The organism is Candidatus Enterovibrio altilux (assembly GCF_002381345.1).
Lineage (GTDB): Bacteria > Pseudomonadota > Gammaproteobacteria > Enterobacterales > Vibrionaceae > Enterovibrio > Enterovibrio altilux.
In genome coordinates this window covers 1,326,445-1,441,787 of the sequence record NZ_CP020660.1, presented here as the reverse complement: position 1 = coordinate 1,441,787, position 115,343 = coordinate 1,326,445, and the positions used below count along the sequence as shown (strand labels likewise).

At 38.8% G+C, this 115,343-nt stretch carries 104 protein-coding genes, 24 pseudogenes and 1 riboswitch (2 of these 129 only partly in view); of the genes and pseudogenes, 41 read left to right on the top strand and 87 right to left on the bottom strand.

From position 1 onward, the window contains the following. Window positions 1-440, top strand: a pseudogene (locus BTN50_RS06140) (IS5 family transposase) (it extends 421 nt beyond the left edge of the window). A 651-nt stretch (window positions 441-1,091) separates the two neighbouring features. Here the strand turns inward: BTN50_RS06140 and sspA are convergent. The 3 genes and pseudogenes from sspA to BTN50_RS06125 all read right to left on the bottom strand — a co-directional run bounded on the left by sspA (window position 1,092) and on the right by BTN50_RS06125 (window position 3,758). Continuing rightward, window positions 1,092-1,730: a stringent starvation protein SspA gene (gene sspA, locus BTN50_RS06135; RefSeq protein ID WP_096619416.1), complete on the bottom strand. Its 639-nt coding sequence runs from the start codon at window positions 1,728-1,730 to the stop codon at window positions 1,092-1,094. Window positions 1,731-1,816: 86 nt separating this feature from the next. After that, window positions 1,817-2,485, bottom strand: a pseudogene (locus BTN50_RS06130) (cytochrome c1). 50 nt (window positions 2,486-2,535) lie between these two features. After that, window positions 2,536-3,758, bottom strand: a pseudogene (locus BTN50_RS06125) (cytochrome b). Between the two features lie 987 nt (window positions 3,759-4,745). Between BTN50_RS06125 and BTN50_RS06120 the strand changes: the two are divergent. Next, window positions 4,746-5,664: pseudogene (locus BTN50_RS06120) on the top strand (IS5 family transposase). Window positions 5,665-5,800: 136 nt separating this feature from the next. On the opposite strand, the gene rpsI reads toward BTN50_RS06120, so the two are convergent. From rpsI to zapE, 3 genes are all read right to left on the bottom strand, one after another. Next, window positions 5,801-6,190 carry a 30S ribosomal protein S9 gene (gene rpsI, locus BTN50_RS06115; RefSeq protein ID WP_096619415.1) on the bottom strand — a complete coding sequence of 130 codons (390 nt, stop codon included), beginning with the start codon at window positions 6,188-6,190 and terminating at the stop codon, window positions 5,801-5,803. A 2-nt stretch (window positions 6,191-6,192) separates the two neighbouring features. Continuing rightward, a complete protein-coding gene (gene rplM / locus BTN50_RS06110; RefSeq protein ID WP_096619414.1) occupies window positions 6,193-6,630 on the bottom strand; it encodes a 50S ribosomal protein L13 in 438 nt (145 codons plus the stop codon). A 212-nt stretch (window positions 6,631-6,842) separates the two neighbouring features. Beyond that, window positions 6,843-7,946, bottom strand: coding sequence for a cell division protein ZapE (gene zapE, locus BTN50_RS06105; RefSeq protein WP_096619413.1), 1,104 nt, complete (start codon window positions 7,944-7,946; stop codon window positions 6,843-6,845). Window positions 7,947-8,133: 187 nt separating this feature from the next. On the opposite strand from zapE, the gene zapG reads away from it, so the two are divergent. After that, window positions 8,134-8,553, top strand: a complete 420-nt coding sequence (gene zapG / locus BTN50_RS06100) for a Z-ring associated protein ZapG (RefSeq protein WP_096619412.1) — start codon at window positions 8,134-8,136, stop codon at window positions 8,551-8,553. Between the two features lie 187 nt (window positions 8,554-8,740). Here zapG and BTN50_RS06095 read toward each other — a convergent pair whose 3' ends face one another. Then, entirely contained in the window at window positions 8,741-10,321 is a 1,581-nt protein-coding gene (locus BTN50_RS06095) for a Na+/H+ antiporter NhaC family protein (RefSeq protein ID WP_096619411.1), read from the bottom strand. Window positions 10,322-10,408: 87 nt separating this feature from the next. Continuing rightward, window positions 10,409-10,587: riboswitch (Lysine riboswitch) on the bottom strand. 579 nt (window positions 10,588-11,166) lie between these two features. Between BTN50_RS06095 and BTN50_RS06090 the strand changes: the two genes are divergently transcribed. Continuing rightward, window positions 11,167-11,565 (top strand): YbaN family protein, encoded by a 399-nt coding sequence (locus BTN50_RS06090; RefSeq protein WP_096619544.1) that lies wholly within the window; start codon window positions 11,167-11,169, stop codon window positions 11,563-11,565. Window positions 11,566-11,926: 361 nt separating this feature from the next. Here BTN50_RS06090 and BTN50_RS11270 read toward each other — a convergent pair. Together BTN50_RS11270 and BTN50_RS12655 are read right to left on the bottom strand one after the other, a co-directional pair. Continuing rightward, a pseudogene (locus BTN50_RS11270) lies at window positions 11,927-12,762 on the bottom strand (IS5 family transposase); the annotation flags it as partial. A gap of 217 nt (window positions 12,763-12,979) precedes the next feature. Beyond that, window positions 12,980-13,148 (bottom strand): annotated as a pseudogene (locus BTN50_RS12655) (IS5/IS1182 family transposase); the annotation flags it as partial. A 118-nt stretch (window positions 13,149-13,266) separates the two neighbouring features. Between BTN50_RS12655 and BTN50_RS11265 the strand changes: the two are divergent. The 7 genes and pseudogenes from BTN50_RS11265 to BTN50_RS11260 form a co-directional block, all read left to right on the top strand. Next, a pseudogene (locus BTN50_RS11265) lies at window positions 13,267-13,781 on the top strand (IS5 family transposase); the annotation flags it as partial. Next, window positions 13,747-13,869 carry a hypothetical protein gene (locus tag BTN50_RS11800; protein ID WP_256386967.1) on the top strand — a complete coding sequence of 41 codons (123 nt, stop codon included), beginning with the start codon at window positions 13,747-13,749 and terminating at the stop codon, window positions 13,867-13,869. The pseudogene BTN50_RS11265 and the gene BTN50_RS11800, both read left to right, overlap by 35 nt. Window positions 13,870-14,153: 284 nt before the next feature. Next, window positions 14,154-16,469, top strand: coding sequence for a methyl-accepting chemotaxis protein (locus BTN50_RS06075; RefSeq protein WP_096619409.1), 2,316 nt, complete (start codon window positions 14,154-14,156; stop codon window positions 16,467-16,469). Between the two features lie 235 nt (window positions 16,470-16,704). Continuing rightward, window positions 16,705-17,575 (top strand): annotated as a pseudogene (locus BTN50_RS06070) (IS5 family transposase). Window positions 17,576-17,725: 150 nt separating this feature from the next. Beyond that, complete coding sequence (gene recC / locus BTN50_RS06065) at window positions 17,726-21,121, top strand: exodeoxyribonuclease V subunit gamma (protein ID WP_096619408.1); 3,396 nt, start codon at window positions 17,726-17,728, stop codon at window positions 21,119-21,121. Between the two features lie 160 nt (window positions 21,122-21,281). Then, window positions 21,282-24,839: an exodeoxyribonuclease V subunit beta gene (recB, locus tag BTN50_RS06060; protein ID WP_096619407.1), complete on the top strand. Its 3,558-nt coding sequence runs from the start codon at window positions 21,282-21,284 to the stop codon at window positions 24,837-24,839. Between the two features lie 459 nt (window positions 24,840-25,298). Further along, window positions 25,299-25,966 (top strand): annotated as a pseudogene (locus tag BTN50_RS11260) (transposase); the annotation flags it as partial. Window positions 25,967-26,616: 650 nt separating this feature from the next. Here the strand turns inward: BTN50_RS11260 and lipA are convergent. From lipA to BTN50_RS10150, 8 genes are all read right to left on the bottom strand, one after another. Then, window positions 26,617-27,582, bottom strand: a complete 966-nt coding sequence (lipA, locus tag BTN50_RS06050; protein ID WP_096619405.1) for a lipoyl synthase — start codon at window positions 27,580-27,582, stop codon at window positions 26,617-26,619. A 2-nt stretch (window positions 27,583-27,584) separates the two neighbouring features. After that, window positions 27,585-28,232 (bottom strand): lipoyl(octanoyl) transferase LipB, encoded by a 648-nt coding sequence (gene lipB, locus BTN50_RS06045; protein WP_096619404.1) that lies wholly within the window; start codon window positions 28,230-28,232, stop codon window positions 27,585-27,587. A 153-nt stretch (window positions 28,233-28,385) separates the two neighbouring features. Continuing rightward, window positions 28,386-28,655 (bottom strand): DUF493 family protein YbeD, encoded by a 270-nt coding sequence (gene ybeD / locus BTN50_RS06040; RefSeq protein WP_096619403.1) that lies wholly within the window; start codon window positions 28,653-28,655, stop codon window positions 28,386-28,388. A 192-nt stretch (window positions 28,656-28,847) separates the two neighbouring features. Continuing rightward, complete coding sequence (locus tag BTN50_RS06035; RefSeq protein WP_096619402.1) at window positions 28,848-30,020, bottom strand: serine hydrolase; 1,173 nt, start codon at window positions 30,018-30,020, stop codon at window positions 28,848-28,850. Between the two features lie 115 nt (window positions 30,021-30,135). Then, on the bottom strand, window positions 30,136-30,924 hold the full coding sequence (locus BTN50_RS06030) for a septal ring lytic transglycosylase RlpA family protein (RefSeq protein WP_096619401.1): 789 nt from the start codon (window positions 30,922-30,924) through the stop codon (window positions 30,136-30,138). Continuing rightward, a complete protein-coding gene (rodA, locus tag BTN50_RS06025; RefSeq protein WP_096619400.1) occupies window positions 30,924-32,045 on the bottom strand; it encodes a rod shape-determining protein RodA in 1,122 nt (373 codons plus the stop codon). Before rodA ends, BTN50_RS06030 begins: the two co-directional genes overlap by 1 nt. Next, entirely contained in the window at window positions 32,042-33,925 is a 1,884-nt protein-coding gene (gene mrdA, locus BTN50_RS06020) for a penicillin-binding protein 2 (protein WP_096619399.1), read from the bottom strand. Before mrdA ends, rodA begins: the two co-directional genes overlap by 4 nt. Before the next feature lie 403 nt (window positions 33,926-34,328). Beyond that, a complete protein-coding gene (locus tag BTN50_RS10150; protein ID WP_161492966.1) occupies window positions 34,329-34,469 on the bottom strand; it encodes a hypothetical protein in 141 nt (46 codons plus the stop codon). Window positions 34,470-34,580: 111 nt separating this feature from the next. On the opposite strand from BTN50_RS10150, the pseudogene BTN50_RS06015 reads away from it, so the two are divergent. Then, window positions 34,581-35,502, top strand: a pseudogene (locus BTN50_RS06015) (IS5 family transposase). A 279-nt stretch (window positions 35,503-35,781) separates the two neighbouring features. On the opposite strand, the gene holA reads toward BTN50_RS06015, so the two are convergent. The 3 genes from holA to leuS form a co-directional block, all read right to left on the bottom strand. Beyond that, window positions 35,782-36,810 (bottom strand): DNA polymerase III subunit delta, encoded by a 1,029-nt coding sequence (holA, locus tag BTN50_RS06010; RefSeq protein ID WP_096619398.1) that lies wholly within the window; start codon window positions 36,808-36,810, stop codon window positions 35,782-35,784. Between the two features lie 166 nt (window positions 36,811-36,976). Next, on the bottom strand, window positions 36,977-37,570 hold the full coding sequence (locus BTN50_RS06005; RefSeq protein WP_223825590.1) for an LPS-assembly lipoprotein LptE: 594 nt from the start codon (window positions 37,568-37,570) through the stop codon (window positions 36,977-36,979). Continuing rightward, window positions 37,554-40,127, bottom strand: coding sequence for a leucine--tRNA ligase (leuS, locus tag BTN50_RS06000; RefSeq protein WP_096619397.1), 2,574 nt, complete (start codon window positions 40,125-40,127; stop codon window positions 37,554-37,556). The genes BTN50_RS06005 and leuS overlap by 17 nt, the downstream gene beginning before the upstream one ends. A 477-nt stretch (window positions 40,128-40,604) precedes the next feature. Between leuS and BTN50_RS05995 the strand changes: the two genes are divergently transcribed. Beyond that, window positions 40,605-40,949, top strand: coding sequence for a hypothetical protein (locus BTN50_RS05995; protein ID WP_096619396.1), 345 nt, complete (start codon window positions 40,605-40,607; stop codon window positions 40,947-40,949). 200 nt (window positions 40,950-41,149) lie between these two features. Next, entirely contained in the window at window positions 41,150-41,332 is a 183-nt protein-coding gene (locus tag BTN50_RS09760; RefSeq protein WP_150137101.1) for a hypothetical protein, read from the top strand. An 808-nt stretch (window positions 41,333-42,140) separates the two neighbouring features. On the opposite strand, the gene BTN50_RS05990 is transcribed toward BTN50_RS09760, so the two are convergent. Next, the gene (locus tag BTN50_RS05990; protein ID WP_096619395.1) at window positions 42,141-42,347 is read right to left on the bottom strand and encodes a hypothetical protein; all 207 of its coding nucleotides are present in this window, start codon (window positions 42,345-42,347) and stop codon (window positions 42,141-42,143) included. Between the two features lie 125 nt (window positions 42,348-42,472). Further along, window positions 42,473-42,670 carry a DUF6626 family protein gene (locus tag BTN50_RS12335; protein ID WP_394336781.1) on the bottom strand — a complete coding sequence of 66 codons (198 nt, stop codon included), beginning with the start codon at window positions 42,668-42,670 and terminating at the stop codon, window positions 42,473-42,475. A 720-nt stretch (window positions 42,671-43,390) separates the two neighbouring features. On the opposite strand from BTN50_RS12335, the gene BTN50_RS10485 reads away from it, so the two are divergent. The 3 genes from BTN50_RS10485 to BTN50_RS12330 are packed head-to-tail and all read left to right on the top strand — an operon-like array spanning window position 43,391 to window position 44,016. Then, on the top strand, window positions 43,391-43,543 hold the full coding sequence (locus BTN50_RS10485; RefSeq protein WP_201260732.1) for a site-specific integrase: 153 nt from the start codon (window positions 43,391-43,393) through the stop codon (window positions 43,541-43,543). Continuing rightward, window positions 43,540-43,824, top strand: a complete 285-nt coding sequence (locus tag BTN50_RS10480; RefSeq protein ID WP_201260731.1) for a site-specific integrase — start codon at window positions 43,540-43,542, stop codon at window positions 43,822-43,824. Before BTN50_RS10485 ends, BTN50_RS10480 begins: the two co-directional genes overlap by 4 nt. A 6-nt stretch (window positions 43,825-43,830) precedes the next feature. Then, on the top strand, window positions 43,831-44,016 hold the full coding sequence (locus tag BTN50_RS12330) for a tyrosine-type recombinase/integrase (RefSeq protein WP_223823227.1): 186 nt from the start codon (window positions 43,831-43,833) through the stop codon (window positions 44,014-44,016). Here BTN50_RS12330 and BTN50_RS10470 read toward each other — a convergent pair. The 5 genes from BTN50_RS10470 to guaB all read right to left on the bottom strand — a co-directional run bounded on the left by BTN50_RS10470 (window position 43,961) and on the right by guaB (window position 48,470). Then, entirely contained in the window at window positions 43,961-44,305 is a 345-nt protein-coding gene (locus BTN50_RS10470; RefSeq protein WP_201260744.1) for a site-specific integrase, read from the bottom strand. The genes BTN50_RS12330 and BTN50_RS10470 overlap by 56 nt on opposite strands. After that, window positions 44,302-44,712 (bottom strand): hypothetical protein, encoded by a 411-nt coding sequence (locus BTN50_RS10465; protein ID WP_201260729.1) that lies wholly within the window; start codon window positions 44,710-44,712, stop codon window positions 44,302-44,304. Before BTN50_RS10465 ends, BTN50_RS10470 begins: the two co-directional genes overlap by 4 nt. 39 nt (window positions 44,713-44,751) lie before the next feature. Next, a complete protein-coding gene (locus BTN50_RS10460) occupies window positions 44,752-45,174 on the bottom strand; it encodes a hypothetical protein (protein ID WP_201260728.1) in 423 nt (140 codons plus the stop codon). A gap of 186 nt (window positions 45,175-45,360) precedes the next feature. Beyond that, on the bottom strand, window positions 45,361-46,938 hold the full coding sequence (gene guaA, locus BTN50_RS05970) for a glutamine-hydrolyzing GMP synthase (RefSeq protein ID WP_096619394.1): 1,578 nt from the start codon (window positions 46,936-46,938) through the stop codon (window positions 45,361-45,363). Window positions 46,939-47,006: 68 nt separating this feature from the next. Further along, on the bottom strand, window positions 47,007-48,470 hold the full coding sequence (guaB, locus tag BTN50_RS05965) for an IMP dehydrogenase (protein WP_096619393.1): 1,464 nt from the start codon (window positions 48,468-48,470) through the stop codon (window positions 47,007-47,009). Window positions 48,471-48,635: 165 nt separating this feature from the next. Between guaB and xseA the strand changes: the two genes are divergently transcribed. Continuing rightward, the gene (gene xseA / locus BTN50_RS05960; RefSeq protein ID WP_096619392.1) at window positions 48,636-49,964 is read left to right on the top strand and encodes an exodeoxyribonuclease VII large subunit; all 1,329 of its coding nucleotides are present in this window, start codon (window positions 48,636-48,638) and stop codon (window positions 49,962-49,964) included. Window positions 49,965-50,490: 526 nt separating this feature from the next. After that, a pseudogene (locus BTN50_RS05955) lies at window positions 50,491-51,409 on the top strand (IS5 family transposase). Window positions 51,410-51,475: 66 nt separating this feature from the next. Here BTN50_RS05955 and secF read toward each other — a convergent pair. The 4 genes from secF to tgt form a co-directional block, all read right to left on the bottom strand. Beyond that, entirely contained in the window at window positions 51,476-52,408 is a 933-nt protein-coding gene (gene secF, locus BTN50_RS05950) for a protein translocase subunit SecF (RefSeq protein ID WP_096619391.1), read from the bottom strand. Between the two features lie 10 nt (window positions 52,409-52,418). Further along, entirely contained in the window at window positions 52,419-54,269 is a 1,851-nt protein-coding gene (secD, locus tag BTN50_RS05945) for a protein translocase subunit SecD (RefSeq protein WP_096619390.1), read from the bottom strand. Window positions 54,270-54,295: 26 nt separating this feature from the next. Continuing rightward, window positions 54,296-54,622 carry a preprotein translocase subunit YajC gene (gene yajC / locus BTN50_RS05940; RefSeq protein WP_096619389.1) on the bottom strand — a complete coding sequence of 109 codons (327 nt, stop codon included), beginning with the start codon at window positions 54,620-54,622 and terminating at the stop codon, window positions 54,296-54,298. A gap of 85 nt (window positions 54,623-54,707) precedes the next feature. Beyond that, a complete protein-coding gene (tgt, locus tag BTN50_RS05935; protein WP_096619388.1) occupies window positions 54,708-55,835 on the bottom strand; it encodes a tRNA guanosine(34) transglycosylase Tgt in 1,128 nt (375 codons plus the stop codon). Window positions 55,836-56,378: 543 nt separating this feature from the next. Here tgt and BTN50_RS05925 point away from each other — a divergent pair. From BTN50_RS05925 to BTN50_RS05915, 3 genes and pseudogenes are all read left to right on the top strand, one after another. Then, window positions 56,379-57,088: pseudogene (locus BTN50_RS05925) on the top strand (IS5 family transposase). Between the two features lie 474 nt (window positions 57,089-57,562). Next, a complete protein-coding gene (locus BTN50_RS05920) occupies window positions 57,563-58,558 on the top strand; it encodes a hypothetical protein (protein WP_235610969.1) in 996 nt (331 codons plus the stop codon). After that, window positions 58,503-59,657 (top strand): AAA family ATPase, encoded by a 1,155-nt coding sequence (locus BTN50_RS05915; protein WP_235610968.1) that lies wholly within the window; start codon window positions 58,503-58,505, stop codon window positions 59,655-59,657. The genes BTN50_RS05920 and BTN50_RS05915 overlap by 56 nt, the downstream gene beginning before the upstream one ends. 230 nt (window positions 59,658-59,887) lie before the next feature. On the opposite strand, the gene BTN50_RS10145 is transcribed toward BTN50_RS05915, so the two are convergent. From BTN50_RS10145 to BTN50_RS12650, 39 genes and pseudogenes are all read right to left on the bottom strand, one after another. Then, window positions 59,888-60,046 carry a hypothetical protein gene (locus BTN50_RS10145; RefSeq protein WP_235610967.1) on the bottom strand — a complete coding sequence of 53 codons (159 nt, stop codon included), beginning with the start codon at window positions 60,044-60,046 and terminating at the stop codon, window positions 59,888-59,890. 855 nt (window positions 60,047-60,901) lie between these two features. Next, window positions 60,902-61,276, bottom strand: a complete 375-nt coding sequence (rplQ, locus tag BTN50_RS05910) for a 50S ribosomal protein L17 (RefSeq protein WP_096619385.1) — start codon at window positions 61,274-61,276, stop codon at window positions 60,902-60,904. 35 nt (window positions 61,277-61,311) lie between these two features. Further along, entirely contained in the window at window positions 61,312-62,301 is a 990-nt protein-coding gene (locus tag BTN50_RS05905; RefSeq protein WP_096619384.1) for a DNA-directed RNA polymerase subunit alpha, read from the bottom strand. 23 nt (window positions 62,302-62,324) lie between these two features. Further along, a complete protein-coding gene (gene rpsD, locus BTN50_RS05900) occupies window positions 62,325-62,945 on the bottom strand; it encodes a 30S ribosomal protein S4 (RefSeq protein WP_096619383.1) in 621 nt (206 codons plus the stop codon). A 30-nt stretch (window positions 62,946-62,975) separates the two neighbouring features. Beyond that, the gene (gene rpsK, locus BTN50_RS05895) at window positions 62,976-63,365 is read right to left on the bottom strand and encodes a 30S ribosomal protein S11 (RefSeq protein ID WP_096619382.1); all 390 of its coding nucleotides are present in this window, start codon (window positions 63,363-63,365) and stop codon (window positions 62,976-62,978) included. Between the two features lie 15 nt (window positions 63,366-63,380). Beyond that, a complete protein-coding gene (gene rpsM / locus BTN50_RS05890) occupies window positions 63,381-63,737 on the bottom strand; it encodes a 30S ribosomal protein S13 (protein WP_096619381.1) in 357 nt (118 codons plus the stop codon). 147 nt (window positions 63,738-63,884) lie between these two features. Continuing rightward, the gene (gene rpmJ, locus BTN50_RS05885) at window positions 63,885-63,998 is read right to left on the bottom strand and encodes a 50S ribosomal protein L36 (protein WP_096619380.1); all 114 of its coding nucleotides are present in this window, start codon (window positions 63,996-63,998) and stop codon (window positions 63,885-63,887) included. 26 nt (window positions 63,999-64,024) lie between these two features. Beyond that, window positions 64,025-65,350, bottom strand: a complete 1,326-nt coding sequence (gene secY, locus BTN50_RS05880) for a preprotein translocase subunit SecY (RefSeq protein WP_096619379.1) — start codon at window positions 65,348-65,350, stop codon at window positions 64,025-64,027. Between the two features lie 25 nt (window positions 65,351-65,375). After that, window positions 65,376-65,807: a 50S ribosomal protein L15 gene (gene rplO, locus BTN50_RS05875; protein ID WP_096619378.1), complete on the bottom strand. Its 432-nt coding sequence runs from the start codon at window positions 65,805-65,807 to the stop codon at window positions 65,376-65,378. A gap of 5 nt (window positions 65,808-65,812) precedes the next feature. Next, window positions 65,813-65,992: a 50S ribosomal protein L30 gene (rpmD, locus tag BTN50_RS05870; RefSeq protein WP_096619377.1), complete on the bottom strand. Its 180-nt coding sequence runs from the start codon at window positions 65,990-65,992 to the stop codon at window positions 65,813-65,815. Window positions 65,993-65,998: 6 nt separating this feature from the next. Beyond that, the gene (rpsE, locus tag BTN50_RS05865; RefSeq protein ID WP_096619376.1) at window positions 65,999-66,496 is read right to left on the bottom strand and encodes a 30S ribosomal protein S5; all 498 of its coding nucleotides are present in this window, start codon (window positions 66,494-66,496) and stop codon (window positions 65,999-66,001) included. 13 nt (window positions 66,497-66,509) lie between these two features. Further along, entirely contained in the window at window positions 66,510-66,863 is a 354-nt protein-coding gene (gene rplR / locus BTN50_RS05860; RefSeq protein ID WP_096619375.1) for a 50S ribosomal protein L18, read from the bottom strand. A gap of 9 nt (window positions 66,864-66,872) precedes the next feature. After that, window positions 66,873-67,406 (bottom strand): 50S ribosomal protein L6, encoded by a 534-nt coding sequence (rplF, locus tag BTN50_RS05855; protein WP_096619374.1) that lies wholly within the window; start codon window positions 67,404-67,406, stop codon window positions 66,873-66,875. A 10-nt stretch (window positions 67,407-67,416) separates the two neighbouring features. Continuing rightward, window positions 67,417-67,809 carry a 30S ribosomal protein S8 gene (gene rpsH / locus BTN50_RS05850; protein ID WP_096619373.1) on the bottom strand — a complete coding sequence of 131 codons (393 nt, stop codon included), beginning with the start codon at window positions 67,807-67,809 and terminating at the stop codon, window positions 67,417-67,419. A gap of 23 nt (window positions 67,810-67,832) precedes the next feature. Continuing rightward, window positions 67,833-68,138: a 30S ribosomal protein S14 gene (gene rpsN / locus BTN50_RS05845; protein WP_096619372.1), complete on the bottom strand. Its 306-nt coding sequence runs from the start codon at window positions 68,136-68,138 to the stop codon at window positions 67,833-67,835. A gap of 17 nt (window positions 68,139-68,155) precedes the next feature. Continuing rightward, the gene (rplE, locus tag BTN50_RS05840) at window positions 68,156-68,695 is read right to left on the bottom strand and encodes a 50S ribosomal protein L5 (RefSeq protein ID WP_096619371.1); all 540 of its coding nucleotides are present in this window, start codon (window positions 68,693-68,695) and stop codon (window positions 68,156-68,158) included. A gap of 15 nt (window positions 68,696-68,710) precedes the next feature. Continuing rightward, on the bottom strand, window positions 68,711-69,025 hold the full coding sequence (gene rplX, locus BTN50_RS05835) for a 50S ribosomal protein L24 (protein ID WP_096619370.1): 315 nt from the start codon (window positions 69,023-69,025) through the stop codon (window positions 68,711-68,713). Window positions 69,026-69,036: 11 nt separating this feature from the next. Beyond that, window positions 69,037-69,408: a 50S ribosomal protein L14 gene (rplN, locus tag BTN50_RS05830; RefSeq protein WP_096619369.1), complete on the bottom strand. Its 372-nt coding sequence runs from the start codon at window positions 69,406-69,408 to the stop codon at window positions 69,037-69,039. Between the two features lie 161 nt (window positions 69,409-69,569). Next, window positions 69,570-69,824 carry a 30S ribosomal protein S17 gene (rpsQ, locus tag BTN50_RS05825; RefSeq protein WP_096619368.1) on the bottom strand — a complete coding sequence of 85 codons (255 nt, stop codon included), beginning with the start codon at window positions 69,822-69,824 and terminating at the stop codon, window positions 69,570-69,572. Continuing rightward, on the bottom strand, window positions 69,824-70,015 hold the full coding sequence (gene rpmC, locus BTN50_RS05820; protein WP_096619367.1) for a 50S ribosomal protein L29: 192 nt from the start codon (window positions 70,013-70,015) through the stop codon (window positions 69,824-69,826). The genes rpsQ and rpmC overlap by 1 nt, the downstream gene beginning before the upstream one ends. Continuing rightward, window positions 70,015-70,425: a 50S ribosomal protein L16 gene (gene rplP / locus BTN50_RS05815; RefSeq protein WP_096619366.1), complete on the bottom strand. Its 411-nt coding sequence runs from the start codon at window positions 70,423-70,425 to the stop codon at window positions 70,015-70,017. The genes rpmC and rplP overlap by 1 nt, the downstream gene beginning before the upstream one ends. Window positions 70,426-70,436: 11 nt before the next feature. After that, complete coding sequence (gene rpsC / locus BTN50_RS05810) at window positions 70,437-71,126, bottom strand: 30S ribosomal protein S3 (protein WP_096619365.1); 690 nt, start codon at window positions 71,124-71,126, stop codon at window positions 70,437-70,439. 19 nt (window positions 71,127-71,145) lie between these two features. Beyond that, window positions 71,146-71,478, bottom strand: a complete 333-nt coding sequence (gene rplV, locus BTN50_RS05805; protein ID WP_096619364.1) for a 50S ribosomal protein L22 — start codon at window positions 71,476-71,478, stop codon at window positions 71,146-71,148. A gap of 11 nt (window positions 71,479-71,489) precedes the next feature. Next, window positions 71,490-71,768, bottom strand: coding sequence for a 30S ribosomal protein S19 (gene rpsS, locus BTN50_RS05800; protein WP_096619363.1), 279 nt, complete (start codon window positions 71,766-71,768; stop codon window positions 71,490-71,492). Between the two features lie 18 nt (window positions 71,769-71,786). Next, window positions 71,787-72,611 carry a 50S ribosomal protein L2 gene (gene rplB, locus BTN50_RS05795; protein WP_096619362.1) on the bottom strand — a complete coding sequence of 275 codons (825 nt, stop codon included), beginning with the start codon at window positions 72,609-72,611 and terminating at the stop codon, window positions 71,787-71,789. A 19-nt stretch (window positions 72,612-72,630) separates the two neighbouring features. Beyond that, the gene (rplW, locus tag BTN50_RS05790) at window positions 72,631-72,933 is read right to left on the bottom strand and encodes a 50S ribosomal protein L23 (RefSeq protein ID WP_096619361.1); all 303 of its coding nucleotides are present in this window, start codon (window positions 72,931-72,933) and stop codon (window positions 72,631-72,633) included. After that, window positions 72,930-73,532 carry a 50S ribosomal protein L4 gene (gene rplD / locus BTN50_RS05785; protein WP_096619360.1) on the bottom strand — a complete coding sequence of 201 codons (603 nt, stop codon included), beginning with the start codon at window positions 73,530-73,532 and terminating at the stop codon, window positions 72,930-72,932. Before rplD ends, rplW begins: the two co-directional genes overlap by 4 nt. Window positions 73,533-73,548: 16 nt before the next feature. Beyond that, window positions 73,549-74,178 (bottom strand): 50S ribosomal protein L3, encoded by a 630-nt coding sequence (gene rplC / locus BTN50_RS05780; RefSeq protein WP_096619359.1) that lies wholly within the window; start codon window positions 74,176-74,178, stop codon window positions 73,549-73,551. A 15-nt stretch (window positions 74,179-74,193) separates the two neighbouring features. Continuing rightward, a complete protein-coding gene (gene rpsJ, locus BTN50_RS05775) occupies window positions 74,194-74,505 on the bottom strand; it encodes a 30S ribosomal protein S10 (protein WP_005501283.1) in 312 nt (103 codons plus the stop codon). A gap of 437 nt (window positions 74,506-74,942) precedes the next feature. Beyond that, window positions 74,943-75,712 (bottom strand): annotated as a pseudogene (locus BTN50_RS05770) (transposase). A gap of 438 nt (window positions 75,713-76,150) precedes the next feature. Next, entirely contained in the window at window positions 76,151-77,335 is a 1,185-nt protein-coding gene (gene tuf / locus BTN50_RS05765) for an elongation factor Tu (protein WP_096619358.1), read from the bottom strand. A 100-nt stretch (window positions 77,336-77,435) separates the two neighbouring features. Continuing rightward, on the bottom strand, window positions 77,436-79,532 hold the full coding sequence (fusA, locus tag BTN50_RS05760) for an elongation factor G (protein ID WP_096619357.1): 2,097 nt from the start codon (window positions 79,530-79,532) through the stop codon (window positions 77,436-77,438). An 89-nt stretch (window positions 79,533-79,621) separates the two neighbouring features. Beyond that, the gene (rpsG, locus tag BTN50_RS05755; RefSeq protein WP_096619356.1) at window positions 79,622-80,092 is read right to left on the bottom strand and encodes a 30S ribosomal protein S7; all 471 of its coding nucleotides are present in this window, start codon (window positions 80,090-80,092) and stop codon (window positions 79,622-79,624) included. A gap of 97 nt (window positions 80,093-80,189) precedes the next feature. Beyond that, window positions 80,190-80,564 carry a 30S ribosomal protein S12 gene (gene rpsL / locus BTN50_RS05750; protein ID WP_096619355.1) on the bottom strand — a complete coding sequence of 125 codons (375 nt, stop codon included), beginning with the start codon at window positions 80,562-80,564 and terminating at the stop codon, window positions 80,190-80,192. A 179-nt stretch (window positions 80,565-80,743) separates the two neighbouring features. Next, complete coding sequence (gene tusB / locus BTN50_RS05745) at window positions 80,744-81,034, bottom strand: sulfurtransferase complex subunit TusB (RefSeq protein ID WP_096619354.1); 291 nt, start codon at window positions 81,032-81,034, stop codon at window positions 80,744-80,746. 9 nt (window positions 81,035-81,043) lie between these two features. Then, on the bottom strand, window positions 81,044-81,400 hold the full coding sequence (gene tusC / locus BTN50_RS05740; RefSeq protein ID WP_096619353.1) for a sulfurtransferase complex subunit TusC: 357 nt from the start codon (window positions 81,398-81,400) through the stop codon (window positions 81,044-81,046). A gap of 7 nt (window positions 81,401-81,407) precedes the next feature. Beyond that, window positions 81,408-81,800, bottom strand: coding sequence for a sulfurtransferase complex subunit TusD (gene tusD / locus BTN50_RS05735; RefSeq protein WP_096619352.1), 393 nt, complete (start codon window positions 81,798-81,800; stop codon window positions 81,408-81,410). Beyond that, window positions 81,797-82,412 (bottom strand): annotated as a pseudogene (locus BTN50_RS05730) (helix-turn-helix domain-containing protein). Before BTN50_RS05730 ends, tusD begins: the two are co-directional and overlap by 4 nt. Window positions 82,413-82,702: 290 nt before the next feature. Further along, window positions 82,703-83,415 (bottom strand): annotated as a pseudogene (locus BTN50_RS12650) (transposase); the annotation flags it as partial. 568 nt (window positions 83,416-83,983) lie between these two features. On the opposite strand from BTN50_RS12650, the gene BTN50_RS05720 reads away from it, so the two are divergent. Together BTN50_RS05720 and BTN50_RS05715 are read left to right on the top strand one after the other, a co-directional pair. Continuing rightward, the gene (locus BTN50_RS05720; protein WP_096619351.1) at window positions 83,984-85,108 is read left to right on the top strand and encodes a phosphoribosylaminoimidazolesuccinocarboxamide synthase; all 1,125 of its coding nucleotides are present in this window, start codon (window positions 83,984-83,986) and stop codon (window positions 85,106-85,108) included. A 513-nt stretch (window positions 85,109-85,621) separates the two neighbouring features. Then, the gene (locus BTN50_RS05715; protein WP_096619350.1) at window positions 85,622-85,807 is read left to right on the top strand and encodes a transposase; all 186 of its coding nucleotides are present in this window, start codon (window positions 85,622-85,624) and stop codon (window positions 85,805-85,807) included. 172 nt (window positions 85,808-85,979) lie between these two features. Here BTN50_RS05715 and BTN50_RS10140 read toward each other — a convergent pair whose 3' ends face one another. Then, complete coding sequence (locus tag BTN50_RS10140) at window positions 85,980-86,153, bottom strand: hypothetical protein (RefSeq protein WP_161492964.1); 174 nt, start codon at window positions 86,151-86,153, stop codon at window positions 85,980-85,982. Window positions 86,154-86,289: 136 nt separating this feature from the next. Between BTN50_RS10140 and BTN50_RS12645 the strand changes: the two are divergent. Continuing rightward, window positions 86,290-86,448: pseudogene (locus BTN50_RS12645) on the top strand (IS5/IS1182 family transposase); the annotation flags it as partial. A 49-nt stretch (window positions 86,449-86,497) separates the two neighbouring features. Here the strand turns inward: BTN50_RS12645 and mgtE are convergent. Continuing rightward, window positions 86,498-87,868: a magnesium transporter gene (mgtE, locus tag BTN50_RS05705; protein ID WP_096619348.1), complete on the bottom strand. Its 1,371-nt coding sequence runs from the start codon at window positions 87,866-87,868 to the stop codon at window positions 86,498-86,500. Window positions 87,869-88,453: 585 nt separating this feature from the next. Here mgtE and BTN50_RS05700 point away from each other — a divergent pair. Continuing rightward, window positions 88,454-89,319: pseudogene (locus BTN50_RS05700) on the top strand (IS5 family transposase). A gap of 223 nt (window positions 89,320-89,542) precedes the next feature. On the opposite strand, the gene rapZ reads toward BTN50_RS05700, so the two are convergent. The 10 genes and pseudogenes from rapZ to BTN50_RS05650 form a co-directional block, all read right to left on the bottom strand. Then, a complete protein-coding gene (gene rapZ, locus BTN50_RS05695; RefSeq protein WP_096619347.1) occupies window positions 89,543-90,394 on the bottom strand; it encodes an RNase adapter RapZ in 852 nt (283 codons plus the stop codon). Between the two features lie 22 nt (window positions 90,395-90,416). Next, window positions 90,417-90,863: pseudogene (ptsN, locus tag BTN50_RS05690) on the bottom strand (PTS IIA-like nitrogen regulatory protein PtsN). A gap of 2 nt (window positions 90,864-90,865) precedes the next feature. Then, window positions 90,866-91,153, bottom strand: a complete 288-nt coding sequence (hpf, locus tag BTN50_RS05685; protein ID WP_096619346.1) for a ribosome hibernation promoting factor — start codon at window positions 91,151-91,153, stop codon at window positions 90,866-90,868. 26 nt (window positions 91,154-91,179) lie between these two features. Further along, complete coding sequence (locus tag BTN50_RS05680) at window positions 91,180-92,691, bottom strand: RNA polymerase factor sigma-54 (protein ID WP_096619345.1); 1,512 nt, start codon at window positions 92,689-92,691, stop codon at window positions 91,180-91,182. Window positions 92,692-92,770: 79 nt separating this feature from the next. Then, window positions 92,771-93,496 carry an LPS export ABC transporter ATP-binding protein gene (gene lptB / locus BTN50_RS05675; protein WP_096619344.1) on the bottom strand — a complete coding sequence of 242 codons (726 nt, stop codon included), beginning with the start codon at window positions 93,494-93,496 and terminating at the stop codon, window positions 92,771-92,773. Window positions 93,497-93,502: 6 nt separating this feature from the next. Then, window positions 93,503-94,009, bottom strand: coding sequence for a lipopolysaccharide transport periplasmic protein LptA (gene lptA / locus BTN50_RS05670; protein ID WP_096619343.1), 507 nt, complete (start codon window positions 94,007-94,009; stop codon window positions 93,503-93,505). Then, complete coding sequence (gene lptC, locus BTN50_RS05665; RefSeq protein WP_235610966.1) at window positions 93,990-94,508, bottom strand: LPS export ABC transporter periplasmic protein LptC; 519 nt, start codon at window positions 94,506-94,508, stop codon at window positions 93,990-93,992. Before lptC ends, lptA begins: the two co-directional genes overlap by 20 nt. 44 nt (window positions 94,509-94,552) lie before the next feature. Further along, a complete protein-coding gene (gene kdsC / locus BTN50_RS05660; protein WP_096619341.1) occupies window positions 94,553-95,116 on the bottom strand; it encodes a 3-deoxy-manno-octulosonate-8-phosphatase KdsC in 564 nt (187 codons plus the stop codon). Beyond that, complete coding sequence (locus BTN50_RS05655; RefSeq protein ID WP_096619340.1) at window positions 95,116-96,084, bottom strand: KpsF/GutQ family sugar-phosphate isomerase; 969 nt, start codon at window positions 96,082-96,084, stop codon at window positions 95,116-95,118. Before BTN50_RS05655 ends, kdsC begins: the two co-directional genes overlap by 1 nt. Window positions 96,085-96,096: 12 nt before the next feature. After that, window positions 96,097-97,059: a calcium/sodium antiporter gene (locus tag BTN50_RS05650; RefSeq protein ID WP_096619339.1), complete on the bottom strand. Its 963-nt coding sequence runs from the start codon at window positions 97,057-97,059 to the stop codon at window positions 96,097-96,099. Between the two features lie 405 nt (window positions 97,060-97,464). Between BTN50_RS05650 and mlaF the strand changes: the two genes are divergently transcribed. The 8 genes and pseudogenes from mlaF (at window position 97,465) to BTN50_RS05610 (ending at window position 103,379) form a co-directional block, all read left to right on the top strand. Next, a complete protein-coding gene (gene mlaF / locus BTN50_RS05645; RefSeq protein WP_096619338.1) occupies window positions 97,465-98,262 on the top strand; it encodes a phospholipid ABC transporter ATP-binding protein MlaF in 798 nt (265 codons plus the stop codon). A gap of 8 nt (window positions 98,263-98,270) precedes the next feature. Next, window positions 98,271-99,041 (top strand): lipid asymmetry maintenance ABC transporter permease subunit MlaE, encoded by a 771-nt coding sequence (gene mlaE / locus BTN50_RS05640; RefSeq protein ID WP_096619541.1) that lies wholly within the window; start codon window positions 98,271-98,273, stop codon window positions 99,039-99,041. A 4-nt stretch (window positions 99,042-99,045) separates the two neighbouring features. Beyond that, a complete protein-coding gene (mlaD, locus tag BTN50_RS05635; protein ID WP_096619337.1) occupies window positions 99,046-99,513 on the top strand; it encodes an outer membrane lipid asymmetry maintenance protein MlaD in 468 nt (155 codons plus the stop codon). Between the two features lie 15 nt (window positions 99,514-99,528). After that, window positions 99,529-100,176, top strand: coding sequence for an ABC transporter substrate-binding protein (locus tag BTN50_RS05630; RefSeq protein WP_096619336.1), 648 nt, complete (start codon window positions 99,529-99,531; stop codon window positions 100,174-100,176). Continuing rightward, window positions 100,173-100,517, top strand: coding sequence for an STAS domain-containing protein (locus BTN50_RS05625; RefSeq protein WP_096619335.1), 345 nt, complete (start codon window positions 100,173-100,175; stop codon window positions 100,515-100,517). Before BTN50_RS05630 ends, BTN50_RS05625 begins: the two co-directional genes overlap by 4 nt. Next, window positions 100,498-100,755, top strand: coding sequence for a BolA family protein (locus tag BTN50_RS05620; protein WP_096619334.1), 258 nt, complete (start codon window positions 100,498-100,500; stop codon window positions 100,753-100,755). Before BTN50_RS05625 ends, BTN50_RS05620 begins: the two co-directional genes overlap by 20 nt. 16 nt (window positions 100,756-100,771) lie before the next feature. After that, window positions 100,772-102,028 carry a UDP-N-acetylglucosamine 1-carboxyvinyltransferase gene (gene murA / locus BTN50_RS05615; RefSeq protein WP_096619333.1) on the top strand — a complete coding sequence of 419 codons (1,257 nt, stop codon included), beginning with the start codon at window positions 100,772-100,774 and terminating at the stop codon, window positions 102,026-102,028. 481 nt (window positions 102,029-102,509) lie between these two features. After that, a pseudogene (locus BTN50_RS05610) lies at window positions 102,510-103,379 on the top strand (IS5 family transposase). 115 nt (window positions 103,380-103,494) lie between these two features. Here the strand turns inward: BTN50_RS05610 and BTN50_RS11245 are convergent. Further along, window positions 103,495-103,646: pseudogene (locus BTN50_RS11245) on the bottom strand (transposase); the annotation flags it as partial. 209 nt (window positions 103,647-103,855) lie between these two features. On the opposite strand from BTN50_RS11245, the gene dapA reads away from it, so the two are divergent. Then, a complete protein-coding gene (gene dapA / locus BTN50_RS05605; protein WP_096619332.1) occupies window positions 103,856-104,734 on the top strand; it encodes a 4-hydroxy-tetrahydrodipicolinate synthase in 879 nt (292 codons plus the stop codon). A 17-nt stretch (window positions 104,735-104,751) separates the two neighbouring features. Continuing rightward, a complete protein-coding gene (gene bamC / locus BTN50_RS05600) occupies window positions 104,752-105,774 on the top strand; it encodes an outer membrane protein assembly factor BamC (protein WP_096619331.1) in 1,023 nt (340 codons plus the stop codon). Window positions 105,775-105,829: 55 nt separating this feature from the next. Here the strand turns inward: bamC and BTN50_RS05595 are convergent. Continuing rightward, window positions 105,830-106,630, bottom strand: a pseudogene (locus BTN50_RS05595) (IS5 family transposase). A 783-nt stretch (window positions 106,631-107,413) separates the two neighbouring features. Here BTN50_RS05595 and BTN50_RS05590 point away from each other — a divergent pair. Further along, window positions 107,414-108,094, top strand: a complete 681-nt coding sequence (locus BTN50_RS05590; protein ID WP_096619330.1) for a TIGR00153 family protein — start codon at window positions 107,414-107,416, stop codon at window positions 108,092-108,094. A gap of 53 nt (window positions 108,095-108,147) precedes the next feature. On the opposite strand, the pseudogene BTN50_RS10455 reads toward BTN50_RS05590, so the two are convergent. Then, window positions 108,148-108,995: pseudogene (locus tag BTN50_RS10455) on the bottom strand (IS5 family transposase). Between the two features lie 175 nt (window positions 108,996-109,170). Between BTN50_RS10455 and BTN50_RS05580 the strand changes: the two are divergent. The 4 genes and pseudogenes from BTN50_RS05580 (at window position 109,171) to BTN50_RS05565 (ending at window position 113,792) form a co-directional block, all read left to right on the top strand. After that, window positions 109,171-110,436 carry an inorganic phosphate transporter gene (locus BTN50_RS05580; RefSeq protein WP_096619329.1) on the top strand — a complete coding sequence of 422 codons (1,266 nt, stop codon included), beginning with the start codon at window positions 109,171-109,173 and terminating at the stop codon, window positions 110,434-110,436. Between the two features lie 475 nt (window positions 110,437-110,911). Then, window positions 110,912-111,590, top strand: a pseudogene (locus BTN50_RS05575) (transposase). A gap of 331 nt (window positions 111,591-111,921) precedes the next feature. Next, window positions 111,922-112,353 (top strand): Holliday junction resolvase RuvX, encoded by a 432-nt coding sequence (gene ruvX / locus BTN50_RS05570; RefSeq protein ID WP_096619328.1) that lies wholly within the window; start codon window positions 111,922-111,924, stop codon window positions 112,351-112,353. 602 nt (window positions 112,354-112,955) lie between these two features. Continuing rightward, a pseudogene (locus BTN50_RS05565) lies at window positions 112,956-113,792 on the top strand (IS5 family transposase). A gap of 178 nt (window positions 113,793-113,970) precedes the next feature. Here BTN50_RS05565 and BTN50_RS05560 read toward each other — a convergent pair. Together BTN50_RS05560 and yfbR are read right to left on the bottom strand one after the other, a co-directional pair. Continuing rightward, window positions 113,971-115,326 carry an anti-phage deoxyguanosine triphosphatase gene (locus BTN50_RS05560; protein ID WP_096619327.1) on the bottom strand — a complete coding sequence of 452 codons (1,356 nt, stop codon included), beginning with the start codon at window positions 115,324-115,326 and terminating at the stop codon, window positions 113,971-113,973. Then, a protein-coding gene (yfbR, locus tag BTN50_RS05555) for a 5'-deoxynucleotidase (RefSeq protein ID WP_096619326.1) crosses the window boundary here: on the bottom strand, window positions 115,316-115,343 show its 3' end. It continues 572 nt past the right edge of the window; only the last 28 of its 600 coding nucleotides appear in the window; its start codon lies off the right edge, out of view — the gene reads right to left on this strand; the stop codon is at window positions 115,316-115,318. Before yfbR ends, BTN50_RS05560 begins: the two co-directional genes overlap by 11 nt.

Genomic DNA, 115,343 nt, shown 5'->3' with positions numbered 1-115,343 from the left:
AATCATTGCTTTTAAGTTTAGTGCATCAAATATGATTAACAGTGAAATGCTATCTAACTTTTTCAAACAAACCCGCCAAAAAATTAATAAAATATAAGCTGATGGTGCTTACGATATCAGGAAGTGTTATTAAACAGTGCATATTAAACAAGCAGTTTTCTCATTCCATGAAAAAAAGCAATTTTTTGGGAACAAGATTACCCGCGTAATTTAGCGGTCAGTTTCCAGAAGTTATACAGTTTAAATTAGTCTTGAAAAATGAAATATAGTTACCATAGACGCTTCCTATTAGGGGCGACAATGTTTTGAGTTAAAAAACTACTAGGAGGAACATTGAACTTAAAAAATTAAATGCTCAAATTAGCCAAACTTACGCCATAATAAAAACATTAGATAAGCTAACTGAGCTAAGTCTATCTAACACGAAAATAATTATCTAATAATGAATCATGTGGAAATTTACTATCTGAATTCAAATTCAATCTTAATTTACTGACAAAAGTAGTACTTAACATCAACAACAGCCCCTTCAAAAAAACAAGTATATTATGCTAAGTTGAATCTAATAAATACATGATTAAATGAAAAACCACGTGCTCTTAAACGAGTTACTATTAGCTTGATGGTTGTTTTTTTATTTTACGATAATCAGCAACGGATAGCCTTTAGACTTACCTTTATCGGAGTAACATCTTCACTGGATGTATATATGTAACTCTTTAGACCAAATACATCATCACATGAAACAATTGCACTTACATTTTCTAGTTCAGCTTGATGAATTAACTCTCAATCAATAAAATTACTGTATATTATTTTTTCAAAAATAGACAAGCAACACTACATATGGTGATACAAATATTTATATTAAACTGGCACTAAATCGTGCATAAATATCATTTCTTTGTAGATAAATTCAAGACGACCCACTGCACTCGTGGCAAAATATAACATGACCCTCCTAAACGAATACACTAACGTGAAGTAACATTACATTAACTACCAAATGAAGCAATAGATCATTATTTAGCAACTAACAATAAAAAATCACAACAAGTATGCACACCGTGACTTACGACTTACATTATTCATTATTGACCAGCTAAACGCATCTCCCGTTCAGCTTCGGTCAATGAAGCTAAAAACGAATCTCTTTCAAAAATACGCGTCATGTATATTTTTACTTCTTGTGCGCCTAACATTCCAAGTTCTATCCCCATTATAGGCAAACGCCACAATAATGGAGCTAAATAACAATCAACCAAGCTAAATTCTTCACTCATAAAGAAGTGATACTCAGCAAATACAGGAGCTAACGCAAGCAGTTCTTCACGTAGTTGACGACGTGCTGCATCTGCTTCTACCGCATTACCTTTTTCAATTTTTTCAACTAACGTATACCAGTTACGTTCAATGCGGTACATCATCAGACGGCTATTACCACGGGCCACAGGGTAAACCGGCATTAAAGGAGGATGTGGGAAACGTTCATCCAAATATTCTATAATAATATTCGCATTATACAACGCTAATTCACGGTCAACTAAAGTAGGGACCGAATTATACGGATTTAGATTCAGAAGATCCTCTGGCAGGTTATTAGGATCAACAAGCTCAATTTCATAGGTTACTCCCTTCTCTGCAAGAACGATGCGAACCTGATGGTTATACATGTCTGATGCGTCAGAATACAACGTCATCACCGAGCGTTTATTGGCAGCAACAGCCATTAACTCCTCCAGAATATTGCATCATGAAAAAAAACAATGGGAGCTCTTGCCCCCATTATGGATCAATAATTCATTAGATTAACCGATCAATGCACATCACGCCAATATTCTTTCTTAAGCAAAATCGTCAATATAAGGAAAATCAAGAAGAAACCAATAACCCAATAGCCTATTTGTTCGCATTTTAACTTATTTCGCTCACCAGAATACTCGAAAAAATTAGTTAAATCACGCATTGCATCATCATATTCTTCAGAGCTAAGAGCATGATTACTAAGTGATATGAAACCAACAAATTCATCACTTATCTTGCATCGACCATTACGGACTTGTACTGTTTCACAGGAGTTCCATGAAATTTTTTTAGCACATGCGACATACCACATTTAAAAAATAGTATTATTCACACCAAATGGGCGAGATGAATACTCATAAAAAAAACTCAGATATGTATAAATTCAATCAGTTTCACGAATACGAGCAACTAGTGTTAAATCAGATGCAGGTCCACCAAAAAATATTATTACATCTGATGGAATGATAATATTTTTTATTAAATCACCAATTTTAGTATATTTACCAAACACCAAATGCTCCATCATTAACTTTTTGGAAATGTCTAGATGATCCGCGACACGCTCATAATGCTGCTATTGCATCGCATGACAGCCGAAACAATAATTCATGAATAGCTTTATACCATTTTACAAAGAGACCTTATTTGATAAATCATTATTCGCAGAATTTGAATGCATATTATCGCCTGCAGCGAGTACCAGAGAAGGAAAAAAGCAAAAAAATTATTTTAAAATGTATAATGTATCCTCTCCGCTAATCGTTTTGTCATTTCATTTTTGTTGTAAATGTACAGGAGCACGAAGAACATAAAGTACCCAAAGTTGCAGATCTAAGCTAATAAGATATAAAATTCATTGTTGGTAAGGTGCTTAACATGCCCAACGCAATAAAAGATATAACAAATTAAATAATATTTATTAAGTGTAATTTACTACGATGGTAATAAGAGCGTACTTCACAACGATCAAGCCAAGGCAGTAAAAATAGCGCTGCGATTGACAAACCCATAAGAATAACACCCGTTAGTTTATCTGGAACAGCATGTAAAATTGCATAGAAGGGCAGAAAATACCAAACTAATGCAATATGATCAGGCGTTTTGATTAGATTAGCCTCTTTAAAATTAGGTAGTTCAAACAAATAACCATCCATCTCCAGATTGAAGAATATCACGGAAGCAAACAAAATACCAAAGCCCGCGACACCAACCCAATCCTTCACTCTTCCATAAGGATGAAAAGAAACAGACTCAATAATACCATATTTCGTAGCATCGTATTATAAAGTACAAACTGCATAGCGTAAGCTTTCTCTTTCGGTCCTTTTGGAAATTTCGTTTCGATACCACCAGAGTTATTAGAACTCACTTCATGAAGTGCCAAAATATGCAACCTAATTAAAGGTAAAATAACACTCGGTAAAGCAATAATGTGTAACGCAAAGAAACAATTAAGTATTGCTCCTGAGAGCACATAACCCCCAGAAATCCATAGCTTTAAATCGTCACCAGTAATTGGAATCACACCAAACAGTTAGATGATAACCTGAGCACTCCCGTAAAACATTTGCCCCAAGAAAGCAAATAACTAATAGAAGATTCAGCCATCTATGCCAAGAGGATAAACATACCAAAAAGCCACAGCAGCTCACGTGGCTTCTGACACGAACCGTACGTCAAAGCACAAAACATGTGCAGGTAAATACCGACAAAGAATGCACATGCAACCGTTGAATGCATGTGTCTAAACAGCCATCCATATTCGACATCACGCATAATATGCTCAACAGAAGCAAAAGTACATTCTACCGACAGATTATAATGCATGGTTAACCAAATGCCAGTCAATAGCTAGTTCACTAATATCAGCATAGCTATGAAAACAAACAAGTACCAAAATTACAGTTATTAAGTATTGGATATCAAGATAAATGCTTTTTATATGCATCCATAACCGGGAAACGTTTTTCAATTCAATTCAGTAAATTACCCATCTGCACCCACTAAAATACGGTTATAATGAAGATATATATACGAAAAAATAACCAAATTTAGTTGCGTCGGAACGCTCTGGAATACACGACCAGCCACATCAAACTTCGCACCATAACACCTTAAATTTGCTCTCCAAACTATCAGGGAGATATGTTGGTGAGCATCCAAAATGTATACATAGATCTATTGCAATAAATAATTTTTGTTTAATAGATCGATAAGTTCCTGAAATATACTCAGGTTATTGAGGCTCTTGTGATCTAGGACCGCGCAGCTTATCACTGATGCATTACTCATCCAATATTCTCCCATGTGCTCCCACGAAAATTTACAAACTGTCCTTATACACGTCCATAAAGCGTACGACTAATTCGGAAAAATTTATTGCATGCCATAAGGTGAATTATCTTTAAATAACACACAAATACACCCTTAAAAAATAAAACTATTTTTTACAATAACTATGAAAAATACGTCATTTTTTAGCTATATTCAATCAATGTGAAGATGCAGGTTTTAATATATGATATTTGAAATTTATTGGGGATATCCGGAAACCTGAAATCTTTGGGTGAGTCACTGACCGCTTATTCATCACCTTTCATCACTATCCTACTTAGTTGAAATACGACCTATAAGAAGCTTTGTTTCCTAATTTGCATTCAGATAACAAATCCCGACATAATTCACTATTAGACAATCGCTTTCGTATTAGGCATACCTAGTCCTGTCCATCTATTGAATTCTTTTATCGTGCCGTAGGCTTAGCTAGCCTAAGCTGTGTGATCCTTTAGGCCCAATGTTCCCTCAGTAATTTTTTGACTCTAACCATTACTGTCTCTACATAAGGAACGTTTATGGTAACCGGCTTTATTTTTTGAATAAAGGAACTAATTTTTCAACCAAGACTCTAAACAGTTAAGCTCGCTTAAATATTCAGATTTATGAACAATCTTCTCTACAAAACAACTAACTGGACGCAGTACAATCAAGCTTTAATCAATCGTGGCTCACTAACATTGTGAATTGATGAAGAAGTTATTCCGCTATAAAATCAAACTAACAGGATAATCCTGGGAGACTTTGTTTATTTAGCGACTTAGCTATTACGGCGACCTTCATGGTAAAATGCGTATTTTCAATGCTATTGAGAGATCTGCAAAAATTTATTAATTTTGTTCTTAAATTGGTTCAACTGCCATTGTCATGCTCTTACTATTAATGCATTAGCAAATGAGCCTAAACAGTTGAAGTTACATTCAAGACGAAGAATACAGGAACCATCCAACACTTAGCCACTAATTCTATAGGGCTCAAAATCTACGGTAAAGGATAATGGAAAATAAAAAAGCATGGCGCTGATGGGAAACGGCGAGTTTGGCGCAAGTTACATTTAGCAGTAGATATAAATACGCATGCAATCATTGCGGTTAAGTTAAATACATCAAATATGACTGACGGTGAAATGTTACCTAACTTGCTCAAACAAACCCGCCAAAAATCAATGAAATATCAGCTGATGGTGCTTACGACATCAGATAATATTATAAAATCCCTCGTATTCAACGGGTAAGTCCACTCATACCACCAAAAAAAGGAGCAACTTTTTTAGGAACAAAATCATCCGCATAATTTAGCGGTTAGTTACTAGAAGTTACACAATTTCAATCAACACTGAAAAACAAGGTATGGTTACCATAAACGTTCCCTATCAAAAATGGTAATGCTTCGAATCAAAAAACTGCTTGGAAGACATTGGACTGAAGAGATTACAATGTTTAGATTGATTAAACTTACACCACGATAAAATCGTTCAATAAGTTGATAGGGCTAGGCATACCTAACACAAAACTAATCGTTTAATTGCTCATTATGCTGGGATTTACTAGCTGAATGCAAATTAAGATACCAAATTATCAACAAGAAAAAGACATCGGAAAAATAAAAAAGTCTGACATAAAATCAGACTTTTCGGTCCAAAACGTTACACAGAACTGAATTAACGTTTAGAAAACTGCGGACGACGACGTGCTTTGCGTAGACCAACCTTCTTACGTTCAACTTTACGAGCATCACGCGTAACGAAGCCAGCGGCACGTAGCACAGGACGCAGCGTTTCATCGTATTCCATCAATGCACGGGTAATACCGTGCCGAATTGCACCAGCTTGACCAGAAATACCTCCTCCTGTAACAGTAATATAAAGATCTAATTTATTAGTCATGTCTACAAGTTCAAGGGCCTGAAGAACTACCATACGAGCCGTAGGACGACCAAAATAGGTTTCTAATGAACGATGGTTAATTAAAATATTACCACTACCAAGCTTGATGAATACACGAGCTGCGGAGCATTTGCGACGACCTGTGCCGTAGTATTGTTCTGCCATTGTTATATTCCTGAGATGTCCAGTACTTGCGGTTGTTGTGCCGCGTGCTTGTGCTCAGCACCAGCGTAAACTTTAAGTTTACGAAACATTGCACGACCTAGAGGACCACGTGGCAACATACCTTTAACGGCAAGTTCAATGATCATTTCTGGTTTCTTCACTTGCAGCTTACCAAAGCTAATTGCTTTAATGCCACCAATGTAGCCAGTGTGACTATAGTATATCTTATTAGTAAATTTTGCACCAGTTACGGTAACTTTGTCCGCATTGATAACTACAATGAAATCACCAGTATCAATGTGCGGAGTATATTCTGGCTTATGCTTGCCACGCAGGCGAGATGCAATTTCAGTTGCAATGCGGCCCAGAGTTTTACCTTCAACATTTACAATGTACCAGTTACGTTTTACAGATTCTAGTTTAGCAACGAAAGTTTTCATGCTAATAAATTACCCGATTATTTTAAAATTCATTTAAGGAGCAAATGCTCCCACTGTTAAGAGCCCATTCAATACCCCTTCGAGTAGTGTACCCTTGGCTTAAGCCTTTCAACAGTAACGGTGGGTTGCAAAATTATAGAGAAGGATATAAAAAAAATCACCTATTTTTTTCATAATCATTAATAACAATGCTATTAACGCATCGAACCTTATTATGGGAGATGCTCAAGTCCTAAATAATCATAACTTTGCATCTCTTTTAAACGTGAACAACAGCGTTCAAATTCAAAATTCAATCGCCAACCCGTATATAGAATATCTATTGGTACTTCTGCAGAAATAATAAGTTTGATATGCCTTTCATAAAACTCATCCACCATGGCAATAAATCGTCGAGCAGCATCATCCTTCTCAACACCCATTTGTGGTACTTCTGACAACAAAACGGTATGATATAAAGATGCAATCTCTATATAGTCAGATTGGCTCCGCGGCTCATCACAAAGAATTTTGAAGTTAAAATGCACAACGCCCTCAGCTCCTCTAATAACGTTCAGCTGACGATGATTGATTTCAACAAAATAGTTTGAAAAATAAGGTTCTGTCGCTAACTGATAAAAATAAGTTTTCAGATTAATTTTTGCTTGCTTATTGAATGGATAATAATAAACTTCAGCTTGTTTCAAAATACGTAATCGATAATCCATCCCCGAATCAATATTCACAACATTACAATTTTGATAGATTAGTGCAATCATTGGAAGGATTCGAGCACGCTGTAAACCATTTCTGTAGAGATCATTCGGAACAATATTTGATGTCGCAACCAAACAGATCCCACGTTTGAATAAAGCTTCCATTAACTTGCCTAAAATCATGGCATCGGCAATATCTGATACAATAAACTCATCAAAACAAAGAACCTGCGCTTCGGCTGCTAATGTAATTGCGAGCTTTTCCAGCGGATCAACCTGGCCATCAAGAGCTTTAAGCTCTTCATGAACACGGTGCATAAAACGATGAAAGTGTATTCGTATTTTTTTGTCAAAAGGCAAACTATCAAAGAATGTATCAACTAAATAGGTTTTACCCCTACCAACACCACCCCAGAAATAAAGCCCCTTTTCTGGCCGTATTAAGGCTAATTGCTTGCTAAATAAGTGTTGCAAAAATGAAATTTTTTTCTTGGGTGTACTCACTTGCTGAACAAGTCGATAATATAAATTATCCAGCATTTTTACCGCATTTTTTTGTGATGCATCTTCAAAAAAATCTAACCGTTGTAAATCTTTTAAATATAATTCTAACGGTGTCATTCATTACACCTAACTGTGACTATAAATATCTTTACTCTCAGAATCAATAGTATCATGCATAACTTTTGCCATGTATAATAGCTGATGTATTTGGAGGGTTCGTACCTACTCAGGTGGCAAGTTTAGACTAGCCATACAATATTAATCATCTGATGTTCAAAAATTTACTGAATGTCAAGGAGAATTCATGGCTTGGATCAACATACTTATTTTTGTGAGCATAGGTATTGTCATTGGCTCCTGTATTGCCCGATTAACAATGCGAAACAACGCTCAACAAAAAAATTTAAAAAAAGAACTAAAGCAGTCTCGCTATGAACTTGAGCAATATCGACAAAAGTTCAGCGATCACTTTACACAAAGTGCTGAATTACTCGACAATATATCGCGTGACTACACCAAATTGTACCAGCGCATGGCAATAACATCAGAAGAGTTGATACCTCACTTGCCAGAACAAGATAATCCATTCGTTAAACGTATCAGTGAATTATCTGATATGACGACTGGATCTGAAGAAAACACAACTCAGGGGCCACCACGTGATTATTCCGACCAAGCGACTGGATTACTAAAAGATGCGACTAAAACCAACAAAGGAGATTAGTGAAATCCCTCTTGCATATACTAAATTAACTTAAAGATGCAAAATTGAGCACCTGTCACTTGTTATTAATCTTTGAAAGCATCACTGTAAAAAGTTATTTAATAATATTTATTTTTCAAGTAGACGTTATTTTTTGATTATTTATTCATCATTACTGTGTTTCATAAATTAGTAAATAAAGTCATTTTTAGCAATATTTTTTAGGGCGACGTGATAACCACATTAACATGAGACATACTAATATGAATATGCAAAAACCAACTAATAATGCAATAGTGAGTGATTCAGTGAAACCCAATACAAGATAAGCTACCGCGGCAATAATCGCACCCGCCAACGCATACGGCAACTGACTCAACACGTGGTCCATGTGCCCACAATGCGCGCCGGTTGCAGACAAAATCGTAGTATCTGAAATCGGAGAGCAATGGTCACCAAAGACAGCACCAGCTAAAACCGCCGACAACATTGGTAGCATTAAAGTAATGTCTGTTACTGCCGATAAATCGCCAGAGATTGGCAACATAATGCCAAACGTACCCCATGATGTGCCCGTAGAGAATGCCATAGCAGCTGAGAGTATAAATAAAATAACCGGCAGTAATTGGTGTGGAATATTACCATGAATAAGTGTCGACAAGAACTTACCTGTACCCATATCACCAATCACACTACCAATTATCCATGCGAAGAATAAGATCATAATCGCACCAAACATCGATTTTGCACCCACCCACATAGCATAGCTAATTTCAGGCACGGATAAATGCTGCTTAGAAACAGTTAGAAGTGCAGATAACAAACCTAAACCACTACCATAAAGAAGAGACATACCGACATCAGTATTTTCAAAAGCACCAAGAATTGAGAAAGATTTAGCGTTCGCTTTAAGTATTTCAGCCCCAGAAAAAATCATCCAAAAAATAGTAGTAACAATCAATACAGCAATAGGCACAATAAGATCGGACACGTGGCCCTTATTGCTTTCTTCAATGCCTAATTCGTTATCCAACGATGACGTTGAATCTTTTCCATCACCCAGACGATTACCCGTTAATGCCTGATACTCGAAATAACGCATTGAACCAATATCCATTTGAAACCAAGCAACAGCAAACACCATTAACAAAGCAAAAATAGCATAAAAATTCATTAAAATCATGCGTGCAAATGCACTCAACGGACTGTATTCAGTTACACCATGACTCACCAAAATTCCACCAATAACGGTAATGATATACGCGCCCCAACTTGATGCGGGCATGATTACACACATCGGAGCTGCAGTAGAGTCTAGAATATAAGCTAACTTCGCGCGTGACACGTGAAATCGGTCCGTGACAGGACGCATAATGGCACCAACAGTCAAACTATTAAAGTAGTCATCAATAAAAATAAATACGCCCAAAAACACAGCAAGTAGTTTCGCACCACGCTTGCTCTTTACTCGTCTTTGTGCCCATGCTGCAAATGCATGCGTTCCACCAGAAAGTGTAATTAAAACAGTGATCATTCCAACTAACATGAGAAAAACCACAATACTCATTTTGTCAAAATTAACGCCTCCGTTGTCGACAAACAAATCCAAGACATGTGATGAGATATACAATAATGTTGCTGAAAATGAAAAATCATTTAGCAACAATGCACCAGAGATTATACCTAAACCCAATGAAAGCAAAACACGGTGAGTAATAACTGCTATACTCAACGCTAAAATAGCGGGTAATATTGATAGTGCAGAAGAGGAAAAATTGACTAAATTCATAATTTTTATATCAACCTATAAGGTTAAAAATCTACTGCAAAAATGGAAAACTCAATATTATGAAACATTGATATACACATTAATAAAAACTACAGTAACGCTTCATAATTAAACTCCAATATTATTGCAGAGTCGTATCTATTCGATCACAACCCCAGTAGAATAACTTGATACACTTCTTTCTACTGCGACACTCCTTCCTTTTCACATGTCCTTGAAGGTATCACCCTAACAATACTGATGACTAGAGCACCTCTACGAACATAAAGCTAACGTATTGTATGTAGCATTGAAAACTTTGCAATAAGCAAACCATTAGTTTTATAGTCCGCCTCACCCGCATTAAAAACAATTAATAACTCCCAACTTTGTTTTTTAAGCGAGAGAGACTAAATCATCACCCTACAATTTAAATCACTAAGCTCACTTCAATACTGCAGTCTATACTCAGAAGTTTTGAAGGGAATTTGCTATCTGAATTAAAATTCGGAAACAAAGCCCTACAAATGTGCTATCTTTACTATATTAAGCATTATTCATTTATCGTACGCACATGAATCGTAATCTAATATATTCGAAAGTATTAATTCTAACTTGCACCAATAAAACTGCATAAAATCCAAGGTTTGTCAGCATTTAGAAGGGCACTGAATGAGTATATTACATGAGCGCAGAAGATGTAGATGAATATAAAGATGTAATCATGGTCTTAAGGTACAAAGGCTAATTTGATATTATGTATTCTTTTATTTGGTTACCGTACTTTGATTAAAATAATCTACCATGTTCCCGCAGCTTCCGATTCTCGGTGGTTGATAGCAACTTTGGATGAAGAAAAGGAAGGAGTGAAAAATATACTTAAGCGTTTTTTGCTAATCAGCGTAGGTTGGCTGTGTGTCATCTTGGGTTGTATTGGTATTTTTCTACCTTTACTACCGACCACGCCATTTTTGCTTTTAGCTAGTGCATGCTTTGTACGCGGTTCACCAACTATTGCAGGATGGCTCCATCAGCACCCAACATTTGGCCCTATTATCTATAATTGGAAACAATATCGTGCTGTTGATCGACGAATAAAATGGAGAGCTAATATCTTTATTGTGTTAAGTTTTTTTATTTCAATTTATATTGTGCCAGAAATTTGGCAAAAAATCATGTTAACTGCAATGGTGATAATGCTTTTAATTTGGTTTAACCGTCTACCCGAAACTAAAGCAGTTGCCCGCTCTACAAAAAACACTTAGGATAATGGTAAATTAAACTGCTGGGGAGGCTTAAGTCCTATAAAAATACACCTAATAGGAGTTTTGTTACGTAAATTAAAGAACTAAACTATCAATCTACACTCTGAACAGCTAAATCACTTAAGGTCTATGGATAATCTTTGCTACCAAAACACCTAACTGAAAGCAGTATAATCAAGCTTTAATCAATCGTGATTCACTAACACTCTGGGTTGAATAAAGAAATCATTCATTTGTGGAATCAAACTAAGCTGAATAATAATGAGAGACCTCGTTTATTAGCTACTTAGCCATGACAACGACTAAGTAGTCTTTCTTTCTTCATTCGAGTTCAGATAGCAAATTTCAAAATAATTAACGATTAAACAATTACTTTTATTTTAGGCATATCTAGCCCCGTCAGCTTACTTAACGCTTTTATCATGACATAAGTCGCGCTCATCTGAACAGTATGATCTCTTAAGCTCAATATGCCTCCAAGTAGTTTTTTGATTCGAAATATTACCGCCTCTGATAAGGAAGATTTATGGTAACCATACCTAGTTTTTCGATGCTGATTGGAACCGTATAACTCCTGGTAACTGACCACTAAATTACACGAATGGCCTCGTTTCCAAAAAGTTGTTCTTTTTTTAGTGGTATGAATGGAACCGCTCATTCAATACGAATGATTTCGTAACATTATCTGGTGCCGTAGGCACCATCAACTGATATTTAATTGAATTTTCGGCGGGTCTGTTTGAGTAAGATAGGTAGCACTTCACCGTCAGTCGCATTTGATGCACATAACTCAGCAGCAATTATTTCATGCGTATTTATACCTACCGCTAAGTGTAACTTGCGCCAAACTCGCCGTTTCCCATCAGTGCCATACTTTTTTAATTTCCCATTTCCTTAACCTCAGACGTGGCATCCCGTAAAATCAATGGCTAAGCGCTGGATGCTTCCTTGATTCTTCTTGCACGTGACATTAATCATGTTGGACCGCTTGCTAATATATTAATCGTTATAGACACGATAATAGCAGTTGAGCAAGTTTAAAAACAAAATTAATGAATCATTGCAGACCTCTCAATGGCATTGAAAATACGTATTTAACCATGTGAACCGTTTTAATGGCTAAGCACTAAATAAACGAGGTTTCCCATGATGACTCTGCTTTTTATGATTCCATAGCTAAATAGCTTCTTCATCAATATGCTTTTTTATACCTTATTGATAAATTTTGTAAAAATATTCAAGCAGAAAGATTCAGTAGCATCATTTACGATAACATTAGTATTCACCATGGTCTATTTTGTACTTTATGGACTACATTTATTTGTAAAAAATAATAATTAATAATAATGGTGACGATTAGTAAGGCTTTATTTCCTAATTGTAGTTCAATAGCAAAACCCCTCATGATTCACTATTAAATAATCACTTTCATGTTCAACATACCTAGTCTTATCAGCTTATTTAAGGCTTTTATCATGCCGTAGGTTTCACTAATCTGAATTATATAATTCCTTAAACTCAATATCCTATAATATTTTTTTAACTCGAACCATTGCTGTCTCTGCTAGGGAACGTTTATAGTAATCGACTGTATTTCCTAAATAAGAGAACTTCATTTCCAAATCGATACTCTAAACAACTAGGCTAACTTAAATATTCAAGTTTATGAATAATCTTCGCTATAAAACAACTGACTAGGAGCTGTATAATACAGCTTTAACCAACTGTGGTTCACTAACATTTCGGATTGATGAAGAAACTATTCAGTGATGGAATCACATTGAGCAGAGTAATCATGGGAGACCTCGTTTATTTAGTGCTTAGCCATTAAAACGGTTCACATGGTTAAATACGTATTTTTAATGCCATTGAGAGGTCTGCAATGATTCATTCATTTTGTTTTCAAACCTGCTCAACTGCCATTACCGTACCCTTACTATTTATGCATTAGCAAGAGGGCCAAAAGAGTTAACGTCACGTGTAAAACGAAAAATCAAGTAAGCATCCAGCACTTAACCATTAATTCTAGGGGACTCCAAATCTACGGTGAAGGAGAATGGAAAGTAAAAAAGCATGGTTCTGATGGAAAACGGCGAGTCTGGTGCAAGTTATATTGAGCGAGAGATATCAATACGCATAAAATAATTGCTGCTGCGTTAAGTGCGTCACCTGTGACTGACGGTGAAGTGCTACCTAACTTGCTCAAACAGACACACTGAAAAATCAATGAAATATCAGCTGATGGTGTTTACAGCACCAGACAATATTATAAAACCGCTTAAATTAAACGAGCGATTCCAATAAACATTGGAAAGCGAAATATGGCTATCAAAACGATTGTTTAACCGTCAATCATGTTAAATTTATTATCTGAACTCGAATGAGGAAACAGAACTCTACAATAATCATTGTAGAGAAAAATATTACAACAAATTCAATTTAATGCCTAAAGGATCTTATCATTGTTCACCTTACTAAGTATAATAAAGTAAGCATAAATACAATTAAATAACACTAAATGTTCGATATTTACCTACACTTTAAATGATTAGCATTTGTTACAGTTGTAGCAATATCGGAGCAAAAAAATGAAAATATCGACTAAAATAAAAGGCGCTTTTATTGCCATGAGTATTATTGCTGTTATAACTACAGCATTGATACTTGCCTTTACGGCCAACAAAATATCAAGTACAGCACTGGAACATCAGATCGAAAATCAATTGCTATCTGTACGAGAAATGAAAAAAGCAGAAATTGAACAGTACTTCACGACCATTGGTAAACAATTGACAAATCTTGCTAATTCAACAATGACAGAAGACGCAATGGTGCAATTTACGCAGGGCTTCAAAAATGTACCTTCAGAAGCCATCATGGTCAACGGGCAAGCACAGGCACTTCGAAATTATTACAACAATGAATTTGGTGTAAGATACAAAGAGACAAATGCAACATCCTCAATGGCTATCTCTAGTTTAGATAATATTAGCATGGCAGGTAAATTACTCCAACAAACTTATATTGGTATGAATCCAAACTCTCTTGGCCATAAACACCTTCTCGATAAAGCGAACGATAAGACGACTTATAGCGAAACACATCATCTTTATCATCCAAATTACCGGACTTTCCTAGATTCCTTCGGTTATTATGATATATTCTTGGTTGATCTTTCTGGTAATATTGTTTACTCCGTATTTAAAGAACTCGACTATGCAACGAATTTAGAAAATGGGCCTTATGCAAAAAGTGGGCTTGCTGAATCATTCGTAGAGGCAAAAAATATGAACCAAGGTGAGTTCAGTTTTATAGATTTTGCACCCTACTATCCATCTTACGATAGTCCAGCCTCATTCATTGCTACACCCATTTTCAAAAATGGAATCACAATTGGGGTGCTTATTTTCCAAATGCCCATTAATGCAATTAATAACATTATGACCTACGGCGGCAATTGGGAAAAGGATGGATTAGGTGAAACAGGCGAAATATTTATTGTTGGCCCTGACAACCTGATGCGTTCTCAAAGTCGCTTACTTGAACAAAACAAGACAGCATATCTTGATATGCTCCATCAAAGTGGTGTCGCACGTAAGACCATTGAACGTATTGATGTAACCGCTTCTTCAGCAGGCCAGCAGCCCATCAATTCTACGCACGTAAATGCAGCACTAAGTGGAGAGTCTGGTTTAAGCATCGTCATGAACCATGCGGGAAAAGAAGTATTCGCCGCTTATCGCGACATTAATATTTTAGGAAAAACATGGGCATTAGTTTCTGAAATAGAAAAAACGGAAGCGATGAAAGAGGTAGCTGAGTTAAACAGTTCGCTTTACCAAGTAGCTATACTTGTTGGTGCAATCATTATCCTTATGTCTGTAATGATTGCGTGGTTCATTGCATATAGCATCAGTAAACCAATCAATAAATTGAGTCAACAAATTAGCCATATTGCGGTTGCTCATGATTTAACCACCACACTCGAAACCAAAGGCAACAATGAGTTAGCAGAATTATCACGTTCTATGAACATCATGCTACAAGATTTCATGGGTGTAATAAAAGGAGCTGACAGCACCGTAAAAGCCTTAAGTAACGCATCCAATGATATTCAAAATAATATCAATACTATGCGAAAAGAAGTAGATGACCAAGCAGCTAATTCCAGCCAAGTCGCTACCGCTGCTACCGAAATGAACGCATCCATTACTGAAGTTGCCAACTACGCTAATAATGCATCCGAATCATCTGAAAATGTCGTTCAATCCGTTAGGCAAAGTGCTAATGTAGGCAAGCAACTTGTGCACGAGATTTCTGAGTTGTCCGCAAAAATGAAAGATGCAACCCAGTCAATGCAGCAACTATCAGCTGAAAGCGACTCTATTGGCACTGTGTTAGATGTTATTCAGGGCATTGCAGAGCAAACTAATCTATTGGCCTTGAACGCTGCGATAGAAGCAGCCCGAGCAGGCGAACAGGGACGCGGGTTTAGTGTGGTAGCAGATGAGGTTCGTTCGTTGGCAATTCGGACACAAACATCAACTGAAGAAATCCGCGCAAAAGTACAATCGCTACAAACTGAAACAGCCAAGGCTGTCAGCGGAATCTCTGGCGCCAATCAATTTGTTGCCAGTAGCGTAGAAAACTGCAATAAAAACAATGAAATGCTTGAAAAAATTGCAGGCATGATGACTGCAATCAATGACATGAATACGCAAATAGCAACGGCTGCTAGCCAGCAATCAACCGTCACCGAAGAAATCACCGAAAATGTTAATAATATCGCACGTTCCGCTGAGTCTGTATCTGATAAAGCAATCAATACGGACAATACTGCGCATAATATCCATGGACAGGCACAACAGCTAACTAATCAGATTGGTATGTTTAAAATTACCTAAGCAAAACATTTATACCTTATAAAGGCCAGCATTTACGTAAAGCCACTCGCTTAAAAACTAGTGGTTTTTTATTATTGATTTTCAATGGGTATTTTGTTACTTTTTTAACACGATTTAATGTAAGCTTGCATCTCTTATTATCAATGCCTATGTTATCATTTTTTGAGCCCTATCCGTTAAACTCAATGATCAATCTACCCTCTAAATGGCTAAGTTAACTTCAATATTCAGGTTTATGAACAAGTTTCGCTGCAAATCAACTAATTGGAAGCCGTACAATCAGTCGGGGCTCACTAACATTTTAAATTGATGGAGAAACCAGTCAGATATGGAATTAGACTAAGCTGAGTAGTCATGGAAGAACTTATTTCTTTAGCAACTTAGCCATTACGACAATTTTCATGGTTTAACACGTATTTTTAGTGCCATTGAGAAGCCTGCAAGGATTCATTAATTCTGTTTGCAAACTTGCTAAATTACCATTGCCATGCCCTCACTATGCATGCATTAGCCAGCAAACCAAAACGGTTAATATCGCGTTCAAGACGAAGACTAAAGGAGCCATTCAGCATTTAGCCGTTGATTCTACTGGGCTCAAAGCCTATGATAAAGATAAATGGAAAGCAAACAAGCATGACACTGATGGGAAGCTTCGAGTCTGGCGCAAGTTACATTTAGCAGAAGATATACATACGTATCAAATTGACGGTGAAGTGCTACCTAACTTGCTCAAACAAACCCACCAAAGAATCAATGAAATATCAGGCGGTGATGCTTGCGACGCCAGACAATATTACTAAACCGTTCGTATTAAACAAGCAGTTCCACTCATTCCACCAAAGAAAATAATTTTGGAAAATAAGATTATCCACACAATTTAATGGTCAGTTATCAGAAGTTATGCGGTTCATATCAAAATAAAAAAACGAAGTGCAGTTACCATTAACATTTCCTATCAGAAGCGCAATGTTTCAAATCAAAAACTACTCAGAGAAACATTAAACCTAAGAAATCCCAATGTTCAAATTAGCGAAACCAACGCCATGATAGAAGCGTTAAATAAATTAACAGAACTAAGGCTGCCTAAAATGAAAGCGATTGTCTAATCGTGATTATGTTGAAATCTACTATCTAAACTCAAATTAGGAAATACAGCCCTTATTTGCACATTAATCACACCTGTTCCAACACATCAAATTGCACTATTGAAACAATTTCGCCACAATCTTTCCACTATTGGTCGTGAGAGTTGCATCGTGTTTACTGTTTACCATTCAAATAAGTTGGAAGTGCTAAAAAATTTATTAGTGGCATTGGTTCAAGAAAAGCCTCTAAGCAACCCGCTTCAGAAAGAGCTGATCTTAGTTCAGAGCTCAGTCATGGCAGAGTGGCTCAAATTTAGTATAGCGAAAGAGCAAAGCATTTTTGCCAACATTGAGTTTTCTTTGCCTACAACCTTCATTTGGCAGGTGTTTACTCAATTATTGTCTGATGTACCACACAAAAATTTTTTTAATAAAGAAACTATAATGTGGAAATTGATGAGAATCTTACCAGATCAATTGAATGATCCTGATTTTGCGGAACTCAAACATTATCTCGAAGACGATGATGGAAAGCGAAAAAGCTATCAGCTAGCAAGAAAAATTGCTGATATTTATGACCAATACTTGATGTATCGCCCCGAGTGGATAAAAGCATGGGAAAATGCCTCTTCGGTTCCAGAGCTTACAGAGGAAAACCTTTGGCAACCAAAGCTATGGCAAGCACTCTATAATTATACTTTGCAGCAAGGCCAATCTGCCTTTCACCACGCAAATTTATATGATAAGTTTATTGATGTGCTAATATCTCGATCACGAAAACCAACGAAATTAACTAGCATTGAACGGGTGTTTGTATTCGGTATTTCGACGTTACCACCTCGTTGTCTTCATACGCTCAAAGCACTTGGTAAGCACATTAATGTTCACTATATGTTGACTAATGCTTGCCGTTACTATTGGGGTGATATTCGTGACAATCGTTATCTCGCTCATCAAGCTGTTACGCTAAAAAATCGTATTAGTCGAACATCTAAAATAGAAGATACTACACAGTGTTCATTAACTTTGACTACAAAAAACGATGATGCTGAAGTTGGGAATAGTTTGCTGGCATCCATGGGTAAATTAGGACGTGACAACCTGCTATTAATTTCCGAACTTCAATGCCAAGAAGTTGACCAGGGTTTTGTGGACGTGCCACGTAATAGCCTTCTACATCATATTCAAGCTGATATTCTAAATTTGGATGAACCTGGTGATGTGCATGAAACCACTAGTAGTAAGAATAAGCACGAAATATCCTTGGATGATCACTCATTGATGATAGAAGTCTGTCATAGCCCAATGCGAGAAGTAGAGGTACTATACGACCATATACTCGAAATTTTGGAAAATAATCCTACACTTACACCGAAAGACATCGTGGTCATGGTTACAAATATTAATGCGTATAGCTCAATTATTCAAGCAGTTTTCGGTAATGTACCTGAAGAACGCTTCGTTCCATTTTATATCTCTGATTGCAAAGCTAATAACGACAGTCCAATTTTGACGACTTTTTTGCGTTTGCTAAACCTTCCAGAGAGTCGTTGCAGCGCAGCTGAATTGCTTGAGGTACTCGCAGTACCAGCTGTGTTACGAAAATTTGGTTTTAATAACTATCAATTTAAAAAAGCAACATTTTGGATAAAAGAAGTGGGTATTCGTTGGGGGCTGAACGACACAACCGCCGCACATTTCTCTTTGCCGGATCAACATCAGAATACATGGTTATTTGGTTTGAACCGTATGTTATTAGGTTACGCAATGCCATCTCAAAGTGGATTGTTTAATAATGTTCTTGCGTATGACGAAGTACAGGGACTTGAAGCTAATATCGCGGGTAAACTCAGTGAATTTTTAAATATACTTATCGTAGCCCAATCTTCCCTAAAAAAAGATCAAATTGGTGAGGAATGGGTTTGTACTTTAACTTCGTTATTTAATGATATTTTTGAGCTAGACGTTGAAGAAGAGATTACGGGCAAGCTAATTAAAGATTTGCTAGATAGCTGGTTGATACAACTCATGGACGCCGGCTTTAGTGACACAATATCTCTATCGATCATGCGTGATTATCTCAAAGAAAAACTAGGGGTCGATTGTGTTAGTCACAATCTTCTGACAGGCCAAGTCAATTTCTGTAACTGGATACCAATGCGTTCAATCCCATTTAACGTCGTGTGTTTACTCGGTATGAATGATGGTGATTATCCACGAACCACTACACCTGTAGGTTTTGATTTAATGGCGGGCCACGCACGCATGGGTGACCCCTCTCGCCGTGATAATGATCGCTACCTCTTCCTTGAAGCATTGCAATCGGCACAACAGTGCCTTTACATCAGTTATGTTGGTCGTTCAGTTCTTGATAACTCACCTAAAGTAGCATCCGTCCTCATTACGGAACTTCTGGATTACTGCCGTCAAGGCTATTGTATTAATGGTGATAAACGTTTACCAGAAGCGGAATCTGGTGAAAATTTATTTATACATTTAGTTCACCACAATCCACTAGTGCCTTTTAGTTATAATGCCTTTAATGGAGAACGTGCCAGTTATGCCAATGAATGGTTACCCGCTGCGAAAAGGGAAGGACAACATGCTGAGCCTTTCTGTAACCATGAAGGATTGAATGTTGATATAGATCTAAGTATTAATGCTGTCAAATTGACTGAATTACAGCATTTTTGGCGCTTACCGGTACAGTACTTTTTTAATCACCGATTAAAAGTGTTTTTTGATGAACCGGAAGGTGTGATGGAGGACGTGGAACCATTTACATTAGATAATCTTCATCGTTATCAATTGCGTGATGCATTGCTTGTTCATGTGATTGCCAATGGAAGTAATAGTGACTCGCTTGCAGCATTTTATCAGCGACAACAAGCATCAGGCACGCTTCCTTTAAATTTTTTTGGTAAAATAGCGTTGGAAAGTGAACAGGAGACAACATTGACGCAATTTAACACCTTGAAACCTTTTTTAACTGATCATCACCAAGCATTGGAGGTAAATATTTCTATACCAACTTCTCGCGGTACCGTGAAATTGCAAGGCTGGTTAGATGAAAGGTATCGCGCCGGACGAGTCTTGTATCGGAGCGGTAAAGTTCGTGAAATAGATAAGTTAGCGACGTGGATTGATCACCTTTGTCAGTGTGCCTCTGGAGAGCAAATTGAAACGTACTTTTTTGGCGTCGATGACGCAGTGATTTTTACTCCTATGTGTACGGATGAAGCGATCAGTCATCTAAAGTTTTATTTAGAAAGCTACTTTAATGGCACTGAAAGCCCCTATCCTTACTTACCAATAACAGCAATGGCAGGGTTACAAGCATGCATTAATAAGGAAGGTCAGTGGCAGAATGATGATGCGACAAAAAAGAAAGCTAAGTCAAAAATGCGCTGCGCCTATGAAGGTGGCCATCTTACTAAGGGGGAAGGTGAAAACATCTACATTGCTCGTGTTTGGCCTGAAGCATCAGAAACATTATTGAACAAAATATTTTCCATTGGCACTCAAGTCTTGCTGCCTTTGTTGCATGGCGAGAAGAAAAAAAATTGATAAGCACTGGGCTATTTTTTCCTATATGTTTGATAACCGCACGCTTAACGTGCCATTACTCATAATCAAAATTACTTCTTTTATTTGCATGGCTGTTATAATATACACAGATGTAACATCAATAAAATAGCAAGTATTACTTAACACGAGCCAAATAAAAATGTCAACTGAATCTCTTCACCCAATATCTTTTCCTCTTCATGGCCAACGATTAATTGAAGCTTCAGCTGGTACTGGTAAAACCTTTGCTATCGCTGGGCTTTATTTGCGCCTGTTATTAGGGCATGGCACGAAAGATACTGCGCATAAAGAGCCGCTGAGCGTTGATCAGATTCTAGTAGTAACTTTTACAGAGACGGCAACGCAAGAGCTTAGAGAACGTATTCGAACGCGAATTCATGATGCGAGACTCGCGTTTAGCCGAGGTAAAAGTCATGATCCGGTAATTATGCTGCTGTTAGAAACTATTAGTAATCATGCTTATGCAAAGCGTATGTTACTCCAAGCTGAATACCAGATGGATGAAGCTGCAATTTATACTATTCACAGTTTCTGTCAGCGAATGTTGACACAAAACGCATTTGAATCCGGCAGTCTATTTACCAACGAATTATTGACTGATGAGACAGCGCTCCGTGAGCAAGCGGTAGCTGATTTTTGGCGACGACAGTTCTATCCTCTCGACGAGTCTTTGGTTGGCGTAGTGAAAAGCTATTGGGCAACGCCTGCAGTGTTGCTTAAAAGTATTAGTACATATCTCTCGGGTCCTTTAGTCAATATACAAGCGCCTGAAATACCAGATAATTTGGCCGCATTACATCAAAAAAATATTCAATACATTGATGATACGAAACGTCTTTGGCGTGAAGCCGCACCTGATCTTGATGCGCTAATTTCTGGATCTGGCGTAGATAAAAGAACCTATAGCAAACGCTCTTTGCCAAATTGGCTAATAGAAGTCTCAGAGTGGGCGGCTCAGCCAACAACTACTTATGATCTTCCTACTAATCTTGAACGTTTTTCAGCACATATGTTGTCCAAAAAGACAAAAAAAAGCACAGTACCTACGCATGCTGTTTTTGATATGATTGATTGCTTGATCGCGTTATCTCCAACGTTAAAAGCTACACTGACAGCTCATGCAATTAAAGAAGTGCGTTTTTTGCTATCGCAGGAAAAACAACGCTTTGGTTGCTTATCATTTGATGACTTATTGTCTCAGCTTGCTGAGGCTTTAAGGCAAGACAAGGATGGTATTCTAGCCAAACGCGTTCGTAGCTTATATCCAGTAGTAATGATTGATGAATTTCAAGATACCAATCCCCAGCAATATCAAATTTTTAATGATGTTTATGGTTCATCATTAGAATGCGGACTCTTCATGATTGGTGATCCGAAGCAGGCTATTTATGCTTTTCGTGGTGCGGATATTTTCACGTATATACATGCACGTCACCAGGTATTTAATCATTATCATCTGTTAACCAACTGGCGTTCAACTGCTGATATGGTTGCAGCTGTTAACCGCATATTTACACACGCGAAAGCACCATTCATTTATGATGAGGATATTCCATTTTTAAGTGTTGACCCTGCGCCACACGCTGTATTGCGTCAGTGGGTCCTTAACGGTGAAAAACAACCTGCAATGACATTTTGGTTAGCTGAAGATACTGAACTTAAGACCAAGAATGACTATGAAGCACAAATGGCATTAGCAGCGGCCACTAGCATTCATCAGATCCTACAGGCGGCAATTGATGGTCGAACTCATTTTCAATATGGTGAAAAAAAAGCATCAGTGCAAGCGAGGGATATTGCTGTGTTAGTAAGAACAGGAGCGGAAGCCGCCAAAGTGAAGCATGCATTAGCGCGGCAAGGTATTGCTTCAGTGTATCTGTCCAATCGCAACAGTGTGTTCATGAGCACATTAGCAACAGATTTACAGCGTCTGCTAGCAGCAGTATTAACACCTGATAGTGATAGAGTTTTACGTGCTGCGTTAGCGAGTGGTTTGTTCGCGCTAACAGCAAATGAAATTAATGCACTCAATCATGACGAAAAAGCATGGGAACGCGTGATGATTGAGTTTTATGCCTACCAGACCGTATGGTTCGGTCGCGGTGTATTACCTATGCTTCGCCAGATGATGCAATATCGCGGGATTGCTGAGAGATTGCTGTGTGAAGAAGATGGTGAGCGTTCATTGATTGATTTGCTTCACCTTGGCGAGTTGTTGCAGCAGGCTAGCCAAACCCTCAATAATCATTATGCATTACTGCATTGGTTAGCTAATCACATTGATAACCCGAATGGAAATGCTACTGACCAGCAATTGCGCTTAGAGTCTGAACTGGACTTAGTACAAATTGTCACCATTCATAAATCTAAAGGCTTAGAATATAATTTAGTTTACTTGCCATTCGCCTGCAATTTTCACCCATCCGATCGCCCATTTTTTCATGCTGACAACAATACACCAGTATTAGCACTTATTAATCCTAAGCTTGCAATCAAGCTCTCTGATAAAGAACGACTTGCAGAAGATTTACGGATGATTTACGTGGCATTAACTCGTGCGGTATACGGTTGTTTTATCGGGTTAGCGCCGCTGAAGAATGGGCGTAGATCGACCGGTGATACAGGATTGCATAAATCAGCAATTGGGTATTTGTTGCAGCGCGGAGAGCCTGCGGATGCGGCCGGATTACAGACTGCAGTCGCGTCTGTATTAAAAAATCAGCATTACATGAGTACTGTGCTTCCCCCTAGCGGCGAAACAGAAAGATTGACATCATTCAATTATCAGACGGATGAACTAGCTGCTCGCGTGTTCCAAGGACGTATTCGTCGTAACTGGAGCCTGACCAGTTACTCTAAATTGGTGAAACAAAATCATATATCTACGCTACCAAAACTATCAGAGTTTAATTTTGCTGTAGCTGATGAAACTGATATAGAAATTACAGACGTTAGTAACACTTTTTCGTCTATTTTCAAATTTCCTCGTGGTATGAAATCAGGGATATTTTTACATACTTTATTTGAAAACGTTGCATTTAGTAAAGACATATATGGCGAAGGTGTAGCAGAGATAATCCGCCATATGCTAACGCTAGAAAACTATGATGAAAACTGGGTACCAATACTGCAAAAATTGCTGACGGATGTTGTATCACAGCCCCTTAATAAGAGTTTAAAGCTGTCATTGCTTAACGAATCTGCAAGGTTGACAGAAATGGAATTTGTTATGCCCGTAGAAAATTTACAGTGCCATGCTGTTAATCACCATATTCAACGACATGATCCATTGTCAGCACATGCGGGTGAATTAAATTTTGATACTGCCAGTGGCATGCTTACAGGTTTCATTGATTTGGTATTCTTCTGGGATGGACGTTATTATGTACTTGACTGGAAGTCAAATTATTTGGGCGATTCTCCTGAGGATTACACCGTCTACGCGTTAACGGAGACGATAGCAGATCACCGTTATGACTTTCAATATCAACTATATTCATTGGCGCTTCATCGTTTTTTGAACCAACGTATTGTCGACTATAACTTTGAAATACATTTTGGTGGTGTATATTATTTGTTTGTTCGTGGTATCAAGGCTGATACGCATCACGGTATTTTCTATACTAAACCATCAAAAGCACTAATAGAAGGTTTGGATGCACTATTCAAAAGTGAAAAAAGTCATATTGACGAGTAGCATCATACTAGCACAAAGTTGCTAAGCATCTTTACCTACGTAACGCAGTAAAAGTTATTAATCACCAGTTTGATCATTACATTGGTTTAGTAAATTGGCGATAAGAGTTTACCAGCAGTGCGATAGGTTGCATTGGTTAGTTTTGAACTTGGAAAAGCTATGTTTCCTGATGCTAATTCAAATAGCCAAATCCAGAATAATTTACTATTAAATAATCTCTGAAAATTTAGGCATATCTAGCTCCAGTCAGCTTATTAAATGCTTTTATCATAGCTTAGGCTTAACCAGTTTAAGCATGGTAATCTCTTAGAAACAATGTCCCTCCGAGTAATTTTTTGACTCAAAACATTACCGTCTCTGATATAAAAAATTTACGGTACCATGATTTTTTTTTAAATTAGGGAACTACATTATTGATTTACGTTCTCAACAGCTAGACTCACTTAAATGTTCAGGTCTATGAACATGCGTCGCTACAAAACAACTAACTGAAAACAATATAATCAAGCTTTATTCAATCATGGCTCACTAACATCTTGAATTCATGAAGGAGTCATTCAGCTTTGAAATCAAATTAAGCGGGATAATCATAAAAGACTTCGCTTTTTTAGAAGCTTAACCATTACAACGGCTTTCATGGTTACATGCGTATTTTCAATACCATTAAAAGTCTGCAAGGATTCATTAATTCTGTTTTTAAACTGACTCAACTACCGTTTCATGCTCTCACCGTTCATGCATTAGTAAGCAAACCACAACCGTTAACGTCGCATTCAAGACGAAGACTAAAGAGCTGATCCAGCACTTAGCCATTAATTTTAAGGGGCTCACAGTTACGATGACGGCGAATGGAAAGTAGAAAGGCATGGTACTGATGGCAAACGGAGAATCGGCGTAAGTTATATTGAGTGGTATATATAAATTTGAATGGGATTATTGCAGCTGAGTTTAGTGTATCAAATGTGACTGCCAGTAAAGTGCTACCTAACTTGCTCAAATCGACCCACCGCAAAATCAATGAAACATCAGGCAATAGTGCTTATAATGCTAAAAAATATTACAAAACCATTCATATTAAACGAACGGTACTTTTCATCCCACCAAGAAAAGAAGCAACTGGTTGGGAATAATATTATCCGCGTAACTTAACGGTGAATTGTCAGAAATTATACGGTTCAAATAAGCATTGAGCAAGCGAAGTATGATTGCTATAAATCTTCCCTATTAGAGCAGTTTTATTTCTTAAATCAGAGTAACTTCCTACATATCCAAGGAGAATGTAGTTTCACTACGTGTGTGTATTTTTTAAAATCCGGACAACCATATGAATTTTGATGTGTAGCACTCAATAAAAGTCACTGATACACGCACTATTCATAATAACTTTAATAAATTATGTTTGTATCAACTTTATTTTTTAATTTAAATTTAGATAGTAAACCTCAACATAAGTCATTATTAAATGCTCGATTTCATTTTAGGCATACTTAGCCTGTCAACTTATTTAACGTTTTTGTTATGCCGTAGATTTCGCTAATCTGAGCATAATTCTCTCTCAGGGCTTTATTTCCTAGATCAAGAAACTAAGTTATCAATCTGCGCTCAAAACAACTAACTGGGAACAGTATCATCAAACTTTAATCAATCGTGGCTTACTAACATTTTGGATTAATAAAAAAGCCATTTAGCTATGGAATGAGACTAAGTAGGGTGACCGGGTGACCATGGGTGACCCTCGTTTTTTTAGCAATTTAGCCATTCGCAGTAGTAGCAAAATTTATTCAATTTTTATGCCTTGAGCTTGCAAATCTGCATGATAAGACGAGCGAACAAAGGGTCCACACGCGGCGGATGTAAAACCTAATTTCAGTGCAATATCACGTAATTCATAGAATTCTTTTGGTGAAACGTAACGCTCAACAGGTAAATGGTGGCGACTTGGTGCCATATATTGACCCAGCGTCAGCATAGTAACACTGTGCTCACGCAGATCTTGCAAAACTTGAATAATCTCTTCTTGAGTTTCACCCAAACCCATCATGATACCTGATTTAGTTGGCACATTCGGGTGCATATCACTAAACTTCTTCAGAAGTTCTAATGACCCCTTGTAGTTCGCACCTGGTCGTGTTTTTCGATAAAGGCGAGGTGCTGTTTCCAAGTTATGGTTGAATACATCTGGCGGATTGCCATTCAACAATTTCAGTGCGATATTCATACAGCCACGGAAATCTGGCACTAAGGTTTCGATGCAAATTTTGGGGTTCAATACGCGAATTTCACGGATACAATCGGCAAAGAACTTTGCTCCCCCATCACGCAGATCATCGCGATCAACAGAGGTAACAACGACGTATTTCAATTTCATGTCACTGATGGTTTGTGCCAGTTTAGCAGGCTCATTCTCATCTGCTGCGTTTGGACGACCATGAGCAACATCACAGAAAGGGCAACGACGGGTACAAATTGTACCCAAAATCATGAAGGTTGCTGTGCCATGATTAAAACACTCAGCCAAGTTTGGACAGGATGCTTCTTCGCAAACTGAATGTAAATTGTTTTTTCGCAGTACAGATTTAATCTCTCGAATACGTTTACTATCAACCGGAAGCTTAATTTTCATCCACTCTGGCTTACATAATATTTTTTTTGGCTCAGTCGACATATTTTTTATCGGGATAAGCGCCATCTTGTCTGCATTACGGTACTTTATGCCGCGTTCCATCTGTCTTGATTTACTCATAATTAATAATTTTCTGTTAGGGACTCGATCTGATCGTAACCTAGGTGTGAAGTCAGTTGATCTATTAACACAGGGTAAAGCGCAACCAAAGATGCTGGTCCACCTAAATCTATGGTTTGCGTCATAACCAGGCCAGTATAACCGCATGGATTAATGCGTAAAAAAGGCGATAGATCCATGTTGACGTTCAGTGCAAGTCCGTGGAAAGAACAGCCTCGTCGGATTCGAAGACCTAACGAACAAATCTTGTTATCCCCAACATACACCCCTGGTGCGTCATGACGTGCATGAGATTCAATGTTAAATTGAGTCAGTGTGTCGATCACTATCTGCTCTATGTGTGTCACTAACTCGCGCACGCGAATTTTATTACGCTTCAGATCAATTAGGACGTAAACTACCTGCTGACCAGGACCATGATAAGTCACTTGTCCACCACGATCACTTTGAACAACTTTAATATCACCCGTTGCTAAAAGATGCTCTGCTTTACCAGCTTGGCCTTGTGTAAAGACTGGTTCATGCTCTACTAACCATATTTCATCACAAGTTTTACTATTGCGTTCGTCAGTAAAGGTATGCATAGCTAGTAAAATTGGAGCATACGGCTGCAGTCCTAGCTGTCTGATGGTAAGACGATTTTGCTGCAAATTGGCACCTGCTTTGGTACTGTATTAATTAATATATCAACTTAATCTTAGATTTACCGGAATACTCGAGTGTCTTAACAATATTTTAATAAGCAATGGCTAAATTAACAGCCGCCATTAGTCTGGAGTATTAGAATAAGTTTATCCTCAGGTTTAAAGAACCATCAGCACAATATCAATGTTACTCAACTCATTATATAGCGTTTCCACTTGCTCAATAGAGATTGCTGTAATCGTAACGGATACCGCATTATAGGTACCTTTGCTACTTGGCTTCACGTTTGGGATATAATCATTTGGGGCATGGCGCTGAATAACCTCCAAAATCAAGTCTGTGAGTTCTGGTTTGGTGTAGCCCATCACTCTGTAAGTGAACTTGCATGGAAATTTTAACAAGTCTTTTAATTTAGATGAGGTTTGCATTACCTACTCCAAGTTGACTCCAGATGCTCTTTCTGTGTATATCATTTATGCTTGTCATTATGCATTGTGAATGTTCTGTTATCTAAAAGCAAAACAGTATTAAACTCCAGCATTTTCATACGGACGACTGAAAAACAAAAAGGCGCTAATAAGATTTACATCAAATTAGTTATTTTTGTTAAGCTCTAGTACTTAGAACAAGCTCAAAAAAAACATTATGATATAGTCTATCAACCGACTGAAAAAACTACCTTGTTTTACGGTATTTAGTGCAACAAGTGGGTACTCGGCAATATCTTCACCATCTACTTGGTAATAGAGCTTACCAACCACATCACCTTTTGCGATCGGTGCTTCAAGTGTTTTGTCTAACATAAAACTGGCGTTGAGAACTTTTGCCTTACCACGTGGCAGTGTGACATAAGTATCTTCTGATACACCCAATACAACTTGAGGAGTATCACCCATCCAGATTTTTTCAGTGACGAAAGCTTCATCTGCTTTGTGCGGAGCCACTGTTTCAAAGAAACGGAACCCGTAGTTAAGCAGCTTCTTACTTTCAAATTTACGCAGATTCGCACTGTCAGTCCCCATCACAACCGCAAGTAAACGCATTTTACCTTCGGTGGCAGAACTAACAAGATTATAACCTGATTTGTCAGTATGCCCTGTTTTGATACCATCAACATTCATGCTTTTGTCCCAAAGCAAACCGTTACGATTGTATTGAGTGATGCCATTATAAGAAAACGATTTTTCTTCGTAGATACGATATTCTTCTGGTACATCATGGATCAGTGCTTTACCTAACAGAGCAAGATCGTATGGCGTTGTATACATATCATCATGATCAAGACCATGCGAGTTAGCAAAGTGAGTATCTTTCATGCCCAATATTTTTGCCCAGCCGTTCATCAGATCAACAAACGCATTTTCAGAGCCAGCAACATGTTCAGCCATCGCTACACATGCGTCATTGCCAGATTGAATAATAATACCACGGCTCAAATCAGCCACCTTTACAGTGGTTCCAACTTCAATAAACATCTTAGAACTTCCGGGAAAATTCTTTGCCCATGCATTTTCACTAATAACAACATTATCTTGCAAACTGATATTGCCACGTTCAACTTCTTGACCTATAACATAACTTGTCATTATTTTTGTTAAACTTGCAGGGCTCAAGCGCTGATAAGCATTATGTTCAGCCAAGACTTTACCCGAGTTATAGTCCATCAATACATAACCTTTTGCCATTATTTGCGGTGTGTCGGGGACGATATCAGGTGCAGCAATGACTGAAATAGAAGTAAACATAACAGTCAGCAAAGCTAAAGCACATAATAGAAAAAATGATTTATTCATAGTTTTAAGTACTTACTTAGTATTTTTAGTCAAACTAGTGCCAGTATATCAGATAGGTTAATACAGTGTTAGGCTGAGATACAACAACTAATTAATTGAGAATATTTAATTCTTGTTACAGTCCATCAGCAATGGGTTCCACGACAATAAATGCTTCATTTATTTGGTGTTCATGTGCTAACAATACTGTATTTTGTGTTTGCTTATAATCATTAAATGGGCCAAGGCGAACACGGAACACTTTATCTGTTCTGCGAATGTCAGTAGGCAAATTGAACTGCTTGTTAAACATGTGAGCAGCTCTTATGGCTTTACTTTCGTCTGACATCGCGACAAGCTGCACAAAATAGCGATTTAAGCGCGCATATTCCCATTCACTATTATCTATGGGTTTGTCTACTTTCAACAAAGTCACCTTTACGAGCACTAAGCCAGTTTCAAGAACACCCAGTTTCGATGCTGCTGCGTAACTTAAATCAATTATACGATCCTCATGAAAAGGCCCACGATCATTCACGCGAACAATAGCTTTTTTACCATTAGTCATGTTTGTCACTTCAACATAGCTTGGCAATGGCAATATTCGGTGGGCTGCTGACATCGAATACATATCATAAATTTCACCATTGGATGTTTTATGTCCATGGAACTTTTCACCGTACCACGACGCGATCCCTATTTTTGAATATTCACCTGGCACTTTAAGTACAGCATAATTTTTCCCGCGCACCGAATAGTCGCTGTTACCAGCTCTGCTGAATGGCTCGTAGCGAGGCTGAGCATTTTCAATATGCATAAGTGTCGGTGCCACTTTAGGGCTTTTGTCAGTCACTAAGCTGTAGCGACCATCTTCAGATGAGCAACCTGCAAGCAATACCACAATAATACTTAAAATTTTTTCCATCATAATGCCTTTGATAACATTTTTCTGTGAGTATGAATTGACATTAGGATGCCAAAACCTGCCATCATCGTCACCATCGATGTACCGCCGTAACTTATTAGTGGCAGCGGCACGCCAACTACGGGTAAGAGCCCACTTACCATGCTAATATTTACGAACACGTAAACAAAGAAACTTAATATAATACTACCAGCCATCATGCGCCCAAATGCGGTCTGTGCTCGACTAGCTAGCACCAATCCTCTGCCTATGATAAATAAGTAAAGCGCCAGTAAAAAAACGACGCCAATGAGCCCCCACTCCTCAGCAATTACTGCAAAGATGAAGTCTGTGTGGCGTTCAGGTAAGAACTCGAGCTGGGACTGTGTACCTAGTAACCAGCCTTTACCGCTGACACCCCCTGAACCGATTGCAATTTTAGACTGAATAATGTGATAACCCGCATCAAGTGGGTCTGATTCTGGGTCAAACAAGGTGCGAACTCGAGTACGCTGGTATTCTTGCATCAAGAAAAACCAAAGAACAGGGATGAACGAAGTCACCAATCCGCTTGCAATAAAAATAATACGCCAACTTATTCCAGACAAAAATAAAACAAAAATGCCCGAAGCTGCAATTAAAATTGCGGTACCTAGGTCTGGTTGGTTCGCAATTAAAATTGTGGGAACAAAGACCATGACCAAGCCAATCATTAGGTTTCTACATCGAGGTGGTAGCGGCTCTTTACCAATAAACTGTGCGATCATTAAAGGCACGGTTAGTTTGATGAATTCTGATGGTTGAAATGTAACAACCCCTAAATCTAACCAGCGCTGCGCACCTTTCGCAGTCTCACCAAAAAATAATACGGCAATGAGCATAGCAATGCAGGTAACATAGAGGTAAGGTGCCCAAAATTCATAGTGCCTAGGTGAAACTTGGGCTAGGAAGCACATCACGGCAAGAGCAAGTAACATGCGAACGGCTTGTCGTTCCATCATACTAATGTCTTGTCCACTAGCACTCCACATGACGATGAGACTGAACCCCATTAGCACCAATATTCCGAGTAACACCGGTAAGTCGAGATGAAGACGGTTAAAAATTGTTTTTTGATGTCCGGATGATACTAAGAGGTTCATTGAAATTGTTCCTCACTAGTTTTTCCTTTTTTAAGTAGTAAATAGTCAAAAATTTTACGGGCAATTGGGCCTCCTTGACTTGAACCGCTTCCTGCGTTTTCAAGAACCATTGATACAACTGCTTGCGGATTGTTGTACGGTGCGAAGCCAGTATAGAGCGCATGATCGTGAAGATGTTTGGCCAATTTATCTGCATTGTATTTTTGATTTTCATCTAAACCAAAAATTTGTGCTGTACCTGATTTTCCACCAGTGAGATAAGGTGTTTTAATAAAGGCGCGACGAGCGGTACCTTTTTTACCATGATTAACCAATTTCATGCCCTCTAGCACCGCTACCCAATGCTGGTCGCTTACGTTCTGAATTGGTGGATAAGACGGGAATGTGACTTCCTCTTGAACCCCCTCATTGATGGTGTGCATCAGAAGGTGTGGTGGATTCACTTTTCCTTTATTAACTAATACTGCCGTTGCTTTAGCAAGTTGCATTGGCGTCGAAGACCAATAACCCTGACCGATACCAACAGGTATAGTGTCGCCTTGATACCAAGGTTTGCGATAGCGTGCCATTTTCCACTCACGTGTTGGCATATTGGCTTTGCTTTCTTCATGAATATCAATTCCAGTGTAATCTCCAAAACCAAATCGACTCATCCAGCCCGACAAACGATCGATACCCATGTCATAAGCGATCTGATAAAAAAAGGTATCAACAGATTCTTCGAGAGCTTGTTTCAAGTTTACATGGCCATGTCCCCACGCTAACCAATCGCGAAATGGGCGTGTTTTAGAATTTGGTAGATACCAAAAACCTGGATCGTTACGAATTGTGTTGATTGTAACAACTTTTTCTTCTAGTGCTGCAACAGCAATAAATGGTTTTACTGTGGAAGCTGGAGGGTAAATGCCAAGTGTTGCACGGTTTACCAATGGACGATTTTTATCACTGAGTAGTTTATGGTACTCAGTGTTGGAGATACCATGAATGAATAGGTTTGGATCATAACTTGGTGATGAAACCATCGCTAACACAGACGAATCTTGTGGGTCCAAAACCACCACAGCGCCGCGTCGAGTACCAAGAATTTTGCATATATAGAGTTGTAGATCAATATCTAAGTTTAACACTAAATCTTTGCCTGACTTAGGAGGAAGATACTTCAATGTACGAATTATTCGTCCTTGACTGTTCACTTCAACTTCTTGGTAACCCACAGTACCATGAAGGCTTTTTTCATAAAAGCGTTCAATGCCCAGTTTGCCTATATCTCGGGTTGCTTTGTAGTTATTAATAAGTTCGTCACGTTCTAAGCGCAATATGTCTTTGTTATTGATTTTGGCTACATACCCCATAACATGAGTTAATGCGTCACCATAGGGGTAGAATCGTTTTAGATAACCTTTAATTTCTACGCCTGGAAATTTATGTTGGTTCGCGGAAAAGACGGCAACTGCTTCTTCAGTAAGTTGATTTTTTAAGGTAACTGAATTAAAACGACGCGAACGTTTTTTATCACGTTCAAATGCCGCAATTTCACGCTTTGAAATAGGCAATATTTCTTGAAGCTTAGCAATTGTTTCCGGAATTTTTTTAACTTGTTCTGGTGTGATTTCAAGTGCGTAAACGGGGCGATTTTCAGCAAGCAATTTACCGTTACGGTCATAAATCAACCCACGATTTGGTGTGACAGATACAACTTTTATGCGGTTGTCATCTGAACGTGTAATGTAATTATCATGGTCCTCTACCTGTAGTATATAAAGATTAAACAATAAACTGCAAATAAACACAAAAATGCCACAGAAAGCCACGACAGCTCGGCGAGAAAAGATATAGGATTCGGCATGATGGTTGCGTATTGGACTACGCTTATGTTTCATGAATTAATCTCGGTGGCAAGGATGATATACCATGATGTTTCAGATACAAAATGCACTTTCTACTATTACAATCTTAACTAACAGGTGGAGAAGGAACAAAGGAAATTTTATCCAACTTTGATCCGCTGTGGATTTACATGCAGATACTAAGCCTTCAGCACAACTAATAAGGATAAATACGTCATTAGTGGTAGGCTTTCAGCGATTTTACTAATTATTCAGTATCCTAAGATCGACCGAAAATATCAAGAGCAATAATCCAATTTTCTTTGAAAGGATTCTGACTATATCAGCATTTGTACATTTTTCCTTTACGGTGATTTTAATAAGTTTAAGTTACAAATTTTTTTAAATTTTTATTTCCTCATTCAAGTTCAGATAGTAAATTCCACATAACTCACTATTAGACAATCGCTTTTATGTTAGGCATACCTAGTCTTGTCGGCTTATTTAATGTTTTTATTATGGCGTCGATTTCACTAATTTGCATTGTGTGATTCCTGAGGCTTAATGTCCCTACCAATAGTTTTTTGACTCGAACCATTACTGTCTCTGCTATGGAACGTTTATGGTAGCCGGCTTTATTGCTTAAATTAGAGAACTAAATTTTCAATCAGTATTTTAAGCAGTTAGGCTCGCTTAAATATTCAGATCTATGAACAACCTCCGTTATAACACAACTAACTCGAAGCAGCATAATCAAGCTTTAATGAATAATGGCTCACTAGCATTCTGAATTAATGAAGATGCTATTTCACAATGGAGTAAAACTAAGCAGGATCATTATGGGAATCCTCATTTATTTCGCAACTTAACCATTACGACGGCCATCATGATTAAACACGTATTTTCAATGCCATTGAGAAATTTACAAGGCTTAATTAATTCTATTTTTTAAATTTACTCAATTGCTATTGTCATGCCCTCACTATCCATGCATTAGCAAACGAGTCAAAACGGTTAACGTCACGTTCAAGACGATGAATAAAAGAAGCATACAGTACTGAGCCATTGATTTTACGGGGATCAAAACTTACAGTGAAGAAGAATGACAAGTCAAAAAAGCATGGTACTGATGACAAACGGCAAGTCTGACGCAAGTAACATTTGGCGGTAGATATAAATATACATAAAATCATTGCTGCTGAGTTAAGTGCATCAAATATAACTGACAGTGCAGTGCTATCTATCTTACTTAAATAAGCCCTTTAAAAAAATCAATGAAATATCAGTCGATAATGCTTACGACACCAGACAATGTTACGAAACCGTTCGTATTAAACGAACGGCTCCACTCATCCCACCAAGAAAAAAAGAAATTTTTAAAAACTGAAATGCTTCGCGTAATTTAGCGGTCAGTCACTAGAAGTTATACAGTTCTAATCAGCATTGAAAAACGAGGTATGGTTACCATAAATGTTCCCTATCAGAGACGGCAATGTTTCAAGTCAAAAACTACTGGGAGGCGCATTGAGCTTAAGAGATGACAATGCTCAGATTAGCGAGGTTTACGCATAATCAAACCGTTAAATAAACGGGCTGGGCTAGGTATACCTAAAATGCAAGTGATTATTTAATCGTTAATCATGTTGAAATTTGCTATCTGAACATGAATTAAAAAACAAAGCCAGTACACAGCACAATAAACTCAGAAATGATACTTTTTCGTAATATTAAAGATAACAATGTCGGACGCTTTGTCGATAAAAAAGCGTTGAAGTTACTCCGAAAGCAATTTTTTACCTTTGAGACAACTAATCACGAGTATGTGACATGTTTTTTACGATATACTAATGGTATCTATCAAAATTTATAATATTAGTAGTTTGGAATAAAATACAGCATTTTTTTAACTGTTAGTTAATAGGGGCTAGTAGGACTGGGTGCCCGCACATTTCTAAGCTAAATGCCACTAATGCAAGCCATGGTTGACTTTCAAAATCCGTTTTTACCATTATTTCGATATCTGATAATTGACGCAGCAATATCATAAGCACAGACATAGGAAGACGATGCAACGCGGCTGTTAAGATAGAGCGGCGCGTTTGCCATATTTTGAAATGATCAAAAAGTGTATTCAATCCCATGCCTGAGGTGCCATATTCTTGCATCTTGCATAGTTGAATGACTTCTTTTTGTATCACACACACTAATAGCGTGAGCTCAACGTCTTCTGCTTGAAGATTCCGTATAATTTGCACTGCACGCTTTGCCTTTCCTTCGACTAATGCATCAATGAGTTGATATGGTGTGTAATGGTTGTGACGAGTAAGAGCATCTTGAAGTCTTCTCAGAGTTAATATTCCGTCAGGATACAGCAGTTGCAATTTCATCAAACTTTGCGACAATGCGAGTAAATTACCTTCATGCCACTGTGCGATAAGTAATATGGATGCACGATCCGGCTTTAAGCCTAACTTACGACAACGGTTTTCGATAAAACACGGAAGTTGTCTTGTATCCGGCGTGTTACAAGGAACATAAAGACCGTTTTTCTGAAATAAAGTGAACCATTGTGTAAATTCTTGTTTTTTATTTAATTTTGGGCCATCCAACACCAAAACAATATCTTGATGCAGGAAAGATACTAAAACCTTTAATGCATTGATTTGTCTCACATTAATCGCAATTTTTGGTAAAATAAGAATTAACACCTGACTGCTAGAAAAAAGATTCAATGACTGACAAGCATCGTACACATCTTGCCAATTCAGCTGGTTATTAACAGTGAAACAATGCTTCTCATCATACCCTTGCTTCACTGTTTCATTAAGCACAGCTTGAAGGGCTTCTTGCTTGAGTAATGGTTCATTACCAAACAGTAGATAGTTCTGCTCTAAGCCCTGTGCAAGGTGCTGTACTAGCTGCTCTGGGTTAATTTTCATGGAACCGTTTTACCTTTTGAATTAGAATCTGTTTTTTTCATCTGTTGGAAATGCAGAATAATTTGAGAATTGTGTGTCTTTCAGCTCCCCTTGTCCGTTAAATTGTGTTTCAATGGCTAGCTGAAATTTATTTTCGTGAACACCTTGATATAGTTCACGAAAGGCATTATTTTTCTGCTTCTTTGCGTTCAAATTCTTCTATCTGAGTATTCATGCGAGCAAGTTGGCGCATGATTTTTTTGGTTGCTTCTACGCGCATTTCTTGCATAAGCATGTCTTTTTCCACTGATTTGGCTAGTGCAGTCCATGGGTTGCCGAGGTATGTGCGGTTAAGAGATGTCAAAAAGCTGTAATCACCTTTTTTTGGCACCGTCACGATGTAGCGGACAGTGTAGACGAATTGTTTTTCTGCAACACGACTATTTTGATAAAGAGAAAGAACATTTTCGCTGTAGGATTCGCCCGAGAGACGAAGATTAGAAACAAGCTCAGCTGGAGCAACAATATTGATGTTGTGCAGTCGTAGCTGAGTTTTCATCTCACGAGTTAGTGCCCCATATTGATCAAAGCTAGTAATGGATAGCTTTTGAATTTCGTCAGGCAGATTATAGCTACTGCGAAAATAAAATCCACAAGAAGCGGTGGCTACAGTAGCCATAACAACGAGAAAGGTACGAAAAAAATAAAATACTAAGGTTACCGAATGACTACCTTTTTGTTGATTCAGATAATTAGCAAGACGATTAATTTGCAACAACATTAACCAGTTTACCTGACACATATATAACCTTACGAATCGTTTTCCCTTCGATAAATTTAATAACATTTTCATTATTTTGTGCCATCATTTTCACGTCATCTTTTTCAGCATTTGCAGCAACAGTAATTTTAGCACGAAGCTTGCCATTCACTTGAACAATAATTAATTTTTCGTTTTTTACTATTGCGTCTGTATCTACTCGAGGCCAAGATGCATAATCTATATTTGATTCTCCCAATGCTGTCCACAGTTCATTACTAATGTGTGGGGTAATTGGATAAAGAAGAACAACCACAGCTTTCAAAGCTTCATCAAGAATAGTGCGATCAGTGTCAGTCTCTTTTGGTGCTTTTGCCAAATGATTTACCAATTCCATCACTGCGGCAATAGCGGTGTTAAAGGTTTGACGACGACCAATATCATTGCTCACCTTAGCAATGGTTTTATGCACTTCACAACGGAGCATTTTTTGAGCAATCTGAAGTGATGAAGCATCCAGTGTTGTAACAGGACCTTTTAACGAATGCTCAAATACCAGTTTCCAAATCCGGTTCAGAAAACGGTGGGCGCCTTTTACACCAGACTCTTGCCATTCCAGAGTCATGCTTGCTGGTGATGCGAACATCATAAAAAAGCGAACAGTATCTGCACCATAGCGATTCACTATCTCCTGTGGGTCAACACCATTGTTTTTTGATTTAGACATTTTGATCATGCCTGAATGGACAACGTGATTTCCTGCACTGTCTACTCCTTTAAGAATACGCCCTTTTTTATCACGCTCGACGGTAACATCAGTTGGAGCTACCCAAATTTTAGTACCTTTGTCATCATGATAGTAATAAGCATCAGCCAATACCATGCCTTGGCAAAGTAGTTGTTTAAATGGTTCATCACCCTGTACCATACCGGCATCACGCAGTAATTTATGGAAAAAACGCGCATACAGTAAATGCATACATGCATGTTCGATACCGCCCACATACTGATCAACAGGCAGCCAATAATTAGCAGCTTCTAAATTGAGCATCTCACCTGCTTTTGGTGAACAATAACGTGCATAATACCAAGATGACTCCATAAAAGTGTCAAAAGTATCAGTTTCGCGCCTAGCTCGCTGACCATTAAAAGTTGTTTCTGCCCACATTTTATTAATTTTAATGGGGCTAGTTATGCCGTCCATTATTATGTCTTCTGGCAGCGTCACGGGTAGTTGCTCCGCAGAAACAGGATGCACTTCACCGTCTTCAGTTGTTATCATTGGTATTGGAGCACCCCAGTAACGCTGACGAGAAACACCCCAATCACGCAGACGAAAGTGAACAGTTTTCTTACCTTTACCTTCAGATTCCAGTTTCGCTGCGATTGCATTAAATGCGTCTCGGAAGTTCAGGCCATCAAAGTCGCCAGAATTGAAGAGCACACCTTTCTCCGTATAAGCAGCTTTTGATACATTCAACTGGCTCCCATCTTCAGGTTTAATCACTGGAACCATTTCTAGACCGTATTTGATGACGAATTCATAGTCACGTTGGTCGTGCGCAGGCACTGCCATCACTGCACCTGTACCGTGAACCATGAGGACAAAGTTAACTACATAGATTGGAATAACACGGTCATTTAGCGGATGAATAGCAGTTAATCCTGTATCCATACCTTTTTTTTCCATGGTAGCATACTCAGCTTCAGTAACTTTAGTGTTTAGACATTCTTTAATGAAGGCAGAGAGTTCAACATTATTTTCAGCAATTTTTATCGCAAGAGGGTGACCCGCAGCAATTCCGACGTAAGTAACACCCATCAAAGTATCTGGGCGCGTTGTGTATACGTTCAGAGTTTCGTTACCTGACACTTCAAGTGAAAGTTCTACACCTTCAGAGCGGCCAATCCAGTTACGTTGCATGGTTTTCACCATGTCAGGCCAACCTTCAAGAGTATCTAAATCGTCAAGCAATTCTTGTGCGTAAGCCGTAATTTTAATAAACCATTGTGGAATTTTTTGCTGTTCTATAGGTGTATCACAACGCCAACAACAACCATCTTCAACTTGTTCGTTGGCAAGAACAGTTTGATCGTTTGGACACCAGTTAACAAAAGATGTTTTCTTGTAAATCATTCCTTTTTTATACAATTTGGTGAAAAATTCTTGTTCCCAACGATAATATTCTGGTGTACACGTTGTTAATTCACGATTCCAATCATAACCAAAACCCAGTAATTTCAACTGGTTCTTCATATACTCAATGTTCTTGTAAGTCCAAGATGAAGGCGCTGTCTTATTTTTCACTGCGGCATTTTCTGCCGGTAAGCCAAATGCATCCCAACCAATAGGCTGCATGACATTTTTACCTTGTAGACGTTGGTAACGAGAAATCACATCACCAATGGTGTAATTACGTACGTGACCCATATGCAATCGGCCGCTTGGGTATGGAAACATGGATAGGCAATAAAACTTCTCCTTGCTTGGGTCTTCTTGAACCACAAAGGTTTGCTTGTTGTCCCAATCAGCTTGAACTTTAGGTTCTATGTCCTGTGGACGGTATTGTTCTTGCATTGATGATATCCAAAAAAAATATAAGATAAGTACAAAATAAATGTGAATAATTTACATAGAATAACTAAAGGTCTCAGGCGCAACAACAGTTGAATTCATAGATAGCTTATGTCAAAATAAAAAATAGTATCCGAGTTGATAGTTGAATGCGTCAATGATGCTTTGAAGCGCAACTTAGCAGAGCTATAATGTTGAATGACGTTGTGTGCTAATTCGAGTTCAGGTAACAAGTTCCAATATAATTCACTCATCCAGAAATGCCGAAGTGCACTGTATGATGATTCTATTATAAGCCTTTCAACAATACCATCCAGATACTTACTTTTCTCGACAATCTCTGACAAGTCATTTAGGCGCTTAGCGAAATCAACAATACTTGGCCACTGCCTATACACATCAATAATTTTCCCCCTTACATTCTGGTATCAGTACGTAAGGGTAGCTTCAACTATGATGTTAACGTCAGGAGGTGCAATTATGAGATTACCATTTCAAGAAAGTGTTGATTCACTCAAAACAGGTAACTACTCGGCGCATCGTCAACCGGTTATGGAAAACGATAATGAGTACCAAGTTACTTGGGTGGGTATAGATGGTTCGTATAATGAAGACGAATTTTCATGCCTGGATGATGCAAAACGCGATGCGTTGAGTATTTCCGAACATGGAGGTCATTGCATAACTATCTCTCTGATGATGAGGGTAATGATTACGGTTTCTAATGGAAAAGCCACCTTTCGGCGGCTTTTCTTTTTTAGTACGCTCAGACAGCGTATAAAAGCGCACAGGCGCACCTCGGTCTTTTTTAGGGTGGTTGGATGAGTATTATGACTAATAACCATATACGGGCGTTCACGCACCTTTTTAATGAAACTGCACGTTATCACCATCGTTATGAAGTCTTTAAGGATTTTGTGATGATGGCAGGAATAGCAATTTAAAATACATTCCTGAAATTTGATGAACTTGAACAAGAATACCTTGGGATTGTTCGTCAATATGAAAAAGACAATGCGGTTCGTATGTCGTATTTACTGGCTGAAGTGGTTATGGGGTTAGAAGCATATCACTGTGATTTTCTCAGTAGTGTTTTCATGGATTTAGAGCTTGGCTCAGATCGAATGGGGCAATTTTTTATCCCGTTCGAAGTGTCTAGAATGATTTCCATGATTGTACACGGCGAGACGGTTTTGTGTCCAAATTAATGGGTCACTGTTCAACACACTTGATGAAGCAAATGTGTGACCAACCTCGAAGAAGATTCAGTTAGGTAGAGTGTAAACGTGTGATGCTCACGTTTGTGTTGTTACTTGACTGTTTGGATAATTATGGTCACGGATCTTTCACTAAATAAATTATTAATGGGTTTAAAAGGCATTTATTACCCATTAAAACCAAGTGCAAATTTAGTTATTCTAGCGTTACGGGTGGTCATAGAGATAGGTAGGCGCTAAGGACAAACAGAGCAACCAAAGACAATCTGGTGGTTGCTAGCGGTTGATGCGAATCACAGAGAGCGTATGTTAAGAAACCCTCGCATGAAACTCTGGCGAGAGGCATAAAGCAAGTACAATCCTCCTTTATTGATTTACGGTACGCGACTAAGAAGAGAGTTATAGATGCTTACATGGCTAGTAAGCGGAGACTCTAAACACGTACAGGTAGAAAGAGACTACGCACTGAATGATTCCTTTCCGACCTGACGGGCGTAACGGACATTTAAGGTAAACCATTACCTACGCATTGAGCTTTAAAAGGCCTCTGTGGGTAAGGGTTAATTTCACCTAAAATCAAGCCTTTCTCACTTCAAATGTAATCTACACCAACTTAACTTCAAGTGTTCTTGAAAAGTCATTATCAAATAAATGAATACTTATGGATCTTTTGGACTCAATCGGATATAGTCCAGTTATACTAAATCTGTTTATTTTGTAACGGAGCAATCGGTTTGATCAGTTTTATGATTGATGGTTTGTTCTGAAGTTCTTTTTTTTTTGTTTTTTGACCTACTCATTATCGAACTATTTTAGTTCTTGGTATTGCTACTCTTTTTATTCGTATTTTTGGTTTTATTAATTTTTTTGCCATAACAACGACACTTTGACTTGTGCTCATAATCAATTCGAGTGCCGTCATTTTTGTCTCAGCATCAACTTGTTCTATTTCTGTTCGTATTATATTAAGAGCTTGTTGAATGTCTTTTAGGGTCGAGTTGTTCATACATATATTTAGCAACAGAGTTTAAATCACCACCTCAAAAGCCTAAGTACTCCATAAAAGAGAATCACAGCGTATGTTTTTAGCCCAAATACCCAATTTTAACTAACAAGCCATTTTGCTTCTGATTATGCATGTATATGCAGATGGCATTTTTCGCTCAGTTTAAGAAATTGATCACCAATGCGTTTATGGTCTTCTGTTAAAATCATGCGTTTTCCATAATGCTGTAGTTTGCTCGCACATATAGCCAATGCCCACACTTGACTCTTTCTGCTTAAAACGCAATGTACGTGTACGTAACAACCAATCTTTACTAAATTCACTTTCACTGTCTACAGCACATATTTGGTTCAATAACTCAAAAACCTCTTTAACAAATACTTTTGACACTTTTTTCTCCTTCAGTTGATAAATAACTACATATACACAGCAACCACCCATTACTCTGTATTTATCTGCACATAGGGCTTTACCAAATAGCATTAAGTCTGCCAACGTATGTTGAAGCCGACAGAACTTGCTGCCCACTTTTGCTCTAACAGAGGCAAAACAACAAGCAAAGCCGCAATAGGGCTTGTAATGAATTATGAGGTGGAACGAGATGAGAGACTGAGCAATCAGTAACTCGTATGTGCTGTAGTGGTTGTGATCGGTTTCTACAGCATTGCGTTACGAACAACTCTACGCACGTAAAGGTAACAGCATAATCCTATCTGCCCACATTAAGTTGGTTGTGCGCGATCACTGACTGAAGAACTCACAAAAAGCCCCAAACAGATCATATAAAGAAAACTACGCAGTGATGCTTTCAAGCAAACGCTAGTGAGAAGAAAAACATTACAAGTCGCTTAAGCGGAGCTTGAGCGTATTGGTCATTAATAAAATTAATCTTCTACAAATAAATGTAATAAAATTGTTATTTTCTTATATTTATTTATAAGTCTTTGAAAAATAGAATGAGTTTTTTGAAATTATTTCGTTTGCTCAAATAGAACATCAGAAAACATAATGTATGTGTAAAACATTATATTTAGAGGTGATAAATGGCAAAAGCAAATACACTCAACAAAGCAAAACTCAAACGTGTGCTTAACTACAATAACGCACATAAACGTTACAGCGATCGTAATAGGGTAATGATACTGCTTACGCACTTATGTGGTATGCGTATTGGTGAAGTAGTTAACTTGAATTGAAGGTTTCTGATGTCATTGATGAAAACGATGAGATCAAAGCAGAAATACAACTGACTAAGAAACAGACTAAAGGCCAACAAGCACGTACTGTGTTTATATCCAAACGTATTCAAAAAGAACTAGATCGGTATCTTAAACACGCTATAATGCGTTTTAGTAATGGGTTTTTATTCAAAATTCAAAAGAGCCAGCGATTTCCATCAAATACAGCTACACAACTGCTACAGCGTATTTACGAAAGAAGTGATCTAAGTGGAGCTACATCACATAATGAAAGATAATCGTTTATTACTGATTTAGTTACAAAGGGAATTTCAGTGCGTGTGTTAGCCGCACTCACTGGCCATCAAAGCATTGCAACGACACAACGCTATATTGATGTGAATAATAAGATGCTTAAAATGCTGTCGAACTCGTTTAAATCGGCTCAATCGTACCATCGTCATTTCGTTTGTAGTCAGCTAATGCGTTAGTCAGCCTTATCTCATCATTTAAGTCGTAATAAGTACCTTCAATCTGCATAACGTTTGTTCCACACATATCAGCAATCTGCTTAAAGTTCAATCCACTCATAATACGTTGCGTAATCATAAAGTGTCGCAGACTATACGGCACTAAATCACGTGCTTCTCTTTCTTCAATTTTTGCTAACTCAATAATTCTATGAAAGTGATACAAAACTATACATTTGCTTAAAGTTTCTTCACCATCAATGCTAAAGATAAGTGCATTGCTATTTTCATGTTGGGTTAATTCTTTCAAGCGTTCAAAGTGCTCTCCGCCTCTGCAATAAAAACTCTGTTATTACGTACTTTGCTTGTTTCAGCTCGAACTCGTATCTTTGCCAATACACGTTGTTTGCCATTAGTTTGTCTGCGTTCAATATCAACATCACTCCAACACAACTGTCTTTGTTCACTAACACATAAACTACTGCTTGTCGCTATCAGTATATAGTGGCGAACGATTTCACGTGTTAAGCGTTCGTCTTCATCAATTTTTTTGTGTGATTTAGCACAGTATGTACGTAACGCTTTATAAATGCCTTTATATTCTACGTTGGTAAACGTTGCTCGTCTTATAGCTTCCTTGTTTTTGTCAACTTTGGAGAGTTTCTTAAAATCCAAAGCTTCAACGTGAGTTTCATTATTGCGGAATAGAAACTTCATGCAACTGCTGATAGCGCTTTGTTCGTTTTGAATGGTGATTTATTTGACGTTGTTTTTTGACTTTTTCATTCGTTCGTAAAAGTAATCTTCACACTCAATACGTTCTAACTCCTTTATCTTTGTATCTTTACCAATAAAGTCTAAAAAATTCTGTAAATGCGTTTTGATTGTTTTGTATCGGCCTTTAACAATTAAACCACTCTCAACGTTCTTTTTTCTATATTCTAAATAATGATTAACACCTTCTTTTATGGTTAAAGAAAAGTAAGTTTTACCCATTTTACGATTAGCAAAAATCTCTAAGTAAGCTTCTTTCCCTTTTTCAATAGCTATAGTTTTACTGCGAATGCGGAGGCTTTTTCGTGCGTATTTTCGTTCCTTGTTCAGCCACATGCTAAAGTGCCAATACGCACCTCTTTTTGTAAATGGAGGTTTCATCAAAAATGGGGATTTCGTCTTCATTGCAGTGCAGCCTTTTTAGAGCCAACCTTCCGCCTTACGTTACTATGGTTTTCAGTAGCCACAGTTTTGTGTGACTTTTTGTGTAACGTTATGAAAAAACTTCAGCAAAAACAATGGCAGATATTTTATAAAAAAGTTTTATGAAAATTAGTTTGACTTCGAAATCAAAGAGTTACAATTGACCCTTTATTCCCACTCAATAGTTGCAGGTGGCTTGCCAGAAATATCATATACTACTCTGCTAATACCGTCGACTTCATTAATGATACGGTTTGAAACGTTGCCAAGAAAGTCATACGGCAACTGAGCCCAATTCGCTGTCATGAAATCAATTGTTTCTACAGCTCGCAAAGAAATAATCCAACCATATTTACGACCATCACCCATGACGCCAACAGAGCGTATAGGCAAGAATACAGTGAATGCCTGAGACACTTTATTGTAAAGACCAGCTTTATGTAACTCTTCAATGAAGATAGCATCTGTACGACGTAATAAATCACAATATTCTTTTTTTATTTCACCAAGAACACGCACACCTAGACCAGGACCAGGGAACGGGTGACGGTAAAGCATATTATGAGGCATACCCAACTCCAGACCAATTTTACGCACTTCGTCTTTGAACAACTCTTTTAGAGGCTCAACCAAACCCATTTTCATATCGTCAGGCAATCCACCAACATTATGGTGAGATTTGATGACGTGTGTATTACCCGTTTTAGATGCAGCAGATTCTATTATATCCGGATAAATAGTGCCTTGAGCTAACCATTTTGCATTTTTTAACTTATTCGACTCTTCATCGAACACATCAATAAACACGTGACCTATTTTATTACGCTTCACTTCTGGGTCCGAAATACCTTTTAATGCAGAAAGGAAACGTTTTTCTGCTTTCACATGAACGATATTTAGTCTAAAATATTTACTAAATATCTTCATCACTTGCTCACTTTCGTTCAGACGGAGCAATCCATTATCAACAAATACGCACGTTAATTTGTCACCGATTGCTCGGTGGATAAGCATTGCAGCAACTGATGAATCCACGCCACCAGATAAACCCAAGAGCACTTCGTCATCACCCACTTGCTTTTTGATTGTATTAATTGCGTTTTCAATGATAAATGCTGATGTCCATAATTTTTTACAACCACATATCTCGATTACAAACCTTTTTAGCATACGTAAGCCTTGGCGTGTATGTGTTACCTCTGGGTGAAATTGAACGCCATAAAAATGTTTTTTTTCGTTAGCTATAGCTGCAAAAGGACAAGAATCAGTCATTGCAACCATCACGAAGTCGGATGGAATTGCAACCACTTTATCACCATGACTCATCCAAACATCTAACATACCAAGGCCGTCTGCATTAAAAGAGTCTTCGATACCTTTGAACAAGCTACTTGATTGCTTAATGGTTACTTTTGCATAACCGAACTCACGTTCAGTAGAGCCAATAACTTTACCACCCAATTGTTCAGACATGGTTTGCATGCCGTAGCACACGCCCAGCACAGGAACACCTGCATTGAATACATAGTCTGGTGCACGAGGTGAGTCTACTGACGTCACACTTTCTGGTCCACCAGAAAGAATGATACCGCTTGGGTTAAAATTACGTATATTTTGTTTTGCAACATCCCAGTTCCATAGTTCGCAGTAAACCCCAATTTCACGAATGCGACGAGCAATAAGTTGAGCATACTGTGAACCAAAGTTGAGGATTAAAATACGTTGGGCATGAATATTGTGGGTCATTGCAAGTTATCTCAAAAGTCATCAATATAAAGGACATTCTCTCCCTTCAAGCAATATTACAGTTATTACTAACCGGTACGGTAGTTAGGAGCTTCTTTGGTGATTATGACATCATGTGCATGCGATTCAGTCATGCCGGCACCAGTAATACGAACAAACTCTGCTTTAGTACGCAATGCTTCAATTGTTGCAGAACCAGTTAAACCCATGCATGAACGCAAACCACCCATTTGTTGATGGATAATTTCTTTTAAACGCCCTTTATAGGCCACGCGGCCTTCAATGCCTTCTGGAACCAGTTTATCTGCTGCGTTATCCTTTTGAAAGTAACGATCAGACGAACCTTTTGACATCGCACCCAATGAACCCATGCCACGGTAAGATTTATAAGAGCGACCTTGGTAAAGTTCAACTTCACCCGGGGACTCTTCTGTCCCTGCAAGCATTGAACCGACCATAACACATGATGCACCGGCAACAATTGCTTTACACAAGTCACCAGAAAAACGAATACCACCATCAGCAATAACAGGAATACCATGCTGATTGGCAACTTCAACTGCATCAGAAATTGCGGTGATTTGAGGAACACCCACACCAGTAACGATGCGAGTTGTGCAAATAGAACCAGGACCAATACCTACTTTAACAGCATCCACCCCCGCTGCAATTAATGACAATGCGCCAGTTGCAGTTGCAACATTACCACCAATAATTTGAAGTTCTGGAAATTTAACACGAGTTTCGCGAATACGCTGCAGTACACCTTCAGAATGACCGTGTGAAGAGTCGAGCAACAACACATCAACACCTGCTTTTACCAATGCAGCAATACGCTTTTCATTGCCTGCACCACCACCAACAGCAGCCCCGACACGCAAGCGACCTTGTTCATCTTTACATGCATGTGGTTTGCGCTCAGCTTTTTGGAAGTCTTTTGCGGTAATCATGCCGCTCAAGTGATGATTATCATCAATAACTAACACTTTCTCAACTCGATATTGTTGCATCAATCCTTGAACTGCTTCACGACTTGTACCTTCTTTCACTGTTGTAAGACGATTTGTTGGTGTCATAACTTCTGACACTTTCAATTCCCAATTAGTGACAAAACGAACATCACGGCCAGTGATAATACCTACTAGTTCGTTATTTTCAGTCACAACAGGATAACCAGCAAAACCATGACGCTTAGTCAGTGCTTTTACATCATGAATAGTTTGGTCAGGCTTTACGATCACAGGGTTTGAAACCACACCGGCTTCAAAAATTTTAACCAGCCGCACTTGTTCTGCTTGTTGTTCGATAGTCATGTTTTTATGAATAAAGCCAATACCGCCCTCTTGTGCCAGTGCAATCGCTAAACGAACTTCAGTAACCGTATCCATTGCTGCAGAAATCAGCGGGATATTAAGGGAGATTTTTTTTGTTAGCTTTGTACGCAAATCTGCAGTATTTGGGAATACGGTAGAATGTGCTGGAACCAACAGTACGTCATCAAAAGTTAGAGCTTCTTTAATTATTCGTAACATTACAATATCTCACACCAAAATAATATAAGAGGATTTAAAATATTGTCACAGTATTATACTGACCGCGTAAATGTTTGGCTACAGATTTTTACGAAATCATTTGGCATTCAATTTATGCCTCAGTACCATGGTCTCATCTAACTTATAATAAAGAAGTAAGCCAAGATGAATGCTGCAATCAATAATATCTACACAGTCTCTCAACTTAATGCCAGGGTGCGATCTCTGCTTGAGAATGCAATAGGCAGAGTGTCACTGATTGGCGAGATTTCAAACATTACCATGCCAGCTTCAGGTCATTGGTATTTCACACTTAAAGATAGCAGAGCTCAAATTAAATGTGCAATGTTTCGCGAAAATAACCATCGAGTGACATTTAAATTAACCAACGGTAATCAAATTTTAGTACGGGCTTTCCTATCTCTTTACGAGCCAAGGGGTGATTATCAAATTATTGTCGAAAGCATACAACCGGAAGGTGATGGTTTACTCCAACAACAATTCGAAGAGCTCAAAAAGAATTTAGTTCAAAAGGGCTTCTTCGCTACAAGTTCTAAGCAGCCATTACCGAAGCAACCACGACGCGTAGGCATCGTTACCTCAAGAACCGGCGCAGCTCTTCATGATATTCTTCATATTCTCAAACGACGAGATCCAAACCTGCCAGTGGTGATCTATCCTACGAAGGTTCAGGGTAAAGATGCAGCCATTCAAATTGCACAAGCGATAGGAAGAGCTAACAGTCGCGAAGAATGTGATGTCTTAATTGTGGGGCGTGGTGGCGGGTCTTTAGAGGATCTTTGGTGTTTTAATGAAGAAATAGTCGTTCAAACCATCTCAGCAAGTACAATTCCGATTGTCAGTGCGATTGGACATGAAGTAGACGTCACTCTTGCAGATTTTGCTGCCGATGTACGAGCACCTACTCCATCTGCGGCCGCTGAGTTGGTTAGCCAAGATGCATCGCTACGGACGCAGTTATTATTACAATGCACTGATAAATTAGTAAACAGTATAACCTTCCAGATTTCTAAGATCAGAGAATGCCTTACAAAGCTTCAACATAAATTAGCAATGCAACACCCTCAGGCAAGGTTACAACAACAAGCACAGCAATTTGATGAGCTTGAACGTTGTCTTTACCAATCCATGCGCCAGAGATTACACATGAAAAACCAGTGTTTAGATAAAGCTGTACAATACTTAGAGCATTATTCGTCTATAAATCAAATTCCACAGTTTGCTATTCGGCTTCAATATATAGAACACAACTTAATTGACATGATAAAACAACTAATATATCGGCAACGTCATGCATTAGCATTGCAAATAGAAAAACTTAATGCAGTCAGTCCACTCGCAACACTTGCACGTGGTTACTCGATCACAAGGAATACAGAGGGCAAAGTTATCAAGCTAGAGAATAATGTATCTAAGGGCGATGTAATCACAACGATACTCTATGACGGTAAAATCAAATCAATGATCCTTTAATAAAATTAATTTTTAACACTACGCAAGATCACTCAGATATTGCCTTCTTTTTCAAAAACAACTCTTACCCTTATCATGACTTTACTTCGTCACACTAGTTTCGCAAATAACTGGTCGAACTACATACTTGCAATCACCTTAACGTTGAGCCATGCACAGTTTAGTAATTTTTGCGCACGTAGTACTCATTGCAGTTATAACAAGCGTATGCACCATGAACGTAACCCAACTCTTTCTCACTTTTATCGTGCCATTATGAAAAAAATTTATCATTATTTATGTCTTATATTCATTGGTCTATATTTTAAAGTATCTTTCAAAAGCATATTTAGCATATAAACCCCGAAAGCATAAGTTACATATCCTGTTGATGAACTTATAGAGGTGTAAAAATCTAATTAATACGTTTCATATTGACTTATTTAGAATATAATAAAAATTATTTTTATAACCTTTATTCCTAAATTAAAAACTAAATTATCAATCTGCGCTCTAAACAGCTAGGTTCACTTAAATATTTAAGTCTATAAATAAGCTTCACTACCAAGCAACCAACTGGAAGCAGTATAATCAAGCTTCGATTAATCAGGACTCAATAACATTATGAATTAATGAAAGAAGCCATTTAACTATGGGATCAAACGTAATAAAAGCAATCGTGGGGGACTCGTTTATTTAGCGACTTCATCATTACAACAGCTTTCATGGTCAAAGCGTATTTTCAATGTCATTGAGAGGTTTGCACAGACTCATTAATTTTGTTTTCAAACTTGCTCGATTACCGTTGCCAGGCCCTCACTATTCATACATTAGCAAGTAAGTTAAAAAAGTTAACGCCGCATTCAAGGCGAAGATTAGAGGCACCATCTAGTACTTAGCCATTAATTCTACGGGGGTCAAATTCCACGGTGACAACGAATGGAAAGTAAAAAATATGATAATTATGGAAAATGGCTGGTATGGGGCAAATGACATGTAGTCGTAGATATAAATACTCATGAAATCATTACTACTAAATTTCGTGCATCAAAGATGACTGACGGCAAAGTGCTACTTAACTTGCTTAAATAGACTCGCCTAAGCATTCATGAAATATCATGCGATGAAGCTTAAAACACCAGACGATGTTACGAAACCATGCGTATTAAACAAGTCGTTCCATTCATTCCACCAAGAAAAAGAGCCACTTTTAAGAACAAGATCATTCGTATAATTTAGCGATCAGTTACCAAAAGTTATACTATTCAAATGAATCTTGAAAAATGAGGTATGGTTACCATAAATGTTGCCTATCAGAAACGGTAAGATTTCTAGTATAAAAACGCCTCAGAGGAACATTGAGCATAAGAGATTACAATGCCTAGAATGACTAAACCTACGGCATGATAAAAACGTTACATAAGCTGACTGGGCTAGTTATACCTAAAACGAAAGCGACTGTCTAATAGTGAATTATATTGAGATTTACTATCTAACTTGAATTAGGAAACAAGACCTGTTATTAAATAAAACTATTCACCTTCCTTCTCCACAGGTGGAAGTAGCAGTAAGTGTTCATTAGTGACACCCCATTTGAGTGCCAGCGCCGAAGCAACATAAATAGAAGAGTAAGTACCAACAATAATACCAATTAAAAGTGCTGAAGCGAAACCGTGGATCATTGCACCGCCTTGAAGGAACAAGGCAATAATCACAAATAAAGTTGTACCTGAGGTTATCAACGTACGGCTCAATGTTTGTGACACAGAGACATTAATGATTTCACTGGCATCACCTTTACGTGTTTTTCGAAAATTTTCACGGATCCGGTCAAAAACAACGATAGTATCATTGAGGGAATACCCTACGACCGTCAACAATGCAGCGACAATCGTCAGATCCACTTCTATTTGAAAGAACGAAAAAATACCCAGTGTAATAATCATATCATGTGTTAATGCCAGTACCGCACCTGTAGCAAGACGCCACTCAAAACGCATCGAAACATACAGCAAAATACACGACAATGAAGCCAGGATTGCGAGTCCTCCAGCTTCTGTCAGTTCATCACCCACGTTTGGACCAACAAACTCAATGCGACGCACTTCGACCGGCTGACCTGTACCTGACTTGATCGCATCAAGGATTTGATTGTTCAGTACTTCACCTTGTATATTATCATGAGAACGTAAACGCACCATGACATCACGTGCAGTACCAAATGATTGTACTACAGCATCACCAAAGCCATTGGCTTCAAGCGACTCACGAATCAATGGCAAGTTAGCTGGTTGTTCGAAATCTATCTCAATTAACTTCCCGCCAGTAAAATCTAGGCCCCAATTCAACCACTTAATAGACAAGCTCGCAAAAGACACACTAATCATCAGCAATGAAAAAATAAATGCTTTTTTTGAATAATGCATAAAGTCAATCGATAAGTCGGGTTTTAAAATTTGAAACATTTTATACCTCCTAAATCGATAACTTATTAATGCTTTTACCACCATACACTAAGTTGACCAGTGCACGAGTACCAATAATCGTCGTAAACATTGATGTCAATATACCTATAGACAACGTCACCGCAAAGCCTTTCACAGCACCAGTACCTACCGAGAACAAAATGATTGCTGTGATTAGCGTGGTGATGCTGGCATCAACGATAGTGCGACATGAATTTGCATAACCTTGATGAATTGCTTGCTGACAATTTTGCCCTTCCGCAAGCTCTTCACGAATACGCTCAAATATCAGAACATTGGCATCTACAGCCATACCGACGGTAAGCACGATACCTGCTATCCCCGGAAGTGTCATCGTAGCACCAGAAATCATTGACATAATACCGATGATAAGTACGATATTCGTGATCAAAGCACAGTTAGCAAAAAAACCAAATTTACGATAGTAGATGAGCATAAAAATCATCACCGCAAAAAGACCACATAAACAAGCTTTAATACCCATATCAATGTTCTGCTGACCCATAGATGGACCGATGATACGTTCTTCTACAATCGAAATTGGTGCGATCAGTGTGCCAGCACGAAGTAACAACGCAAGGTTCTGTGCTTCTTCTTGTGAATTAATTCCTGTGATGCGGAAATTACGACCCAGCGCCGTTTGAATCGCCGCCTCGTTTATCACTTCTTCATGCTTAGAAAGCATTACTTTGCCATTTTCGTTACGTTTACCGCTGTCTTTATATTCAGAGAAAATTGTCGCAATCAGTTTTCCGACATTATTCTTACTAAATGCCGCCATCTTGCTACCACCTTCACTATCTAACGATATGTTAACTTGAGGACGGTTATATTCATCAAAGCTAGAACTTGCATCAGTGATGCTTGAACCACTCAAGATGATACGCTTTTTTACAACAACATGATGGCCATCTCTGGCTTTTTTGATTTCGCTATCAGGCGGCACATGGCCAATTGCCGCTGCGGCAAGATCTGCACTGCCATCCACTTCATGGAATTCAAGCGTCGCCGTTGCACCAAGGATTTTTTTTGCACGCGCTGCATCTTGAATACCTGGAAGTTCTACAACAATACGACTCTCACCCTGGCGCTGCACCAATGGCTCAGAAACACCGAGTTCGTTGACACGATTGCGCAAAATAATAATATTTTGGTTGACTGCGTAGTCACGAATCTCCTGAAGACGAACTTCAGTAAACGATCCTAAGATCGTAAAACGGCTGCTATCGGTGATAAACACAATATTGGGGTAGAGTTTTCCTAATTCATGCTCTGCCGCATCCATGTCTATTTCATTGCGAAACAACATTTCAACGTTATTATCACTGCTAACTCGAATACCACGATGATGTAGTTTCGCATCACGCAATTCAGTATTAAACGTCTCTTTCTGTTGAATTAGCAATTTTTTTATCACAGCAGCCATGTCAACTTCCATCAAAAAGTGAACACCGCCACGTAAGTCAAGCCCAAGCCTCATAGGATGAGCCCCAATCATGTTGAGCCACGTTGGTATTGTAGGCGCAAGCTTAAGCGCGAGAATTAAACTATCATCCAATGATGCACTGAGCGCATCGCGTCCAGCAATTTGATTATCCGTATCTGAAAAACGTACTAAAATGGTGTCGTTCTCTAACGTAATAGCATTAAAAGAAAGCTTATTTTTTTTGAAGATAGTTTTTACGGTATCCAAAATTGAGATATCAACCGAAGCTCCATGCATTCCGGTGATCTGAACCGCTGGATTTTCACCGTAAAGATTGGGAAGTGCATAGAGCGCGCCGACACAAATCACCAACACAACCATAATGGACTTCCACCAAGGATAATGATTTAGCAATGCTATGATCCTTTATCATAATGGGTTTATAGCGACTTGATCGTACCTTTAGGAAGAACAGCAGTTACAAAATTCTTTTTGATGACTACTTCATTATCGTTATTCAATGCAATAACAATGAAGTCCATATCTTCAGAAATTTTAGTGATTCGGCCTACAAGACCACCACCCGTCAGAACTTCATCACCTTTACTCATAGAAGACATTAAGCTTTTGTGATCTTTCGCACGCTTTGCCTGTGGCCGATAAATCATGAAGTAAAAAATTACTGCAAACAGGCCAAGCATAATAAATATCTGCATACCACCACCCTGTGGCGCACCTTCTGCTGCATAAGCTTGTGAAATAAACATTCAGTCATATCCTCATATCAATTTAAACATTTTTTAATGTAAATAAGAGCTTCTTCATAGCTTCCCACTACGAAGTGGTCAGATTTTAGTCTTCTTTCAGTAGTGGCACCTCACAACCACGACGTGCATAAAACTTTTCAACGAAGGTTCCTAATTTACCTTCACCAATGGCATTCCTCAAACTCTTCATTAAACGCTGATAATAACGCAGGTTATGGATAGTGTTAAGACGCACGCCCAGAATTTCATTACAGCGATCAAGATGATGCAGATATGCTTTACTGTAGTTTAGGCACGTATAACAATCACACTGAGGATCCAGTGCAGTTGTGTCATTTTTGTACATTGCATTACGAATCTTAAACACGCCACCAGTCACAAACAAGTAGCCATTGCGTGCGTTCCGGGTAGGCATTACGCAATCAAACATATCAACACCACGACGAACGCTTTCAACAAGATTTTCTGGTGTACCCACGCCCATCAAGTAACGTGGCTTATCTTCAGGCAATCTTGAACAGGTATGCTCTAAAATACGGTACATATCTGCTTTTGGTTCACCAACCGCCAAACCACCCACAGCATACCCATCAAAGCCAACCTTTGTAAGACCCATAATAGAAGCATCACGCAGGCTTTCATACACAGAACCTTGAGCGATACCGAACAAAGCATGCTTATTACCCATTTGGTCAAAATGGTTACGGCTACGTTGTGCCCAACGCAAACTCATTTCCATCGATTTTTTTGCTTCATCATGCGATGCAGGATACGGCGTGCATTCGTCAAAAATCATAACAATGTCGGAGCCTAAATCATACTGAATTTCCATCGATTTTTCAGCATCCATAAACACACAGTCACCGTTCACAGGGCTACGAAAATGTACACCTTTTTCTGTAATTTTGCATATTTTACCCAAGCTAAATACTTGAAAACCACCTGAATCAGTAAGGATAGGACCTTGCCAATGCATGAAATCATGCAAGTCACCATGCGCACGTATTACTTCCTGTCCAGGACGCAACCAAAGGTGGAACGTATTACCTAGTAAAATTTCAGCGCCAGTTTCAGCCACTTCTTCAGGCGTCATACCTTTTACGGTACCATAAGTACCCACAGGCATAAATGCTGGGGTTTCCACTGTGCCACGTCCAAATATAAGACGACCACGTCTAGCCTGGCCCTCTTTATTGATTAATTCGTACTTCATGATACCTTTGAGAAGCCAGGGAAACAATCTGGCACTATTATGTCAATTAAATTATTTCTCTGCACAGATACTTAATCAGCTTAAAGATGCAGATTCTAGTACAGAAAACTTATTATTTATTCGAAAGATCAAAGAACCTATAATATCTACCAAATTTACAGTGCAAAAATTATGGAATATCCTTTTCAAAATAATGTTTATATCAAAAGTAAATATTATTTCTTAACTGTTTATGCTCTATCCACCATAGTGGCTCTATCTAGTTGAAATATGAACTATAAAATGGAAATTAGTTATGCTCAATATTGATACTGCATGCTGTATTTCCAACAAAGTCACTTCGATCACATTCCACTCCATCTAGAACAAGATGAAGGTGATGAGTTAATGGATAAGTCCCTCTTAGTTTACGGCTTGGTTGCCTAAATCAGGTGACTAAATTATCTATCTAAGCTTTAATCAGCTATACTCACTTAAATACTCAGGTTTATGAACAATCTTCGCTACAACACAACTAACTGGAAACAGTATAATGCAGTTTGAATCAATCGTAATTCACTAACATTCTATTTTTTACTCACTCCCCTGCCATTGTCATGCCCTTACTATTCATGCATTAGCAAGAGAGCCAAAATAATTAACGTCACGTTCCAAACGAAAAGTAAACGAAGTATCCCGCACTGAGCCATGGATCCTACGGGACTCAAAGTCGACAGTTAAGAAGAATGGAAGGTTAAAAAGCATGGCACTGATGAAAAACGGCGAGTCTAGCGCAAATTACATTTAACAATAGATATAAATTTGTGTGAAGTCATTGCTGCTGAGTGAGATGCATCCAATGTGATTGACAGTAAAGTGCTGCCTAATTTGTTCAATCAACTTGCTGAAAAATTAACAAAATATCAGCCTACATTATTTTCGAAACTAAATAATATTATAGAACCGTTCATATTAAACGAGCAGTTCCATTCATCCCACCAAGAAAAGGAGCAAGTTTTTGAAGCTGAGGTCATCCGCGTAATTTAGCGGTCCGTTACCAAAAATTATACAGTTCAAATAAGCATTGAAAAACAAAGTATAGTTATCATAAAAGCCCCCTATCAGAGACGGCTATGCTTCGAGTCAAAAAACTACTAGGAGGCACATTGGGCTTAAGAGATAACAATGCTTAAATTAGATAAACTTACGGCATAATAAAAACATTGAATAAGCTGACAAGATCAGGTATGCCTAAAATGAAAACGATTATTTAATCGTTTTTTATATTGAAATTTGTATCTGAACTCGAACTAAAAACTAAAAACTAAATCCATGAATAGCGCACAATTAACAAAAGATAACATATATCTTAATCTTCTCTGCTTTTTGGATAAGCACTTCAATATTTGGGTCTGTTAAGTGCAAGCCTGAATCAATTAATAACTGTATGTATGTGTCTAACTTTACTGACGATTGTTTTGTAATATTTACCAGTTTTTTGGGAACACAAAAACTCTCAAAATACTATGTACTGGCTTCTAAAAGAAGCTTATTTATTTTAGATATAAATTACATAATAAGAGGTTGTTTTCCTCTTTTTAAGCTATATGATATGCTTCAAAAAAACATCACGGCATTAAGATATGGGTGACACTACAGAAAATTTTGAGGGGTATTTCCCAGCAGAAATAATTAATGATGCGTTTGGTAATAGACCATCGACTACAACGCTAATGGATTGCATTTTCTTGCCAGGAAGAATTCCAAGAGATTTTGTAGCAAGGATCAGTGGTAATAAAACTGAACTTGAGCAACAACTACTAGCACAAAAACCTCTGCTTTCTACAAGCTTGTCAAAGCCATACTGGAAGAAAGGAATAAATAAACGTGAATTCGATGCCGTTAGAATCGACGTATACAGTACTGTCTGTTTGGCTGATGATAGGCATCTACTGGAAGGGATCGTTAGTATAGGTGGAATGTATGTAGATCTTTCTGGTCTAACACTTCGTCAAGCCATTGAACTCGCCCAAATTAATGTCGAACTCAATAGATTATCACACCAATACCACAATCTTCTCGATACAAAAATGTTTAGTGGAGTATACGACTATTTCCTTTATGATTTCATAACACTGTTTGAGTTCTTAAACCTGAAAAATCAAAAGACCAACAAAAACACAGTAATAACAAGACTTCAAAGGCTTTCACAAATGCTACTGGTTTTGAATTACGAAAAGGATGGGGCAACTTTACCTCACTACCACATACGAATGAAACTGGTGGACAGCAATTACATTCCTTTACTTGTCTTGGATGGAATTAAAAATAAAAACTCTATTAAGACTGATACAATCACCCATTTGATAGTCGGGGTCCATAAAACCTTCACTGCATCTTTGCGACAGGAAGGAGCTATCAGCCGAAAACGATTTTTAAAAGTTTATCCGCAGCTGATAGGCAAACATGCTGTCACCGATTTCTGTAAGTATATTGATGCTCATAAGCGTGAATATATACATGGTCAGTATCTAAGCCAACTTATTAAAGCTTACTATACCAACAAGGTACGAGTGTCCAAACAACACCTAAGTCGCCACATTAATAACACAATGGCAGAAGTTATTTTAAAAAAAGATGTGCTATTACGAGATTTCCGATTACTACTCCAAGAGCAAGTACGTGACAATGGCAAACAAGATATTTTGTTGTTGTACTTGGGTGATGAAAAAAAAAAGAGATAATAATATGACAATAACGATTCACGATGAGAATATTATTGCTTTAAGCGAAAAGGATATTAACGAAAATTTAGCTAGTTTCAATAAAGAACAAATTTTAAAAGGTTTGTTTCGAGGTAGTATTGGTTTTTTAATCGCACCACCTGATTCTGGCAAAAGTTATTTATCTTTATCAATAGCTTATGAGATGGCTTTGCCAAAATATCCATTAATTGGTATAGGGTATAGTGAAAACAAAGTACTTAGAACTTTGATCTGGCCAATTGAAGATTCATTGTCAGGCATACTTCCACGTATAAAAGCACATTTAGCTGAATTTTCCACCAATATTAAAGAGCGATTAAGAACTAACATTGGAATATATCGACATTTTAATCCTATTTGTAGTTCAGGCTCGTCTAAAAACACTAAAGAATGGGAAGAAGCATCTAAGGCTCTGGAAAAATTAATTGCCACGAGCAAAGAGTACGATTTGGTAGTTATAGACACATTGCGTGATGCCATTGGTTCAGCTGATATAGTAGATGATGACTACTACATAAGAATTACTTTGGAAAAGCTTGCCAATGAAGCTGATGTTGCTGTTCTTGTTGTTCACCATCCGACAAAAAATGTGAGCAGAGGGAAGGAAATAATAAATAGCGTCTCTGGTTCTGGTTTGTCTTCCACACTTTCCAAGTCAAAACTACATCTGTATTTAGATCTGTTAATAGATAAGAAAGATAATACGGTGCAAGAAACCCGCTTGCGTCATATCAAAGCTAACTATGTACCTTTTGCTCAACAGTGGAGAAAACCAATAAGGCTGCACTGGAGTAATAATGCACTATTGCATGTTAATCAAGAAGTTGTTAGTCAACTTAAAAATGAGCAACTAAGTGGTGAAAAAAAGGTAGAAGTAGTTCATTTAGTTAAAAAACGCTTATCACGTCTTTTAGAAGAGCCGGGATTAATACACAGAGATGACTCTCTTTTGTCTGAAAAATCAAAACGTTTAGCTAAACAAACCACTCATGGTCCATTCGGTGAAGGTATGGCATTAGAGCTCTCAGAGGCTTTGTTTTCAAATTCAAATTTAAATAGCAAATCCCAACATGATTAACTATTCTCTGTCAGCTTCTTTAACGCTTTTATTATTGCGTAAGCATTGTTAATTGAGCATTGTGAACCCTGAGACTTGATGTCACTCCGAGTAGTTCTTTAGCTCGAAACATTGTTGTCTTTAATAGGGAAGGTTTATGGTAACTATACTTCATTTTCTTAAGCTGGTTTGAACCGTATAACTTTTGGTAACTGATCACTAAATTACGTAGATAATTTCATTTTTAACAGTTACTTCTTTTTTTGGTTGAATAAGTGCAACCGCTCGTTTAATATGGCTAATTTCATAACATTATCTAGTGTTCGTACATAAATGTCATTGCCTGATATTTCATTGATTTTTCGGCGGGTCTGTTTAAGCAGGTTCAATATCACCTCACAGTCAGTCATACATTAAATAAACTTAATTCTGCAGCAATAATTTCATGCGTATTTATATTTACCTCTAAATATTACTTGTGCTAGACTAGTGATCTTCTATTAGTGTCACCTTCCCCCAGCACTTAGCCATGAATGCTAAGAGCACTAAAAACGTACGATAAAAGTGACATTAATTATTTTGGCTCGCTTGCTAACGCATGAATAGTGAGAGTATGATTAATGGTAATGGGACGAATTTGCAAACAGAATGAATCAATCCTGATACACCTCTCAGTAACATTGAAAATAATTACTTAATTATGAAAGTCGTCGTAATGGTTAATTCGCTATATGAGAGAGGATTCCTCCCATGATTAGCTTACTTAGTGCAGTTCCATAATTGAATGACTTTTTCATCAATCCATAATGTTAATGGACCAGCTGTCTAAAGCTATCGGTTAATGATTCAGTTTCCTAGTTTAAGAAATGCAGTCTGTCCAAATCAGCATGGAAAAATAAGGCATGATTACCATAATCGTTCTCTATTATAAGCAACGATATTCCGAGTTAAACAACTGCTCGAAAGGACATGGAATTTAAGGGGTTCCAACGCTAGATTAGCAAAACCTACACAATGCTAAAAGCATTTAATAGGTTACAAGGACTTAGTATGCCTCAAATAGAAACAATCATCTAATAGATAACCGTATCAGAACTGTCTATCTACACTAAAATAAATGCATTGCATTTCTCTATATGTCAATCAATAGATACTTTAATGAGTATTAAAGGGTTATAGAGATGTTTAGCTGTTAAAAGTAGATAGTATTAATAAATAAAAAGTCAGTCTTTCGACTGCCTTTTTATTTTATAGGTTCAACGGGCTTATTCAACAGTTTTCGCGGGACGATCAACTAACTCAACGTAAGCCATAGGAGCTTTATCACCAGTACGTACACCACACTTTAAAATGCGAGTGTAACCACCTGCACGACAAGCAAAGCGTGGACCTAATTTGTTAAATAGTTTGGCTACTACTTCGTCATTACGAGTACGAGCAAATGCAAGACGACGATTAGCAACACTGTCCTTCTTTGCTAGAGTAATCAATGGTTCAATTACTCGACGCAGATCTTTTGCTTTAGGCAGAGTTGTTTTAATAACTTCATGAGTTACCAGAGAACTAGCCATATTACTAAACATCGCTTTACGATGACTGCTGTTACGATTGAGTTGACGACCACTCTTACGATGGCGCATGGTCTAATCCTTCTAACTAAATAATCAAAGTCTGATTAATCTTCAGCGATTGATGCTGGAGGCCAGTTCTCTAGGCGCATACCTAGAGACAGACCACGTGAAGCCAATACGTCTTTAATTTCAGTTAAAGACTTCTTACCAAGGTTAGGCGTTTTAAGAAGCTCAACCTCCGTACGTTGCACCAAATCACCGATATAGTGAATCGCTTCTGCTTTTAAGCAGTTAGCAGAACGTACAGTCAGTTCAAGATCGTCTACAGGGCGCAGTAAAATAGGATCAAACTCCGGCTTTTCTTCTTTCTCTTCAGGAACTCGCACATCACGAAGATCTACAAACGCATCTAATTGTTCCGCAAGAATTGTTGCTGCACGACGAATCGCTTCCTCTGGATCAAGCGTACCATTAGTTTCCACATCGATAATCAACTTATCTAGATCCGTACGTTGTTCAACACGTGCTGCTTCAACATTGTAAGCAATACGGTCCACTGGACTAAACATTGCATCAACAAGTAAACGGCCAATTGGCCGATCGTCTTCTTCAGTGTGAATACGTGATGATGCTGGTGCGTAGCCACGACCTCGTTCTATCTTTATACGCATGCTGATTTCAGCATTTGAATCTGTTAAATGACAGATTACGTGTTCTAAATTCGTAATCTCAACCCCATTATCATGGATAATGTCACCTGCAACAACAGGGCCTACACCAGACTTCGTAAGAGTAAGGATAACTTCATCTTTACCCTCTACCTTAACAGCTAGGCCTTTAAGGTTAAGCAGGATTTCCAGTATATCTTCCTGTACACCTTCTTTAGTACTGTACTCGTGCAACACACCATCAATCTCTACTTCAGTCACAGCGCAACCAGGCATAGACGATAGCAGAATACGACGTAGAGCATTCCCTAGAGTGTGACCAAAACCACGCTCTAACGGCTCAAGAGTTACTTTTGCGTGCGTCAAACTTACTTGTTCAATGTCAACTAGACGCGGCTTAAGAAATTCTGTTACAGAACCATGCATTGTGTCCTCTCTTTAGTTTAGCCTTACTTAGAGTAAAGCTCGACGATCAGGTGTTCGTTGATATCAGCATACAAATCAGAACGCTCTGGTAAACGTTTAAAAGTACCTTCCATTTTGCTGCTATCTACTACGATCCAAGTTAGCAACTCACGCTGAGCAGCAATTTCAAGAGCGGCTTTAATGCGTGCTTGATTCTTAGCCTTCTCACGAATGCTAACAATGTCATTGGCCGTTACCTGAAAAGAAGGAACATTAACAACAGTGCCGTTTACCAAGATCGCCTTATGGCTCACCAACTGACGTGCTTCTGCACGAGTTGCGCCAAAACCCATGCGATAAACTACGTTGTCTAAGCGACCTTCTAAAAGTTGCAGCAGGTTTTCACCTGTATTACCTTTAAAGCGAGCAGCTTCTTTGTAGTAGTTACGAAATTGCTTTTCCAGTACGCCATAAATACGACGAACTTTTTGCTTCTCACGAAGCTGAATGCCATAATCAGATAGACGACGACGGCGAGCACCATGCACGCCTGGGACGTTATCAATTTTACACTTAGTCTCAATCGCGCGTATGCCAGACTTTAAGAACAAGTCAATACCTTCACGACGACTAAGCTTCAGCCTAGGACCCAAATATCTTGCCATGATTTTTCTCCATAGTTCTAAGAAATAGCCTTATACACGACGTTTCTTAGGTGGACGACAACCATTATGAGGGATCGGAGTTGCATCAACAATGTTAGTAATGCGAAATCCAGCCGCGTTCAGAGCTCGAATCGTAGATTCACGGCCTGGACCTGGGCCCTTAACCATAACTTCAAGGTTCTTGAGGCCATAATCTTTAGCCATCTCACCACAATTTTCCGCAGCAACCTGTGCAGCAAACGGAGTTGATTTGCGAGAACCACGAAATCCAGAACCACCGGCAGTTGCCCATGCAAGAACATTACCTTGACGATCGGTAATAGTTACGATCGTGTTATTAAAAGATGCATGGATATGCGCTACGCCATCCGCAACTTGCTTACGTCCGCGTTTACGTGCGCGATTTAGTTGTTTAGCCATTTTCACCTACCCCGATTATTTCTTGATCGGTTTTAGCGGACCCTTACGGGTACGAGCATTAGTCTTCGTGCGCTGACCACGTAGTGGTAAACTATGACGGTGACGTAAACCACGATAACAACCAAGGTCCATAAGACGCTTGATATTCATTGAAACTTCACGGCGTAGATCGCCTTCTACAATGTACTTGGCAATGCCATCACGCAGTAGATCGAGCTTATCTTCAGATAACTCACTGATCTTAACACTTTCAGCTATACCCGTCTCAGTTAAAATAGTTTGAGAGCGAGTTCTACCGATACCATAGATCGCAGTTAGTGCGATTACAGCATGCTTATGATCAGGAATGTTAATGCCTGCAATACGGGCCACTATTCACTCCATAGTACTTTTTCAAGAAGAACTGCTGCAAAGCCCGTTTAGGATACGCAGCAGCATAACCACTTCTTTTATAAATATAAAAAGAAGACTGCTTAATGTAGCTAGCCAGTCTAAGTTTTGCAAGAAAAATATTTTCTATTAACCTTGCCGTTGTTTATGTTTTAGCTCACTGCAAATCACACGAACAACACCGTGACGCTTGATCACTTTACAGTTACGACAAATTTTTTTAACGGAAGCACGAACTTTCATTATTAAACTCCGTAGATGTTAATTTATTAACGGCCATAGCCTTTCAGATTGGCTTTTTTCAACACGGACTCATATTGTTGAGACATCATATGTGTCTGAACTTGAGCCATAAAATCCATGATTACTACAACTACAATTAATAGGGAAGTTCCGCCGAAATAAAAGCGCACATTCCAAGTAATCATCATGAATTCGGGAATCAAACAGATAAAAGTTATATACAATGCACCTGCAAGGGTAAGTCGAGTCATGACTTTATCAATGTACTTTGCCGTCTGTTCTCCCGGACGAATACCAGGCACAAATGCACCAGACTTCTTCAAATTATCTGCAGTTTCTCGCGGATTGAAAACCAATGCAGTGTAAAAAAAACAGAAGAAGATAATCGCTGCTGCATAAAGAATTACATACAGAGGTTGACCAGGACTAAGTGCCAGTGACACGTCAGTTAGCCAATTAAACTGTTCACTCTGACCAAACCATTGGGCCAAAGTACCTGGAAATAGAATAATACTTGATGCAAAAATTGCTGGAATTACACCTGCCATATTAATTTTCAATGGTAAATGAGTACTCTGCGCGGTAAAGACTCGACGACCTTGTTGACGCTTCGCATAGTTCACGACAATACGACGTTGTCCACGCTCCATGAACACAACAAATGCAATAACAACAAATGCAATGAATGCAATCAGCAGAAGGAGAAGGACGTGCAATTCACCTTGACGTGCTTGTTCCACTGTCTGTCCAATAGCTGATGGTAATCCTGCAACAATGCCGGAAAAAATAATCAGGGAAATACCATTGCCTATGCCACGCTCTGTGATTTGTTCACCTAACCACATTAAAAACATGGTACCAGTAACCAAACTAATAACAGCAGTAAAATAAAATTCAAAGCCAGGGTTTTCAACCAAACCAAAAATCATATTCGGCAAGCCTGTAGCAATACCAAGTGCTTGAAAAATTGCAAGAATAAGCGTGCCATAGCGAGTGTACTGGCTAATCTTTCGACGACCAGAGTCTCCTTCTTTTTTTAACTCAGCCAAGGCTGGGTGTACTACAGTTAAGAGTTGGATAACAATTGATGCCGAAATATACGGCATAATACCCAACGCTAGAATAGAAGCACGTTCAAGTGCACCACCAGAAAACATGTTAAACATTTCAATGATGGTACCTTTTTGTTGTTCAAACAGATCGGCAAGTACAGCAGCATCAATACCAAGAATTGGTACAAAAGAACCAGCACGGAACACCAATAATGCACCTACCACAAAGAGTAGACGACTTTTAAGTTCTGCAAGCCCACCTTTTGCACTACTAAATTTCTGTCCTGATTGTTTTGCCATCTGCACCTCGTCTTCGAGCTAATTATTACTCAATTTTACCGCCAGCTTCTTCAATAGCAGCTCGAGCACCTTTGGTAATACGAAGACCTTTTACTATGACTAAACGAGTGATTTCACCAGACAATACAATTTTCGCTATCCGAATGTTTTTAGTGATCACGCTAGCCGATTTCAAAGTTTCAAGACTTATTACATTGCCTTCAACTTTTGCTAGTTCACTGAGACGAACTTCTGCAGAAGTTAAACTCTTGCGAGAAGTAAAACCAAATTTTGGTAGGCGTTGTTTTAAAGGCATTTGCCCACCTTCGAAACCTGGTCGTACAGAACCACCTGAACGTGATTTCTGACCTTTATGCCCGCGGCCCGCAGTTTTGCCCATGCCTGACCCGATACCACGGCCTATTCGCTTCTTAGAAAGCCTAGAACCCACGGCTGGAGATAAAGTATTCAAACGCATAGTGATTACTCCTCCACTTTAACCATGTAATGGATTTGATTGACCATTCCGCGTACACAAGCAGTATCTTCAACTTCAACAGTGTTATTGATGCGACGCAAACCTAAGCCTCGCAGGGTAGCTTTATGCTTCGGTAATCGACCGATAGAGCTACGAGTCTGAGTTACTTTAATAATTTTACCCATGTTAAATTATCCCAAAATTTCGTTTACAGGCAGGCCACGTTTAATAGCTACCATTTCTGGAGACTTCATACCACCCAAACCAAGAATCGTTGCACGAACAATGTTGATAGGGTTAGTAGAACCATATGCTTTCGCCAAAACGTTACGAATACCAGCAACTTCTAATACAGCACGCATCGCACCACCGGCGATAATACCTGTACCTTCTGAAGCAGGTTGCATATACACTTTAGAACCAGTGTGGCGACCTTTAACAGAGTGATGTAAAGTTCCATTATTCAATGCAAAAATAACCATATTACGGCGTGCTTTTTCCATAGATTTTTGGATAGCAGCAGGCACCTCACGGGCTTTACCGTAACCAAAACCTACGCGACCATTACCATCACCAACTACAGTAAGAGCGGTAAAACTAAAGATACGCCCACCTTTAACCGTTTTAGAAACACGCTTAACATCAATCAGCTTCTCTTGCAAATCACTTTGTTGTTTTTCGTTAGCCATCTTTCCGCCTACCTTAGAATTTCAAACCAGCTTTACGGGCAGCATCTGCCAGTGCAGCCACACGACCGTGGTATTGAAACCCAGAACAGTCAAATGCAACAGTTTCGATGCCTTTTTCCATTGCGCGCTCAGCGATAGCTTTACCTACCGCAATAGCAGCATATTTATTCCCGGTTCCTTTTAGTTGCTCACGGATCGCTTGTTCTACAGTAGAAGCGGCAGCAATAACCTCGGAGCCGTTTGCAGCGATAACCTGAGCATACACATGACGTGGAGTACGATGTACTACCAGACGAGTCGCACCCAGCTCAGCAATTTTGCGACGTGCTCGGGTCGCACGACGGATACGAGCAATTTTCTTATCCATAGTGTTACCTTACTTCTTCTTAGCTTCTTTAGTACGCACAACTTCGTCAACGTAGCGAATACCTTTACCTTTATAAGGTTCAGGCTGACGGTATGCACGGATATCAGCAGCAACTTGACCAACCTGCTGTTTGTTCACACCAGTTAGAACAATTTCAGTTTGACTTGGGCATTCTGCTTTAATGCCTTCAGGCAGTTCGTGCTCAATAGGATGTGAAAAGCCCAAAGTAAGAGCTATTGCATTTCCCTTTATTGCGGAACGATAACCAATACCCTTCAGAATTAATTTTTTAGTAAAACCTTCCGTAACACCAACAACCATATTGTTGACTAATGAACGTGCAGTACCTGCTTGGGCATTAGCCTTCATAATTCCTTCACGTGGTGCGAACTTCACAAATTTATCTTCTTGGCTCACTATTACGGCATTATTAATAACATGCCTTAATTCACCTTTAGTACCCTTAACAGTGACTTCCTGACCGTTCAGTTTCACCTCTACGCCAGCAGGAATTACTACAGGTGCTTTTGCGACACGAGACATTTCCTACTCCTTACGCTACATAACAGATGATTTCGCCGCCCAGACCCGCTTTACGAGCCGCACGGTCAGTCATCAAACCTTTAGAAGTCGATACTACAGCAATACCTAAACCAGCCATGACAGAAGGCACCGCATTTTTTTTCTTATAAATACGTAAACCTGGACGGCTAACACGCTGGATTTGCTCAATAACTGGTTTCGCTTCAAAATACTTCAGCATCACCTCTAGCTCCGGCTTAACATCGCTTGTGATAGCATAGTCAGCTACATAGCCTTCAACTTTAAGCAGTTTAGCAATTGCAATTTTTAGCTTTGATGAAGGCATTTTAATAGCAACTTTAGCTGCTGCCTGACCATTACGAAGGCGAGTCAACATATCCGAAATCGGATCTTGCATGCTCATAAGTCTTTACTCCCGTGATTCAATTACCAGCTAGCCTTGCGTAAGCCAGGGATCTCGCCTCTCATACAAGCTTCACGAACCTTAATTCGGCTAAGCCCGAATTTACGGAGATAGCCATGTGGGCGCCCAGTCTGGTTACAACGATTACGTTGACGAGACTTTGCAGAATCGCGCGGTAGAGATTGAAGCTTCAGGACTGCATCCCAACGCTCTTCTTCGGTCACATTAATGTTTTTAATAATAGTTTTTAATACAGCACGCTTCTCAGCGAACTTAGCTACCAGTTTCGCGCGTTTCACTTCGCGCACTTTCATTGATTGCTTAGCCATTACAGTAACCTTTCACTTTACTTACGGAATGGGAAGTTAAAGGCAGCCAACAAAGCTTGACCTTCTTCATCAGTTGCTGCAGACGTCGTGATAGTGATATCAAAACCTCGGATACGATCCACTTTGTCATAATCGATCTCTGGGAAGATAATTTGCTCACGAACGCCCATGCTATAGTTACCGTGACCGTCAAACGATTTCGAACTTACACCACGGAAGTCACGTACACGTGGTAAAGCAATTGAGATCAAGCGCTCAAAGAAGTCCCACATACGTTGACCACGTAGGGTCACTTTACAACCAATAGGGTAGCCCTCACGAATCTTGAAGCCAGCAACAGATTTACGTGCTTTAGTGATTAGTGGCTTCTGACCAGCAATAATTGTCATATCTGAAGCTGCATTTTCGAGCAATTTTTTATCGTTAATTGCTTCTCCCACACCCATATTCAGGGTAATCTTTTCGATTCTAGGGACTTGCATGATACTCTTGTATTGAAACTTTTTAGAAAGTTTTTTTACAACAGTCTTCTTGTAGTAATCATGCAGTTTCACCATAGTACTACTCCAAATTCACTTAATAGTTTTACCATTCGATTTAAAAAAGCGAACTTTTTTATCATCTTCAAAGCGGAAACCTACACGGTCTATTTTACCGATTGCAGCATTGTAGATAGCCACATTAGAAACATGAATCGCGGCTTCTTTTGCAATGATACCACTTTGGATGCCCTTAGCTGGTACAGGCTTCTGATGTTTCTTAACTAAGTTAAGACCTTCAATGATAACTTTACCGGTAGTCAAAACCTTAGATATTTTACCTTTTTTACCTTTGTCTTTACCAGCAAGAACAATAACCTCGTCATCACGACGAATTTTCGCTGCCATTTTAATGCTCCTTACAGAACTTCAGGCGCTAGAGACACAATTTTCATGAACTTATCACCACGAAGTTCACGTGTAACAGGCCCAAAAATACGAGTACCAATAAGTGCTTCAGTCGTGTTATTCAACAATACGCAAGCATTACGATCAAAGCGAATGACAGAACCGTCTGGACGACGAACACCTTTACGAGTGCGAACTACAACTGCTTTCAGAACATCACCTTTTTTTACTTTACCGCGTGGAATTGCATCCTTCACGGTAACTTTGATGACATCACCGATGTGGGCATAGCGGCGGTGTGAACCACCTAGCACTTTAATACACATTATGCTGCGAGCACCAGAATTATCGGCTGCATCCAGCATACTTTGCATTTGGATCATGGTTAATGCTCCGCTATTATTACATTTAGATCCATCTGAGCTATTAGGTGATCTCATTATAAATGAGGCATATAATAACACTAATTTTTTAAGATGGATATATAAGAATAAAACGGCGCCACAGTTGGAGCCGTTTTATTTTAGTCGTTGTAAAGTTTACCTTACAGGCGCACTTTCTCAACTACACGTACTAAAGTCCAAGACTTCATCTTAGAGAGTGGACGACACTCACGAACTTCAATGGTGTCACCTTGGACACACTCGTTGTTTTCATCATGAACGTGCAGCTTCGTTGTACGCTTAATGAACTTACCATAGATCGGGTATTTCACCTGACGTTCAATAGCAACAACGATAGATTTATTACCTTTATCACTTACTACACGACCTTGTTGAGTCCGGATTTTATCGCTCATTATGCATTGCTCTTCTGGTTCAGAACGGTTTTAATACGTGCGATATCACGACGAATAGTCTTAAGAGTGTGAGTTTGTTGCAGTTGCCCAATTGCAACTTGCATGCGCAGATTAAATTGCTCACGCAATAAACTCAATAAATCTTCATTCAACTGCTCTACACTTTTCTCGCGAAGTTCTTGTGCTTGCATCACATTACCGCCTTAGTTACGAAAGTGGTTTTCATTGATAGTTTACGTGCTGCTAACTCGAATGCTTCTCGAGCTAGAGTTTCAGAAACACCATCCATCTCGTACAAGACTTTACCTGGTTGAATTTGTGCCACCCAGTAACTCACAGAACCCTTACCTTTACCCTGACGAACTTCCAAAGGTTTCGTAGTTATCGGCTTATCTGGGAAGACTCGAATCCAAATGTGACCCTGACGCTTAATATGACGAGTCATAGCCCGACGCGCAGCTTCAATCTGACGCGCAGTAATACGCCCACGACCAATAGCCTTAATGCCGAAGGCACCGAAATTTACGTCAGTACCTGAAGCAAGGCCACGGTTACGACCTTTAAAAGCCTTGCGGAACTTAGTCCGTTTTGGTTGAAGCATTAATATACTCCTTACTTACGGCTTCTACGCTGCTTCTTAGGCTGCTCAACCTGTAGCCCAACAATTGGCATACCACCCAGAACTTCGCCTTTGAAGATCCAAACTTTGGTACCAATAACACCATAAGTAGTGTGAGCCGAAGAAATTGCGTAATCAATATCAGCACGAAGAGTGTGCAATGGTACACGACCTTCACGATACCATTCGGTACGAGCGATTTCAGCACCGCCTAAACGACCACTGACTTCCACTTTAATACCTTTGGCACCCAAACGCATTGCATTTTGTACCGCGCGTTTCATAGCACGACGAAACATAACACGACGCTCCAGCTGAGAAGCAATACTATCACTAACCAATTGAGCATCAAGCTCTGGTTTGCGTACTTCTGCAATGTTGATTTGTGCAGGCACACCCACTAGTTGAGCAACACGAGCGCGCAATTTTTCTACGTCTTCGCCCTTTTTACCGATAACAATACCCGGACGAGCAGTGTGGATAGTTACACGAATACTCTTAGCCGGGCGCTCGATAATGATACGAGAAATAGATGCTTTTTTCAGTTCATTCATAAGGAACTGACGTACCTTAAAATCGCCGTTCAGATTGTCCGCGAAATCTTGGCTATTAGCAAACCAAGTGGAATTCCAATGCTTACAAATGCCAAGACGAATACCATTAGGATGTACTTTTTGACCCATTGCTTTCTCTCCTCGTCTCTTAGCAGTCTGCTACAATAACAGTAATGTGGCTAGAACGCTTCCAGATGCGATCGGCACGACCTTTTGCACGTGGCACCATACGTTTCATGATCGGACCTTCGTCAACAAAAATTTTAGTGACGTTAAGATCGTCAATATCAGCATCTTCATTGTGTTCAGCATTTGCAATAGCAGATTCCAAGATCTTCTTGATAAGTTCAGCAGCTTTTTTATTGCTGAACTTAAGAAGTTTCAAAGCTTGTTCAATGTTTTTCCCGCGCACTTGATCTGCAACCAAACGTGCTTTCTGAGGCGAAATATGAGCAAAGCGATGTTTGGCAATAGCTTCCATTTCTTAACTCCTCAACGCTTCTTAGCTTTCTTATCTGCAACATGGCCGCGATAAGTACGTGTTGGTGCAAATTCGCCTAACTTGTGACCAATCATTTCATCCGTAATGAAAATAGGCACGTGTTGACGACCATTATGGACAGCGATGGTCAATCCGATCATCTGAGGAATGATCATTGAGCGACGGGACCAAGTCTTAACAGGCTTTTTGTCTCCGCTTTCCAACACTTTCTCTACCTTCTTCAGCAAGTGCAGGTCAATAAATGGACCTTTCTTGAGAGAACGTGGCATGGTGTATCCTCTTTAAAATTACTTGTTACGATGACGTACGATATACTTATCAGTACGTTTGTTCTTACGAGTCTTAAAACTCTTAGTTGGCATACCCCAAGGTGATACAGGATGACGACCACCAGAGGTCCGACCCTCACCGCCACCATGTGGGTGGTCTACTGGATTCATTGCTACACCACGCACTGTAGGTCGAACGCCTCTCCAACGTGATGCACCAGCTTTACCCAGTTCACGCAGCATGTGTTCTGCGTTACCAACCTCGCCGATGGTGGCTCTACCTTCAGAAAGAACCTTACGCATTTCACCAGAGCGCAAACGAAGAGTTACGTATGCACCATCACGAGCAACGATTTGTGCGTATGCACCAGCTGAACGGGCCAGCTGTGCACCTTTACCCGGCTTTAATTCAACACAATGAACAGTTGAACCTACTGGGATGTTACGCATTGGTAAGGTGTTACCCGTTTTAATTACAGCATCTGCGCCAGATTGAATCTGTTCACCAGCTTGCATGCCTTTCGGTGCAATAATATAACGACGTTCACCGTCCGCATACAATACTAGCGCAATGTTCGCACTGCGATTTGGATCATATTCTAGACGCTCAACTTTTGCTGGGATATTATCTTTAGTACGTTTAAAGTCAATTATGCGGTAGTTTTGCTTATGACCACCACCTATATGACGTACTGTGATACGACCATTATTGTTACGTCCACCAGACTTAGAACTTTTCTCTAGCAGTGATGCGTAAGGCTTACCTTTATACAGGTCAGCATTAGCAACTTTAACAACATGACGACGGCCAGGTGAAGTAGGCTTACATTTAATAATTGTCATTTTTTACGTTCCTAGCGTCTTACTCAGAGCCGTCAACGAAATTAATATTTTGACCTTCTTTCAAAATAACGTACGCTTTTTTGACATCTAAACGACGACTTTGGCGAGCACCTTGACCTTTGGTCTTACCCTTAGTTATAAGAGTATTAACAAATTTAACTTCAACATCGAATAATTTTTCAACTGCAGCTTTAATCTCTTTTTTAGTTGCAGTCATTGCTACTTTGAAAACGACAGTATGCGCGTTTTCAGTAGCCATAGTTGCTTTTTCAGAGATGTGCGGAGCACGTATAACTTTAAGAATACGCTCTTCAGTGATCATTTCAACATCTCCTCGACTTGCTTAACTGCAGCTGCAGTCATAACTACTTTGTCGAAAGAAATTAGACTAACTGGGTCAATACCTGCCGCATCACGTACATCAACTTTGTATAAATTACGTGCAGCAAGGAATAAATTTTCGTCAACTTCTGCAGTTATAATTAAAGCTTCAGTTAAATCAAGCTCTTTTAACTTAACAATCAGCTCTTTGGTTTTTGGAGCTTCTACTAAAAAATTATCAACAACAATCAAACGATTTTGACGCACTAACTCAGACAAGATACTCTTAAGAGCACCTCGATACATTTTTTTATTAATTTTTTGACTATAATCCTGTGGACGAGCTGCAAAAGTTACACCCCCAGAACGCCAAATAGGACTACGAATTGTGCCTGCACGGGCTCGACCTGATCCTTTTTGACGCCAAGGCTTAGCACCACCACCACGTACATCTGAACGAGTTTTTTGAGCACGGGTACCTTGACGGGCACCAGCTGCATAAGCAACAACTACCTGATGAATAAGAGCCTCATTAAAATCACGCCCAAAGGTAGTTTCGGAGACAGTTAGCATATCAGCGCCTTTGACTACCAATTCCATTACTAACTCCTCGACGTTATATTTTAACGGCTGGTTTAACTATCACATTTCCGCCTGTAGCGCCTGGAACTGTACCTTTAATAAGTAGCAGTTTACGCTCAGCATCAACACGTACGATCATTAAATTCTGAATTGTCACTTGCTCAGCACCCATATGACCAGCCATTTTTTTACCCTTAAATACACGCCCTGGAGTTTGGCATTGACCAATTGAACCCGGTGCACGGTGAGACAAAGAGTTACCATGTGTCATATCTTGGGTACGAAAATTCCAACGTTTAACAGCACCTTGGAAGCCTTTACCTTTTGATATACCAGTAACGTCTACTTTTTTGGTTTTTGCAAATAAGTCAACGTTTAGCTCCGCGCCGACTTTAAATTTTTCACCATGATTTAGACGAAATTCCCACAGCCCACGACCAGCTTCTACACCTGCTTTCGCAAAGTGGCCAGCTTCTGGCTTAGTTATACGGCTTACTTTCTTAGCACCTAAAGTTACTTGGATTGCAGAATAACCATCCACTTCAAGAGTACGTACTTGAGTTACACGGTTAGTTTCCACCTCTACAACCGTAACTGGGGTCGACACGCCTTCTTCTGTGAAGACGCGAGTCATTCCTACTTTACGACCGACTAAACCAATCATTACTTGATTCCTCTCTTAACCCAAGCTGATTTGAACATCAACACCCGCAGCAAGATCAAGACGCATCAATGCATCAACAGTTTTATCTGTTGGCTCAACAATATCAATCAGACGCTTATGTGTCCGAATTTCGTACTGATCACGTGCATCTTTATTGACATGTGGAGAGATAAGAACGGTAAAGCGCTCTTTACGAGTAGGCAGTGGAATGGGCCCACGAACCTGCGCACCAGTACGCTTAGCGGTTTCAACGATTTCTGCAGTAGATTGATCAATTAATCGATGATCAAAAGCCTTCAGGCGAATACGAATACGTTGGTTCTGCATTAGACAGAGCTCCAAATAAAAATTACACAGCTGGCATCGCCACTCAACCACGTAATAACGAAGGAGTGTCGATTGGTTTATATGAAACCATAGTGTCGAATCCGACACATTGTCAGTCAACAATATGACTGCGAATATAAGTAAAATATAAATTACCAGCAATCAAAGAAAACCTACAGTAATTAATTTTTATTTAAATTCATTAATTCACAATCACATTAATAAGACATATTATCTTAGCAAGATAAATATTATACAGATAACAAACCCCTTTGCAAGTCATGTTCCACAAATAGTCAAAAAATATCGATAATATAGAAAATAAAAATAATAGCAGAATCACTTGTTTTTGGCTTTATTTCTTAATTCGAGTTTAAATAGCAAATCCCAACATAATTGACGACAATTAAATACTTTTTTATTTTAAGCATATCTACCTAGCATGTCAGTTTATTTAACACTTTTGTCATCGCATAGATGTCTTTAATACGAGCATTGTGATCTTTTAAGCTCAACGTTCCGCCAAAAAATTTTTTGCTTTGTACCATAATCCTCTTTGATAGAGAACATTTATTATAACCATACCTCATTCTCCAAGGCTTATTTAAACTGCACAACTTTTGATAACCAACTACTCAATTACATGGATGACCTTGTTTTCAAAACATTACTCTTTTCCTTTGTGGGATGGGTGAAACCATTCGTGTTAAACGAATGGTTTCGTAATATTGTCTAGTGCAATAAGCACCATCGACTAATATTTCATTAATTTTTCAGCATGTCTGATTGGGTAAGTTAGGTAGCACTTTACTGTCAGCCACATTTGATACACTTAACTCAGCAGCAATGATTTTATACGTATTTATATCTACCGCTAAATGTAACTTGAGCCAAGCTCACAGTTTTCCATCAGTGCCATATTTTTTTATTTTTTATTCCATCTTCAACGTGATATTAATCGTTATGGTTTGCTTACTAATGTATGAATAGTGAGGGCGTGACAATGGCAATTGAGCAAGTTTGAAAACAGAATTTATGAATCCTGCCAAACCTCTCCATGGCATTGAAAATACGCGTTTAATCATGAAAGTCGTCATAATAGCTAAGTTACTAAATAAATGAGGCCCCCATGATTACCATGTTTAGTTTAATTCCATAGCTGGATAACTTCTTAATCAATACAAAAAATTAGTGAACTACGACTCATTAAAGCTTGATTATGCTGCTCTCAGTTAGTGGTTTTATAACGACAATTGTTCATAGACCTGAATATTTCAGTGAACTTAATGATTTAGAATGTTGATTGAAAATTTAGTTCCCTGATTCAAAAAATAAAATCGATTACCATAAGCATTACCTAACAGAGACAGCAATGATTCAAGTCAAAAAATGACGGGGAGGGAGATTGAACCTAAGGGATCATACAACTCAGATTAACGAAACCTACACAATAATAAAAGCGTTAAATAAGCAGACATCACTAGGTATGCTTAATACGAAAACGATTGTCTAATAGTTAATCATCTAGGACTTTGCTATTCGAACTCGAATTAAGAAACAAAGCCTTTTAAAACAGGGATGAATACATAACTAAAAAAGGATGCTAAAGCATCCTTTTTTAGCATTGTTCTATCCATGCTTCAAATTAAGCAATAATTTTAGCAACAACACCAGCACCTACAGTACGTCCACCTTCACGAATAGCAAAACGTAAACCTTCCTCCATCGCAATTGGTGCGATCAGAGTAACCGTCATAGATATATTATCACCGGGCATTACCATCTCAACGCCTTCTGGCAATTCAATAATACCCGTCACATCAGTTGTACGGAAGTAGAACTGTGGACGATAACCTTTGAAGAATGGAGTATGACGGCCGCCTTCATCTTTCGACAAAACATATATTTCTGAAGTAAAAGTCGTATGTGGAGTGATTGAACCTGGCTTAGCAAGCACTTGTCCCCGCTCAACTTCATCACGCTTAGTACCACGTAGAAGAACACCAATGTTCTCGCCTGCACGGCCTTCATCAAGAAGTTTACGAAACATTTCAACACCAGTACAAGTCGTAGTAATAGTATCTTTGATACCTATAATTGCAACTTCTTCTCCTACGCGAATAACGCCTTGCTCGACACGACCCGTTACAACAGTACCACGACCTTGGATTGAAAATACATCTTCTATTGGTAGGATGAACGGCTTATCAATAGCACGCTTGGGCTCTGGAATGTAAGAATCCAGTGCTTCTGCTAGTTCAACGATTTTTTCTTCCCACTGCTTTTCCCCATTCAATGCACCTAGTGCAGAACCTTGAATTACTGGGCAATCATCACCTGGAAAGTCGTACTCAGTAAGAAGTTCACGCACTTCCATCTCAACCAGCTCTAGCAACTCTTCGTCATCTACCATGTCACACTTATTCATGAAAACAAGTATGTATGGAATACCAACCTGACGACCAAGAAGAATGTGTTCACGTGTTTGTGGCATTGGGCCATCAGTTGCCGCAACAACTAAAATACCACCGTCCATTTGTGCAGCACCCGTAATCATATTTTTAATATAATCAGCGTGTCCTGGACAATCTACATGAGCGTAGTGACGCACAGAAGTATCGTATTCTACATGTGATGTAGAAATAGTGATACCGCGCTCGCGCTCTTCTGGAGCATTATCGATTGATGCGAAGTCTCGTGCTGAACCCCCGTATATTTTAGACAATACTGTACAGATAGCTGCAGTTAAAGTAGTTTTACCGTGATCAACGTGGCCAATAGTGCCAACATTAATGTGCGGTTTTATACGTTTAAATTTTTCTTTAGACACGATCGTGTTCCTTCCTAGTTATGAGCCGCACCTACCGTCGTAAGTGCGATCAGAAGTTTTTATCAATGCTGACGAACAATGCCAACATTAAAGTTACTAATCAACAACGTTCTGCGATGATTGAATCAGCAACACTCTTTGGAACGTCAGTATATTCACTGAATTCCATAGAATAAGATGCGCGGCCCTGAGTCGCTGAACGCAAGTCAGTTGAGTAACCAAACATTTCAGCCAACGGTACCTGTGCACGAATAATTCTCAAACCAGCAGGACCATCGTCCATACCAGAAATTAAACCACGACGACTATTTAAATCACCCACTACATCACCCATCCAGTTTTCTGGAGTAGTAATTTCTACTTTCATCATAGGCTCAAGAATGACAGGCTGCGCTTCAAGGGCACCCTTTTTGAAAGCCATAGATGCAGCAATTTTAAATGCCATTTCGTTAGAGTCAACATCATGATAAGAACCATCGAACAATGTCGCTTTAATGTCAAGCACTGGGTAGCCAGCAAGTACGCCGTTACTCATCTGCTCTTCAATACCCTTACCAACCGCACTGATGTATTCTTTCGTTATTGAACCACCGACGATTCCATTAATAAACACATAGCCCTCGCCGAGTGCAGACGGCTCCAGCTTAATCCATACATGACCATATTGACCGCGACCACCAGACTGCTTAATGAATTTACCTTCAACTTCAGCTTTACCACGAATGGTTTCACGGTATGCCACCTGTGGCTTACCTACGTTACATTCCACGTTGAATTCCCGACGCATGCGATCGACAATGATGTCAAGGTGTAATTCACCCATACCCGAAATTAGGGTTTGCCCTGATTCATTGTTGATTTCAACAATGAATGATGGATCTTCTGCCGCCAATTTGCTTAGTGCAACACCCATTTTATCTTGATCCGCTTGAGAACGCGGCTCAACAGCAATCTGAATGACAGGTTCTGGGAACTCCATACATTCAAGAACTACTGTAGATTCTAGTGCACACAAAGTATCCCCTGTCGTCACGTCTTTCAAACCAATAGCTGCTGCAATATCACCAGCGCGGATCTCTTTGATTTCTTCACGCTTATTTGAATACATTTGCACAATCCGACCGAATCGCTCACGTTTTTGTTTTACAGAGTTATAAACAGTGTCACCCGTCTTCACCACGCCTGAATAAACACGCAGGAAGGTTAATGTCCCTACAAATGGGTCTATAGCAATTTTGAATGCCAACGCTGCAAATGGTTCATTATCGTCGGAATGGCAGTCACTGGCATTGCCATCTTCGCCTTCTCCTTTGATCACTTTCACGTCAACCGGAGAAGGGAGGAATTCAACTATTGCATCCAATATGGTCTGAACACCTTTGTTCTTAAATGCAGAACCACACGTTGCCAGTACTATTTCATTATTCAGTGTACGCTCACGAAGAGCTTGTTTAAGCTCGAATTCGGTCAATTCCACATTATTGAGGTATTTGTCCATCAATACTTCGTTCGCTTCAGCAGCAGTTTCTACTAAATTTTGATGCCACTTTTCCGCCAGCTCTTGCATGTCAGCAGGAATATCTTCATAGTTAAAAGTCATGCCCTGATCAACTTGATTCCAGTCAATTGCCTTCATTTTGATAAGGTCAATGACACCGCGAAACTCTTCTTCTGCTCCAATATTCAAATAAATTGGGATAAGTGTTGTGTTTAACCGGTCTTTAATTTGATCAACCACACGTAAAAAATCTGCGCCTATGCGATCCATTTTGTTAATGAAAACCATTCGAGGAACATTGTATTTATCGGCTTGACGCCAAACAGTCTCAGACTGAGGTTCTACACCAGAAACACCACAGAATACAATAACCGCACCATCTAATACACGCAATGAACGCTCAACTTCAATCGTGAAGTCAACGTGTCCCGGAGTATCGATAATATTAATACGATGCTCAGGAAATTGTGCGTTCATTCCATGCCAAAAAGTCGTAGTAGCAGCAGAAGTAATCGTGATACCACGCTCTTGTTCCTGTTCCATCCAGTCCATAGTTGCAGTGCCATCGTGCACTTCACCAATTTTATGAGATAGACCAGTATAAAATAGGATACGCTCTGTTGTTGTAGTTTTACCGGCGTCTATGTGAGCACAGATACCGATGTTACGGTAGCGTTCAATCGGAGTCTTACGAGCCACAATAGTCTCCTTTAACTAAGGTTAACCTTAGACAATAGTTAACCTTAAAATGTGATTTAAGCGTAGCAAAAACTGCGTCTAAAAAGGTATTACCAACGATAATGAGCAAACGCTTTATTAGCATCCGCCATACGATGAACTTCTTCACGTTTCTTAACCGAAGTGCCTTTGTTCTCAGATGCATCTAGCATTTCGTTTGCTAGACGTTGAGCCATAGATTTTTCACCACGCTTACGTGCGGTTTCAACCAACCAACGCATAGCAAGTGCGTTACGGCGAACCGGGCGAACTTCTACAGGCACCTGGTAAGTCGAACCACCAACACGGCGAGATTTAACCTCTACCGATGGACGCACGTTATCAAGAGCTAGTTCAAATAGGGCTAGGTGATCTTTACCAGAACGCTCAGCTATGAGATCCAATGCACCATAAACAATTTTTTCAGCAATTGACTTTTTACCGTCAACCATTACGATATTTATAAATTTTGCAAGCAAATCTGATCCGAACTTAGGATCCGGAAGGATTTTGCGTTGACTAATTACGCGACGACGTGGCATGGAATTCTCCGTTGTTTTCTTCAGGTTTTATCTAAAACTTCTCAGTTTTTTCATAATTATAGATTTATTAGTGTTTAGCCTTACATAACGGATTTCACTAAGATTTAGGACGTTTCACACCGTATTTGGAACGACTTTGTTTACGATCGTTAACGCCAGCACAGTCAAGCGCACCACGAACAGTGTGATAACGTACACCTGGAAGGTCTTTTACACGACCTCCGCGAATTAGAACAACGCTGTGTTCTTGAAGGTTGTGCCCTTCACCACCGATGTATGAAGTGACTTCGAAACCATTTGTTAGTCGAACACGACATACTTTACGCAATGCTGAGTTAGGTTTTTTAGGTGTAGTAGTATAAACACGAGTACAAACACCTCGTTTCTGTGAACACGCTTCTAGCGCAGGCACGTTGCTTTTAGCAACCTGCTTGATACGTGATTTGCGTACCAACTGGTTAATAGTGGCCATTAAGTAGCTCCTAATATTACTTATATATAGGTGTGAAAAAATCTATGCTCCACAAAAGTAGAGACGCAAAATTTTATGCGGCGTCTATTTAGGTGTCAAGATTTATACAGCGATCAATGTTAGCACATTTTGTAAACACTGAACTCTTAAGTCTTTGCATGTACCTACAAACGTTAAATTTACCACTTAATTTGTGAAAAATGATTTTCAGTAAGATTAATAAATCCTTTTATATCAACCAGTTCAATTCCATCACCAATCTTTGTAGTTAGTCCTCGTGCATTTAAATCATCCACAAGAGCATACACTCGATAACCTGAAGATATTAAGCGCGGATACCAATAACCTTGCTCCACTGCAGCAATCACAGCATCTTCAGCTAATAAAATTTCACTATTTTTTTGCGCATAGTTAAGACAAAGGCCTAAAGAAGACGTCGCATATGGCGAAGTATAGATGGTATGTAACATTTTGAATTCCTAGAATTGAAGAACTTTTAAACAACAGCTAAGTTGTTTGGCAATCACCTCGCAAGTAACAATATCAGAATTAACAATCAGAGGTTGTTGAAACACCCCTCTTTCTATAAGCGATTCGTGACAAACATAAATTTCTTTTACATCACACAGTGATAACATTTTAAAAGTTGCAATGTAGTCACGACAAAGCACAAAACTAGGGTGTTGATCGGACAAGAGCTGCATCACACCATCACCAACGAAAAATAATGCGAGATTTTCATTATAATTTGATGTTGCCAACACAGCATCGAGGCCTTCGCGCCCACTCGCAGAGCCATGAGGAGCCGTTGAAAAAACAAAGCCTAGCTTATCCATAAGTCACCTAAAATTGCACAATTCGATCGGCTGTAAGCAATGATTCAGACAATCCACCTAGTCCTGTCTGCATAAAACCACTCGCCATATTTGACGATGATAGCTGATACTGCTTTGCCTCTTCGTTACTTACTTGCCCACGGCGCAATGCCGCCGCAACACACGTTTCCAATTCAACGCCATGTTTTTTTGACAGTGTTTGCCATGCTGTTACCAAAGCAAATTCATCATTGGCAGGCACAGTCAAAGAAGATGCATTAGTGACACCATCTTGGTAGAAAAACACGCGTGTTAACGTGTGTTCTGTTTTCACCAATGCGTTAGCAAAACGATATGCTGTAAGCGATGTTTGTCTACCATAAACAGGCGTACTCACAACGAGCACATAAGTAAGGTTCATTTTTTTATTTCCTCACCTTTATACTGACGAATGTAGAAATAAACAGTATGTTTAGACACATCCAGACGATCAGCAACGTAATTAATTGCATCTTTGATGTTAAAAATTTTTATCATATAGTCCCATTATGATTTGACAATTTTTGGTTTTGTTAGCAACCGATTTATCCGTATTAATATCTAAAATAATTTGCTTAATAATTTAATCCATCCGCTTGTCCACATTACTTGCGCAAATTTACATAGAACTTAGATTAATGCGTTTCTTCCGTCGGCATAAATGCCTGTAGCGCCTGTGAAAAGGGCACATTCAAATTGATGTTGATATATAGCAGGCCAATCATGCGGCTACCTTCATAGCGTATAGCAACCGTCAACAATTTTATTAACTAAAGTAAGCATGAAATAAGTTACACTCAGTACCTTCAATATTACGCAGTGTATGCAAAGCTAAATCGGCCATCAGTGGGCCTACTTGAAGACTAGTGTCTATACCGTGGGTAATTTTAATTGAAAAAGTACTCAGATCTTCCAACGAGTGTAATACCATTTCGTAGTGCAGACCAATTAATACGGCCAAATCGTCGACAATATTTACGTAAAATTTAAGGATAACGTGATCTTATATTGTAAACGGATTGACCTTGATAAAATTATTGGTGACCATAACATTCGCGCCAAAACAGTCGATTGACACCACAAGGCCATCTTATTTTTATTCATTCTCAATTATCACGGATTAAAAGATCAATAAAACTATACACTTTATAACCTGGCAATAAGTCTAACGAATTTAGTTCAAAAAAATATAAAAACCTCAGCACAGCTTAATGCTAATTATTTGAAGGGATAGCTTTATTGCCTAATTCGAATTCAAATAACAAATTTCAACATGATTCACTCTTAAACAAGTGCTTTAGTTTTAAGCATACCTAGCCTGGTCAGCTTATTTAACGCTTGTATCATGCCGTAAATTTCGCTAACTTGAGCATTATGATTCTTTAGACTCAAATATCCCTCTCAGTCGTTTTTTGACTCGAAGTATTGCTGCCTCTGATAGAGAAGCACTTATGGCAGCCATACGCAGTTTTTAGATGCTAATTTGAACCATACAACTTCTGGTAACTAACAGCTGAATTACACGGATGATATCGTTCCCCCAGAGGTTGCTCTTTTTCTTGGTGGGGATGAGAGGAACCGTAAGTTTAATTCGAACAGTTGCATAACATTGTCTGGTGTCATAAGCAACACCACCTGATATTGCATTGATTCTGCGGTTAATCTATTCAAACCAATCAGGTAACACTTCACCATCAGTACCATGTTTTTTTTACTTGTCAGTCGCCTGCCCCCTTAGAATCAAGGGATACGTGCTGAATAGCTCCTTTAGTCTGCATATTGAACGTGATATTAACCGTTTTGACTCGCTTGCTAATGCATGAATAGTGAGGGTATAATAACGACAGTGGAACACGTTTGAAAACAGAGTTAATAAATCCTTTCAGACCTCTGCATGGCATTGAAAATATGCGTTTAACCATAAAAGCTATTGTAATGGCTAAGCTGTTAAATAAACGATGTCTACCATGGTTGCCCGACTTAGCTGAATTCCATAGCTAAATAGTCTCTATTTTACTCTAGGATGTTAGTGAGCCACGATTAATTCAAGCTTGATCACACTACTTCCAGTTAGTTTGTTTGTAATAAAATTTATTTTCCATACCTAAATATTTAAGTTAACCTAGCGATTTAAAGTGTAGATCAATTATTTAGTTCCTTGATTTAAGAGACAGAGCCGACTGGATAGTGAAGCGCAATTTAACTTGCTTAAACATACCCGCCGAAAAATCAATGCAATATTAGGATGTGAAAAGAATCACTTTGATGCGATCATACACTCGACTACCATGAATCCTATCATACTAAATTTTAAATTTTTATTTTTAGTTATTGGTTAAAGAAATTTTTATAATTTATAGCACGATCCTGAATTATGAATAAGGTTCGACACTTTCAACGCATTCGCGTATAAAAAGCAATCTGTCTTTTTAGCTAAATGTTTGCTTTTTTTTAACAGCACAAAAGGGTTTTTGGTATCATGCAAGTTTAATCAGTGATCAGAGCACATAGCGCATCGAGCAACTATTTTCGGTGTACCGTTCAACAGCAGATAGGAATGTATTCATGAGCCTAGCGAATCAAATTCTCACCATTAACGATGATTTTTTCATTCGTACTCACCAGCCTGTACACAGAGGGAAAGTACGTGCTGTTTACTGGCTGACTAAAGAAGACAGTCAACGTCTAGCTAAAGAAAAAAACTATGATGTTGCCTCTGATGCGCTATTAGCCGTTATGGTTATTAGTGATCGTATCTCAGCATTCGATTGCATTTGGAAAGCAGATGGAGGACTCAATGGTGTCCCCGGCAAAGGGGCTGCACTAAATGCAATTGCAAATTACTGGTTTAAACTCTTCAAAGCAAACAGTCTGACTGATAGCCACATACTAGATATTCCCCATCCATACGTGTGGATCGTTCAAAAAGCCAAACCCGTAAAAATTGAAGCCATTTGTCGAAAATACATTACGGGATCAATGTGGCGCGCCTACGCAAAAGGTGCACGTAAATTCTGTGGCATCACTTTACCAGAAGGTTTAAAAAAAGACAGTGCACTCTCAGAATTGTTTATTACACCATCCACCAAAGGTATTTTGACTGGCATTCCGGGTGTACCTGAAACTGATGATGTGAATATTACTCGCAAGAATATCGAAGATAATTTTGCAGCATTTAATTTTTCAACAGTTGACGACATCGCACAATACGAAACGTGCTTAAAAGAAGGCTTCAGCGTAATCAGCAATGCATTAGCCGAAATGGAACAAATTTTTGTTGACACCAAGTTTGAATTTGGTTATGTGACTGACACGTCCGGTAAAGAAAAGCTAATCTATATCGATGAAGTCGGCACGCCTGATTCATCACGTATTTGGGATACTGCAGAATATAAAGTTGGCAATATCGTTGAAAATTCAAAAGAGGATTTTCGTCAATTTTTATTAAATTATTTTTCTGACCCTGATATTTTGCTCAACAAAAACCGAATGTCTGAACGTAAATCTTTGGCGCTAAATAATACATTACCGGTTGATGCACTGATGAATATTTCCAAAACTTATATTAAAATTGCTGAAAAAATCATTGGCCAGCCAATCCATCTTAGCGACAACCCCAAGCAAGAGATTATTGATATTCTCAAAACAGAATACAACTTATACCCAATTAACTTAAATGTACCTGTTTGAAGTATAAAAATTATAGTTAATTCAAAACGTCAATGAGCCTGCTATCTATGGAAAAAGCACAGTAAAACAATATTTTTATGGCATCTCTAAATTCTAAGTAATTTTTGAAATACATGTTACTCTTCAGCTTTATACGTACCATTTTTTAAAATTATCCTATGGCATTGAGATTGGACTCTGCAAAATGAATACTGCATTGCTGAAGCTTTGTTGCCTAATTAAATTTCAGATAGTAAATCTCAACATGATTCATTATTAGACGGTTACTTCATTTTAAGCATGATTAGTCTTCCAGACTTATTAAATTTTTCAACATTCTAAACAGCTAGACTCACTTAAATATTCAGGTCTATGAACAAGCTTCGCTACAAAACAACTAATTGAATGCAATATAATCAAGCTTTAACCAATGGTGGTTCACTAATATTTTAGATTAATAAAGAAGCTATATAGCTATGGAATCAAGCTGAGCAAAATAATCATGGAAGACTTCGTTTACTTCGTAACTTAGCTATGATGACGAGCCTCATGGTTAAATGCGTATTTTCAATGCCATTAAGAGGTTTGCAAGGATTCCTTTTGTTTGCAAACTTGCTCAATTACCATTGTCATCTTCTCACTATCTCATGCATTCACAAGCGAGCTAAGCAGTTAACGTCACATTTAAAACAAAAAATAAAAAAATTATTTATCTCTTAATCATTGATTTTACAGGATTTAATATTTACAGTGAACACAAACAGCAAGCACAAAAGTATGGCACTGATAGGAAGCAGCGAGTTTGATGTAAGTTACATTTAGCGGTAGACATAAATACGCATGAAATCATTACTGCTGAGTTCAGTGCATCAAATGTGACTAGCAATAGCTATTAAGCAGGTTGGTGAACAGAATCAATGAATCCTTGCAAAATTTTCAACAACATTGAAAATACTCGTTTGACCATAAAAGCCATTGTAATGTCTAAGTCATTCAATACACGAAAGTCTTTCACGATTACTCTACCTAGTTTGATTCCATAGCGAATAGCTTGTTCATTAATCAATAATATTAATGAGCCACTATTAATTAAATCTTTATTATACTGCTTCCAGTTAATTATTTTGTAATGAAGCTTGTCCATAGACCTGAATATTTAAGTGAACCTAGTTGTTTAGAGCGTAAATAGATAATTGAATCACCTATTAGATACGGCCATGGTTCGAGTCGAAAAACTACTAGAAAACACATTTAGCTTAAGGAATTACGATGTTTAGGTCAGCGAAGCCTACATAATGATAAAAGCATTAAATAAGCTGACAGTGTTAAATATGCCTAAAATGGAAGCTATCGTCTCATAGCTGCCACGTTGAGACTGGTTATCTAAACTAGAATTAAGAAATAAAATCTCTATACTAAGAACAGTGTTGCAAGCCCTAAAAAGACGGACAAACCGACCATGTCGGTGATCGAAGTCAATGCCATACCGCTTGCAAGTGCAGGATCTATTTTTATTTTTTTAAACATAATTGGCACAGTTACACCCAATATCCCCGCAATAATAAGGTTCGCCATCATGGCGGATGCAATAATACATCCGAGCATCCAGTTACCTTTCCATAGCACGACGATGCCACCAATGACACAGGCCCACACAATACCATTGAGTACACCCACAAGGGCTTCCTTGGTTAATAGCCAGCGGGTGTTTGAATCACCAATATGGCCAACAGCAAGGCCGCGAATCACCAGTGCAACTGTTTGGTTACCAGCGACCCCTCCCATGGAGGGCACTATAGTCATTAAAACAGCAATCGCTGTCATTTGATTTAGTGTGCACTCAAACAGATTTGACACAGAAGCAGTTGCTAATGCAGCCAGGACATTAGCACCAAGCCAAATACTGCGGTTTCGTGCAGATTTGAAAACTGGGGCAAATGTGTCCTCTTCATCGTCCAAGCCGGCCATACTCATCATAGAATGCTCCGCATTTTCACGAATAATATCTACCACGTCATCAATGGTAATGCGACCTACAAGTTGGTGTTGTTTATCTACGACTGGCGCAGATATCCAGTTGCGACGTTCAAATAAGCTGGCTATACTACTATCATCCATCTCTACAGGAATCGCTTCATCCGAGTTATCCATGATTACAAGTACTTCAGTATCAGGTTGCGTCGTTAGTAACGTGGTAATAAGCAAAGAACCAACTAAACGGCTGTTTTCATCAACCACATACAAAGCATCAGTTGCTTTAGGCAACCCACCTCGCATACGTAGATAGCGAAGTACAACATCAATTGTAACATCTGAGTGTATCGTCACTACGTCAGTATTCATCATGCCACCAGCAGAATCTTCTGGGTAAGAGAGTGCTTGTTCTACTCTTGCACGATCTTGTGCATCCATTTGCGCCAGAACGTTTTGAGAAACTTGATTCGGTAGACTTCTAAGAAGATAGGCAACATCGTCAGTATCCATCCCTTCAGTCGCAGCAGCCAGTTGCGATGGGTGCATGCGCACCATGATGCCGTCTTTTACATCTTCCGACAACTCTTCAAGTATTTTACCTTGTTCGTCAGGATTAGTTAACTGCCAGAGAACCAAGCGGCTTTTGGGTGGGGAAGCTTCTAGTAAGTGAGCAATATCTTCTGGCTCCATGTCTTTGAGCAGATGTCGTGCATGGAGGAACATACCATTATCTAGCGCATCGCTAACTTCCTGCAGCATTTGATGTGTTTGCTGGTTAGACTGTTCTGCTTCATAATTTTCTGCCATGGAATTGTCCGGTTAACATCAGTTGACGCAATAACATGAATACTAACGTAATCTCTAGAGGTTGTCTTTCCCAATCTAACGAAGACGTAAAAGAATATAGGTTTCAGATAGATAAAGTAGGTCTATTATCCTCATTAAAATAAATCTTAATCACTTGGATGACAGTATCTAATGTTCCATATGCTCAAGAACCTTAAGATGAAATAATTATTTATTTACTTTAGCTAGAATAAGACTGTGTTTCCTAACTCGCATTCAGATAGTAAATTCAATATAATTCGCTATTAGACAATTGTTTGCATCTTCAGTATACTTAGCTCTGTCAGCTGATTTAATGCTTTTATCATGGCGTCGGTTTAACTAATCTGAGTTATGTGCTCCCTTATGTTCCATTTCCCTCCAAGTAATTTTTTGACTCAATCATTGCTGTCTCTGCTAAGGAACGTTTATTATAATCGGTTGTATTTTTAAATAAGGGAACTAAATTTTCAATCAAGATTCTAACAGTTAGGCCCACTTAAATATTCAGCCTATGAACAATCTTCGCTGCAAAACAACTACTGAAAGAAGCATAATCAAGTTGTAATCAATCATGGTTCACTAGCATTATGGATTAATGAAGAAGCGATTCAGCTATGAAATTAAATTAAGCAGGATCATCATGAGAGATTTCGTTTATTTCGCAACTTAACCATCACGATGGCCTTCATGGTTAAATGCGTATTCTCAATCCCATGGAGAGGTGTGCAAGGATTAATTAATTCTATTTCCAAATTTGCCCAACTGTCATTGTCATGCCTCACTATTTCATGCATTAGCAAACGAGTCAAAATCGTTAACGTCACGTTCAAGACGAAGAATAAAGGACGCACCCAGCACTTAGCCATTGATGCTATGGGACTCAAAGTTTACAATGAAGGGACATGAAAAATAAAAAAGCATGGTACTGATTGAAAACGGCGAGTCTGGCGCAAATTACATTTAGCGGTAGATATAAATACGCATGAGATTATTGCTGCTAAGTTAAGTGCATCAAATGTGACTGACGGCGCAGTGCTACCTAACTTACTGAAACAGACCAGCCTAAAGTCAAGGAAATATCAACCGATGGTGCTTACGACACCAGACAATGTTACAAAATAATTCGTATTAAATGAATAGTTCCACTCAGACCATCAAGAAAAGGAGCAACTTTTTGGAAACGAGATCATTCGCGCAATTTAGCGATAAGTTATCAAAAATGATACGGTTTCAATAAACATTAAAAAACGAGGCATGGTTACCATAAACGTTGTCTATCAGGAACAACAATGTTTCGAGTCAAAAAACCACACGGAGATACATTGAGCCTAAGGGATCGCAATGCTCAGATTATAGAAGCCTACACAATGATAAAAGCATTAAAGAAACTGACAAGACTAAATATGCCTAACACGAAAGCGATTACCTAACAATGAATCATGTTGGAACTTGCTATCTGCACTCAAATCAGAAAACGAAGCTCTACAATCAGCAACAAAATAACCATGGCTCTGCTAACAGCAACAGCTTACTTGTTATTAGCTATGGTTAGCTCAACATCAAACTTTTTAAGCTAATTCAATTAATTTCACTGCTGCTCGAGCGTATCAACCGCAGCAATCACGGATTAAAAAATTTTTTTACTTCATTATGTCATCTTCTCTCCTCAAGTGTACGGTGCCTTATTTGTATCTGATGACCATTGGCTTTAAAGTAGTCTGCTAAAAATTGTGCTATATACACAGAACGGTGTTGGCCGCCAGTACAGCCAATTGCAACAGTAAGATAACTGCGAGAATTTTTTTCAAGTGCTGGCAACCAAGACTCCAAAAAACCTTTGATTTGGGCAATGAACATAACAACATCCTGCTCAGCTGCTAGGAACATCTTGACCGGTTCATCTAGTCCAGTAAGGAGCCTCAATGAAGGCTGCCAATGTGGGTTTGGTAAAAAACGAACATCGAACACATAGTCTACATCTGACGGTAGACCGTGCTTGAAACCAAAAGACTCAAATACCATCACCAAGTCACGAGTAGTTCTGCTTAGAACCAACGAGCGCATAGCATCACTTAAATCATGGGTTGAATGACTGGAGGTATTAATCACTTTGTCTGCACGTTCTTTTAGCGGTGTGAGCAGCTTTTTTTCTTTTTCAATGGCTTGTGTGAGGGACAAATGATTGCAGCTTAGAGGGTGTAATCGACGGGTTGTACTGAATCGTTTTACAAGTTCTTTGTCATCAGCATCAAGAAAAAAAATATCAATATCTAAGTCACTGGGTAATGATGCAAGTGCTTGTGATATTTCATCTGGATCGGCAGGCATATTGCGAATATCAATGCTGACAGCAATATTGGAAACATTGTTCGTCTGAGCACTCACAAATTGCGATAGTAAATTTACTGGTAGATTGTCCACACAGTAATAACCAAGATCTTCTAAGACTTTAAGAGCGGCAGATTTTCCTGAACCTGAACGGCCACTAACGATTTTCAACTGCATCTTATTTGAAATCCTTGTATCATTACTCACCAGTAATGACTTCGTAAAGTTCTTGACCAGAGTATACCATGCGCATCTTTTTACATAATTTTCTGTCACCCAGTGTTTGTGCAATAAGTAAGAGCATTTTAAAATGTTTCTTGCATTGCTCATCAGGCACTAACAAAACAAACAAGAGATTGACTGACTGATTATCTATAACATTAAAATTAATAGGTTCTACACATTGGATTAATACACCCACAGCCTGATCACTGTTAAATATACGACCATGGGGAATGGCCATTCCATTTCCTATACCTGTACTTCCCAGCTTCTCTCTGCTTAAGATGTACTCAAATAATTGTTAAAAATTTTGCTTTAATTGGCATGCAACCAATTCACTGATGATTTCAAGTGCACGCTTCTTACTTGAACAAAGGACTGCACTTTTAGCACAGTCCAATTTAAACACATTTGTAAGTTTCATGTTTAGTGATTGTTCATCTTTTCTTTGTGTTTATTTAACTGTTTAACTAACTTATCAATAAGTGAATCAATGGCTGCATACATGTTTTCTGAGTCCGCTTTAGCGTGAATTTCACCGTTATTTACATGAAGTGTTGCTTCGGCGATTTGCTGAAATTTTTCAACGTTAAGCACTATATGAACATTATTAATATGGTCAAAAAAACGGTCGAGTTTATTAAATTTTTGCATCACATACTCTCGGAGGGACTTGGTTATCTCGACATGGTGACCGGTGAAATTTATTTGCATAAATATCTTCCTTCTTTTAAAAACGCCTACAGTAGGCGCTTGCGCTGATTAGACGGAGCAATACCTAACGATTCACGATATTTGGCAATCGTTCGTCGTGCAACCTGGATCCCTTGTTCCGCCAGCAGTGTAGCCATTTTACTGTCGCTGAGTGGTTTAATCTGATTCTCGGCTGCAACTAATTTTTTAACCAGCGCACGTATTGCTGTAGAGCTGCATTCACCACCGTTATCAGTATTGACATGACTAGAAAAAAAGTATTTTAGCTCAAAAATACCCCGAGGAGTATGCATGAATTTTTGGGTAGTAACCCGTGAAATGGTGGATTCGTGCATGTTTACAGCCATAGCGATATCATTAAGAACCATTGGTTTCATTGCCTCTTCACCATATTCGAAGAAATCTTGCTGATGTTCTACAATGCACTTAGCTACTTTCAATAAAGTTTCGTTTCGACTTTCTAGGCTTTTAATTAACCATTTGGCATCTTGCAGGTGACTACGAATAAATTGACTATCAACAGCATTGCAACCACTTTTGATCAGTGCAGCATACTTTTGATTCACCTTCAACTTAGGTACACTATCTGAATTAATGTGTACGACCAATATCCCGTGATTTTTAAGCACAGATACATCAGGAATAATATACTCAGCTTGATTAGTCGCAATTAAGTTCCCAGGGCGCGGTTCAAGACTATGAATGAGATTCATAACTGCTTTGAGCTCGGACTCTCGAAGTCTACTCTCCTTCATTATTTGACGATAGTTACGGTTAGCAAGCAGGTTTATGTGCGCGTTTAAAACGACTTTCGCTTCCATAAGCCACGGCGTATCTTTGGCAAAAGAAGCTAGTTGAATTAATAAGCATTCTTGAAGCGAGCGAGATGCAACACCCAATGGGTCGAACTGTTGAATGCGTTTTAATACCGCTTCAATTTCATCAAGATCAACTTCTTCATTTTCAATACCAAGACTTTCAAGGATATCTTCTGTTGGAACAGTCAAATATCCTTTACCATCCACTGCATCTATGATCGCGGTAGCAATCGCCAAATCAACTTCAGAAAACGGAGTGAGCTGGACTTGCCAATTGAGGTAGTCTTGGAGTGTTTCGATGGTTTCACCTTGATAAATTGGAATGTCGTCACTGTGAAAAATACCAGTGCTACCAGTGCTACCAGTGCTACCAGTGCTGGCGTTATACATATCATCCCACGTGATGTCAACAGGAAGGTCTTTCGGTATCTCTTGTTGACCAAGGGCATCAGCGCTGTCTAAACTGTCTTCTTGGCTGAGATTGTTGTTATTATCTGCAGTGGTTTTGACATATTCTTTATGTTCATAATTATCTGACGCGTTATTTTCAGCTTCGTTATCAACCTGCTCATCTTTTTCAAGGAGAGGATTTGCCTCAAGCGCTTCCTGAATTTCTAATTGCAGATCTAACGCCGACAGCTGAAGCAGGCGTATTGCCTGTTGCAGCTGAGGTGTCATTGCAAGTTGCTGGCCAAGTTTAAGCTGCAGCATGGGTTTCATAGTAATTATGCCACCTTTCCTATTCTATCCGGGCATAAACTTAAAATAATGCCACACCCGTTATCATCGTTATCATTAACTATAGCCTGAACTGGTCGCCAAGATAAACGCGTTTTACGTGTTCGTCATTAAGCACTTCATCTGGTGTACCATGAGCAATCAAGTGTCCCTGGCTTACAATATAGGCGTGTTCACATACACTCAGCGTCTCACGCACGTTGTGATCGGTAATTAGTACACCCAATCCGCGGTCCCGGAGATGTTCGATAATTTTTTTAATATCGATGACAGAAATTGGATCGACGCCAGCGAATGGTTCATCAAGCAAAATAAATTTTGGATTCGCAGCGAGCGCGCGTGCAATTTCAACACGACGACGCTCACCACCTGATAGTGCCATACCCATACTGCATCGAAGATGTTGAATATTAAATTCTTCGAGCAAATCCTCAGCTTTGTCCTTACAATGTTTTTTGGTCAGTTCAGCGCGTGTTTGTAGTACTGCCATTAAATTATCATAAACGCTAAGCTTTCTAAAAATAGAAGCTTCCTGCGGTAAATAACCAATGCCCATACGTGAACGTTTATGCATTGGTTGGATGCTGATATCCGTGTCATCAATATGAATAGCTCCTTTGTCTCGTGCAACCAAACCAACAATCATATAAAAAGATGTTGTTTTACCTGCACCATTGGGACCAAGAAGCCCAACTATTTCTCCCGATTTAACTTCGAGGCTCACGTCAGTAACAACTTTACGTCCATTATAGCTTTTTGCGAGATTAGTTGCGGTAAGTATAGCCATGTAATACTAGTTCTTTTGTTTAATTTGCGGTTGCAAAATGGTTGTGACTCGCGTATTTAAGTCACTTTCAGCAATCAATTGTTGTTTATCAATTTGGTAAGTGATCAATTGACCTTCTACCTTGTTGCCACCTTCTTGGATTAATACAGCGTGATTATGCATTTTGAGAAAATTTTTTGCTACTTCATATTGAAGGTCATTGGCTTTTCCATTAATTTTTTTGCCATCATCCAACGTTTGACTGAAGGTGGCTGGGTTGCCATAAGCATCAATGATTTCTCTAGCTTCATTGCCGCTAGGCCGAGTAACTATCACTTTATCAGCATGTAAGCGAATAGAGCCCTGGCGCAAGTAAACATTACCAGTAAAAATGACGGTATTAGCTTTCATGTCCAAACTCTGTGTGTCTGAGTCAATATAAATCGGCTGTTCAGCATCACTGGATAACGCTAATGCATTATTTGAAACGAGATTTAATAACAGGGCATAAATTTTATTTAATAACTGGTTCATACCTGCTTTTCACTTGTTCAATCAGTTCCATTTGATGGGAACCAAAGTTGCCTTTTATCCGTTGACCACGGGTTTGAAAGCCTACGCCAGTAATTTTTGTTTCAGTCTCCGACCAAAAATCCTGACTAGTAAGATCGAGAGTCAATGCTTTCGTTGTGATAACTTTAATCTGTGCATTAGGTAACAGATTAAAGATCCTAACATTTTCTTTCATCATCAAATAACGGCTGTTCTCTAAAACGGCAAATGCAGAGCTAATTCGCCATTCTTCTGCCATATCGTAATTGTAAGTCCATAAGACGGGTGCATTAAAATGGGTTTTTTCCAGCTTTTGATAATGCTCAATGTGATTCGCATCCAATGTATGGCTGCGTATGCCTTGTTCATTATAGCTAGTAGACTTGACGTTATCCGCGGTAAACAATGGTTTTTCTGTATCAGGTGCCACTTGCACCTCAATTGCAAAGTAGTGTTGATTTAACAAATAGTAACCTGCCATTCCACAAATCCCCAGCAATATAATGATGCCAAGATGCTGAAATGTCATATGCTTAATCTTTTATTTATATCTAATTCGTCTTGCGCTTCTAAAATTAAATCACAAACTTCACGTACGGCACCATATCCACCTGGTGTGCGAGTCACTAAATCCGAACGATTTGCAAGTAAGATGTGCCCATCTTTCACGCAAACAGACAAGCCAACAAGAGACATAACAGCCCAATCGATCAAATCGTCACCAATATACGCTGTTGCTTCTGGTGCGATACTAAGGCGTGCAACCAAGTTTTGATAGGCACTAACCTTATCATTTTGTCCTTGATAAATATGCGTAACACCAAGCGCTAACATTTTGTGTTCGACAATAGCAGAGTGTCGGCCAGTAATAATCGCAACTTCAATCCCAGCGTTCATTAAGGCTTTGATACCATAGCTATCTCGAGTATGAAAAGTTTTGAGTGCTTCTCCATTATTACCCATATAAATACGGCCGTCAGAAAAAACACCATCAACATCACAAATGAGCAACTTTATGCCTGCTGCGGTATTAAAGACAATTTCAGAAACGGGACCATATAGGCTGTCTACGGTTTTCATATTTTGCATTAAATGACTCCTGCTTTTAAAAGATCATGCATATTCAGTGCACCAACAAGAGAGTCGTTCCTCATAACTAATAGTCCGTTGATTTTTCTCTCTTCCATCAATTTCAAGCCTTCCGCAGCCAGTAAATCGGCATCAATACACGTTGGATTCACACTCATTACATCACCGATGTTGGTTTCATGCAAATCAAGCCTCTGGTCTAACAGACGTCGTAAATCACCGTCGGTGAATATACCGCATATCTTACCGCTGTTGTCTACAATAGCCGTCATTCCTAATCCTTTCGCAGACACTTCTAGCAATGCGTCACGCACAGTGTCACTGGCTAATACTATTGGTAGTTTATTACCAGTGTGCATCACATCAGAGATGCGTAGTAATAGTTTCCTTCCTAATGCTCCTCCTGGATGAGAAAGAGCAAAGTCATCGACAGTAAAACCTTTGGCTTGCATCAAAGTAACCGCAAGTGCATCTCCCATTACCAATGTAGCGGTAGTACTGGATGTTGGTGCTAAGCCAATTGGACAGGCCTCTTTAGGAACTTTGATGCACAGGTTTATTTGTGCTAAACGAGCCATGGTGGATGCGGGATTGCTCGTCATAGAAATAAGTGTAATTCCACGACGTTTTACAACTGGTAAAAGCGTTAAAATTTCCGATGCTTCGCCTGAATTTGAAATTGCCAATACGACATCACCTTTTTCTATCATGCCTAAGTCACCATGGCTGGCTTCTCCGGGATGTACGAAAAAAGACGGTGTACCTGTGCTGGCCAGGGTGGCTGCAATTTTATTGCCAATGTGGCCAGATTTACCCATCCCCATAACAACTACTTTACCCGATGCAGCCAATATGAGCTGACATGCATTTACAAAGTCGTCATTGATGTACTGCGTCAATTGCGCGATAGCATTTAATTCAATTTTTAATACTGTCACACCCGCTTTGCGGAAACTAAAAGCAGTCATAGTAAGTCCAAATTATGTTGTCATATTGGTAAGCAAATAGCCTTGATAACCGCCAAAACAAACGAGTAGTGCGACACCTTCCCAGCGACTTATGACACGGGACTTACCTATAGCAAATAAAAATAATAATACAGATACCGCCAACATTACGAAAAAGTCACGTCCCATAGCAAGCGGATTAATCACTGAAGAGTTTAAAATAGCTGGGATACCCATCACTGCAAGAATGTTGAAAATATTTGAGCCAATAATATTACCGACGGCTAAATCGTCTTCTCCTTTTAGGACACTAGCTATTGATGCTGCCAACTCGGGTAAACTGGTTCCTACCGCTACAATAGTTAAGCCTATCACTAGATCACTCATACCGAAGACTGTAGCGATAACCACCGCAGAATCAACCACTATACCTGCACTAAAAATAAGGAAAAAAAATCCAATAATAACCCACATAATGGCTGCAAGGTTACTGGTATCTTGCCGAGTTTCAGCCTTTTGCGTAGCCAGCGTCGTGTCTGATTCACCACTATTTTTACCGGCCTTTAACATAATAAGTAAAAAACCTACGAATAAGACCATAAGCAAAATACCTTCATAGTAATCTAAGCGGTTGTCCCATAGGACAGCACCTGAGATTAAGGTCACAGTCAGCATGAGAAGCAACTCACGATGAATTACACCAGAGCTTACAAACAATGGTTTTATCAGCGCAGTAACACCAAGAATAAGAGTAATATTAGTGATATTTGATCCCAGTACATTCCCCACTGCGGTATCTGTTTTACCGCTAAGTGCAGCTGCAGCAGAAACCATTAACTCGGGAGTAGAACTTCCCATTGCAATAATAGTCATGCCAATAACAAGCGAAGAGATACCAAGATTACGGGCAATAGCAACAGCACCATAGACTAATCTGTCAGCACTCCAGATTAACAGGCACAGACCAACAGCGAAGATAGCACTTGCTTCAAACATTTCATATACCTGCTTATTTTTGATGTAGATTAAACGAATTATATATATTGGCAATTCTGACCGCTATTTAAGAAAATGTGAAGAGAAACAACGCAGCAATAACGAAACAACAAAACGATGTTTCTGTCTGCAGTGAGAGATCATCATGTCGTTTGATGTTGAAATGTTTTTTAGTCCATTGTGAAAAATTACAAGATAGATATTAAACATAATGCTAATGTTTTTAGTAATAGAAAATTTTTTGTTTAAAAAATCGACAAAAGTATATGCAGTCGTTTACACAAATGATAAAAAAATTAACCAAAAAATTACATATAAATACCGTGCAATGACTTGTCCTAAATACCTTCACACTCTATGATCGGTCACTTAGAATATGGATAAATAAACACAGTAGGCCCTAAAATGAGCCAAAAAAATTTAGTTGAGATCAGTAATCTATCTTTTTTTCGTGATGACAGGATTATCTTTAATAATATAAGTTTAACAGTGCCAGTGGGTAAGATCACAGCAATAATAGGACCTTCAGGGATTGGTAAGACAACATTACTACGTTTAATAGGTGGCCAATTGCAACCTGAAAGTGGCTCCATTAAGTTCACTGGTCAAAATCTTTCTACGCTTTCACGGCGTCAGTTGTTTGATATAAGAAAACGCATGGGCATGCTCTTTCAATCAGGTGCGCTTTTTACCGACATGACAGTATTTGATAATGTAGCGTTCCCACTTCGAGAACACACAGAGTTACCTGAATCATTAATTAAAACCATTGTGTTGCTTAAACTTGAAGCAGTTGGGTTACGAGGTGCATCGAAACTGATGCCAAATAGCTTGTCTGGCGGCATGGCAAGACGCACTGCACTTGCTCGTTCTATTGCTCTTGACCCTGATTTGATCATGTTTGATGAGCCATTCGTAGGGCAAGACCCTATTACCATGGGTGTCTTGGTTTCTTTGATACGAAATTTAAACCAAGCGCTTGGTTTAACCTCGATCGTGGTTTCACATGATGTGCCTGAGGTAATGAGTATTGCGGATCATGTATATTTACTTACCGACGGGAAAATTGTCGGATCAGGTACGCCGCAATCATTAAGTGACAATACTGATCCGCATGTGAGTCAATTTCTTAAAGGTGATGCGGACGGCCCTGTGCCTTTTCGATACCCCGCTAAAAATATTATACAGGAGTTGTTCAAGTGATTGTGAATATGGTTCAAGAACTAGGTGCAAGCACTATGGCTGTTTCACGAACAATGGGGAGAGCAACGTTTATGTTGCTTGGCGCTCTATTTGGCAAACCTAGGCCAAAAAAAATGCTTCCCCTTTTATTGGTACAACTTTATTCCGTGGGTGTTCGTTCGCTAGCTATCATTATAGTTTCAGGTTTATTCATTGGTATAGTGCTAAGCTTTCAAGGATATCTAGTATTGACAGATTTAGGAGCCGAAAGTTCTTTAGGACAAATGGTTGCACTTGCATTGCTTAGAGAATTAGGTCCAGTAGTGACGGCACTACTCTTTGCGGGTCGCGCCGGATCTGCGTTAACCGCTGAAATTGGCTTAATGAAAATAACTGAGCAGTTATCTAGCTTGGAAATGATGGCTGTCGATCCATTACGCCGCATAATTGCACCACGATTTTGGGCGGGTATTATTTCGCTGCCGTTATTGACAATGATCTTTATTGTGATTGGCATCTGGGGTGGGCAACTCGTAGGTGTTGAATGGAAAAATATTGAATACAGTAGCTATTGGTCCGTAATGCAATCTTCTGTCGAATTGAATTATGACATCGGTCAGTCTTTTGTTAAGTGCGTGGTATTTGCCATCACTGTGACTTGGATTGCCATCTTTAACGGTTATGATGTGACTCCGACTGCAGAAGGGGTTAGTCGAGCCACGACACGTACTGTAGTTCATTCGTCTTTAATAGTACTGGGGTTGGACTTGCTCCTAACCGCGCTAATGTTTGGGAGCTAATTACATGCAACAAAATTACAAAACGGAATTTTGGGTAGGAACTTTCGTGTTGACTGGCATTATTGCCGTATTATTTCTTATATTCCAAGTCGCTAACGTTAAAAGTTTTTCTCATTCTGACCATTATACACTAGCAGCATATTTTGATAATATCGGTGGTTTAAAAGTGCGTTCACCCGTGAAAATAGGTGGGGTTATTGTCGGTCGTGTAAGTAATATTAGCCTAACTACCCCTGATTATCTGCCCAGTGTCACTATGAAAATTGAACGGGAATATCTCTTGCCTGAATCAAGTTCCGTATCGATTCTAACTTCTGGATTGCTCGGCGAGCAATTTATTGGTATTAATCCTGGATTTTTAGATGAAGATATCACCATATTACAAGACGGCGACTTGTTGGAAAATACGCATTCAGCGATAGTTCTAGAGGACCTAATTGGCCAGTTTCTTTATGGCATTAGTGGTGATTAGAAGGAGTAAGTGGAAATGAAAATATGGCTTATAAGCCTCTTTTTCGCTGTCAACCTGTTGATGTCATCAATGAGTTTAGCGGCTATCGACGCGAGTAACCCTTACCATTTAATCAATGCAGTTGCAGATAATGTCTTTTCTCGGCTCAAAAGTGACAAAGATGCGTATGAGGCAAATCCTGAATTACTGCGTGTTATTGTTGAAGAAGAATTGATGCCTTATATCAACGTTCGCTATGCCGCAATGAATGTGTTAGGTTCTCGAGTGAAACTATCGACAAAAAAAGAGCGCGATATATTTACAGATGCATTTTACAGCTATATGGTTGCGTCTTATGCTCAAATTTTGGCTATATATACTAATAATATTATAAATGTTGAACCAGCAAAAGCCATTGATGCTAAGAGTAAGGTGATATCTGTACGTATTGATATGAATGATAATTCTTCTCGTCCGCCCGTTCGGCTTGATTTCAAACTCCGTAAAAACAGTAAAACTCAAGAATGGCAAGGATTTGACCTTCAGATTGAAGGTGTGAGTATGTTAAGCACCACAGCCAGTGAATGGAATCAGCAACTTCGTAAAAAAAGCATTACATCGGTTGCAAAAAAGCTGATATCACGTTCAAAAATTCCTATCCACAAAAATGAAAATACATCGTGAACAAAGCATTAACGTGGGACAAGAACACTAATGGTCATTACTGCTTGTCAGGAACAGTTGATCGTGACACCGTTCCTCAATTCTGGGATCGCATTGCCTATTGGTACCCAAAAGAAAGTGCTATCACTCTTAATCTTGCTGAAGTAAAGCGTATAGATTCCGCTGGAATGGCAATGCTACTTCATTTGCATCAACAATTCAAAAACAATAATCAGACATTGACACTTTGTCATATACCTATTCAGTTAAGTATATTGTTAAAATTGAGTAACGTGGAAAATTTACTTGTAGATGATATGTATCAATTGACGGAGAATAATCGTGGAACCAATAGAAATTAAAAAAATTCTCGAATCTACCTTAGCATTAGAAGAAATTCATGTAAAAGGCGATGGCAATCATTTCGAAGTTATTGCCATTGGCAAAATATTTGACGGGATGTCTCGTGTTAAGAAACAACAGATAATATACGGCCCTCTGATGGAGTACATCAAAACAAGTGCAATTCACGCGCTGCAGATCAATGCTTTGACTCCCGCTGAGTGGGCGCGTAATAAAAAATTAATGCAACCTCTATAGATTCAAGAGGAACAACATGCAAAAATTCCGTGTCTACGGTGGTGGCCCACTGCGTGGTGAAGTCACAATATCCGGTGCTAAAAATGCCGCACTCCCTATTCTATTTGCTGGACTGTTAGCTGAGGAACCTATAGAAGTAGGGAACGTCCCCAAATTACGCGATATTGATACCACCATGGAATTACTTTCTCGCTTAGGAGCAAAGGTTTTTCGTAATGATTCAGTGCACGTTGATGCAAGCAGCATAAATGAATTCTGTGCCCCATACGATCTTGTCAAAACTATGCGTGCTTCTATTTGGGCGTTGGGTCCATTAGTTGCACGCTTTGGTAAAGGTAAAGTGTCTTTACCTGGTGGTTGTGCGATTGGTGGACGCCCCGTTGACTTGCACATTCATGGACTAGAGCAGTTGGGTGCAACTATTACGCTGAATGAAGGTTATGTAACAGCGCATGCGGATGGTCGTTTGAAGGGCGCTCATATCGTCATGGATAAAGTAAGTGTCGGTGCAACAGTAACTATTATGTCTGCAGCAACACTTGCTGAAGGTAGCACGGTCATTAAAAACGCAGCCCGTGAACCTGAAATTGTTGATTGTGCAAAGTTTTTAAATGTTCTTGGTGCTAAAATTATTGGTGCAGGTTCTGATACCATCGCCATCGAAGGCGTTAAGCGTTTAAGTGGAGGTTATCATAATGTGGTTGGAGACCGCATAGAAACAGGTACTTTTTTGGTTGCTGCGGCGGTATCTGGTGGTAAAATAACTTGTCACAATACAGCGCCAAACTTGTTAGAAGCGGTACTGGCTAAGTTAGACGAAGCAGGCGCTGAAATTAGAGTAGGAGATGACTGGATTTCTTTAGACATGACTGATCGTAAGCTTAAAGCCGTTAATATACGTACCGCACCACATCCTGGTTTTCCAACAGACATGCAAGCACAATTTACATTGTTAAATTTAGTAGCGAGGGGTACAGGTATTATTACCGAAACTATTTTTGAAAACCGTTTTATGCATGTACCTGAACTACAGCGTATGGGGGCTCATGCCGAAATAGAAGGCAACACTGTTGTATGTCGTGATTGTAATGGTCTCAGTGGCGCTCAAGTAATGGCGACGGATCTTCGTGCCTCGGCCAGTCTCATTATTGCAGGCGCAATCGCAAGCGGTGAAACCATTATAGACCGTATCTACCACATAGACCGTGGTTACGAAAATATTGAAGACAAGCTGCAAAAACTAGGTTTGAGGATTGAACGTTTTACCAACTAATACTTTTAATTTAATGTATATTACTTCGGGAGAGCCATCTCTACATTAAGGCTATTCATTTAAAAATTAGTGAGTTATTGATTGTTATTTTCGTCTGGTATTCCGTTTCTTCTTTAAAACCACTGTTTTGTTTCCTAATTTTAGTTCAGATAGCAAATCCCAACATGACTAACGATTAAACGATTGCGCCCGCTTGAGGCATACCTAACTCTGTCAACTGATTAACGCTTGTGTCATTGCGGAGGATTCCGCTAATCTAAGCATTGTTATCCCTTAAGTTCAATGCCCCTCTAAGGAGTTTTTTTGATTCAAAAGATTGCCATCTCTTATAGGGAATGTTTATAGTAACCTGCCTTATTCCTAAATCAGGGAACTGAATTTTTAATCCACATTCTGCACACCTAGTCTCACTTAAATATTCAGGTCTATGCACAAGCTGCGCTACAAAAAAACTAACTAAAAGCAGTATAATCAAACTTTAATCAATGCTGACTCACTAACATTATGGATTGATGAAGCAGTTATTCTGCTATGGAATGAAACTAAGCAGGATAATGATAAGAAACCTCGTTTATTTAGCCACTTAACCATTACGACGGCCCTCATGGTTAAATGCGTGTTTTCAATGCCATTGAGGGTCTGCAAGAATTCATGAATTATGTTTTCAAATGTATTCAACTGCCATTGTCATACCCTCACTATTCATGCATTTTCAAGTGATCCAAAACGGTTAATGTCACGTTCAAAACGAAGAATAAAAGAACCCTCCCGCACTGAGCCATTAGTTATACGGGGCTAAAAGTCTATGATGAATGCGAATCGTCATTAAAAAAGCATGGTACTGATGAAAAATAGAGAGTCTGGAGCAAGTTACATTTAACGGTAGGTATCAGTACACATAAAATCATTGCTGTTTAGTTAAGTACATCAAATGTGACTAACGGTGAAGTGCTATCTCACTTGCTCAAACAGACCCACCGCAAAATCATTACAATATTAGCCAAGGGCGCTTGCGACACCAGCTAATGTTGCGCAACCGCTCGTATCAAATAAGCAATGCCACTCATCTCACCAAGAACAGGAGCAACTTTTTAAAACGAAATCATCCGCATAATTTAACTGTCAATTACCAGAAATTATACGGTTCAAATAAGCACTGAAAACGAGGCATGCTTACCATAAACGTTGCCTGTCAGAGACAGCAATGGATCGAGCTAAAAACTACTTGAAGAAACCATTGAGATTAAGAGATCACAATGCTCAGATTGGCGAAACTTATGCCATAGCCATAATAAAAGCGTTAAACAAGCTGACCGAGCTAGTTATCCTTAAAACAAAAGCGATTGTTTAATCATTAATCATGTAGAGAATTGCTATTCTGAACCCAAATTAAAAAACAAAGCCACATGATAACGACAGTGGGGGGCAAATTTGAAAATAAAATTAATGAATTTTAGCTAACTTATTAATAGCATTGAAAATACGCGTTTAACCATGAGAGCAATCGTAATGGCTAAGTCGTTAAATAAGCGGGGCCCCCACGATTATTCGGCTTAATTTAACTGCATAACTGAATGGCTTCTGCATCCATCCAGAGTATTAGTAAATCACGATTAATTAAAGTTTAATTATACGACTTCCAGTTGTTGTTTGCTAGCGAAGCTTGTCCATGAACCTGAATATTTAAGTAAACCTAGCTGTTTGGAGCATAAATTAATAAGTTAGTTACCTAGTTTAGGAAAGAAAGCCCGTTTATACGCCTTCTATGCGCTTGCCTTTGCAAGTCGCCAAACGTACCATGGAATAAAATGCATTTTGGAGAAGGGAATGTTTTCAGGAAGTATCGTGGCATTAGTCACACCGATGGATAGCTCTGGTGAAATCGACTATACTAGTTTGAAAAATCTTGTTGATTTCCATGTTGATGCTGGTACAAATGCACTAGTCTCAGTTGGCACAACAGGTGAATCTGCCACAGTTACCGTGAAAGAGCATATCAAAATTGTATTGAAGACACTAGAGTTTGCTGATGATCGTATTCCTGTCATCGCAGGTACGGGAGCGAATGCAACACATGAAGCAATCATCTTCAGTAAAATATTCGCGAATTCCGGCATTGCTGGCTGCCTAAGTGTTGTGCCTTATTACAACAAGCCTTCCCAAGAAGGATTGTTCCAACATTTCAAAGCCATTTCAGAATCTACTGAACTGCCTCAAATTCTTTACAATGTACCGGGCAGAACGGTAGCAGATATGCTTCCAGAAACCGTAGCCCATTTATCTAAACTTAAAAACATCGTTGGTATTAAAGATGCTACGGGTGATTTAGACCGTATTCGTATTCACCGTGAACATTGTGGTGAAGATTTTATCCTTCTTGGTGGTGATGATATGATTGGGTTAGATTTCATTGCTGCTGGTGGTCACGGTATCATTTCTGTAACTAATAACATCGCAGCCGCACAAATGGCTAAAATGATTAAGTTGGCACTGGCTGGTGAATTAGATGAAGCACGTTTTATCAATCAAGAGCTGTTGCCACTGCACACCGCTTTATTTATAGAGGCGAATCCAATTCCTATTAAATGGGCTTTGCATGAAATAGGACTCATTGCGGATGGTACACTACGTTTACCTTTAACTACCTTGAACACTGCATTTCAGCCGACGGTTAAACAAGCACTTCTTGACGCTGGTATACTATAATATTTTTTGGAAAATTAATGCAACTTAAATTTAAGCTCAGTTTGAGTGCCATCATAATAACCATTCTGGCAGCTTGTTCAAGCGAGAAGACGCTACGCCAAGCTTCTAATGATTTCACATATTTAAAATCAGCACCGCTATCAACATGGCAAACATTACCTAATCAGAAATCTGAATTTTCAAATATCTATAGTATTCCTAACAGTAATGTTGCTGGCCCAATAGGACGCAGTATTGATATTCGTCCCCCTCAACAAATTTTGGCATTAATCCCCGGAGCGCACTATGAGCGTGATACCAAAGGTGTGACAATTTGGATGCCAAATGAAGAGCATACGAAACGTTTATGGCATACAATTACATCAATGATTAATGAGAAGCAAATCTCCATGCATTCGTCATTTGTTAATGACATTGAAACGAACTGGTTGGTTTGGAGTATTGAAGACAACAATGAAGTGATCGAAAGTCTTTATACGGTGACCCTTGTTTCTGAACATAAGCGCACTGGGTTGCGTATTGATATGATTAGATGGAAACGCAACGAACAGATCGAAGATGTAAGCATAGGTATGCGTGACAACTACAATGCTCAAATGACGAATATACTTATAGCACATTATAACCGCGAGCTTCGCAAAGAAGCCCATATTAAAGCCGAAAAACTAATCACAAATATTTCAATCAGCTTAGGTAAAGATCGAAGCGGTTTACCTGTGATTATCGCATGGGAACCGTATGATGTATTTTGGGAGCATGTATCTGTCATGTTGGGTGAATGTGGCTTTATAATTAAAGAACGTAATCACTCACAAGGTACGCTGACGGTTAAGTATAAAGTTCCAGATGATGCATTCTGGAAAGGAATTAATACTAAACCGCTTCAATTTAATCGCGATAACTACAACGTTCAACTAGGTGATTTGGGTAACCGTACTTCAATTAATGTGACTGACAGCACGGGTAAGCCAATTAAAGAAGAACAATTGGCAAATTTTAGTCTTGTATTAATTGCAGCTGTTGAACATTTAACTAAATAAGCAGGCTTTATTTCTTAACTCGAGTTAAGTTAGCCAATTTCAATATAATTAATGATTAAATAATCGCTTTTATCATGGTGTAAATTTCGTTACTTTGAATATTTTGATCTCTTAAGCTCAATGTCCCTCCAAGTAGTTTCTTGACTTAAAACACTGTTGCCTCTGATAAATAACCTTTTTGGTAATAATATCTCGTTTTTTAGTGCTGATTGGAACCATATAACTTCAGGTAACTAACCGCTAAATCACACGGATAATCTTGTTCCCCAAAAATTGCTCCTTTTCTTGGCGATATGAGTGAAACCGCTCGTTTAATACGTACGGTTTCGTAACATTTTGGTGTCGTAAGCACCAGTGGCTGATATTTCATTGATTTTTCAGAAAGTCCGTTTGAGTAAACTAAGTGACACGTCACCATCAGCCACATTTAATGCACTTAACTCAGCAGCAATGATTTCATACACATTTATATCTATCGCTAAATGTAACTTGCCTCAGACTCGCCATTTTCCAGCAGTACCATTCTTTTTAAATTTCCATTTTTCTTCACCGTAGACGTTTAGCCCCGTAAAATCAATAGCTAAGTACTGGATGCTTTCTTTATTCTTCGTTTTGAACGTGATGTTAACCGTTTGGGCTCACTTGTTAATGCATGAATAGTGAAGGCATGATAATGACAGTTGAGCAAGTTAAAAAACAGAATTAATCAATCCTTGAAAATCTTTCAATGGCATTGAAAATACGCATTTAACCATGAGGTCCGTCGTAATAGCTAAGTGCTAAATAAACGAGGTCTCTTACAATTACCATGCTTAGCTTGATTCCATAACTGAAATTTTAGTGAACCACAATTCATTAAAACTTGATTATACTATTTCCCGTTGGTTGCTTTGTAGTAAAACTTGTCCATAGACTTAAAGATTGAAGTGAACCCAACTGTTTAGAGCATAGCTTAATAATTTAGTTCCTTTACGTAAGAAACAAAGCCAACTGTAGACAGAAAAACATTGAATGTATTTATTAATCGTTTATCCATATTCAAAAATTACAATGTGGTATTCAAACGAACATAATTTATAAAATATTTTTCAAAAATAAACACATTGTCGACAAGCTTTATACGTAACACATAAAAGGAAGCATTTGATTCTCTGCATTTGCTTGAAACGACTCAATAGACAAATGATCGGATATTTAAAATTGGTTAAAATATATGGCCATGCATTAGTATATTCATTGAATGTGAGTACTACCTATAAATAACAATCAACTAATTGAACACATGACCCACATAAATGTCACCATAACATAGTACTAAAAGATCTATATCATATTGGAGCAGGAAGAAAGATGAGGTTTCGCTGGCATTACTGCAACGCTTTTTAAATCAGTAACTTTATCTGCAAATTTGGTGTAAAAAAAATCAGAGGAACCAAAAAATTTTATCTCTACTTCAGTCTTCATTAAGAGACCTATAATCCATGGCAGAGTAAGGATATGAGTAATGGCTTAGATGAACAAAAATCTTCCTTGATCTTAATCCGTTTCATTATAATGGTGATTGCGCTAAGATTCGTCACGTAATAAATAATCGTGTAATATTTAGCCTTCACGAAGGCTCTTTTAGGCAAATACTACTATGCAAGTCAATACAATTATGGGGCTATTTGCAAAGAGCCCATTAAAACCTTTGCAAACGCACATGAGTCGCGTGAGCGAATGTTGCTCACTGCTAATACCTTTTTTTGATGCCTGTGAGGGTGGGGATTGGAGCAAAGCAGCAGAATATCGTCAGCAAATCTCCAACCTTGAAAAAAAAGCGGATATCCTTAAACGTGAAATTCGCCTCAAACTTCCTCGTGGTCTTTTCCTTCCTGTAGACCGCACAGATATGCTGAACTTAGTTACTCAACAAGACAAACTCGCCAACCTTGCTCAAGACATCTCAGGCCGTGTTATTGGTCGTCGACTACAGATGCCAGTTCCTATTGACATTGATTTTGTTGCATATGTAAAAAGATGCCTCGATGCTGCTGATCAAGCACGTCGTGTTATAAACGAGCTGGATGAATTACTTCAGACAGGCTTTAGAGGACGCGAAGTTGTCCTAGTCGAAGAGATGATTAACCAATTAGATACTATCGAAGATGATACAGATTTGATGCAAATCCAACTTCGCCAAAAATTGATGTCCATTGAACACCAATACAACCCAGTTGACGTCATGTTTCTGTATCAAATCTTTGAATGGATTGGTGGGATTGCGGACCAAGCACAACGTGTCGGCTCACGTTTAGAACTTATGCTTGCGCGTTCATAGTGGCTTTATTTCCTGACTAAAGTTCCGACAGCAAATCCCAACATAATCGACTCTTAAACGCTCGCTTTCATTTTAGGCGTATATAGTCCTAACAGCTTATTTAGCGCTTTTATTATGACTTAACCCCCCCATATGGGCATTATAATCCCTTAGGTTCAATATTCCTCCAAATAATTTTTTAACTCGACACATCGACGTTTTAATAAGGAACTTTTATAGTAACCGTACCTAGTTTCCCATGCTGATTTGAACCGTATAACTGTTGGACACTAACCGCAAAATTACGCAAATAATTTTGTTCCCCAAAAGTTACTCCTTTTCTTTGTGGATAAGTAGAACAGCGCATTTAACCTGAACGATTTTATGTCGTAAGCACCATCACCTGATATTTCACTGGTTCTTAAGCGGCATATTTGAGCAAATCAGGTAATATTTCACTGCTAGTTACATGCGATACACTTAACTCCGCGGAAATAATTTTATCATATTTATATCTGTCACTAAATATAATTTACGCCAGACTAGATATTTTCCGTCAGTGTCATCTTTTATTACTTCCCATTTACCTTCATCGTAGACCTGAAGCCCCATAGAATCAATGGCTAAACGCTAGATATCCCCTTTAGGCTTAGTCTGGAACGCTATACTAACCATTATAACTTACTTGCCAATGCATGAATAATGAGAGCATGACAACGGTAGTTAAGCAAATTTAAAAATAGAATTAATAAGTTCTTACAGACAGATCAAACGCATAAAAAATACTCATTTAACCATAAAAAGCAGTTGTAATAGTTAAGTTGCTAAGTAAACGAGATCACCCATGATTATCCTGCCCAGTTTCATTTCAGAATTAAATGGTTACTTTATCAAGCCAGAATGTTAATGAACCACAATTAATAAAAGCTTAAGTATACTTTTTCCAGCTAGTTGTTTTGTAGCGAAATTTATTCATAGACCTAAATATTTACGTGAACCTAGATGTTTAGAGCGTAGACTGATAATTTAATTCCCTTATCTAAGAAATGAAGTCGTTCGGAATGCAACGATCAACTGATGAATAATAAGGTATAATAATGGAAATCCTGACGAATTACTACACTATCATCACTATGGTAGCCGCGACTTTTGGTTTCATGATGGCAATTGGCATTGGTGCAAATGACGTCGCTAATGCAATGGGGACGTCAGTAGGATCTAAAGCACTAACGGTGAAACAAGCCATTATCATTGCAATGATTTTTGAATTCGCTGGCGCATATTTAGCTGGTGGTGAAGTCACTGACACCATCCGAAATGGAGTCATTGAATCCTCGCTATATTCACAGCAACCTGAAGTACTTATTTACGGTATGATGTCAGCGCTGCTTGCAGCAGGCACTTGGTTACTATTAGCATCATTTTTTGGTTGGCCTGTATCAACCACTCATTCCATCATTGGTGCAATCATTGGTTTTGCTTGTGTATCTGTCGGTGTAGAAGCGGTTGACTGGACATCAGTGCAAGGCATTCTAGGAAGTTGGATTATCACACCATTGATCTCTGGTATCTCTTCCTATGTCATTTTTATAAGTGCTCAGCGCCTTATCTTTGACACGGACAATCCGTTGGTTAATGCGAAGCGTTTCGTGCCTGTTTATATGTTCCTAGCTACACTTGTCATCGTAATGGTCACCATTCAAAAAGGACTAAAACACATAAGTATACATTTGACAACTAACGAAGCCGTATTGGTATCTGTTACCATTTCTGCATTTGTCATGCTGTTTGGTTATGTCTATATTAACCGCAAGTATGCGGTTAACGTAGAATCTACGAATGGCTACGGAAGTGTAGAACGTGTATTTAGCTTATTAATGGTTGTTACAGCATGTGCCATGGCATTTGCACATGGTTCAAATGACGTTGCGAATGCGATCGGTCCACTGTCTGCTATTGTATCAACCGTTGACAACTTGGGTGCTATCACCGAAACAACATACATTGCATGGTGGATTCTGCCATTAGGTGGTATCGGTATTGTTGTAGGTCTTGCAACACTGGGTCACAAAGTAATGGCTACTGTAGGTACTGGTATCACAGAACTCACACCTAGCCGTGGTTTTGCAGCACAGCTAGCAACAGCGTCTACCGTAGTATTAGCATCAGGCACTGGCTTGCCAATCTCAACCACTCAAACGTTAGTGGGTGCGATTTTGGGTGTTGGCTTTGCACGTGGTATTGGTGCATTGAACCTTAGTATTGTGCGAAACATTGTTGTTTCGTGGATTATTACCTTACCTGCAGGCGCGTTGTTAGCCGTTGTGTTTTTCTACATGATGCAAGCAATCTTCAGTGTATAATAAGCGCATATACTCGTAATTATTGAAGATGCTTAATGCATTAGCAACTCAGAGTCGCGAAAGTCTCTTTGATCAACATGATCAAATTAATAATAAAATGTGTTATCACATAAAAAAGTAATTTATTCAGTTGCTTGGGAAAACCATTATTCATGTAATTGGCTGTCGTGAAGGCTTCGTTTCCTATTTGAATTCAGATAGCAAATCTTTACATGAGTAACTATTAAACGATCGCCTTCATTTTAGGCACATCTAGCCCTGTCAGCTTCTTTAATATTTTTATCATTGCGTAAATTTATTCAATTTAAGCATTAGAATTCCTTAAATTCAACGCTCCTCGGAGTAATGTTTTGACTAAAAACATTGCCATTTTTGGTAAAGATCATTTATGGTAACCGGCTTTGTTTTTAAAATCATGAAACTAAATTTTTAATCGAGACTTTTAATAGCTAGAAGCACTTAAATATTCAGGTTTATGAACAAGTTTAACTGCAAAACAACTAACTGGAAGCAGTGTAATCAAGCTTTAATCAATCGTAACTTACTAACATTCTGGACTGATAAAGAAGCCATTCAGCTCTTGGCCATGAATTCTATAAGGCTCAAAGTTTACGATGAAGGGGAATAAAAAGTAAAAAAGCATAACACTGATGGGAAACAGTGAATCGGGCATAAGTGATATTCAGCCGTAAATATAAATACGCATGAAATCATTACTGCTAAGCTAAATGCATCAAATGTGACTGACAGTGTAATGCTACCTAACTTGCTCAAACAGACCCGTTGAAAAACCAATGAAATATCAGCCAATGGCGCTTACGGCACCAAATAATGTTACGCAACTGTTTGTATTAAGCGAGTGATTTCACTCATCCCACCAAGAAAAGAAGCAACATTTTGAAAACGAGGTTATTCACGTAATTTAGCTGTCAGTTGCCAGAAATTATACGGTTCAAATAAAAATTAAAAGATGAAGTATAGCCACCATAAATATTCCCTATCAGAGACGACAATGGTTCGAGTCAAAAAAACTCCTTGGAGGAACATTGAGCTTAAGAGATCACAATGGTCAGATTAGCGAAAAATACGCCATGATAAAAACATTAAATACGCTGACAAAGCTAGGCATGTCTAAAATAAAAGCAATTCTCTAATGATGAATCATGTTAAAATTTACTATCTGAACTCAAGTTAGGAGATAAAGTCCCTTTCTAACTACTTGACCGTAATAATTTTAAAAGATATTTTAAGTACTTTAAGCAAAAAAATAAACCCAATTAATTTATCATAGTTTTGAACTATACTAGTTGAGATGCGGGTGAATGGAGGTAAGAGCGGACAAGAAACAATCGGCTAACTATTACATCAGATCCAAAAATTATTTTGGATACATCAATCAGTGAGCGTGAAAAAAAGCGTTGAGCCAACGTGGTATCAATATATTAAACCTCTCGCCAGATAACGGATACGCGTGGAAAAACAGTAATGGACTATATTCAAAGCGTAATGGGTTTTGACTACGGTACCAAAAACATAGGCGTCGCAATTGGACAAATCATCACGAGGACAGCACGCCCACTAAAAGCTCTGAAGGCCAAATGCGGCATTCCTAGTTGGGATGCTATTGAGGTGCTATTAAAAGAGTGGAAGCCAGACCTCGTAGTCGTTGGTTTGCCACTTGATTTATATGGAGGTGAGCTCGATGTAATTACACCTCGCGTTCGTAAATTCGCAAACCGTCTTAAAGGTCGCTTTTACATTACCGTCGAACTGCATGATGAGCGATTCACAACTACAGAAGCACGTTCGTTATTGTTTGCGCACAGAAATTACCGCGCACTTAAAAAAGGAGAAATAGACTGTCAATCAGCAGTCATCATTGTCACAAGCTGGTTTGAAAAACAATGCTATAAATAACACCGCATTTTTATTAAAAAACGGTCCACAGAAAATCTTACTTCCATAGGACCTTTGTTTCCTAAATGAGGGAACTTAATTATTAATCTGTGCTCTCAACATTTAGGTCTATGAATCAGCTTCACTACAAAATAACCAACCGGCAGCAGTCTCATCAAGCTTTAAGCAATCGTGACTCGCTAACATTCTGAGTTGATGAAGAAGCAATACAGCTATAGAATTAAACTAAACCGAATAATAGTGGGAGACTTCGTTTATTTAGCGATTTAGTCACTACAACTATTTTCACGATCAAACGGCTTGGTTTTCTAATTCGAGTTCAGAGACCAAGTTCCAACATGATCCACTATGAAATAACCGTTTACGTGTTAGGCATACCTAGCCCAGTCAGCGTATTTAACACTTTTACCATGGCGAAGGTTTCACTAATCTAAGTTTTGTGATTCCTTATGCTCAATGTCAGTCCCAATAATTTTTTTGATTTGAACCATTGCTGTCTCTGCTAGGGAACGTTTATAGCAACCTGCTTTATTGCCTAAATCAAGGAACTAAATTTTCAATCAACACTCTAAACAGTTAGGCTTACTTAAATATTAAGGTCTATAAATAATCTTCGTCACAAAACAACTAACTGGAAGCAGTATCATCAAGCTTTAATCAATCAGCCTTACTAACATTCTGGATTCATAAAGAAGCCATTCAGCTATGAAATTAAACTAAGCAGAATCATCATGAAAGATCTCGTTTATTTAACGACTTAGTCATTACGACAGCCCTCATGGTTAAATGCGTATTTTCAATGCCATTGGAAGGTCTGCAAGGATTCATTAATTCTCTTTTCAAACTTCTTAACTAACATTGTCATACCCTTACTATTCATGCATTAGCAAGCACGCCAAAACGGTTAGCGTCACGTTCAAGACGAAGAATAAAGGAAGCGTCCAGCACTTAGCCATTGAGCCCACGGAGCTCAAAGTCTACGGTGAAGGCGAATAAAAAGTAAAAAAACATGATACTAATGGGAAACAGCGAGTCTGCCACAAGTTACATTTAGCGGTAAATATAAATACGTATGAAATCATTGCTACTGAGCTAAATGCACTAAATGTAACTGACAGTGCAGTACTACTTAACTTGCTCAAGCAGACCCGCTGAAAAATCCATGAAACATGAACCGATGGTGCTAACGACACGACACCAGACAATATTTCGAAACCGTTCGCATTAAACGAACGGTTTTAATCAGCATTGGAAAGCAAGATATGGTTACCATAAACACTCCCTATCAAAAACGACTAATGTTTTGAATCAAAAAACTACTAAGAGTAACATGGAACTTAAGAGATCACAATGCTAAGATTAGCCAAACTTGTACCATGACAAAAACGTTAAATGCGCTAACCGGACTAGGCATACCTAAAGCAAAAGCGACTGTTTAATCGTAATCATGCTGGGATTTGCTATCTGAACTTGAATTAGGGAACAAAGCCATAATAAACTCACGATGTGAAATTCAGTGACAGTGTTATTTAGCAATAATCTTTGAGTACGTGTTCATTTTGCTGCTTTACGCTTACTAAACTCTAAGTTTTACACTCACTCACCTTTTGCTCTACCTTATCTAATATGATACATTGTTCCTTGACTATCAGCCGTAAACATTGTTGCATGCAATCGTTGTGCATATCCATCCGTCATTGCGGAGATATAGTCGGCAATAACGCGACGACCACTCCTCCCTTCTGCCACTTTTCGTAACCAAAGATCACGGATTGTAACTGGTAACAAACGCTTTGGATCTGCATCAAACGCATCAAATAATCCCATAACAAGCTGCTGCCCTTTATATTCAATAATTTGTATCTCAGAACTGTGTACTACGTACTTACTGACAAATGCTTTGAGAACGGACAAGACATGATGCATAACATCCGTCATGGACGCATTCCATTGAAGTAATGGATCATTAAAAGTATTCATATTATCTTGGACTGAGGGTTCAATCGCAATAGATGTTAACAATGTATTCACCAATGCACCTATCGCATCTTTACGCTTGTAGTGAGGACCAAACATCTGCTCACTTAAATTGCTTATGTTGGCTTCAAGCCATGGATCTCCACACTCTATTAATTTACTGGCAACGGCTTCTTGCCATTGCTCACGTTGAACAATACCCATCACAATTGCATCTTCTAAATCATGAACTCCATAAGCTATTTCATCGGCCAATTCCATGATCGAACAATCTAATGACTTAAACGTTGTTTTTCCATGGTGAACTTCATTAGGTAAACGCTTTAGTCTTGTAAATAAAACAGCATCTGTTGCAGACATACCACTCAACACCCAATCAAATCTATCACTATCATCATGATAAATACCTTTTGCTGGGTACCATTCAGCGGCTTTCAAGTGCCTAAATGATGTCACTGCTGGCGGCAGTTTTAATCGGCAAGTATCTCTAAGAAACGCAGGATATTTCAATAATCCAAGCAACGTTCTTCGTGTCAAATTCATGCCGTAAAACTCAGTATACGGTTCTAACAAACTCACAATACGAAAAGTCTGCGCATTGCCTTCAAAACCATCCTCATTACGCATGAGATAATTCAACGCGATTTCGCCACCATGTCCATACGGAGGATGGCCGATATCATGCGCCAAACACAAGCTTTCCATTAAGCTAGTCGGAGGAAGAATGTGACGAAATTCAGGTTGTTTATCTTTTAACTGAGCAAGAATACCCGTACCTATTTGAGACACTTCTAATGAATGCGTTAATCGAGTGCGATAAAACTCGCTGTGTTCCGCACCAAGCACCTGAGTCTTAGCTTGCAACCGTCTAAATGCCGCAGAATGCAGAATACGAGCTCGGTCTCGCTGGAACACCGTACGCTTATCATGTTTTCTTTGCTTATTTTCAAACGCTGAACGGTCTTCCCATGCTAAAGACAAAGGTTCACTGCTCATCATTCATCTCATCAAGA

Excerpts from the sequence above, each read along its gene's own strand:
- sspA (WP_096619416.1), bottom strand. The coding sequence starts at position 1,730 with ATGGCTGTTGCTGCCAATAAACGCTCGGTGATGACGTTGTATTCTGAC.
- rpsI (WP_096619415.1), bottom strand. The coding sequence starts at position 6,190 with ATGGCAGAACAATACTACGGCACAGGTCGTCGCAAATGCTCCGCAGCT.
- rplM (WP_096619414.1), bottom strand. The coding sequence starts at position 6,630 with ATGAAAACTTTCGTTGCTAAACTAGAATCTGTAAAACGTAACTGGTAC.
- zapE (WP_096619413.1), bottom strand. The coding sequence starts at position 7,946 with ATGACACCGTTAGAATTATATTTAAAAGATTTACAACGGTTAGATTTT.
- zapG (WP_096619412.1), top strand. The coding sequence starts at position 8,134 with ATGGCTTGGATCAACATACTTATTTTTGTGAGCATAGGTATTGTCATT.
- BTN50_RS06095 (WP_096619411.1), bottom strand. The coding sequence starts at position 10,321 with ATGAATTTAGTCAATTTTTCCTCTTCTGCACTATCAATATTACCCGCT.
- BTN50_RS06075 (WP_096619409.1), top strand. The coding sequence starts at position 14,154 with ATGAAAATATCGACTAAAATAAAAGGCGCTTTTATTGCCATGAGTATT.
- recB (WP_096619407.1), top strand. The coding sequence starts at position 21,282 with ATGTCAACTGAATCTCTTCACCCAATATCTTTTCCTCTTCATGGCCAA.
- lipA (WP_096619405.1), bottom strand. The coding sequence starts at position 27,582 with ATGAGTAAATCAAGACAGATGGAACGCGGCATAAAGTACCGTAATGCA.
- ybeD (WP_096619403.1), bottom strand. The coding sequence starts at position 28,655 with ATGCAAACCTCATCTAAATTAAAAGACTTGTTAAAATTTCCATGCAAG.
- BTN50_RS06035 (WP_096619402.1), bottom strand. The coding sequence starts at position 30,020 with ATGAATAAATCATTTTTTCTATTATGTGCTTTAGCTTTGCTGACTGTT.
- BTN50_RS06030 (WP_096619401.1), bottom strand. The coding sequence starts at position 30,924 with ATGGAAAAAATTTTAAGTATTATTGTGGTATTGCTTGCAGGTTGCTCA.
- rodA (WP_096619400.1), bottom strand. The coding sequence starts at position 32,045 with ATGAACCTCTTAGTATCATCCGGACATCAAAAAACAATTTTTAACCGT.
- mrdA (WP_096619399.1), bottom strand. The coding sequence starts at position 33,925 with ATGAAACATAAGCGTAGTCCAATACGCAACCATCATGCCGAATCCTAT.
- BTN50_RS10150 (WP_161492966.1), bottom strand. The coding sequence starts at position 34,469 with ATGGTTCGAGTCAAAAAACTATTGGTAGGGACATTAAGCCTCAGGAAT.
- holA (WP_096619398.1), bottom strand. The coding sequence starts at position 36,810 with ATGAAAATTAACCCAGAGCAGCTAGTACAGCACCTTGCACAGGGCTTA.
- BTN50_RS06005 (WP_223825590.1), bottom strand. The coding sequence starts at position 37,570 with ATGTTGTTGCAAATTAATCGTCTTGCTAATTATCTGAATCAACAAAAA.
- leuS (WP_096619397.1), bottom strand. The coding sequence starts at position 40,127 with ATGCAAGAACAATACCGTCCACAGGACATAGAACCTAAAGTTCAAGCT.
- BTN50_RS05995 (WP_096619396.1), top strand. The coding sequence starts at position 40,605 with ATGAGATTACCATTTCAAGAAAGTGTTGATTCACTCAAAACAGGTAAC.
- BTN50_RS09760 (WP_150137101.1), top strand. The coding sequence starts at position 41,150 with ATGTCGTATTTACTGGCTGAAGTGGTTATGGGGTTAGAAGCATATCAC.
- BTN50_RS05990 (WP_096619395.1), bottom strand. The coding sequence starts at position 42,347 with ATGAACAACTCGACCCTAAAAGACATTCAACAAGCTCTTAATATAATA.
- BTN50_RS10485 (WP_201260732.1), top strand. The coding sequence starts at position 43,391 with ATGGCAAAAGCAAATACACTCAACAAAGCAAAACTCAAACGTGTGCTT.
- BTN50_RS10465 (WP_201260729.1), bottom strand. The coding sequence starts at position 44,712 with ATGAAGTTTCTATTCCGCAATAATGAAACTCACGTTGAAGCTTTGGAT.
- BTN50_RS10460 (WP_201260728.1), bottom strand. The coding sequence starts at position 45,174 with ATGAAGACGAAATCCCCATTTTTGATGAAACCTCCATTTACAAAAAGA.
- guaA (WP_096619394.1), bottom strand. The coding sequence starts at position 46,938 with ATGACCCACAATATTCATGCCCAACGTATTTTAATCCTCAACTTTGGT.
- guaB (WP_096619393.1), bottom strand. The coding sequence starts at position 48,470 with ATGTTACGAATAATTAAAGAAGCTCTAACTTTTGATGACGTACTGTTG.
- xseA (WP_096619392.1), top strand. The coding sequence starts at position 48,636 with ATGAATGCTGCAATCAATAATATCTACACAGTCTCTCAACTTAATGCC.
- secF (WP_096619391.1), bottom strand. The coding sequence starts at position 52,408 with ATGTTTCAAATTTTAAAACCCGACTTATCGATTGACTTTATGCATTAT.
- yajC (WP_096619389.1), bottom strand. The coding sequence starts at position 54,622 with ATGTTTATTTCACAAGCTTATGCAGCAGAAGGTGCGCCACAGGGTGGT.
- tgt (WP_096619388.1), bottom strand. The coding sequence starts at position 55,835 with ATGAAGTACGAATTAATCAATAAAGAGGGCCAGGCTAGACGTGGTCGT.
- BTN50_RS05915 (WP_235610968.1), top strand. The coding sequence starts at position 58,503 with ATGGCAAACAAGATATTTTGTTGTTGTACTTGGGTGATGAAAAAAAAA.
- BTN50_RS10145 (WP_235610967.1), bottom strand. The coding sequence starts at position 60,046 with ATGACTGACTGTGAGGTGATATTGAACCTGCTTAAACAGACCCGCCGA.
- rplQ (WP_096619385.1), bottom strand. The coding sequence starts at position 61,276 with ATGCGCCATCGTAAGAGTGGTCGTCAACTCAATCGTAACAGCAGTCAT.
- BTN50_RS05905 (WP_096619384.1), bottom strand. The coding sequence starts at position 62,301 with ATGCATGGTTCTGTAACAGAATTTCTTAAGCCGCGTCTAGTTGACATT.
- rpsD (WP_096619383.1), bottom strand. The coding sequence starts at position 62,945 with ATGGCAAGATATTTGGGTCCTAGGCTGAAGCTTAGTCGTCGTGAAGGT.
- rpsK (WP_096619382.1), bottom strand. The coding sequence starts at position 63,365 with ATGGCTAAACAACTAAATCGCGCACGTAAACGCGGACGTAAGCAAGTT.
- rpmJ (WP_096619380.1), bottom strand. The coding sequence starts at position 63,998 with ATGAAAGTTCGTGCTTCCGTTAAAAAAATTTGTCGTAACTGTAAAGTG.
- secY (WP_096619379.1), bottom strand. The coding sequence starts at position 65,350 with ATGGCAAAACAATCAGGACAGAAATTTAGTAGTGCAAAAGGTGGGCTT.
- rplO (WP_096619378.1), bottom strand. The coding sequence starts at position 65,807 with ATGCGTTTGAATACTTTATCTCCAGCCGTGGGTTCTAGGCTTTCTAAG.
- rpmD (WP_096619377.1), bottom strand. The coding sequence starts at position 65,992 with ATGGGTAAAATTATTAAAGTAACTCAGACTCGTAGCTCTATCGGTCGA.
- rpsE (WP_096619376.1), bottom strand. The coding sequence starts at position 66,496 with ATGGCTAACGAAAAACAACAAAGTGATTTGCAAGAGAAGCTGATTGAT.
- rplR (WP_096619375.1), bottom strand. The coding sequence starts at position 66,863 with ATGGATAAGAAAATTGCTCGTATCCGTCGTGCGACCCGAGCACGTCGC.
- rplF (WP_096619374.1), bottom strand. The coding sequence starts at position 67,406 with ATGTCTCGTGTCGCAAAAGCACCTGTAGTAATTCCTGCTGGCGTAGAG.
- rpsH (WP_096619373.1), bottom strand. The coding sequence starts at position 67,809 with ATGAGCATGCAAGATCCGATTTCGGATATGTTGACTCGCCTTCGTAAT.
- rpsN (WP_096619372.1), bottom strand. The coding sequence starts at position 68,138 with ATGGCTAAGCAATCAATGAAAGTGCGCGAAGTGAAACGCGCGAAACTG.
- rplE (WP_096619371.1), bottom strand. The coding sequence starts at position 68,695 with ATGGTGAAACTGCATGATTACTACAAGAAGACTGTTGTAAAAAAACTT.
- rplX (WP_096619370.1), bottom strand. The coding sequence starts at position 69,025 with ATGGCAGCGAAAATTCGTCGTGATGACGAGGTTATTGTTCTTGCTGGT.
- rplN (WP_096619369.1), bottom strand. The coding sequence starts at position 69,408 with ATGATCCAAATGCAAAGTATGCTGGATGCAGCCGATAATTCTGGTGCT.
- rpsQ (WP_096619368.1), bottom strand. The coding sequence starts at position 69,824 with ATGAGCGATAAAATCCGGACTCAACAAGGTCGTGTAGTAAGTGATAAA.
- rpmC (WP_096619367.1), bottom strand. The coding sequence starts at position 70,015 with ATGCAAGCACAAGAACTTCGCGAGAAAAGTGTAGAGCAGTTGAATGAA.
- rplP (WP_096619366.1), bottom strand. The coding sequence starts at position 70,425 with ATGCTTCAACCAAAACGGACTAAGTTCCGCAAGGCTTTTAAAGGTCGT.
- rpsC (WP_096619365.1), bottom strand. The coding sequence starts at position 71,126 with ATGGGTCAAAAAGTACATCCTAATGGTATTCGTCTTGGCATTTGTAAG.
- rplV (WP_096619364.1), bottom strand. The coding sequence starts at position 71,478 with ATGGAAGCTATTGCCAAACATCGCTTTGCTCATATTTCGCCTCAGAAA.
- rpsS (WP_096619363.1), bottom strand. The coding sequence starts at position 71,768 with ATGCCACGTTCTCTCAAGAAAGGTCCATTTATTGACCTGCACTTGCTG.
- rplB (WP_096619362.1), bottom strand. The coding sequence starts at position 72,611 with ATGACAATTATTAAATGTAAGCCTACTTCACCTGGCCGTCGTCATGTT.
- rplW (WP_096619361.1), bottom strand. The coding sequence starts at position 72,933 with ATGATCACTGAAGAGCGTATTCTTAAAGTTATACGTGCTCCGCACATC.
- rplD (WP_096619360.1), bottom strand. The coding sequence starts at position 73,532 with ATGGAATTGGTAGTCAAAGGCGCTGATATGCTAACTGTCTCCGAAACT.
- rplC (WP_096619359.1), bottom strand. The coding sequence starts at position 74,178 with ATGATTGGTTTAGTCGGTCGTAAAGTAGGAATGACTCGCGTCTTCACA.
- rpsJ (WP_005501283.1), bottom strand. The coding sequence starts at position 74,505 with ATGCAGAACCAACGTATTCGTATTCGCCTGAAGGCTTTTGATCATCGA.
- rpsG (WP_096619356.1), bottom strand. The coding sequence starts at position 80,092 with ATGCCACGTCGTCGCGTAATTAGTCAACGCAAAATCCTTCCGGATCCT.
- rpsL (WP_096619355.1), bottom strand. The coding sequence starts at position 80,564 with ATGGCCACTATTAACCAGTTGGTACGCAAATCACGTATCAAGCAGGTT.
- tusB (WP_096619354.1), bottom strand. The coding sequence starts at position 81,034 with ATGTTACATACCATCTATACTTCGCCATATGCGACGTCTTCTTTAGGC.
- tusC (WP_096619353.1), bottom strand. The coding sequence starts at position 81,400 with ATGGATAAGCTAGGCTTTGTTTTTTCAACGGCTCCTCATGGCTCTGCG.
- tusD (WP_096619352.1), bottom strand. The coding sequence starts at position 81,800 with ATGAACCTTACTTATGTGCTCGTTGTGAGTACGCCTGTTTATGGTAGA.
- BTN50_RS05720 (WP_096619351.1), top strand. The coding sequence starts at position 83,984 with ATGAGCCTAGCGAATCAAATTCTCACCATTAACGATGATTTTTTCATT.
- BTN50_RS05715 (WP_096619350.1), top strand. The coding sequence starts at position 85,622 with ATGATGACGAGCCTCATGGTTAAATGCGTATTTTCAATGCCATTAAGA.
- mgtE (WP_096619348.1), bottom strand. The coding sequence starts at position 87,868 with ATGGCAGAAAATTATGAAGCAGAACAGTCTAACCAGCAAACACATCAA.
- rapZ (WP_096619347.1), bottom strand. The coding sequence starts at position 90,394 with ATGCAGTTGAAAATCGTTAGTGGCCGTTCAGGTTCAGGAAAATCTGCC.
- hpf (WP_096619346.1), bottom strand. The coding sequence starts at position 91,153 with ATGCAAATAAATTTCACCGGTCACCATGTCGAGATAACCAAGTCCCTC.
- BTN50_RS05680 (WP_096619345.1), bottom strand. The coding sequence starts at position 92,691 with ATGAAACCCATGCTGCAGCTTAAACTTGGCCAGCAACTTGCAATGACA.
- lptB (WP_096619344.1), bottom strand. The coding sequence starts at position 93,496 with ATGGCTATACTTACCGCAACTAATCTCGCAAAAAGCTATAATGGACGT.
- lptA (WP_096619343.1), bottom strand. The coding sequence starts at position 94,009 with ATGAACCAGTTATTAAATAAAATTTATGCCCTGTTATTAAATCTCGTT.
- lptC (WP_235610966.1), bottom strand. The coding sequence starts at position 94,508 with ATGGCAGGTTACTATTTGTTAAATCAACACTACTTTGCAATTGAGGTG.
- kdsC (WP_096619341.1), bottom strand. The coding sequence starts at position 95,116 with ATGCAAAATATGAAAACCGTAGACAGCCTATATGGTCCCGTTTCTGAA.
- BTN50_RS05655 (WP_096619340.1), bottom strand. The coding sequence starts at position 96,084 with ATGACTGCTTTTAGTTTCCGCAAAGCGGGTGTGACAGTATTAAAAATT.
- BTN50_RS05650 (WP_096619339.1), bottom strand. The coding sequence starts at position 97,059 with ATGTTTGAAGCAAGTGCTATCTTCGCTGTTGGTCTGTGCCTGTTAATC.
- mlaF (WP_096619338.1), top strand. The coding sequence starts at position 97,465 with ATGAGCCAAAAAAATTTAGTTGAGATCAGTAATCTATCTTTTTTTCGT.
- mlaE (WP_096619541.1), top strand. The coding sequence starts at position 98,271 with ATGGTTCAAGAACTAGGTGCAAGCACTATGGCTGTTTCACGAACAATG.
- mlaD (WP_096619337.1), top strand. The coding sequence starts at position 99,046 with ATGCAACAAAATTACAAAACGGAATTTTGGGTAGGAACTTTCGTGTTG.
- BTN50_RS05630 (WP_096619336.1), top strand. The coding sequence starts at position 99,529 with ATGAAAATATGGCTTATAAGCCTCTTTTTCGCTGTCAACCTGTTGATG.
- murA (WP_096619333.1), top strand. The coding sequence starts at position 100,772 with ATGCAAAAATTCCGTGTCTACGGTGGTGGCCCACTGCGTGGTGAAGTC.
- dapA (WP_096619332.1), top strand. The coding sequence starts at position 103,856 with ATGTTTTCAGGAAGTATCGTGGCATTAGTCACACCGATGGATAGCTCT.
- bamC (WP_096619331.1), top strand. The coding sequence starts at position 104,752 with ATGCAACTTAAATTTAAGCTCAGTTTGAGTGCCATCATAATAACCATT.
- BTN50_RS05590 (WP_096619330.1), top strand. The coding sequence starts at position 107,414 with ATGCAAGTCAATACAATTATGGGGCTATTTGCAAAGAGCCCATTAAAA.
- BTN50_RS05580 (WP_096619329.1), top strand. The coding sequence starts at position 109,171 with ATGGAAATCCTGACGAATTACTACACTATCATCACTATGGTAGCCGCG.
- ruvX (WP_096619328.1), top strand. The coding sequence starts at position 111,922 with ATGGACTATATTCAAAGCGTAATGGGTTTTGACTACGGTACCAAAAAC.
- BTN50_RS05560 (WP_096619327.1), bottom strand. The coding sequence starts at position 115,326 with ATGAGCAGTGAACCTTTGTCTTTAGCATGGGAAGACCGTTCAGCGTTT.